100 protein-coding genes and 1 pseudogene (2 of these 101 running past the window's edge) are annotated in these 115,343 nt (G+C 49.6%); 11 read left to right on the forward strand and 90 right to left on the reverse strand.

Translation table 11 applies throughout. From position 1 onward, the window contains the following. From DW739_RS03575 to DW739_RS03600, 6 genes are all read right to left on the reverse strand, one after another. Window positions 1–647, reverse strand: the 5' end (the start) of a protein-coding gene (locus DW739_RS03575) for an aminotransferase class I/II-fold pyridoxal phosphate-dependent enzyme (RefSeq protein WP_273433016.1). Its footprint begins 931 nt before the window's first position; the window shows 647 of its 1,578 coding nt (coding positions 1–647); the start codon lies at window positions 645–647; the stop codon falls past the left edge of the window. Between the two features lie 61 nt (window positions 648–708). Next, on the reverse strand, window positions 709–1,476 hold the full coding sequence (gene speD, locus DW739_RS03580; RefSeq protein WP_118482030.1) for an adenosylmethionine decarboxylase: 768 nt from the start codon (window positions 1,474–1,476) through the stop codon (window positions 709–711). 511 nt (window positions 1,477–1,987) lie between these two features. Then, window positions 1,988–2,755 carry a prolipoprotein diacylglyceryl transferase gene (locus DW739_RS03585; protein ID WP_118637040.1) on the reverse strand — a complete coding sequence of 256 codons (768 nt, stop codon included), beginning with the start codon at window positions 2,753–2,755 and terminating at the stop codon, window positions 1,988–1,990. 192 nt (window positions 2,756–2,947) lie between these two features. Continuing rightward, window positions 2,948–5,047: a heavy metal translocating P-type ATPase gene (locus tag DW739_RS03590; protein WP_118742627.1), complete on the reverse strand. Its 2,100-nt coding sequence runs from the start codon at window positions 5,045–5,047 to the stop codon at window positions 2,948–2,950. A gap of 106 nt (window positions 5,048–5,153) precedes the next feature. Next, window positions 5,154–5,468 carry a DUF6110 family protein gene (locus DW739_RS03595; protein ID WP_022359851.1) on the reverse strand — a complete coding sequence of 105 codons (315 nt, stop codon included), beginning with the start codon at window positions 5,466–5,468 and terminating at the stop codon, window positions 5,154–5,156. 177 nt (window positions 5,469–5,645) lie between these two features. After that, a complete protein-coding gene (locus DW739_RS03600; RefSeq protein ID WP_107000128.1) occupies window positions 5,646–5,921 on the reverse strand; it encodes a transcriptional repressor in 276 nt (91 codons plus the stop codon). 431 nt (window positions 5,922–6,352) lie between these two features. Here DW739_RS03600 and DW739_RS03605 point away from each other — a divergent pair, with 431 nt between their 5' ends. Next, entirely contained in the window at window positions 6,353–6,859 is a 507-nt protein-coding gene (locus DW739_RS03605; RefSeq protein ID WP_107000129.1) for a flavin reductase, read from the forward strand. A gap of 185 nt (window positions 6,860–7,044) precedes the next feature. On the opposite strand, the gene nadA is transcribed toward DW739_RS03605, so the two are convergent. From nadA to dctP, 14 genes are all read right to left on the reverse strand, one after another. After that, on the reverse strand, window positions 7,045–7,956 hold the full coding sequence (gene nadA / locus DW739_RS03610) for a quinolinate synthase NadA (protein ID WP_118742717.1): 912 nt from the start codon (window positions 7,954–7,956) through the stop codon (window positions 7,045–7,047). A gap of 467 nt (window positions 7,957–8,423) precedes the next feature. Beyond that, window positions 8,424–9,155, reverse strand: a complete 732-nt coding sequence (locus tag DW739_RS03615) for a hypothetical protein (RefSeq protein ID WP_118742628.1) — start codon at window positions 9,153–9,155, stop codon at window positions 8,424–8,426. Window positions 9,156–9,582: 427 nt separating this feature from the next. Continuing rightward, on the reverse strand, window positions 9,583–10,131 hold the full coding sequence (locus tag DW739_RS03625) for a hypothetical protein (protein WP_117796438.1): 549 nt from the start codon (window positions 10,129–10,131) through the stop codon (window positions 9,583–9,585). Next, window positions 10,132–11,676, reverse strand: coding sequence for a DNA methylase (locus DW739_RS03630; protein WP_118742629.1), 1,545 nt, complete (start codon window positions 11,674–11,676; stop codon window positions 10,132–10,134). It lies immediately after the preceding gene. Window positions 11,677–12,172: 496 nt separating this feature from the next. After that, window positions 12,173–13,777: a phosphoenolpyruvate carboxykinase (ATP) gene (pckA, locus tag DW739_RS03640; RefSeq protein WP_118523506.1), complete on the reverse strand. Its 1,605-nt coding sequence runs from the start codon at window positions 13,775–13,777 to the stop codon at window positions 12,173–12,175. A 388-nt stretch (window positions 13,778–14,165) separates the two neighbouring features. Next, the gene (locus DW739_RS03645) at window positions 14,166–14,726 is read right to left on the reverse strand and encodes a glycerol-3-phosphate responsive antiterminator (RefSeq protein ID WP_107000135.1); all 561 of its coding nucleotides are present in this window, start codon (window positions 14,724–14,726) and stop codon (window positions 14,166–14,168) included. Window position 14,727: 1 nt separating this feature from the next. Then, window positions 14,728–15,540 carry an HAD-IIA family hydrolase gene (locus tag DW739_RS03650; protein WP_118742630.1) on the reverse strand — a complete coding sequence of 271 codons (813 nt, stop codon included), beginning with the start codon at window positions 15,538–15,540 and terminating at the stop codon, window positions 14,728–14,730. Between the two features lie 219 nt (window positions 15,541–15,759). Next, a complete protein-coding gene (locus tag DW739_RS03655) occupies window positions 15,760–16,122 on the reverse strand; it encodes a DUF1667 domain-containing protein (protein ID WP_118472037.1) in 363 nt (120 codons plus the stop codon). Continuing rightward, window positions 16,122–17,387 carry an FAD-dependent oxidoreductase gene (locus tag DW739_RS03660; RefSeq protein WP_022359839.1) on the reverse strand — a complete coding sequence of 422 codons (1,266 nt, stop codon included), beginning with the start codon at window positions 17,385–17,387 and terminating at the stop codon, window positions 16,122–16,124. Before DW739_RS03660 ends, DW739_RS03655 begins: the two co-directional genes overlap by 1 nt. Window positions 17,388–17,389: 2 nt before the next feature. Next, the gene (locus DW739_RS03665; RefSeq protein ID WP_118742631.1) at window positions 17,390–18,829 is read right to left on the reverse strand and encodes an NAD(P)/FAD-dependent oxidoreductase; all 1,440 of its coding nucleotides are present in this window, start codon (window positions 18,827–18,829) and stop codon (window positions 17,390–17,392) included. 125 nt (window positions 18,830–18,954) lie between these two features. Continuing rightward, a complete protein-coding gene (locus DW739_RS03670; protein ID WP_118742632.1) occupies window positions 18,955–19,656 on the reverse strand; it encodes an MgtC/SapB family protein in 702 nt (233 codons plus the stop codon). A gap of 198 nt (window positions 19,657–19,854) precedes the next feature. Further along, a complete protein-coding gene (locus tag DW739_RS03675) occupies window positions 19,855–21,165 on the reverse strand; it encodes a TRAP transporter large permease (RefSeq protein WP_181357154.1) in 1,311 nt (436 codons plus the stop codon). Continuing rightward, window positions 21,165–21,665 (reverse strand): TRAP transporter small permease, encoded by a 501-nt coding sequence (locus DW739_RS03680; RefSeq protein ID WP_107000140.1) that lies wholly within the window; start codon window positions 21,663–21,665, stop codon window positions 21,165–21,167. The genes DW739_RS03675 and DW739_RS03680 overlap by 1 nt, the downstream gene beginning before the upstream one ends. 397 nt (window positions 21,666–22,062) lie before the next feature. Then, window positions 22,063–23,151, reverse strand: coding sequence for a TRAP transporter substrate-binding protein DctP (gene dctP / locus DW739_RS03685; protein WP_118742633.1), 1,089 nt, complete (start codon window positions 23,149–23,151; stop codon window positions 22,063–22,065). Between the two features lie 455 nt (window positions 23,152–23,606). Between dctP and DW739_RS03690 the strand changes: the two genes are divergently transcribed. Beyond that, on the forward strand, window positions 23,607–24,209 hold the full coding sequence (locus DW739_RS03690) for a YcxB family protein (protein WP_182427926.1): 603 nt from the start codon (window positions 23,607–23,609) through the stop codon (window positions 24,207–24,209). Window positions 24,210–24,398: 189 nt separating this feature from the next. Here the strand turns inward: DW739_RS03690 and DW739_RS03695 are convergent, their stop codons facing one another. The 9 genes from DW739_RS03695 to DW739_RS03735 form a co-directional block, all read right to left on the reverse strand. Further along, window positions 24,399–25,805 (reverse strand): FAD-linked oxidase C-terminal domain-containing protein, encoded by a 1,407-nt coding sequence (locus tag DW739_RS03695; protein WP_118742635.1) that lies wholly within the window; start codon window positions 25,803–25,805, stop codon window positions 24,399–24,401. A gap of 28 nt (window positions 25,806–25,833) precedes the next feature. Beyond that, on the reverse strand, window positions 25,834–27,021 hold the full coding sequence (locus DW739_RS03700; RefSeq protein WP_118293257.1) for an electron transfer flavoprotein subunit alpha/FixB family protein: 1,188 nt from the start codon (window positions 27,019–27,021) through the stop codon (window positions 25,834–25,836). 11 nt (window positions 27,022–27,032) lie between these two features. Further along, window positions 27,033–27,821: an electron transfer flavoprotein subunit beta/FixA family protein gene (locus DW739_RS03705; RefSeq protein WP_022359830.1), complete on the reverse strand. Its 789-nt coding sequence runs from the start codon at window positions 27,819–27,821 to the stop codon at window positions 27,033–27,035. 182 nt (window positions 27,822–28,003) lie between these two features. Beyond that, entirely contained in the window at window positions 28,004–28,708 is a 705-nt protein-coding gene (locus DW739_RS03710; RefSeq protein ID WP_118742636.1) for an FCD domain-containing protein, read from the reverse strand. A 74-nt stretch (window positions 28,709–28,782) separates the two neighbouring features. Beyond that, entirely contained in the window at window positions 28,783–30,060 is a 1,278-nt protein-coding gene (locus DW739_RS03715) for a Wadjet anti-phage system protein JetD domain-containing protein (RefSeq protein WP_118742637.1), read from the reverse strand. Window positions 30,061–30,076: 16 nt separating this feature from the next. Beyond that, window positions 30,077–33,337: an SbcC/MukB-like Walker B domain-containing protein gene (locus DW739_RS03720; RefSeq protein ID WP_118742638.1), complete on the reverse strand. Its 3,261-nt coding sequence runs from the start codon at window positions 33,335–33,337 to the stop codon at window positions 30,077–30,079. Then, window positions 33,312–33,998, reverse strand: a complete 687-nt coding sequence (locus DW739_RS03725) for a DUF4194 domain-containing protein (RefSeq protein ID WP_022359826.1) — start codon at window positions 33,996–33,998, stop codon at window positions 33,312–33,314. Before DW739_RS03725 ends, DW739_RS03720 begins: the two co-directional genes overlap by 26 nt. A 3-nt stretch (window positions 33,999–34,001) precedes the next feature. Continuing rightward, window positions 34,002–35,417, reverse strand: coding sequence for a Wadjet anti-phage system protein JetA family protein (locus DW739_RS03730; RefSeq protein WP_118742639.1), 1,416 nt, complete (start codon window positions 35,415–35,417; stop codon window positions 34,002–34,004). 92 nt (window positions 35,418–35,509) lie between these two features. After that, window positions 35,510–36,412 (reverse strand): LysR family transcriptional regulator, encoded by a 903-nt coding sequence (locus DW739_RS03735; RefSeq protein ID WP_022359822.1) that lies wholly within the window; start codon window positions 36,410–36,412, stop codon window positions 35,510–35,512. A gap of 134 nt (window positions 36,413–36,546) precedes the next feature. Between DW739_RS03735 and brnQ the strand changes: the two genes are divergently transcribed. Both brnQ and DW739_RS03745 read left to right on the forward strand, forming a co-directional pair. After that, window positions 36,547–37,932: a branched-chain amino acid transport system II carrier protein gene (gene brnQ / locus DW739_RS03740; protein WP_118742640.1), complete on the forward strand. Its 1,386-nt coding sequence runs from the start codon at window positions 36,547–36,549 to the stop codon at window positions 37,930–37,932. Window positions 37,933–37,960: 28 nt separating this feature from the next. Continuing rightward, entirely contained in the window at window positions 37,961–38,977 is a 1,017-nt protein-coding gene (locus tag DW739_RS03745) for an ABC transporter substrate-binding protein (protein WP_118691636.1), read from the forward strand. Window positions 38,978–39,169: 192 nt separating this feature from the next. On the opposite strand, the gene DW739_RS03750 is transcribed toward DW739_RS03745, so the two are convergent. Next, window positions 39,170–40,636: a D-alanyl-D-alanine carboxypeptidase family protein gene (locus DW739_RS03750; RefSeq protein WP_347560980.1), complete on the reverse strand. Its 1,467-nt coding sequence runs from the start codon at window positions 40,634–40,636 to the stop codon at window positions 39,170–39,172. A 223-nt stretch (window positions 40,637–40,859) separates the two neighbouring features. On the opposite strand from DW739_RS03750, the gene DW739_RS03755 reads away from it, so the two are divergent. Then, entirely contained in the window at window positions 40,860–42,320 is a 1,461-nt protein-coding gene (locus tag DW739_RS03755) for a polysaccharide deacetylase family protein (RefSeq protein ID WP_118742641.1), read from the forward strand. Between the two features lie 201 nt (window positions 42,321–42,521). Here the strand turns inward: DW739_RS03755 and DW739_RS03760 are convergent, their stop codons facing one another. The 17 genes and pseudogenes from DW739_RS03760 to DW739_RS03840 all read right to left on the reverse strand — a co-directional run bounded on the left by DW739_RS03760 (window position 42,522) and on the right by DW739_RS03840 (window position 61,057). Further along, complete coding sequence (locus tag DW739_RS03760) at window positions 42,522–43,457, reverse strand: GTP-binding protein (RefSeq protein WP_022359817.1); 936 nt, start codon at window positions 43,455–43,457, stop codon at window positions 42,522–42,524. An 18-nt stretch (window positions 43,458–43,475) separates the two neighbouring features. Continuing rightward, window positions 43,476–44,705 carry a CobW family GTP-binding protein gene (locus DW739_RS03765; protein ID WP_118491949.1) on the reverse strand — a complete coding sequence of 410 codons (1,230 nt, stop codon included), beginning with the start codon at window positions 44,703–44,705 and terminating at the stop codon, window positions 43,476–43,478. A gap of 244 nt (window positions 44,706–44,949) precedes the next feature. Then, entirely contained in the window at window positions 44,950–46,284 is a 1,335-nt protein-coding gene (locus DW739_RS03770) for an MATE family efflux transporter (RefSeq protein ID WP_118742642.1), read from the reverse strand. 252 nt (window positions 46,285–46,536) lie between these two features. Further along, window positions 46,537–47,358, reverse strand: coding sequence for a metal ABC transporter permease (locus DW739_RS03775; RefSeq protein ID WP_118742643.1), 822 nt, complete (start codon window positions 47,356–47,358; stop codon window positions 46,537–46,539). Window positions 47,359–47,505: 147 nt separating this feature from the next. Continuing rightward, window positions 47,506–48,207: pseudogene (locus DW739_RS03780) on the reverse strand (ABC transporter ATP-binding protein); the annotation flags it as partial. 89 nt (window positions 48,208–48,296) lie between these two features. Then, on the reverse strand, window positions 48,297–49,508 hold the full coding sequence (locus DW739_RS03785) for a metal ABC transporter substrate-binding protein (RefSeq protein ID WP_243023724.1): 1,212 nt from the start codon (window positions 49,506–49,508) through the stop codon (window positions 48,297–48,299). A gap of 175 nt (window positions 49,509–49,683) precedes the next feature. Then, window positions 49,684–50,367, reverse strand: coding sequence for an HAD family hydrolase (locus DW739_RS03790; RefSeq protein WP_118742646.1), 684 nt, complete (start codon window positions 50,365–50,367; stop codon window positions 49,684–49,686). A 269-nt stretch (window positions 50,368–50,636) separates the two neighbouring features. Beyond that, on the reverse strand, window positions 50,637–51,329 hold the full coding sequence (locus tag DW739_RS03795; protein ID WP_118742647.1) for an epoxyqueuosine reductase QueH: 693 nt from the start codon (window positions 51,327–51,329) through the stop codon (window positions 50,637–50,639). A gap of 262 nt (window positions 51,330–51,591) precedes the next feature. Continuing rightward, complete coding sequence (gene rpoD, locus DW739_RS03800) at window positions 51,592–52,719, reverse strand: RNA polymerase sigma factor RpoD (RefSeq protein WP_022359808.1); 1,128 nt, start codon at window positions 52,717–52,719, stop codon at window positions 51,592–51,594. Window positions 52,720–53,023: 304 nt separating this feature from the next. Beyond that, window positions 53,024–53,944 carry a YegS/Rv2252/BmrU family lipid kinase gene (locus tag DW739_RS03805; protein WP_107000161.1) on the reverse strand — a complete coding sequence of 307 codons (921 nt, stop codon included), beginning with the start codon at window positions 53,942–53,944 and terminating at the stop codon, window positions 53,024–53,026. Between the two features lie 38 nt (window positions 53,945–53,982). Further along, window positions 53,983–55,173 (reverse strand): A/G-specific adenine glycosylase, encoded by a 1,191-nt coding sequence (locus DW739_RS03810; protein ID WP_118742648.1) that lies wholly within the window; start codon window positions 55,171–55,173, stop codon window positions 53,983–53,985. Next, complete coding sequence (locus tag DW739_RS03815) at window positions 55,166–56,146, reverse strand: biotin--[acetyl-CoA-carboxylase] ligase (protein WP_118472057.1); 981 nt, start codon at window positions 56,144–56,146, stop codon at window positions 55,166–55,168. Before DW739_RS03815 ends, DW739_RS03810 begins: the two co-directional genes overlap by 8 nt. A 5-nt stretch (window positions 56,147–56,151) precedes the next feature. Next, window positions 56,152–56,460: a DUF6637 family protein gene (locus DW739_RS03820; protein ID WP_118293274.1), complete on the reverse strand. Its 309-nt coding sequence runs from the start codon at window positions 56,458–56,460 to the stop codon at window positions 56,152–56,154. 237 nt (window positions 56,461–56,697) lie between these two features. Next, complete coding sequence (locus tag DW739_RS03825; protein ID WP_118293275.1) at window positions 56,698–57,636, reverse strand: SPFH domain-containing protein; 939 nt, start codon at window positions 57,634–57,636, stop codon at window positions 56,698–56,700. 5 nt (window positions 57,637–57,641) lie between these two features. Then, the gene (locus DW739_RS03830) at window positions 57,642–58,079 is read right to left on the reverse strand and encodes an NfeD family protein (protein ID WP_118742649.1); all 438 of its coding nucleotides are present in this window, start codon (window positions 58,077–58,079) and stop codon (window positions 57,642–57,644) included. Window positions 58,080–58,298: 219 nt separating this feature from the next. Next, window positions 58,299–59,093, reverse strand: a complete 795-nt coding sequence (locus DW739_RS03835) for an RNA methyltransferase (RefSeq protein WP_118742650.1) — start codon at window positions 59,091–59,093, stop codon at window positions 58,299–58,301. Further along, complete coding sequence (locus tag DW739_RS03840; protein WP_182427939.1) at window positions 59,090–61,057, reverse strand: NAD(+) synthase; 1,968 nt, start codon at window positions 61,055–61,057, stop codon at window positions 59,090–59,092. The genes DW739_RS03835 and DW739_RS03840 overlap by 4 nt, the downstream gene beginning before the upstream one ends. 807 nt (window positions 61,058–61,864) lie before the next feature. Here DW739_RS03840 and DW739_RS03845 point away from each other — a divergent pair. Next, window positions 61,865–62,974: a ribonuclease H-like domain-containing protein gene (locus DW739_RS03845; RefSeq protein WP_118742652.1), complete on the forward strand. Its 1,110-nt coding sequence runs from the start codon at window positions 61,865–61,867 to the stop codon at window positions 62,972–62,974. A 1-nt stretch (window position 62,975) separates the two neighbouring features. On the opposite strand, the gene DW739_RS03850 is transcribed toward DW739_RS03845, so the two are convergent. Beyond that, window positions 62,976–63,596: a DUF5662 family protein gene (locus DW739_RS03850; RefSeq protein WP_022359798.1), complete on the reverse strand. Its 621-nt coding sequence runs from the start codon at window positions 63,594–63,596 to the stop codon at window positions 62,976–62,978. Window positions 63,597–63,886: 290 nt separating this feature from the next. Here DW739_RS03850 and DW739_RS03855 point away from each other — a divergent pair, with 290 nt between their 5' ends. Next, window positions 63,887–64,087 carry a cold shock domain-containing protein gene (locus tag DW739_RS03855; RefSeq protein WP_022359797.1) on the forward strand — a complete coding sequence of 67 codons (201 nt, stop codon included), beginning with the start codon at window positions 63,887–63,889 and terminating at the stop codon, window positions 64,085–64,087. A gap of 234 nt (window positions 64,088–64,321) precedes the next feature. Here the strand turns inward: DW739_RS03855 and hslO are convergent, their stop codons facing one another. Next, window positions 64,322–65,242, reverse strand: coding sequence for an Hsp33 family molecular chaperone HslO (gene hslO, locus DW739_RS03860; protein ID WP_333493376.1), 921 nt, complete (start codon window positions 65,240–65,242; stop codon window positions 64,322–64,324). Continuing rightward, the gene (locus tag DW739_RS03865; RefSeq protein WP_022359795.1) at window positions 65,243–65,998 is read right to left on the reverse strand and encodes a class I SAM-dependent methyltransferase; all 756 of its coding nucleotides are present in this window, start codon (window positions 65,996–65,998) and stop codon (window positions 65,243–65,245) included. It abuts the gene before it with no gap. A 286-nt stretch (window positions 65,999–66,284) separates the two neighbouring features. On the opposite strand from DW739_RS03865, the gene DW739_RS03870 reads away from it, so the two are divergent. Beyond that, entirely contained in the window at window positions 66,285–66,989 is a 705-nt protein-coding gene (locus DW739_RS03870; RefSeq protein WP_107000168.1) for a hypothetical protein, read from the forward strand. A gap of 96 nt (window positions 66,990–67,085) precedes the next feature. Here the strand turns inward: DW739_RS03870 and DW739_RS03875 are convergent, their stop codons facing one another. The 33 genes from DW739_RS03875 to DW739_RS04035 form a co-directional block, all read right to left on the reverse strand. Then, entirely contained in the window at window positions 67,086–68,915 is a 1,830-nt protein-coding gene (locus DW739_RS03875; RefSeq protein ID WP_118628660.1) for an ABC transporter ATP-binding protein, read from the reverse strand. 12 nt (window positions 68,916–68,927) lie between these two features. Then, window positions 68,928–69,725 carry an ABC transporter permease gene (locus tag DW739_RS03880; protein ID WP_107000170.1) on the reverse strand — a complete coding sequence of 266 codons (798 nt, stop codon included), beginning with the start codon at window positions 69,723–69,725 and terminating at the stop codon, window positions 68,928–68,930. A gap of 11 nt (window positions 69,726–69,736) precedes the next feature. Next, window positions 69,737–70,687 carry an ABC transporter permease gene (locus DW739_RS03885; protein WP_118742653.1) on the reverse strand — a complete coding sequence of 317 codons (951 nt, stop codon included), beginning with the start codon at window positions 70,685–70,687 and terminating at the stop codon, window positions 69,737–69,739. 137 nt (window positions 70,688–70,824) lie between these two features. After that, on the reverse strand, window positions 70,825–72,399 hold the full coding sequence (locus DW739_RS03890) for an ABC transporter substrate-binding protein (RefSeq protein ID WP_118742654.1): 1,575 nt from the start codon (window positions 72,397–72,399) through the stop codon (window positions 70,825–70,827). Window positions 72,400–72,509: 110 nt separating this feature from the next. Continuing rightward, entirely contained in the window at window positions 72,510–73,367 is an 858-nt protein-coding gene (locus DW739_RS03895) for a glycerophosphodiester phosphodiesterase family protein (protein WP_118742655.1), read from the reverse strand. A gap of 50 nt (window positions 73,368–73,417) precedes the next feature. Further along, window positions 73,418–76,219, reverse strand: a complete 2,802-nt coding sequence (locus DW739_RS03900) for an SMC family ATPase (protein ID WP_118293284.1) — start codon at window positions 76,217–76,219, stop codon at window positions 73,418–73,420. Next, window positions 76,216–77,400 carry an exonuclease SbcCD subunit D gene (locus tag DW739_RS03905; protein WP_118742656.1) on the reverse strand — a complete coding sequence of 395 codons (1,185 nt, stop codon included), beginning with the start codon at window positions 77,398–77,400 and terminating at the stop codon, window positions 76,216–76,218. The genes DW739_RS03900 and DW739_RS03905 overlap by 4 nt, the downstream gene beginning before the upstream one ends. A 186-nt stretch (window positions 77,401–77,586) precedes the next feature. Further along, the gene (locus tag DW739_RS03910) at window positions 77,587–77,913 is read right to left on the reverse strand and encodes a cupin domain-containing protein (RefSeq protein WP_107000176.1); all 327 of its coding nucleotides are present in this window, start codon (window positions 77,911–77,913) and stop codon (window positions 77,587–77,589) included. Window positions 77,914–78,052: 139 nt separating this feature from the next. Continuing rightward, window positions 78,053–80,029 carry an RsiV family protein gene (locus DW739_RS03915; protein WP_118742657.1) on the reverse strand — a complete coding sequence of 659 codons (1,977 nt, stop codon included), beginning with the start codon at window positions 80,027–80,029 and terminating at the stop codon, window positions 78,053–78,055. 231 nt (window positions 80,030–80,260) lie between these two features. Further along, window positions 80,261–80,683 carry a cytidine deaminase gene (cdd, locus tag DW739_RS03920; protein WP_118293287.1) on the reverse strand — a complete coding sequence of 141 codons (423 nt, stop codon included), beginning with the start codon at window positions 80,681–80,683 and terminating at the stop codon, window positions 80,261–80,263. Continuing rightward, window positions 80,676–81,458 carry a uridine phosphorylase gene (udp, locus tag DW739_RS03925; protein WP_022359925.1) on the reverse strand — a complete coding sequence of 261 codons (783 nt, stop codon included), beginning with the start codon at window positions 81,456–81,458 and terminating at the stop codon, window positions 80,676–80,678. The genes cdd and udp overlap by 8 nt, the downstream gene beginning before the upstream one ends. Before the next feature lie 43 nt (window positions 81,459–81,501). Continuing rightward, entirely contained in the window at window positions 81,502–82,689 is a 1,188-nt protein-coding gene (locus DW739_RS03930; RefSeq protein WP_022359926.1) for a phosphopentomutase, read from the reverse strand. A gap of 49 nt (window positions 82,690–82,738) precedes the next feature. Next, window positions 82,739–83,755, reverse strand: coding sequence for an alpha-hydroxy-acid oxidizing protein (locus DW739_RS03935; protein ID WP_118742658.1), 1,017 nt, complete (start codon window positions 83,753–83,755; stop codon window positions 82,739–82,741). 8 nt (window positions 83,756–83,763) lie between these two features. Next, the gene (locus DW739_RS03940; RefSeq protein WP_118742659.1) at window positions 83,764–85,125 is read right to left on the reverse strand and encodes an MATE family efflux transporter; all 1,362 of its coding nucleotides are present in this window, start codon (window positions 85,123–85,125) and stop codon (window positions 83,764–83,766) included. 106 nt (window positions 85,126–85,231) lie between these two features. Then, complete coding sequence (locus DW739_RS03945; protein WP_118742660.1) at window positions 85,232–85,579, reverse strand: hypothetical protein; 348 nt, start codon at window positions 85,577–85,579, stop codon at window positions 85,232–85,234. Between the two features lie 48 nt (window positions 85,580–85,627). Further along, complete coding sequence (locus DW739_RS03950) at window positions 85,628–86,764, reverse strand: Fic family protein (protein ID WP_118742661.1); 1,137 nt, start codon at window positions 86,762–86,764, stop codon at window positions 85,628–85,630. A gap of 449 nt (window positions 86,765–87,213) precedes the next feature. After that, window positions 87,214–87,921 (reverse strand): phosphatidylglycerol lysyltransferase domain-containing protein, encoded by a 708-nt coding sequence (locus DW739_RS03960; RefSeq protein ID WP_118742662.1) that lies wholly within the window; start codon window positions 87,919–87,921, stop codon window positions 87,214–87,216. A 27-nt stretch (window positions 87,922–87,948) separates the two neighbouring features. After that, window positions 87,949–88,116 carry a hypothetical protein gene (locus tag DW739_RS14845; protein WP_182427927.1) on the reverse strand — a complete coding sequence of 56 codons (168 nt, stop codon included), beginning with the start codon at window positions 88,114–88,116 and terminating at the stop codon, window positions 87,949–87,951. After that, on the reverse strand, window positions 88,113–88,883 hold the full coding sequence (locus DW739_RS03965; protein ID WP_207665574.1) for an MFS transporter: 771 nt from the start codon (window positions 88,881–88,883) through the stop codon (window positions 88,113–88,115). Before DW739_RS03965 ends, DW739_RS14845 begins: the two co-directional genes overlap by 4 nt. Before the next feature lie 318 nt (window positions 88,884–89,201). Continuing rightward, on the reverse strand, window positions 89,202–90,869 hold the full coding sequence (gene recN / locus DW739_RS03970) for a DNA repair protein RecN (protein WP_118626925.1): 1,668 nt from the start codon (window positions 90,867–90,869) through the stop codon (window positions 89,202–89,204). A 59-nt stretch (window positions 90,870–90,928) separates the two neighbouring features. Next, window positions 90,929–91,378: an arginine repressor gene (gene argR / locus DW739_RS03975; RefSeq protein WP_022359930.1), complete on the reverse strand. Its 450-nt coding sequence runs from the start codon at window positions 91,376–91,378 to the stop codon at window positions 90,929–90,931. Between the two features lie 14 nt (window positions 91,379–91,392). Next, window positions 91,393–92,262 carry an NAD(+)/NADH kinase gene (locus tag DW739_RS03980; RefSeq protein ID WP_022359931.1) on the reverse strand — a complete coding sequence of 290 codons (870 nt, stop codon included), beginning with the start codon at window positions 92,260–92,262 and terminating at the stop codon, window positions 91,393–91,395. Beyond that, the gene (locus DW739_RS03985) at window positions 92,259–93,107 is read right to left on the reverse strand and encodes a TlyA family RNA methyltransferase (RefSeq protein ID WP_107000291.1); all 849 of its coding nucleotides are present in this window, start codon (window positions 93,105–93,107) and stop codon (window positions 92,259–92,261) included. The genes DW739_RS03980 and DW739_RS03985 overlap by 4 nt, the downstream gene beginning before the upstream one ends. A 42-nt stretch (window positions 93,108–93,149) precedes the next feature. Continuing rightward, window positions 93,150–95,030 (reverse strand): 1-deoxy-D-xylulose-5-phosphate synthase, encoded by a 1,881-nt coding sequence (gene dxs, locus DW739_RS03990; protein ID WP_118651340.1) that lies wholly within the window; start codon window positions 95,028–95,030, stop codon window positions 93,150–93,152. A gap of 61 nt (window positions 95,031–95,091) precedes the next feature. Beyond that, a complete protein-coding gene (locus DW739_RS03995; RefSeq protein WP_022359934.1) occupies window positions 95,092–95,982 on the reverse strand; it encodes a polyprenyl synthetase family protein in 891 nt (296 codons plus the stop codon). A 5-nt stretch (window positions 95,983–95,987) separates the two neighbouring features. Continuing rightward, the gene (gene xseB, locus DW739_RS04000) at window positions 95,988–96,197 is read right to left on the reverse strand and encodes an exodeoxyribonuclease VII small subunit (protein ID WP_107000293.1); all 210 of its coding nucleotides are present in this window, start codon (window positions 96,195–96,197) and stop codon (window positions 95,988–95,990) included. A gap of 109 nt (window positions 96,198–96,306) precedes the next feature. Beyond that, entirely contained in the window at window positions 96,307–97,518 is a 1,212-nt protein-coding gene (xseA, locus tag DW739_RS04005) for an exodeoxyribonuclease VII large subunit (protein WP_118742664.1), read from the reverse strand. A gap of 3 nt (window positions 97,519–97,521) precedes the next feature. Continuing rightward, window positions 97,522–97,965, reverse strand: coding sequence for a transcription antitermination factor NusB (gene nusB, locus DW739_RS04010; RefSeq protein ID WP_107000295.1), 444 nt, complete (start codon window positions 97,963–97,965; stop codon window positions 97,522–97,524). Between the two features lie 429 nt (window positions 97,966–98,394). Next, a complete protein-coding gene (guaB, locus tag DW739_RS04015; protein WP_022359938.1) occupies window positions 98,395–99,849 on the reverse strand; it encodes an IMP dehydrogenase in 1,455 nt (484 codons plus the stop codon). Between the two features lie 381 nt (window positions 99,850–100,230). Continuing rightward, window positions 100,231–101,856 (reverse strand): chaperonin GroEL, encoded by a 1,626-nt coding sequence (gene groL / locus DW739_RS04020; RefSeq protein ID WP_022359939.1) that lies wholly within the window; start codon window positions 101,854–101,856, stop codon window positions 100,231–100,233. A 74-nt stretch (window positions 101,857–101,930) separates the two neighbouring features. Beyond that, a complete protein-coding gene (locus tag DW739_RS04025) occupies window positions 101,931–102,215 on the reverse strand; it encodes a co-chaperone GroES (RefSeq protein WP_022359940.1) in 285 nt (94 codons plus the stop codon). A 184-nt stretch (window positions 102,216–102,399) separates the two neighbouring features. Further along, complete coding sequence (locus tag DW739_RS04030) at window positions 102,400–102,756, reverse strand: Hpt domain-containing protein (protein ID WP_107000297.1); 357 nt, start codon at window positions 102,754–102,756, stop codon at window positions 102,400–102,402. A gap of 12 nt (window positions 102,757–102,768) precedes the next feature. Then, window positions 102,769–104,883, reverse strand: a complete 2,115-nt coding sequence (locus tag DW739_RS04035) for a diguanylate cyclase (RefSeq protein WP_333490942.1) — start codon at window positions 104,881–104,883, stop codon at window positions 102,769–102,771. Window positions 104,884–105,123: 240 nt separating this feature from the next. Here DW739_RS04035 and DW739_RS04040 point away from each other — a divergent pair, with 240 nt between their 5' ends. The 3 genes from DW739_RS04040 to DW739_RS04050 are packed head-to-tail and all read left to right on the forward strand — an operon-like array spanning window position 105,124 to window position 107,058. Then, entirely contained in the window at window positions 105,124–105,582 is a 459-nt protein-coding gene (locus DW739_RS04040; RefSeq protein WP_107000298.1) for a hypothetical protein, read from the forward strand. A gap of 18 nt (window positions 105,583–105,600) precedes the next feature. Then, complete coding sequence (locus DW739_RS04045; RefSeq protein ID WP_117796391.1) at window positions 105,601–106,365, forward strand: IclR family transcriptional regulator; 765 nt, start codon at window positions 105,601–105,603, stop codon at window positions 106,363–106,365. A gap of 15 nt (window positions 106,366–106,380) precedes the next feature. Next, entirely contained in the window at window positions 106,381–107,058 is a 678-nt protein-coding gene (locus DW739_RS04050) for a choline-binding protein (protein ID WP_118742665.1), read from the forward strand. A gap of 102 nt (window positions 107,059–107,160) precedes the next feature. Here the strand turns inward: DW739_RS04050 and hgdB are convergent, their stop codons facing one another. From hgdB to DW739_RS04085, 7 genes are all read right to left on the reverse strand, one after another. Further along, window positions 107,161–108,312 carry a (R)-2-hydroxyglutaryl-CoA dehydratase subunit beta gene (gene hgdB / locus DW739_RS04055; RefSeq protein ID WP_107000301.1) on the reverse strand — a complete coding sequence of 384 codons (1,152 nt, stop codon included), beginning with the start codon at window positions 108,310–108,312 and terminating at the stop codon, window positions 107,161–107,163. A 2-nt stretch (window positions 108,313–108,314) separates the two neighbouring features. Continuing rightward, a complete protein-coding gene (hgdA, locus tag DW739_RS04060; protein WP_107000302.1) occupies window positions 108,315–109,754 on the reverse strand; it encodes a (R)-2-hydroxyglutaryl-CoA dehydratase subunit alpha in 1,440 nt (479 codons plus the stop codon). 34 nt (window positions 109,755–109,788) lie between these two features. Beyond that, a complete protein-coding gene (gene hgdC / locus DW739_RS04065; RefSeq protein WP_107000303.1) occupies window positions 109,789–110,583 on the reverse strand; it encodes a (R)-2-hydroxyglutaryl-CoA dehydratase activase HgdC in 795 nt (264 codons plus the stop codon). Between the two features lie 436 nt (window positions 110,584–111,019). Continuing rightward, window positions 111,020–112,786, reverse strand: coding sequence for a carboxyl transferase domain-containing protein (locus tag DW739_RS04070; RefSeq protein ID WP_107000304.1), 1,767 nt, complete (start codon window positions 112,784–112,786; stop codon window positions 111,020–111,022). 145 nt (window positions 112,787–112,931) lie between these two features. Next, window positions 112,932–113,741 (reverse strand): glutaconate CoA-transferase subunit B, encoded by an 810-nt coding sequence (gctB, locus tag DW739_RS04075; protein WP_107000305.1) that lies wholly within the window; start codon window positions 113,739–113,741, stop codon window positions 112,932–112,934. A 21-nt stretch (window positions 113,742–113,762) separates the two neighbouring features. Then, window positions 113,763–114,863, reverse strand: coding sequence for a CoA-transferase (locus tag DW739_RS04080; protein ID WP_022359951.1), 1,101 nt, complete (start codon window positions 114,861–114,863; stop codon window positions 113,763–113,765). A 141-nt stretch (window positions 114,864–115,004) separates the two neighbouring features. Then, a protein-coding gene (locus tag DW739_RS04085) for a sodium ion-translocating decarboxylase subunit beta (RefSeq protein WP_117796388.1) crosses the window boundary here: on the reverse strand, window positions 115,005–115,343 show its 3' portion. The gene runs 801 nt beyond the window's last position; 339 of the gene's 1,140 nt are visible here — the last part of the coding sequence; its start codon lies beyond the right edge, outside the window — the gene reads right to left on this strand; it ends in the stop codon at window positions 115,005–115,007.

Here is a 115,343-nt window from a genome sequence, read left to right on the forward strand (position 1 = left end):
TACGTCGGATTGTTCACAAACACCGCCTTAGCATCTGGATTTTCTTTGATCGCCCGGCGCACATCTTCCACACGCATTCCAAGCGGAATCCCCAGTCTCTTATCACCCGCCGGATTCACATAGACCGGAACCGCGCCTCCAAGCACCATCGCACCCATGACGCTGCGGTGGACATTTCGCGGCAATATAATCTTCTCGCCCCGCTTGACTGCCGTCAGCACCATGCTCTGGACCGCCGATGTCGTACCGCCGACCATCAGGAATGCGTGTGCCGCCCCGAATGCCTCAGCCGCCAGCTGCTCCGCATCCGCGATGACAGACACTGGGTGGCAGAGGTTATCGAGCGGCTTCATGGAATTGACGTCCAGCCGCATGCAGGTCTCCCCTAAAAGTTTCGTCAGCTCCGGGTTGCCGCGCCCCCTCTTGTGCCCCGGAACATCAAACGGCACCACGCGCATCTTCTGAAATGCTTCCAGCGCCTCATAGATCGGCGCGCGCTCCTGGGTCAGCGCGTCATCTCTTCGACTGCCTTCCCCTGTTTCCTTCTGTCCTGAAGCTTCCCTTCTGCGCCGTGTACTCCTTCCGACGCCCGGCTCCAGATTTCTTCTCTCTTCTTCCATCTGCCGTTCCTCCTGAAACTCACTCATTCGTTTCTTCTATCGTATTTTCCAGTCAAACCATTCTCTTTCCTCTCAAAAAGCATTTCTTTTAAAACACATTTCTTCCGCTGAAAATTTCAATCATCTCCCGCCGCAGGCTGTCCATAATACTGAGTCTGGTGGTCGGCGGAAGTTCATAGACATCTGTCTTAAACAGATAATTCTGCAGGTCGATCTCTTTCAGCATCATCTTGGTATGGAACAGATTTGCCTCGTACACATTGATATCGACCACATCGTAGCGCCGCAGCGTTTCCTTGGAGATATAATCCTGAATCGAGCGGATCTCACGATCCATAAACAACTTTTTTCCGTCCACATCCCGCGTGAACCCACGCACCCGGTAGTCCATCGTGATGATGTCCGAATCAAACGAACCGATCAGGTAATCGAGTGTCGAAAGCGGCGTGATCTCCCCGCAGGTCGCCACGTCGATATCCACCCGGAAGGTCGCCAGACAGGTCTCCGGATGGTATTCCGGATAGGTATGGACGGTCACATGGCTCTTGTCCAGATGCGCCACCTGCGTCTCCCCCTGCACCGGCACCATAGAGCCTTCCGCAATCAGAAGCGTGACCGAAGCCCCCTGCGGATCGTAGTCCTGCTGGGAAATACTCAATACCCGCGCCCCGATCATATCCGTCAGCGATGTTAGGATCCGGGTCAGGCGTTCCGAATTGTACTGCTGATCGATGTAGGCAATATAATCCTTCTGCTCCCTCGGTGTCTTGGCATAACAGACATCATAGATATTAAAGCTAAGCGCCTTTGTCAGGTTATTAAAGCCGTATAATTTTAATTTTTCGCTGTGATCCATATCTTCCTTCTCCTGAAATATAAATGGTGTTGATCAAAAAAGCGGATGATGTGTCTCCACATCATCCGCAAAAACGTTCTTTTTCTGCTTCGCACTATTTTTACAAATCTGCCGTATACCTGCGAAATCTTCCCTTGTCTCTATTTACCGCATATACTGCACATTGCTTCAAACCTTTTTATCCACAGAAATCTCACATTCAGAGTCTATATAGCAAATATCTACTTTTACCACTCTTATTGACCGTTTTACAAGTTGATGTGCATGAGCACTGGTTGTAAAGTAACCAACTTATAAAATTGAGCTTTTAACTCAATCAATAGGGCAGTTCGCACTGCCAATCGGCATTTGACCCGGCTGTCCGTATGGCCATTCCCTGTTTCACAGGTGGTCAGATATATTTGCATGGATGACTCTTAAAATGTTAAGACTTTCCATATCAGAGGTATCATACAGCAATTTTGGTAAAATGTCAAGAATGATTTTTATTTGGGTTGACATTTGAAAATTTTCACTTTTCTAACGGTACTTCCGTCCTCTTCCCGCAGAACGCAAACATCGCCACGCCCGCCGCAAAGATAAACAACGAGATAAACTGTGAAGTCGAGAGGGATCCGACCGCTCCCCGGTTCAAATCACCGCGGAAAAATTCCAGCACGAAGCGTCCCAGACTGTAGCAGATCAGATACAGTGATACCACCTGCCCCTGTTTTTTGCACTTTTTCGCCGCATAGAGAAGCAGAAGGCAGTGCAGGAAATCCAGACCGCTTGAGATGAGCTGGGTCGGAACCAGGGGAATGTTGTTCGGGGCAAAGTCCGAATCGTGGAACACGATCGCAAAATGGCTGTGGGTCGGCATACCGTAGCAGCAGCCAGCCAAGAAACAGCCGATCCGTCCAAAGCCCTGCGCGAGCGCAACCGACGGCATGACCAGATCCGCATACTGGAAAAAGGAAATATGCTTGATCCGGCTCAACACATAGCCGCCCAGCACGCCGCCGATGATGCCGCCGTACACAACAAATCCATCGCTGATATCTAACAATTTCTTCGGGTTTGCCAGAATTTCGTCAAAGATTGTGACATAGTACAGAAGTTTTGCACCTAAAATTCCACATACAACACCGCAGATCGCGATCGAGAGGATCATATCGACATCCATCCCCCGCTTGTTTGCCCGGTACTCTGCCAGGTAATACGCAGCGATAATGCCGATGCCGATCATCAGACCGTAGCCGTGGATCGTGATGCTGCCGATTGTGAATAAGTCATTTTTCATGAAAGGTTTATCCTCCTATTTAGTTTACGTTCCCTGATGCTTTTCGATTATAGCATTATTTATATAAAAAAACAAATGTTAATAGATAGCAGAAAAACAGATGTAAAACAGGCTTTTTTCTTCCCATTCTACATCTGTTTCACTATACTTATTTTATAATTGAGGATACAATCAAGCCCGTATCCAGACTCCTTACGCCTCTTCCCGCTCTTCCTCCGGCAGCAGGTTCGTCATGCTCTTTAAGCTGATCGCCAGTGTCGAGCTGTTATGCAGCAGCGCCGACATCGACGGTGTGATGATACCAGCCACGCCTAAGAGAATCAGACCTAGGTTGAAGCTGATGACGAAACGGTAGTTTCCATGGACACGTTTCATCAGATCCATGCTCAGATGACGCAGAAGCACGACTTCATCCAGGGAATCTTTCTTAATCGTGATATCCGCGATCTCTCTGGCAATCTCCGCGCCCTCGCTGACTGCGATGCCCGCGTCTGCCGCTGACAGAGCCGGTGAATCGTTGATGCCGTCACCGATCATGATAACTTTGTGGCCTTTCGCCTTCTCCTCCTCAACAAAGCGCGCCTTATCCTCCGGAAGTACCTCGGAGAAATAATCATCCACGCCGACCCTCTTCGCGATCGCCGCTGCGGTCCGCTCGCTGTCGCCAGTCATCATGACAATGCGCTTAAATCCAGCCTCTTTTAACTGGCGGATGACAGACGGCGCTTCCTCACGCAGCGGATCCTCGATACAGATAACGGCTGCAAGCTGTCCGCCGATTGCCATGTAAAGATGGGAACAATTTTCCGGAAGGTTCTCAAACTTCTCTTTTCCATCCTCCGGCAGTGTGCACTTCTCATCCTCAAATACGAAATGGTGGCTTCCAATCACGACGCGTTCTTCGCCCACATAGGTAGCGATACCGTGCGCTACGATGTAATCCACTCTCGAGTGCATCTCCTCATGTACCAGATGACGTTTTTTCGCTTCCTGTACGACCGCGTTTGCCATCGAATGCGGGAAATGTTCTTCCAGGCAGGCTGCGATACGAAGCAGTTCTTCCTTCTCCATGCCATTGAAAGATACTACATCAGATACAACCGGTTTTGCCTTGGTCAGGGTTCCGGTCTTGTCAAATACGATCGTCTCCGCCTCGGCAACAGCCTCCAGAAACTTGCCGCCCTTGACCGTAATGTGATGCTGGCTTGCCTCACGCATCGCAGACAGGACTGCAAGCGGCATTGCCAGCTTCAGTGCGCAGGAGAAATCAACCATCAGGATCGACAGTGCTTTCGTCGCGTTGCGGGTCAACAGATAGGTAAGCGCGGTACCGCCCAGACTCCACGGAACGAGTGCATCTGCCAGGTTCGACGCCTTGCCTTCAACGGATGATTTGAGCTTCTCCGAATCCTCGATCATCTGTACGATACGCTCATAACGGGTGGAACCGGCGGATTTTTCTACCTTGAAGGTAATCTCTCCCTCTTCCAGCGCGGTTCCTGCGTAAACATAGCTGCCCGGCTCTTTTCTGACCGGCTGGGATTCGCCGGTCATCGAAGCCTGGTTTACCATCGCCTCGCCGCTTACTACGACACCATCCAGTGGAATCACTGTACCCATATGGACGGTCAGCTCGTCGCCCGCGGTAACATCCGAAAGCGGTACAAAGACTTCGGTCCCGTCCACTTTTTTCCAGACCTTTTCCACGTTCAAGGACATGCTCCGCGCCAGATCCCCAACGGATTTCTTATGTGTCCACTCCTCCAGAAGCTCACCGACGCCGAGCAGGAACATAACGGAGCCAGCCGTATTGAAATCGCGGCGCAGAAGGGAAACACTGATCGCCGTCGCATCCAGCACCTCCACATGCAGCTTGCGCTTAAATACGAGGCAGTGGATACCTTTCACGATATAACGGATCGCCTGCACGGACGTGTATACCGCACGGACCGGCGCCGGGAGAAATGTCTTCGTCGCAAAGCGGGTCAGTACCTTCTGAATCAGCTTTTCTTTGTACTCCTGATTCAGGGCGCGTCCGCTGCTTTTAACTGCCATCTCCTGTTTTTCGGTAATCTGACCATCAAACGCCGCTACCTGTACGAGTACCGCCTCCCGATCCTCCTTATAATAGATAACCGCATCTGCTGTCCGCTCATACACCTTAGCCGCCGTCACGCCGTCCAGACCAAGCAGATACTGTTCCAAAACGTCCGCTTCGCGCACGGTATGGAATTTCCGGGCAAGGCTGATACGGATTCTTCCTTTGATTTCATGCTTTATAATGAATTTCATGATTCATCTTCCTCCGGTTATAGAAGAGCTGCCGCGAGATAGCATCCCATGCTATCTTGCGGCAGCCCCCCCTGTTATTTAGATTCATGTATTCTTGGAGTTGCTATTACTGCTCTGCCTTCTCAGCCTCCGGTGCGGCCTCGGTTGCCTCAGCAGTCTCGTTGAAATCCTCATCCTCACCAAAGCTCTCATAGCCGCGAGCCTCGTTGATCTGCTTTGCCTCAGCCAGGATGTCCTCAGCGTTCTCCTGAATATTGGTAGCGGTGGTCATCACACAATCACGTGCACGAAGTCCGGCTGCTACGCAGTTTACGTAAAATTTCTTTGCATCCTCGCTGCCAAGAATCTTAACACCTGCTGTTCCGAACAAAACGCCGCCTGCAAATAAACCTAATTTTTTTAATTTGAAAATGTCCATCATGATTACTCCTCCTCTGATATTATCTAAATTATATTCACATATGATTTTTGAAAACTATTTATTCCATTTCAAATGCGAATATAGCTGCGTTTAATGACTCATTTCTGAGGTACAAGTAGATGGTAACAGCTTACCCCCATGATAGTCAAACCTAACTTTCCTTATTGAGATTTTTTATCAACTGGCATCCGAAGTTATACTTGACAGCTCATCCTCATTCCGCAGAGAATACTGGCGGCAACGGTTTAAAACGCCGATTTCTTCCAGCACTGCAATCATCCGGTACACCGTTGCCTTGCCGATCCCCGGGTCGCGCTTGGATGCCTCGTAGTAGATCTCCTTACAACTGCTCCATCTTCCCTCCAAGATCACATCCAACATGATCTTTCTTTGATCGGTCATCCGTTTCCCCCGTCTCTTCAGTTCGCTGATAATCTGCTCTCTCTGCTGCATCGTATCATCTCTCTTTCCATATCTTCTAAATTATTTTTCCGCACATCTGCCGTTTCCGTCCACAACCCGGCTTTTTATTAGCGCAGACTAACTGTTCGTTTAAAATATATAGCATACTCTGCTTGCCACTCTTTTTGCAAGTACTAAATTCCGCTTTTGCCTCTGGCTCAGCCTCATTAAGTCCTTAGATACGACTCGCACTAAGTGCTCATATTATATTGTGTTTCATCAAAAACAAAACATAATTAGCATGAACAAACTCGGGTTAGAATGCCGCAACTCAAGTTAGATGTCTCTAACCTTAATTTAAAGACTACCTCTTTTTTTCTCATCTGTCAATGAATTTTCGAAAATATATTTGATTTTCTTCTCTGATAATGGTAAGGTACTCACAGAATAATCAATTCAGACAGGAAAGGAAGGATTTTTCGATGAGCTTCAAAGAAATAAAGCCAGAAGAATTAAATTTTAACCCGTTTACCCGCATCGGTTCCGACTGGATGCTTTTAACCGCCGGCACCGAGGATAAATTCAACACCATGACTGCCAGCTGGGGTGGCGCAGGCGTATTCTGGGGCAAACCGGCTGTTACCTGCTATATCCGTCCCCAGCGCTACACCAAAGAATTTATAGACAAAGAAGAACTCTTCTCCGTCAGCTTCTTAAAAGACGGACACCGCGATGCTCTCAAACTCTGCGGCTCCGTATCTGGCCGTGACCACGACAAAATCAAGGAAGCCGGCCTGACCCCGGTCTTCATCGACGGCGTACCGGCATTTGAAGAAGCTGACACCATCCTCATCTGCCGCAAAATGTACCGCACATCCATGAATCCGGCAGATTTTATTGATAAGGACGCTGACAGCAAGTTCTATCCGGAAAAGGACTATCATGATATGTATATTGCGGAGATTGTGAAAGCGGTTGTGGCTGAATAAGCAGAGACGTTCCATTTAAAATTTAAATCCCACAGGGAATGCCGCTGTCTGGTCTCTAGCTGTGATTGTATGTTTTCCTGACAGGCAATCACAGCCGAAAACGCTGATTTGCAGCATTTTCTGTGGGAATCCTTTGAATGATCCTTTTTGGTCTATTTGTTTATATTGTATCTTTATTTATTCCTTTATTTTGCCAATTCCAGCATCCGCGCCAGCGGACCAACCGCCCTCTGCCGCATCGCCTCATCCATCTCCACTTCCTCTTCCGGATTTTCCAGCGCCCGCAGTACGCTGTCCAGATGAACCTTCTTCATGTTCGGGCAAAACTGGCGGTGACCTACGGAGAAAAACTTCTTCTCCGGGTTCTTCTGCAGCAGTTCATAGAACACGCCCATCTCGGTGCAGATCAGGAAGACTTTCTCATCCGAATTCGTCGCATAATCAATAATCTGGGAGGTACTTCCGACAAAATCTGCCAGCTCCAGCACATCGCCGGTACACTCCGGATGCGCCAGCACAACTGCCTCCGGATGCAGCTCTTTTGCTTTCTTTACATCTTCCGCATGAATACTCTTATGTACATGGCAGAAACCGTCATTGAAAATAAAATGTTTCTCCGGCACTTTTTTTGCGATAAAACGTCCCAGATTCTCATCCGGAATAAAGAAAATATCCTTGTTCGGCAGTTTTTTCACGATTTTGAGTGCATTCGATGAGGTAACACAGACATCCGATTCTGCCTTGATCTCCGCCATCGAGTTCACATAACAGACAACGGCTACATCCGGATACTCTTTGCGTACTTCGCGGATCTTCTCCACCTCAACCATGTGAGCCATCGGACAGTCCGCGCTCCGGTCTGCCATGATAACCGTCTTCTCCTGGCTTAAAATCTTCGCACTCTCGCCCATAAATGACACGCCACAGAAAATGATCGTCTTCTGCGGCACCGTCGTCGCCAGCTCCGCCAGATAATACGAATCGCCCACATAATCGGCAATCTCCTGCACTTCTCCATCTACGTAATAATGTGCCAGAATCACGGCATCCTTCTCTTTTTTTAATGTCTCGATCCGCTGCTTTATCTCCTGATCCATCTCTTTTCCCTCTCCTTTTTTCACCGCTCTGTTCACGCTTCCGAATCCCCATCGATTGACAGAAACCATACCATTTTTCCGACAGCTGCGGTTCATTTTCTTCTTTACAATGTATCCGACATCTTTGCCACGCCATATTTCTCTGTCCATATAGCTTCCACACGGTAAACTTCTGTGATTATACCTCTAAGAGAAAAGCTGTGTCAATGAAATTTTGACACTTTTTATTACATCTGTCTTGTCATATAGCAATTCATCTATATACAGACTGAAAGTCTGCTTTTCCGGCGCTTCAACCAGAGCAGCCAATATGCATTTATGCAATTTTTTTGTTTCACAAATGTATTTTACTGTGCAACAAAAAGTCAAACCAAAAATCGGACGGTTTTTCGCTGTGTTTTTCACTGTTCAAACCGTCCGATCTACATGACATATTTATAATTTTATCGCTTTATGCACATCCGCCCTTATTGCTGAAACAGCACCAGTCTCGATACCTTTCCTTCCGCGTCCGCCCAGATCGCGCATTTCTTTCCCGCTTCCAGATCGTCTGCGGTCACGATGTTCCGGGTTAAATACGGCAGAATACGTGTCTCAGCGCTGACAGTATAGGTCACGCCATCCTTTGCTTTCACACAGACGGTATCATCATTCTCGGCACTCTTTTTCACCGACCCGATCTCCGTGTAAACCGGCACGGCGCTCACATCGGTTACATGGACGAAGAAGAGCTGTCCGTTCGTGATCGGCGGCTCGCTCATCGTCATCGCCTCCCCGATGTAGGCATATACAACTGTTCCCGTCTCCGCCTCGGTCATATCGACCGGATTGCCTGTCTCTGCGTCAAAAATCGGCGTTTCCGGTGAAAATGTGATCACCATCTCGCCGGCACTGCTGATTCCCGACTGATTGTCAATCGTGACGGAATCGCTGGTAACCTCCGAAACCGGACCATAAACACAAATAAATTCGGATGAAACCTTCTTTCCTGTACCGGATGCCGGACCGGACGAGGCGTTTTTCTCGATAACCGTATTACTCTCGCTGGTTTCCGCTGCAGTAGTCTCCCCAGCTGCCTTCGTATCTTCGACAGCCGTCTTATTCTCCTCATCGCCCGCTTTTGCACTGGAAGCGCACCCAAGCGCACCTACCGACAGTGCTGCACAAATTCCTGCAATATATAACGATTTTTTTTTCATAATTTGAATCTCCTTCCGACTGTTCTTATGCCTGCTCCCTGTCTGTTCCCAGGGACTTCTCTGAAATTTTTCAAAACTTCCCAGGCACTTTTTAGTTTCTAAAACCAGTGAAATATTTTTCTTTATACTCCGTATTCAGCTCTTCTATCTGGTTTTCTCTGTTCTAACAGTCTACCCTATTTCATTCAAAAGTAAAAGTGCTTTTTTCTTACGGATTTCTGATATTTTATTACTGTTCACGCATACGTGCCCAGTAACGGAATTTGCCGTGGCTTCGCATTTAAATACGGCAAATTCCTGCTGCCACCACGTTTTCTTACGGCACTTTCGGTTCCAAAAGTGCCTACCCGTAAACAGTAACGATATTTTCCTTTGCCGGTCAGGAGGTCCATACAAAGCTTCAGCAACTGTGCTGCCATGTAACATTTCACTCCACTTCCTCTTCTATCAGCTCCACACGGCAGATCTGTGGAAAATTTACCGCGATCTCCCCGCCTATATTTTCAAGTCCAGGCTGATTTCCACTCCTTATTTCCGCCAACCACAAAACTTGCCGGTAATAGTCGATTTTCTTCAATCGTCCTGCTGCCGTTCGGTAAGCGCCGCCATCCTTGTGCACGTCCGGTTGGAACCAGGTCACAGAAAGCCGAACCGTCTCGCCACGCATCAGCTGCTCCTCCGCTTCTACAAGCGTCTGATTGATCATCTCGCGCACGCTGTCATCCAGATCGATCTCCCGCTCGGTCAGGCGCGCTTCCTCCTCTACCGCCTCCTCATAGCCATTCAGTGCCGCAAACGAGGCGAACTGCGCCGCCCGGTCCTCCACCGGCATCCGTGCATGGCGCAAGGGAAATGGGTAAGAATGACCGAGGATATCGCCGTAGCGGCGCTGGGCGTCACTTTCCTGCCCTTTTTGGGTTTGGCTTCGTCCACCTTTTAAGTTTTCAAATTCATTCACTCTATATTGATCTTCCATCTACGCCTGATGTCCCCCGATCTGCCCGTTGCGCTCCTTGGCGGTCGCGCCTTCCTCAAAGTTCATCCCGCGCAGCACCGCGTTTTTTCCGTATTTTTTCTTGATCGTCAGAAGCGCTTCCTGCATCCGGCGCTCCCGCTCGCGTTTTTTCTGTTCTTCCTTCTCTTTTGCTTCCTTTTTTGCGTAATCGGTAAACAAATCAAGCTGTTCAAATGTTTCCTTCTGTTCACGCTCTTTCGCCATTTTCTCATTTACCACATGACATGCCGAGAGCGACATCCGGCGGATGAGAAGTGCCGGGTTGACAATCTTATCATACAGAGCCGCCATCGCCTCCAGAAGCTCGCTTGAGGACGAAGTCGCACGCGGCAGATTCCACGTTCCATGTGCATGCTTCGGCACACGCCGCCCGTAGCGATCGGTTGTTACCGGTCCCTTGTATACTTTCCGTATCTCCGGGCGGGTCAGGTTTTCGATGTCATATCCGACCGTTAGAACGAGCTGATCGGTCACTAGCCGTTTTTCCACCAGCTCCAGCGAGATCCCGTCAATCATCTCCTGAACCACGATCCGCGCCTTGTCCGCCGTGTACGGACAGTGAAGCACCTGTCCGCAGCCCAGGCTGCTACTCTGCGGCTTGTACGCCCGTATCTGTGCGATCGTGCACGACTCGCAGCCCCACGCATGGTCAATCAGAAGCTCGGCGTTGATGCCGAACATCTGGTACAGCAGTTCCTCGCTGTAAAACTCGCCCGGTTTTCCCAGTGAACAACGTGCAATATCGCCCATTGTCCGAAGTCCCGCCTGCCAGAGTTTCTTCTGATAGCCCGGTCCAACCCGCCAGAAATCAGTCAGCGGCTCATGCGTCCACAAAAGTTCCCGATAACTCTGCTCATCCAGCTCGGCAATCCGCACGCCGTCCTTGTCCGCTTCCACGTGTTTCGCCACAATATCCATCGCCACCTTGCACAGATACAGGTTCGTCCCAATCCCCGCCGTCGCCGTGATGCCTGTTTCCTTTAACACCGTGCGGATGATCCCCTTTGCCAGCTCGCGCGGCGAAACCTTGTAAATCCCCAGATATTCCGTCACATCCATGAACACTTCGTCAATCGAATACACATGGATGTCCTCCGGTGCCACATACCGGAGATAAATCTGGTAGATCTGCGTGCTCCATTTCATATAGTATGCCATTCTCGGCGGCGCAACCAGATAGCTGACCGCCAGCGACGGATCCGCCTTTAATTCTTCATTTCTCCACGATTTATCCCGGAACTGACGTCCCGGCACCAGTCTGCGGCGTTCCTCATTGACTTCCCTAATCCGCTGAATCACCTCAAATAACCTAGGACGCCCCGGCACACCATAGGATTTCAGTGACGGTGACACCGCCAAACAAATCGTTTTCTCCGTCCGCGACGGATTCGCCACGACCAGATTCGTCGTCAACGGATCCAGACCGCGCTCTACGCACTCGACCGATGCGTAGAACGATTTTAAATCGATGGCAATATACGCACGCCTGGAAACTGGTTTCTGCATGGCAGGATCCTCCCTTCTCTATTAACTCCAGAAGTCTTTTCTGCACTTGCTTTTGTGGCTGATTTTCCGCCAGCCGCACCCGAATTTCTGAGGCGTACGCACCGCATATGCCTCAGAAATTCAGGAACAACTGACAAAAAATCATCTCACAAAATCAAGCGCAGAAAGATTCCGAGAGTATATATTATAACATATCCATGAACTTCACGAAATACCCAAATCCAAACATGTGTTTTGCAGAAACAAAAACGTTACTGTACACGCATGCGTGCCCAGTAACGGAATTTGCCGTGGCTTCGCATTCAAATACGGCAAATTCCTGCTGCCACCACGTTTTCTTACGGCACTTTCGGTTCCAAAAGTGCCTACCCGTGAACAGTAACACAAAAAACTCCAGTTCATTCGAATGAGAATCACATTTCTCATCCAAACAAACTGGAGGTTTTCTATCTCACCAGGTTTACCTCTTGGATTTATTTACCATTTATTTCTGGCATTATAACTGCGGACCAGCCTTTACCAGAGCCTTGCCAGCTTCGTTTCCTTCGTATTTAGCGAAGTTCTTGATGAAACGGCTTGCCAGATCTTTTGCTTTCTCTTCCCACTCAGCCTCGTTTGCATAGGTATCGCGGGTATCCAGGATAGCCGGATCTACGCCCGGAAGCTCGGTCGGTACTTCGAAGTTGAAGTACGGGATTTTCTTGGTCGGAGCCTTCTGGATGTCACCATTTAAGATAGCATCGATGATACCACGGGTATCTTTGATGGAGATACGTTTGCCGGTTCCGTTCCAGCCTGTATTTACGAGGTAAGCTTTTGCTCCGCTCTTCTCCATTCTTTTAACCAGCTCTTCTGCGTATTTGGTCGGATGCAGCTCCAGGAAAGCCTGTCCGAAGCAAGCGGAGAAGGTCGGGGTCGGCTCGGTAATGCCGCGCTCGGTACCAGCCAGTTTTGCTGTAAATCCGGATAAGAAGTAGTACTGTGTCTGCTCCGGTGTCAGGATAGATACCGGCGGAAGTACTCCGAATGCGTCTGCAGACAGGAAGATAACGTTCTTAGCTGCCGGTGCAGAGGATACCGGACGTACAATATTCTGAATATGATCGATCGGGTAGGATACACGGGTGTTCTCGGTTACGCTCTTATCAGCGAAATCGATCTTGCCGTTCTCATCCAGGGTAACGTTCTCAAGCAGTGCATCACGTCTGATAGCGTTGTAGATATCCGGCTCAGACTCTTTATCCAGGTTGATAACCTTCGCGTAGCAGCCGCCCTCGAAGTTGAATACACCGTTGTCATCCCAGCCGTGCTCGTCATCACCGATGAGAAGACGTTTCGGGTCGGTAGAAAGGGTAGTCTTGCCGGTTCCGGAAAGTCCGAAGAAGATAGCGGTGTTCTCGCCATTTAAGTCGGTGTTAGCAGAGCAGTGCATAGCAGCGATGCCCTTTAACGGAAGGTAGTAGTTCATCATGGAGAACATACCTTTCTTCATCTCTCCACCGTACCAGGTGTTGATGATAACCTGCTCGCGGCTTGTGATATTGAAGACAACAGCTGTCTCAGAGTTTAATCCAAGCTCTTTGTAGTTCTCAACTTTAGCCTTGGAAGCGTTATATACTACGAAGTCCGGTTCGAAATTAGCCAGTTCTTCGTCGGTCGGAACGATGAACATATTCTTTACGAAATGAGCCTGCCAAGCAACCTCCACAATAAAACGGATCGCCATACGGGTGTCTTTATTTGCGCCACAGAAAGCATCTACTACAAACAGTCTCTTGTTGGAGAGCTCATTTAAAGCGATATCCTTTACTGCGTTCCAGGTCTCTTTGGATGCTACATGGTTGTCGTTCTTGTACTCGTCTGAAGTCCACCATACTGTGTCCTTAGAGTTCTCATCCATAACGATGAATTTGTCTTTCGGGGAACGTCCGGTATAAATACCTGTCATAACGTTTACTGCACCAAGCTCGCTGACCTGACCTTTTTCATAGCCCTCCAGCTCCGGTTTGGTTTCTTCTTCAAACAGCATTTCATAAGAAGGGTTGTAAACAATCTCCGTTGTTCCTGTGATTCCGTACTTGCTTAAATCGATCTTAGCCATCTTAATACCCCTTTCCTGTTATCCGGCAGCTCCCGTCTGTGTGAAATTGTCAGCTTCGCTGACCAGAATCACGCGCCAAGTCTCGCGGACGTTCGACTTGAATTTTGTCTGACATTTCTCACCAAACCAGGGATTTCAGTGTCCCCCACTGTACATATGTATAGTTTGCAACCGCTTTACCTTTTCACGGTTCTTATATTTTGTACACTGTGAAAGCTCGCCTTTTCTTCTCTTTATCTATTTTTACCAAAAGAGATTACTTCATCATTCTAATGCATTCATGATAAAAAATCAAGCGAAATCGCGAAATGATTGATATTTTTTTATCAATTTCATTATTTCAAATATATCTGTCACTCACAGCGTCTAAATCGTTTAAGTTTTAAAATCACACGTACCACACCGCTTCATTCGTCGCTGAAATGGCATCCGTACCCGCCTCAAAGGCCGCCATCACATCTTTTTTGTCAGACAGCAGTCCCCCGGCGATCAGCGGAATATCGGTGTACTCGCGCATGATCTTAAGAATCTTCGGCATCACCCCCGGCATGATCTCGACTGCATCCGGTCGGAACATTTCGATCTGTTTTTTCAATGTATCGAGTGCGATCGAATCCACAACAAAGGTTCTCTGGATCGCATAAAGTCCCATCTCCTTCGCGCGCTCCACCAGTGTATTTTTTGTGCTGATAATACCGTCCGCCCGCGTATTGTGGGCGATAAAATCGACCGCCACCCTCTTGGTGCTCAGTCCCTGGATCATATCCACGTGGACGATCGCCACCTTCCCGGCGTCCTTGATGCGCGCTACAATCTGATCAATATCACAGATCGTGCCAAACAGCACAAATACTACCTTACATTCAGATTTAAGACTTTTTTCCAGCCCTTCCCAGCTCTTAATCGCTGCGATTATCGGAGATTCCTCCAGTAATTCAAGCATTGTCATTCTATGCTTCCTCTTCTCTCATAGTCTTGAGTATTTCTCCCATCTCTTTCAGCCCTGTGAAAATCGCATCCGGCACGACATCCGCCTTCGGTACATCCTCCAGCTTCGTCTCGCCGGTCAGCACCAGGATTCCGTGTGCCCCATTTACCACGCCGGTTTTCACATCCGTGTAGATCCGGTCGCCGACAAACGACATTGCCTCGCGCTTTGCCCCGGTCATCTCCAGAACCATATCCACGGTCTCCTTGAATGGTTTTCCGACATACTTCGGCTCCTTTCCGGTCGATAAGGAGATTGCCGCGCACATTGCGCCGCAGTCCGGGATAAATCCCTCCTTCGTCGGGCAGTTGATATCCAGATGCGTTGCCAGGAACACAGCGCCGTTGCGGATATACGTGCAGGCGCGCTCCAGCTTCTCATAGGTCAATGTCATATCAAAGCCAATCACGACCACATCCGGCATCTCCCTTGTCAGAAGAATGCCATTTTCACGGAAATTCTCCTCCAGGTCCGGCGTTCCCACCAGATAGACTTTCTTTTCAGGATAATACTCTTTCAGATACTGAATCATCACATCCCCGGATGTAATGATCTGATTCCTTTTAATATAACACCCCATTTTTGCCAGTTTGTCAATATATGTTTTCGAAGATTTCGACGAATTATTCGTAAAAAATACATATCTCTTCCCTGCTTTCTTCACTTCCTCCAGAAAATCCAACGCCCCGTCGAGCACATCCGTATCCAGATAAAACGTCCCGTCCATATCGAGGACAAACAGTTCTGTCTCCTTTAAAATTTCACGTTTTTCCATGCCTCTCTCCTTGTAATTTTTATCTCTGTAAATATGTAAACACTAAATTTTTTTCCAAAACAACTTTATCCAATCCTGCACAAATATGCAAGCACGTTTTTCATAAATCTTAATTTCAAAAATGGGAAGCCGTACAAATCTCTTCTATGAGTCTGTACAACCTCCCATCTCTCATCTTTATATTCTGCAACAGGCTGGCGGCGTCACTTTTACGTTTTTTTACGCCCGCCCTACATTCTTGCTCGCCACAACCGCAACCCCGGTTCCAGCGCAGTCTGCGATAATCACATCCCCGATATGCACCGGAGCTGCCACCTTCACGGCGCGGATCTCCTTCATGCAATCAAAGATTTTGCCCTTCGGGATATCCGAAGCCGTCTTGACCGCTGCTCTCTCGATCGTGCCGCCCTCGACGCGTACCGTTGAGGTAACGATTCTCGTCGGATTGGTTACCTCTTTCTTTGCATACGCCTCGCCGCGCGGGCATGTATTTCCTTCTACCTTGATCTCGCCATTTCCCATCGTCACAGTGAGCTGACAGCCCAGCGGACATCCGATACAGGTCAGTTCTCTTACTTCCATCACTCATCCACCTCCGTGCAAATGGTTATTTCTTTCAGATCCGGATATTTCTCCAGACTTTCCTTCGTCAGTATTACCTGCTCCATCTCACCCGGTGCCAGCACGCGTTTTTTGCGGCTGCTCACACGCTCTCCGTCAAAATAAACGGAAATGCTGCGGTTTTTATAAACATCTGCCACACGGAAACGAACGGTCAGCTTGTCTGCCATCGCCTCGGTATCGATCGACTGTGGTACCGTGTAGCGGACGCCATTTTCTGCCTTGAGTGTCACGCTGTGACCTTTCTTCGTCTCGCCGGATTTCACATATTTCGCTGCGTTCTGTCCTGCCAGCGCTGCCTCCTCGGATACATAGTCAACCAGATCATGTACATGAAGCACGTTGCCGCAGGCAAATACACCCTCGATGCCTGTTTCCAGACGGTCATTGACCATTGGGCCGGAGGTAACCGGGTTCATCGCCACGCCCATATTTCTCGTCAGCTCATTCTCCGGAATCAGGCCACAGGATAACAGAAGCGTATCACAGTCATAGTGCTCTTCGGTACCCGGAATCGGTTTGCGGTCCGGTCCGACCTGTGCCAGCGTGATGCCTTTCACGCGCTCTTTTCCCTCGATATTCACAACCGTATGGCTTAACTTCAACGGAATATCAAAGTCATTTAAGCACTGTACGATATTTCTCTTCAGACCGCCCGAATACGGCATCAGCTCCGCTACGACCTTAACCTTTGCGCCCTCCAGTGTCATACGTCTCGCCATGATCAGTCCGATATCGCCGGAACCGAGGATGACAACCTCTTTACCGACCATATGACCCTCGATGTTCATGAGACGCTGTGCCGTACCAGCAGTGTAGATACCTGCCGGACGATACCCTGGAATGTTCAGGGCGCCTCTCGGACGTTCGCGGCACCCCATCGCCAGGATAATCGCTTTTGCCTTGATGAGCTCCAGTCCCTCGCTGCGGCTTACGACTGTGATCTCTTTGTCTTTATTGATATCCAGTACCATGCTGTTTAAGCGGTACGGAATTTCCAGCTTTTTCACTTCTTCCTCATAACGTGCCGCATACTCCGGTCCGGTCAGCTCTTCTTTAAAGGTATGAAGACCAAAACCATTGTGGATACACTGATTTAAGATACCGCCCAGCACGCTGTCGCGCTCCAGAATCAGAATATCCTCTGCGCCGCTTTTCTTTGCCGCTGCTGCCGCTGCCAGTCCAGCCGGACCGCCGCCGATAATTACAATGTCATGCTGAATCATGGTTATGCCTCCTCACCTTTTATCATTTCGGAACCTTTGCGGTTTTTGCAGATCTCTGTGATCGGGATTCCCGTCTCACGGGAGAGAATTTCCATCGCTCTCGGAGTGCAGAAGCCTGCCTGACACCGTCCCATACCTTGACGGACGCGCCGTTTGATGCCATCCATCGAGCGTGCGCCGAGTGTACGGGTGATCGCATCCACGATCTCCCCCTCGCTGATTGTCTCGCAACGGCAGACGATTGCGCCGTATGCCGGGTTCTTGCGGATCAGTTCTGCGCGTTCTTCCGTATTTAAACGTGCTGCTTTCACGATGCCCTTGCGGACCGGATTGAAATTCGGATTCTTGCCCAATCCAGCTTTTTCCTCGATCATCCCAGCCAGATATTCACCGATCGCCGGTGCGCAGGAAAGTCCCGGAGACTCGATTCCGGCTGCATCGAAGAAGCCCGGTGCGTCCTCCGCCTCACCGATGATGAAATCATCGCCGTCCTCATGGGCACGCAGACCGGAGAAGGAAGTGATGACCTGACGGAACGGAATGTTGTTAACACTCTTGGTTGCCTTCTCACATGCCTCTGCCAGTCCCTCGGCGGTCGTGTAGGTTCCGTCCTTATCTTCCTGATCCACCGCGGTCGGTCCGACTAAGAGATTTCCGTGAATCGTCGGGCTGACGAGGATTCCCTTGCCATACTTGCCCGGAAGCTGGAATACGGTCGCTGATACGTGGTTGCCAGCCTCTTTATCGAGCAGGCAGTACTCGCCGCGGCGCGGCACAATGTGAAGCTTCTTTTTCGAAACCATGTTGTGGATCTCGTCAGAATACACGCCGGCTGCGTTCACGACATATTTTGTCTCGAAGACACCGTTGTTGGTTATCACACGGTATCCTTCTGTCGTTTTTTCAACTTTTTCTGCTTTTGTGTTGAATACGAATTCAACGCCGTTATCACAGGCATTCTCTGCCAGCGCGATCGTCAGACCAAATGGACATACGATGCCGCCGGTCGGTGCATAGAGCGCTGCCACAACCTCCCCGCTGACGTTCGGCTCCATCTTGCGGACCTCATCGCCGGTCAGAATGGAAATATCCGGCACACCGTTTGCCACGCCTCTCTCATAGAGTGCCTGCAGCGCCGGGCGGTCCTCCTGCGCGAAGCAGAGTACCAGGGAGGAATTCCGCTTGAAATCAAAATCGAGTTCTTTGGATAAATCTCCCATCATGGCGTTGCCTTTTACATTGAGCTTTGCTTTTAAAGAACCTGTCTTTGCGTCATAGCCCGCATGGACGATAGCACTGTTTGCCTTCGATGTGCCGGAGCAGACATCCTCTTCTTTTTCCAGAAGCACGGTGCGGCACTCATATTTCGAAAGCGCTCTGGCGATGCTGCTGCCGATGACGCCGCCTCCGATAATCACTACGTCGTATGTATTTCCGTTCATACTGTGATCCTCCATTATTTATACTAAATGTTTTCTTGTTCTCGTTTCAACTATCCTGTTTGTTTAGACAATTCATCCTATTTCTGCTGCATTTCGTGCGTAAGACCATCTGAACCCTTTAGCTGCTACAGCTCCTCTGCAAACCGGATCTCCTCCATCGCCTGAATGTCGCCCAGAAGCGCTTTCCGGAGCGACTTGTCCTGCACCTCGACCGACATCGTCGCGGACGGACCCTCGCCCTTTAACTTATTCTTGGCAATATCAAAAGACACGATTTTCACATCTTTGGAACGCATGGTATCCATGAACGCCCCAACACACCGGCTGCTGGTAAATTCCAGATAGAAATCAAACACCTTCGCATGCTCGTGAATCATTGTATCCACGCGTGTCAGGAGCTTCAAGGTAACTGCAATCAGAATCAGACCATAAAACGCGCCGTCCACAAATCCGATACCGGCTGCCAGTCCTTCACAGGCACACACCCATAGGCATGCCGCCGTGGTCAGTCCACGCACCTGATTGCGCCCGGTTACCATGATCGTGCCGACTCCTAAAAATCCGATGCCGCTGATAACCTGTGCGCCCATCCGCGCCATGTCCGCTTTCGCGGACGGAAATGTCCGGAACATATATTCACTCGTCAGCATGACAAGCGCTGAACCCAGGCAGACCAGCACATGCGTCTTGATACCCGCACCACGCCGTTTCAAACCACGGTCAATTCCAATGAACATTCCCACTGCCAGCGAAAACAGCAGACGAATCCAGATGCCGACCGCTGTCCAGGTCGCCGCCGTCTCCACAATCCATTTCCAAACTGCCATTTTTTCTCCCTCTGCAAGCCCGTAAAGCTTCTAGAACACAGTTCTTTTTCGCTCCACAAGACTCTTCCATGACCGATACCGGTATCTTTTATGGAACAAAAAAGAGCAGAAAGCATCCGTATTTCTACGTTTGCCTTTCTGCTCTTAATCTCACAGGCTTTATTATATCCAATTTATTAACGTTTTGTCAATCTGTTTCTATGCTGCGCCGTACAGAAGATCCGGTACACATGTAATTAAGAACGGGCAGAAGGTCAGAAGCAGAAGAACAACCAGAAGGGACACGATAAATGGCCATACTTCCTTCAGGAACTCACTGATCGGACATCCCGTGATACCACAGGTCGTGAACATCATCGAACCGAACGGAGGTGTAATACCACCGATCATGATGTTAACGATCGCTACCAGTCCAAAGTGGTAATCATTGATTCCAAGCTGTCTTGCAACCGGAAGCAGCAGAGGTGTAATAATCATCAGCGCCGCGCCGCCTTCCAGGAACATACCCATAATCAGAAGAATTACGTTGCATGCCATAAGGAACAGCCACTTGTTAGTTGTCAGGCTTAACATACCAGTTGCCACGACTCTCGGCAGGTTAATCCAGGTCATGTAGTAACCGAATACATTCGCTGCAACCATGATCAGGACAACGCTGGAAGTACCGGCGATACTGTCAAGCAGGATCGGAACCAGATGCTCTTTCAGGGATAGTTTCTTGTAAACGAAACGTCCGATAATAATACAGTAAAGAACGGCTACCGCACCGCCCTCAGACGGGGTAAACATGCCAAAACGCATTCCCAGGATGATACCAAATGGGAAGAACAGACCCCAGAAAGAGGTAATACCCTGTTTCACGATCTCTTTCAGAGACGGGAATTTTTCACGGGTGGTCGGGTAGTTTCTCTTATGTGCAATAATCGAAACAACGATCATCATCGAGATTGCCATCAGAATACCCGGAATATAACCAGCCGCAAACGTACGACCCAGGGAAATCTGTGCAATCAGTGTAAAAACGATCAGGTTTACTCCCGGCGGAATAACCGGTGTAGCAGCCGAGGAAGCCGCTGTGATCGCTGCGGAGAACGCCTTGGAGTAACCTCTCTTCTCCATCTCCGGAACCAGCATCTTGGACTGCATCGCACAATCTGCGTTGGCCGAACCGGAACATCCGCCCATCAGCATACTAAGTACTACGTTTACCTGTGCCAGACCGCCTTTCATATGACCGGTCAGCACTTCCGCGAAATCCATCATCTTGTCACTGATGCCGCCGTAGTTCATGACGGAACCAGCCATAACGAAAAATGGAATCGCTAACATCGAGAACGACTGTGTAGAGGTCATAACCTTCTGTAAGATCAGCCAGTTTTTACTGGTTGTATCAATAAATGTAAAATAAAAGAAGGTTGAACCAAACAGCGCATATACAATCGGCATTCCCAGGAAATAGAGAATAAATACCATAAAAATCGGAACGAGTTCAATTAATTCGAGTCCCATCAGTTATTTCCCCCTTTCCCTTTAAATACCTTGATAATATCCTTAACCAAAAAGTAAATACAGAAAATCAATGAAAGCCCAAATCCGATCGGAACCGCGCCGGAAATATACCAGCTCGGAACACGCAGCGTATTAGTCAGCTTATCCATCGTGTTCATCACATACTGGACGCTTGTTCTGGTCAGCATAATCAGAGTAACAAGCTCCAGAAGATCCATAATAACCTTAACAACTTTTCTTATCTTCTCCGGAAGAATGTTGATCAGGATGTCTACGCCCAGATGTGCGTGCTTACGGTACGCATATGCGCTTCCAATAAAGACGGTCCAGACGAAGAGCCCCGTAGCGACCTCTTCCGACCAATACAACGGTCTTTTCAGGAAATAGCGCATAAGGACGTTTGCGTTTACAACGATTGTACAGAGTGTCAGTGTCACGCAGGTAATAATTGCATCCAGGTTTACCAGCACCGACCCCAGTGTGATTTTTTTCTTTTCCATAGTCTATCCTCATGCATTCATAATGGCAGTCAGTTTTGCATAACCGACGACTGTTCTGTCATACAGTCATCATTCCAGCAGTTGTAACTGTTCAGTACCTTCACAGTCACGCGCAAAAATCCATTAAAAATTGCCTACGGCAATGGGATTTTTGCCTGCTGGCCCATGTTTTCGTACGGTCAGCGCAGTAAATGCGCAGACCTACTGAACAGTTACCAGCAGTTTCATATTTCCGGCACTATACGTTTGTCGGAAGCCTGCCCGGACCTCAGACAATCTTCTTCGTTCTGACAGCCCGGGCAGATATACTTTCTTCTCCGCAGCGGTTCTGATAACCGTTACGTTTTACCATTTCATAATTGCTTTAAAATACTGTATTTGTTCGGAATAATTTACATTATTCGTTGTTTGCACGGTAGTCATTCAGGAAATCAACCAGCTTCTGGTGAAGTTCCGGATCTGCGCCGTACTCGTCTACGATCCAGTCGTAAACCGGAGCACAAGCCTCTGTGAATGCATCAACATCTACATCATTCCACTCAACGCCTTTGTCTTTCAGGAACTCGATCATGGAAGCTTCGTCGTTCTCAGCATTTTCCTGCTCCCACTTACCAGCTTCTACACAGCACTCATCCAGGATGTTTCTCCATTTTTCCGGGATGGACTGATATACGTCCTCAGCCATGAATAACCAACGGGTTGCGATGAAGTGGTTCGTGTTTGCAACTTTCTTGGTGTACTCATAAGCACCTGTATCCTTCAGGGTGGAGATGGAACCTTCGAAACCATCAACAACACCACTGGACATAGCAGATAAGCACTCCGTAAAGCTCATTGCAGACGGGGTAGCACCCAGACAGGTAATCGTCTTAACAAACAGCGGAGACTCGGTCGAACGCATGATCAGACCATTTAAGTCAGCCGGTTTCTCAACTACCTTGTTCGTACATACGCTTCTGAATCCGAACGAATAATGTGTATCCAGAACGTGGATGTTGTGCTCGCTTGCCAGTTTTGCATTCAGATCTTTTACAATATCAGAATCCATCACTGCATTGTACTCTGCATTGTTCTTGTAAAGCATCGGTCCAACTAATACGTTGTAATCGCCGATGTAATCAGCAAAGTAGGACGGCTCCTCCAGACCCATCCAGACAGCGCCGTTGTGTGCCTGTGCTACAGACTCCGCGTAGCAGTCAAGCTGGTTCTGTCCGTAATACTCCAGAGTGATATGACCATCGGTCTTCTCTTTTACCAGGTCTGCCAGATATTCGCTGGCTTTGTAGTTCCACTCTGCCGGCTGAAATACGTTGGAAAACTTGATGGTGATGTAGTAATCATCTGCAGATGCCTCGTCACCTGCTGCCGTTCCTGCGTCTGCTGCCTTTGTGTCAGTCTTTGTGTCAGTCTTTGCGCCGCTGCCGCCGCAGGCCGCCAGGCTCATCGCCATCGTCGCTGCCAGTACTACTGATAATACTTTTCTCATACGTTTTCTCTCCTTCTTCTTAACCTCCCCCAGTCATCTTTCTGACCGGTTCATCAACAGTTTCTACTACTTTCTAAATAAATTACCATTTCAGCATTTAGGCAAAAAAATAGCACCATTTTTAAAAAACAGTCTTTTCCAGCTGTTTCTAACCATGGCGCATCTCTTCGTCTCTGCTTTTGGTCCTTTATTCATCTTTTACCTAATTTTAACACTTATTTTACGATTAGGCAAGCTATTTTGTCGAAATTATATAATTTTTTCTCGATTTTAGTCGATTTTTGTGTGATATTTTTGTAACAATCTTGTTTATTTTTTATCAACATTACAGATTTAACAGATCCAGTTGCGGAAACAGGGAAGAAACAGTATACTACTTCTTAAGATATTTTCTATGCTTCTATATACTGTTTTTATATAGGTGATGATTGATTTTTTATATGAAAGGGCTTACCATGATTTACTATAAAATAGAAATGCACCACAACGAAAAAACCTTCGAATCCCTGTCCCGGATGCAGTACGATCTCTTCTGCGCTTCCAACCGGATCACGCGGACGATCTTAAGTATCCTGTTCATCGCCGGAGGTATCATCAATCTAAGCGAGTGGTGGGGCATCCTCTTAGCCGCCTACGGCTGCTATCTGACGACCAGCACCTACAGCTCCGCCAACCACACCGCCCACAAGCTCGCCGAACAGATCAAAAAAAGCGGCATGCCGTTCCCGGCGTCCCGCTATGAATTCCGTGAAAATCATCTGGAAGTCTATTCTCTTCCGAAAAACACACGCGAAAGCACACTGGCTTACAATGAATTTGAAAAGCTGGGGGAGGACCGCGATTATTTCTATCTGTTCCGCGATTCCTACGGCGGGTATATGGTGCCGAAAAAGGGGATTGACGCAAGCGCGGGGTCCTGTTCAAATTCGGATGAGAGCCAAAATTTGAAAGCAATTGGCGCGTTTCGGGAATTTTTGGAAAATAAGAGTGGGAAACGGATTTATAGGAAGACGATTCCGCTGGTTCGGGTGATGCAGGCGTTGAAGAAGAAAAGATAGGTCGATAGATATAAACTATAAAATAGTTCAACCACTCTAAAAAGCCACGATTTGAACTCTTTGATTCAGATCGTGGCTTTCTCAAAAACCTGCTGTTCTATTCTGTTTTTCTGCCAAAAATCTTCTGCAGTTCCTAGAATCAGCCTTACCGCGTGGTGCTCAAAAAAATATCAATGCAGTTATTTTCTTCTATCTCTGCGCCACCTTATGCGGATTCAGAATATTCTTCGGATCAAACACTTTCTTGATTCCGTTCATCAGATCCAGGTTCTTCTCCGGCAGGGATTCTCTTAAATACGGCTTTTTCGCATATCCGATGCCGTGCTCGCCGGACACCTGACCTTCGAGTTCATGGGCCTTCTGATAGATCTTCTCCATTGCAGCAGACATCCGTTTTTCCCACTCTTCATCACTCAAATCGTCTTTCAGGATGTAGGCGTGCAGATTTCCGTCGCCCGCATGACCGAAGCTCTTGATGCGGATATCAATTTCATTGTGGAGATCGTGCAGATACGTCACCATCTCATTGACGCGGCTTCTCGGAACAACCATATCGACCTCATCCATGTAAGTCGTGGATCCCTTGATTGCCTCCAGGAAAGCGCCTCTGGCTTTCCAGATGGATTCCTCACGCTCCTGGGTATCGGAAATCAGCACGTCCAGTGCGCCCTGTTCCAGGCAGAGTTTGGCCACCTTGTCATACGCTTCTTCGATCTCCTGGGTGGAATTACCATCAAATTTCAAAAGCAGATACGCATCCGACTGTTTATCCGGGAACGCTTTTCCTAAATACTCCTCGGCGTCTTCAATCACTTCCCGCTGCATGAACTCGATCGCGGTCGGGATCGTCTTAGATTTGATGATAACCGGGACGGTGTCGATCGCCTGTTTCAGGGTCGGGAACGGGATCAGAAGGCTGATGACACGCTTCGGAAGCGGCAGAAGCTTTAAGATCGCCTTGGTAATAAAGCCAAGCGTTCCCTCGGAACCAATAATCAGATCTTTCAAGTCATAGCCTGAACTATTCTTTACGACTTTGCCTCCAAACTGAGTGATCGTGCCATCCGGCAGAACCACTTCCAGCCCCATGACATAGTCTCTCGTCACACCGTATTTGACCGCACGCATACCGCCCGCATTCGTGCTGATGTTGCCGCCGATGGTCGCTGATTTCTCACCCGGATCCGGCGGGTAGAAGAAATCGTGATCTTCTACATAAGCGGACAATTCCATCAAAAGGACGCCTGGTTCCACCGTGACCGTCAGATTTTCCTCATCCAATTCGAGAATCTGGTTCATCAGGGTGGTATCGATCATGATGCCATGTTCCATCGGAACCGAAGAACCAACCAGACCCGTTCCGGCGCCCCTCGGTGTCACCGGAATCGTATTTTCGTATGCATATTTCATGATCGCCGCGATCTCTTCGGCTGATTTTGCCTTTACCACCACATCCGGATAACTGCTGGTGCCGCTCAGCTCATCGTGGCTGTACTCTTCGTTGATATTTTTACCTACGAGGACACGCTCGTCATCCTGAATTGTGTTTTTTATATATAAAATATCATCTTTATCTATTTTCTTGTAATTTCCCATGATATCCTGCTCTCCTTCCTGTGAATCTTTATCTTCCCATCTCAATCTTCTCAATCAGTCTCGGGAGAATCTCATAGAGATCACCAGTCAGGCAGTAATGTGCCGTCTTGAAAATCGGCGCTTTCGGATCTTTATTGATCGCGACGATCGTCTCCGCGTGATTCATGCCGGCAGTAAACTGGACCGCACCGGACACGCCGCAGGTGATGATGAGTTTTGGGCGGACCGTACGGCCACTCAGACCGATCTGGCACTTGGCATCCAGCCATCCGGCTTCCACCATCGGACGGGTGCAGGCAAGCTGACCTCCCAGCAGATCTGCCAGTTTTTCCAGCATTTTCAAATCTTCCGGCTTCTTCACGCCTCGTCCGGCTACCACCAGGACGTCAGCATTTTCGATAAAGGTTTCCTTCGGCTTTTCTACGATATCCAGAACCCTCACGTGGGAAAGCAGTTTTTCCTTCTCAATTGTACAGACCACAATCTCACCGCTCTCTTTCTCGGCACGCTCCGGTGCGTTCATGATCTTATAGCGCACGGTTGCCATCTGCGGACGGTGGTTCGGGGTCTTGATGTGTGCCATGATATTGCCGCCAAAAGCCGGTCGAATCTGGGATAAATCAGTATTTTCATCCATTTCCAGGATCGTACAATCCGCGGTCAGACCTGTCTTCATACGGGCAGCCACACGCGGCGCCAGCTGTCTACCCACCGTGGTCGCACCGACGAGAATAGACGATGGTTTTACTGTCTGGATGAAGTTTTCAAAAACAGCCGTGTACGGCTCGATCTGGAAACGTGCCAGTTCCGGTGCATCATAGACGAATACTTTATCTACATTATAATGAAGCAGTTCGTGGGCAGCCGCTTCGATTCCATTTCCCATAAACAGGGCGTAAACCGGATGTCCCGTTACCTTGGAAAGTTCTCTTGCTTTTCCAAGAAGCTCCAATGTAACCGGATGCACCTTTCCATCCACGTGATCTACGTAAACGGCAATGCCCTTCCATGCACTCTTATCGATGCTCGGTTTTACCGCGTCTTCTACATATTCAACCGCGCCCTTCGGACCTTTTCTCACGCAGAGACGGCACATTTTACAGGCGGCGCTGATCGTCACCTTTCCGTCTTTTTCTTCCATCGCCCCGAACGGACAGAGCTTGATAAGTTCCTGATTATCCGGGATTTTGTCCTGATGTATGATTAACTCAGCCATGATTCCACCTCCTACACGAATTTCATATCCACGATCTTCTGATACAGCCGGTCCGCCAGCTCTTCGCCGCTTCCGTCCCACATTTCCTTTTTGTCATTGACAGCCGGTGGGAAAATGCGCTGAACCTGCGTCGGGGAACCATTGAGTCCATAGTGCATCGCGTCTTTATCATCCATATCCGCCAGGGAAAGAATCCGGATTTCACGGTCTTTCGTGTTCATTTTCCGGACATACGAAGGAAGTCTTGGCTGGAAAATGTCCTTGTCAACGGCTAAGAGACACGGGAACTGCACTTTCGCCACCTCGACCTCTTCCGGCAGATCCATGCTGACGGTGATGCCGTCCTCATCAATCTGATTGATCTTGACAACATCTGCCACGCTCGGGATATTCAGCCACTCGGAGATCTCCGGACCAACCTGCGCGGTGTCGCCGTCCGTTGTCTGTTTGCCGCAGAGGATCAGGTCAAAATCGCCGCAGCTCTTGATGCCCTGCGCAAGTGTATAGCTGGTCGCCAGTACATCCGCACCGCCAAATTTGCGATCCGATAAAAGCGTTCCGCCGTCCGCGCCCATCGCAAATGCCTCGCGGATCACCTGCTGCGCCTGCGGCGGTCCCATGGAAATGACGTGAACACTTCCGCCCACTTCTTCCCGGATCCGGAACGCCGTCTCCAGCGCGTACAGATCGTATGGGTTCATCTTCGAAGCCGCGCCGTCTCGTTTCAGCACGCCAGTAACCGGATCGACTTCTACTTTATTGCTTTCCGGTACCTGTTTGATACAGACAAGAATCTTCATTCTGTTTCCTCCTTCATGTGGATGCTTTGTAAAAATCTTTAAATGATGGATATAAAGAATTTTTAATCCGCATATTGGTTCTACCAATTTATTGAAAAGAAAAAAGAATTTTGGTAGAACCAATTTTCTTTATTCGTTAGTATAGTGGGCTGCGTTCTGGTTGTCAACGATTGTTTATCTTTTCACATAAAATGTGTTTTTTCATTTTTTTCCAAAATTTCATCTATCATCCGGAAATGCCGGTCCAGTGCATCCTTCCCCGCTGCATTATCTTTGTTCCGCAGCGCTTCCGCAATCTGCCGGTGACAGAGATTCAGTGCTTCTTTCGCCTCTTTTGTCCGCAGAATTTCCGCGCGCATATTCCGGATGAAGGTATCGATCACGCCGGAACACGCCTCTAAAATATTGAGCAGCAGCACATTTCCCGACGCCTGTGCCAGTGTAAAATGGATCTGTTTATCAATCCGGGCGTTTTCCTGCTCGTCCATGCTCCGGTCAAGACGTTTTACCAGTTCTTCCAGCGCGTCCATCTGGCTCTCCGACGCATGTTCAACCGCCAGGGAAAACGCCTGCTGTTCCAGCGCATAGCGGATCTGGCTGATCTGCTGATAATTAATCTGGGACATCGCAAACATCATCCCCATCGTCTCCGCAATGCTTTTCTGAAATTCACAAGTGATGTAATTCCCCGAGCCCTGCTGGGAGGAAATCACTCCCGTCATATCCATGATCCGCAGCGCTTCCCGGACGGAATTGCGGCTGACTTCCAGCATCTGCGCAATCTCCCGCTCCGGAGGAAGCTTCTCCCCCGGACGCAGCTCGCCCGCCATGATGCGATTCTTGAAATATTCGATGACGCCTTTGTAGGCTTTTTCCTGTTTTTCCATAGACGCTGCATTCCTTTCACTTTGTCTTTATCATATCATATATAAAAATCCGGATTGAACCGAAAAGATTCTTTTTACAGAAAGCTCTCCAACCTCGTCTCCTGCCAGCTTATAATCTCCTGCTCCAATTTACAGTTGTGCTCCAACATATACCGCAATATTCCCGCATAGCTGCTGCCCTGTTTTATCATCGCTTCCGCCTTCGCCCGATCGGGTGCTTCCAATGGCTTCGCATATGTCTGAAACCGCTGCAATTCCTGCACGCCCATAGCGCACAGCTGAAACGGCAGTCCCGTTTTTCGGATCAGATGTCCCGCGATCGCCAGACCGTCTGGATCGAGATCGCCAAAATGATACCAGGAAAGTCCCGGATTTTCTCTGGCGATCCGCTGCAAAAGCGCCTGTTTCGTGCGGGTATGGTAACCACTCAGAAACAGGTAAAATATATGTTCCCGCTCCAGCCGGTGAAACGAGGTCAGATTTTCCACCGTCATCAGCGCCGCATCCCGGATGTGGATGCTTTTTGCCTTCTGGAATGTCTCAAAAGGGATCGACATCGGCAGATCGTGATAAATCCGAAGTTCGCGTCCATCTTCAAGGCAGATCCGCGCATCCCCTTTCAGATAGATATACGCCGGATTGGAATAAATGTAAAATTCCTCCAGAAGCGCCGTCTGCCGCTCCCGTTCTTCTTCCAGCTCCGCAAGCGGTTCATCATACCACCCTGTGTGCTCCAAAATTCCACACACCTTTTTCCGGTATATCTTTTCCCACTGTTTACTGTCATGCAGAACTGCCTCTGACATTTCCCGCTCCAGCGTAGTTCTCTGCTTTTCCTGATTTTCTTTTAAAAATTGCACCAGATTCCAGATAGCTTCTGCCTCGGTTATCTCTTTTTCTACCTTCTTTTCATCCAGCTTTCTCGCACGGCTATTTTTCAGTGTCTGAAGCTTTTCTTTTCCATATGCCTCCAATAAATCACATTGGCAGAAGCGATGATAAACCTCTTCCAGCCGTTTTTTTAGAATATTCTTTTCTGTCCGGTTCAGGCAGGCATAGTAATCTTCCCAGCATTCCGGGACAGCACAGATCTGACGGAGAATACCAGTATTCGGAGGAACTACATGAATAAGTCCCTCCGATTCCATCTGGCGGATCAGCCGTTCAAATTCTTTTTCCTGGAAAAGCTGTTCCGGCGGGAGAAAATCTTTGTTGTAGCCCTTGAAAATATCGGATGGTTTGACCGAAAACACTTGTTTTACCTTGTTTTCACCGGCGTAGGTGACACTTTTTTCGTATTGATCCAGCAATTTACTTAAAAGCTGTTCTTTCCACTCTTTCCGATCCGCCATTTTTTCTCCTCGTTTCCTATGCCTGCTTCACCAATCCTTCTACCGCATTCGTATACCGTCCTGTCACGATCAGGCTGACGGTTGAATCGATGAACTGACCGATACTGTTGATCTTCTCTGGCGGAGCTGCATAGAATACCTGGAAGTGATTTTCTTCGAAATAACGGACCATCTGCTCGATCCGCTCTCTCGACAATGCCGAGAATGCCTCGTCGATGAATGCCAGACGGGCGCAGCAAGTGTTTGCCGGGTAGCACTGCAAAAGACTCGCCGCCAGAATGATGAAATACGGGGTCTGCTTCTCGCCGTTGCTGGCGGAACCCTGTTTTTTTGATAACTCTGCCGTGATCTCGGTCTGTCCCTGACGGCTGCTGATCTCCATATCGTAAGAGAAATATCTCCTGTAATCCGTGTATTCCCACTCATCCTCTTCCGCCAGAATGATACTCATAAACTCCTGAATATCATTCTCCATCTCCTCGTCGTCGCGCGCCGAATTCATATAGACCTGCGGGGAACTCATATATTTTTCCAGACGCCTGCAGATGCGGAAGAAGAGAGCGCGGTCTGGCTTTTCTTTCATCACAAACTTGTAGGTATCGTTGCCAAACGGCATATGGCGCAGTTCACGGTTAATCGCGTCCATCTCACGTTTTGCCTCGCGGACATTCTCGTCAATCTCCGCCACGAAATCGTTCATAAACGCGCTCTCCAGTCGTCCTGCCTGCTCCTGCAGCTTCTGCTGGGCTTCCTCCACCTTGACGTGCGCCAGGTTCCGGTATTCTTCCCGGTACCACGGGATGTAACCGATGCCGCGCTTTCCGACGTCGATTCCCGCCAGGCGGCAATACGCCAGCTGTGCGTCCTCCAGCTGGCGCTCCCGCTCTGCCAGCATATTTTTGCTCTTGTCGATGGAAAGCTGTGTCGTCACGCGGATCGTGCCGCGCTTCTCGCTTTCGCGGTTATATTCCTCCAGCATCGCCTCCTTGAGTTCCATGTTGACAAGGCATTTTTCCTCATATGCCTTCTGGCATAAATAGATCTCCGTGCTGATACGGCTCAGTGTTCCTTCGCAGCCCTTTAAATCATTCTTACAGCCGCCAAGCTCACTCTGGTTCTGGTTCACACTCTCATTTGCCTCGCGTGCCAGCCGTCCCGCCGTCTCCAGTTCTTTCAGGACTGCGGTAAAGTCCGGATTTGCCTCTATCTCCTCGCGGTCCTTTACCAGGCTGTCCCTGCGCTTTTTGCAGTCCTTCAGCCCATATGCCGCGCCGAAATCGTAGTGTCCGCCGTCCCAGTCGATCTCCTTGATCGCATCACGGTATTTGATAACCTGTGAAAGTGCCTCTTTATCGGCCCGCTGAACCACCTGTAATTCTTCCAGTTCTTTTCTGGACTGTTCCAGCTGGCAGCGGATCGCGTCTGCGCCGAGACACAGCTCGGTCCGTCTCATATCCATCATCGCAACCGCATAGCTCTTCGCCAGCATGCCATCCCGCATGAGTCCGCCCTTCGGGTATTCATGCAGCTCTTCCAGATTTTCACAGAGATGAATGCCGTTTAACAGATAATTGGCGTAACGTCTCGCATAGACGTTCGGGATCCGCAGAATCTCCGCCGCGGAACCTTCCACCGCCTCTGTTTCCGGAAGCTTATCCGTGATCACGACATTTCCATCATAGATCCGCTCTTTCTGTAAAATCTGCATCGCCTTATGGCAGTGCGCGCCGTCCACGATGATATAGAAACGCTTTCTTCCCAGAAATGTCTCAACCGCCTTTCTCCACTCCGGAGCGGTCACCTCCTGGACCAATTCGGCAAAAATGTGGACCTCGGTCTGGATACCCTGTTTTTCTAACCCTCTCTGAATCTTATTCCGGGCATTTTCCACCTCCGCCGGGAACACAAGGATATTCGATTCCAGACGGCGGATCTTCTCCTGCAGCGCCCCTATCTCTTTTTCGCGCTCTTTACACTGATCCTGCAGGTGGATCTTATTTTCCTCATAGATGCCGTCCTGACGGTGCACCTTCTCGCGGAATGCGTCAAACGCCTCCCGCTTCTTCGCCGTCTCCCCATCCGCCTGTTCCAGTGTCTCCAGATAGGTGTTTTCCGAGGATAAGGACGGAAGATCTGCTTCCAGAAGCTTGATAAGCGCGCTTATCTTCTTCTTCAATTTCAAAATCTGCGCCAGCTTGTCCTCCCAGTTCTTTTTCTCACGATCCGCTTCCTCGATCTGGCGTTTCAGGGAATCCAGGCTTTCCTGCATTCCCTTGACCATATCGTTATTTTCTGCAATTCGCAGGCGTTCCTGTGCGGCTTCCTGCTGTCTTGCGAGCTCTCCCGCCCGCTCGGTCAGGCGCCCGTACTGGTCTTTTAAAGCCTGATAACGGTTTTTCGTCTGCTTTTCTTCCTCTTCCTTCTCCCGGAGTGCCTGGTACGAAAGCATCAGCTCCCGGATGCGGAGTACCCGCTTTTTCTTCTCGTATTCGTCACTCTGGCGAAGCACCTCTTCGAGCTGGATTTTGCCCTGTCTGAGACTCTCATAGAGTTCCCGCAGGCGCTCAAACTGGCGCTTCTGCTCGCGCAGTTCCTCCAGCGACTGGACTTTTCCCGGTTCCAGGACACAGTCCTGAATAAACTGGTCGATATTATTTTCCGGGTTAAATGCCATCATTTTCAGAAGCTTTGTCCGGTATTTGACTGCATCCACGCGGAGTCCCAGCGCCCGGAGTACCGCCTCCGTGCCGCGGTCCCGTCCCATAAAAGAGGAAAGCTTCATCGCCTCGCCATTCACTGTCAGCTCATTTTTCGGCGTGATGCGGAGTGCATTTCCCTCAATCCGTGTAAAATCGATATCGTCAATCGCCGCCCCAGGACAGATAAACCAGCTGCTGACCGGCTTGCCAGACTCACTTGGAGACTCAATGCATACTCCGACCGTGAGCGGCACTCCCAGCGTCGGATCGGAAAATTCCATCGCAATATAGCTGACAACGCTGCCATTTCTCAAATAACGCGCCTCGCCATTACTGCGCGTGTCGCCGCGCACATAACCAAGCACCGTCCGGTCTCGGTCCTTCGCCGCCTTGTTAAACTGCGTGTTGCCCGTCAGGAGATAGGTCATCGCATCAAGTACCGTCGATTTTCCGCTTCCGTTGACACCGGTCACCAGGGTCGAACCTTCCAGCTCGATACAGACATTCTGGAAACGCGACCACTGGACCATCAAAAGTTTTTTCGCCGATTTCCTATTCATGATCGTCTGATTCTTCATCGCCGTCTTCCTCCTCTTTTGTCAGCTCCGTTTCCCATTCGTCCTCACGGCTCCACTTTTCCTGCATCCGCCGGTTGACATTTTCCACAAATTTGCCAAACTCCTGTGGTTCCAGCACAAACTGCATCGACGGATAAAGACAGATCCGGCAGTCCTCCTCGCCGAGCTTTCCAATCACCTGCAGAAGCTGATATTTGGTAAACAGCGTCAGAATCGATGCAAAACTGCTCTTGTCAATCTGATCCCGAATGCCGTATTTTTCCATCTCATAGCGCAGATCGGTCACCGAAATCTCAATATTTTTCGAAAGATTTCCAGAACGCACCCGGTCCGCATAGAGAGTCCAGAGGCAGCATAAAACCACACTCTCCATCTTTTTGAGTGTCACATGGTTGATCTGCAGTTTTCCATTCTCGCCGAGATCCCGGCAGTTCTGCAGCATAATCACGCCATTTTCCCGGTCAATTACAATATCGTATCCGATATATCCCAGGTACGCTGAAAATGGTTCCGAACGCTTGGAGACAAAATAGTACGCTTTTTTGCTGTCCTCGTCACGGTCGCGCACGATAAAGGTCTGCTTCAGAAGGCGCCTGACACTTTTCTGGAACATGTCCTTCTCAGAGGATGTATATTCATTCCATATTTCTTCAAATCCCATGTTTTATTTCTCCTTCCGGCGTTCGATTTTAAAGCGCCGCAGAAGCATCTGCTGCGTTTCCAGATAACCATCCTCCGCCTGTATCTCATACCCATTTTCCGAACCATAGGCAACCGCCGAGAGCGCGCTTAAAAGATCCCGCTTGCTCTTCATCGGAACCTCCTCGCTGGATATCTCCGTCCGATCTCCTAAAAGCGCCTCCAGATAATTCTTCATCTTATCCTTCGAATACGGGTTCTCTGCCTCCCTCTCCTGTGCCTCCCTCGCACGATCGATGTCCTCCTGTGTCATTTCTTCCAGCTCTGCATAGGTTGCCTCGCGGATCATCTGCTCCCGTCGCGGATAGCGGATCGAGTCGGTATCGATAAACTCATTATTTTCCAGCAAAAACAACCCGTTCATCGACTCCGGCAGTTCTTCCTTCCAACCGAGTGTGTTCATCTCCGCCGCAATCACGCGGATCGTCTGCTCGACATGCCCGCGCACATCGCTGTCCCGGTTTTGAAGAAATCTCGCGCGTCCAATCGCAATCTGTAAATAGATATTAATTTTATGCTTGATATCCCGCATGATCTGGTCGTAATCGACTGAGAAAAACTGCAGAATCGTCTGGATCATATCCAGCACCTTATTCTCCGCCTCAATGTGTTCCAGTTCTTCTTCCTTCGCGCATCCCGCCACCAGGCCCTCAAACAGCTCCTGCCGGTTCTGCATCGCTTCCAGCTTTGACCGGATAAAGGAACGGTACATATGAATATTCTGCTGTTTCGTCAGACGCGCGTACTCGCGGATAAAATCGCCCTCACAGTATTCGAGGACGTTCTCGGTCAGACTTTCCAGGCTTTCCTCGCGCACCATCCGCTCGATGATTTTTTTGATAAAGGTCGCCAGGCGCTTGAGCGCACCGGAGAGCTGTTTCGCGTTGCGGTAGACCGAGCGCAGCGCATTGACATAGATATCCGGTTCCCACTGGTCGGGATTCTGCAAAATATTATAAATATTGAAAATATAACTTGAAAATTCTTCCCACTCCGGCTTCATCATCTTCTGGAGAAATTCTGCCAGAAAGACGCCCTGCTCCGTCATCATGATATGCTTCTCATACGTCGCATCGTCCGTGTCCTCCTCCAGCCATCCGACCTCTTTCGAGCAGAATTTGCGGATCACAGAATTGGCAAGCTGGTTGTAATTCCGGTCGGTTGTCATCTCATCGTCCAAATAATCAATGTGATTTTCCAGAAGATAAATGGCAAGCGCATCCCGGATGCGGCTGCGGGCAATGCGGTAGGTGATCTCCCGGTCATACTCATGATAAATGAGCAGAAGACAGTCCGAATAAATGCGGTTGCTGCTGCCGCTTGCCAGGCAGTTGAAAAAGCCGATTGGGAGAGTGTCAAAAAGGTTTTTATTTATGCTCACGGTGTATTCCTTCCATATATTTATCTGTATTTAATTATATACTCTATACTGGGAAAATGGCAAGGCTGGGACTGTTTGGTCTGTGATTCCGGTTATTTCAAAGAGACGTTTCCGCCTTTGTTTAACGTGCTCACAAACTGCATCACACATTCTCTCAGCTTTGCAATGCTCCCATTCTCCTCCGTCCCCGGCTTCATACCCATTCCTATTTCCCGGATGCAGGTCGGGGAAACCGGAACGCAGTAGACATCTTCCGTATTTCCGCGGATCATCAGTTCAGACATCATTGAAATGCCCAGTCCTTTTCCCACCATGCGGATCACCGTCTCGTCATCCACATAGACGGACTGCTCCTTTGCCCTGACTCCCTCTTTTGCAAATGCGGCGTGTACATCGATGTCAAACCGCCCGTACGGCATCAGGAAATCTTTTCCTTCAAATTCACGCAGTGGAAATTCTTTGCGCCCATTTAAGGGATACTGCTTTGGCAGAATCGCATACAAAAGTTCATGATACAGCGGAATCCACTCGCATTTCGGTTCTTTCTGTCTGCTCGCAAAAATGACATCCGTCTTTCCGCTCTGTAATAATTCAAATGGTTCCAGCGCATGATCAACCATGCGCAGATCAACGTCCACCTTCGGGCAGAGGCGGCGGAACCGGTATAAAATCTCCGGCATCCAGTACATCGCGATGCTCGCATATGCCGCCACACGGATCGACTCCTCCTGCTGTTCCCGCACCGCCTGAATCTTATTTTCCAGGGTGGCATTTGCCTGCAAAAACTGGCGGATATCCGGCAACAGGTTTTCTCCCGCCTCCGTCAGCGCGATGCCGCTGTAACTGCGGCGGATCAACGGAAATCCAATCTCCCGCTCCAGGCTGTCCACCAGATGGGTCAGCCCCGACTGCGTGTAGCCAACTACCTCGGATGCTTTCGAAAAACTTCCAAGATCTACCGCCGTCATCAATATTTCCAGTTTTTTGGCATCCATGCCGCACCTCCTTTTAGAATATTACATTTTGTCATATTTCTATTATAAACTAGATTTTCACAAACCACAAGGAAGGCTTTATAATGATGATTACAAAAAAGTTTTCAATTCTCATGTAAAAGGAGTGAATATCTATGACGCAGACCTGTCTTTCCCATAAGCAGCGGCTTTTAGTTGCCGGAACATTATTCGGCATGTTCTTCGGCGCCGGAAATCTGATTTTTCCGGTACATCTCGGTCAGCTTGCCGGACGCCAGTTTCTCCCGGCAGCGATTGGATTTATTCTGACTGCCGTCGGCATTCCGATCCTGGGTGTTGCCGCGATCGGAAGCACGCATTCGGAGGGACTTCAGGATCTGTCCCGCCGCGTCGGACACAGATATAGCTATTTCTTTACCTGTCTGCTCTACCTGACAATCGGACCGTTTTTCGCTATTCCGCGGTGCGCTACGACCTCCTTTACCGCCGGAGTCAGACCCCTTTTGGGAACACAGCTTTCCGAACAGACTATGCTGCTTTTGTTTTCGCTGATCTTCTTTGCGCTGGTGTTTGTATTTTCCATTCGTCCAGGCAGCATCACGCTCTGGATCGGAAAAATCATCAATCCGCTGTTTCTTCTGTTTCTAGGCGTTCTGATTGTGACTGCCCTGCTTCATCCGAGCATCGAGGTTTCAGCGGCAGTTCCCGATGCCTCTTATCAGAATGGAGCTTTCTTTTCCGCGCTCTCCCAGGGCTATGAAACCATGGATGCGATTGCCGGACTCGCATTCGGGATCGTGGTCATTTCGGTTATCCGCCAGATGGGCGTGCGGGAAGATTCAACCATTGCAAAAGAGGTTCTGCATTCCGGTATGCTGGCTGGGCTTCTGATGGCATTTATCTATCTGCTTACCATCCTGATTGGAGTACAGTCACTGGGACAATTCGAACTTTCAGAAAACGGCGGCATCGCCCTCTCCCAGATTGCAGACTACTACCTTGGACGGATGGGCACCTGGATCCTCGCCATCGCGATCACGTTCGCCTGCCTCAAGACCTCCATCGGGCTTGTAACGAGCTGTGCGGAAACCTTTGTGAAACTGTTTCCCCATGCCCTTTCCTACCGTGCATGGGCGGTCGTTTTTACCCTTTTTTCACTCATTGTGTCAAATATAGGACTGTCCGCTATCATCACTTACTCGGTTCCTGTTTTGATGCTGATTTACCCGCCAGCCATCACGCTGATTCTCCTCGCGCTGGTTGGAAATGCATTCCAGCATAACAAAAAAGTCTATGTCTGCGTTACCATTTGTTCCTGGGCAGCTTCCATCTTTGACTTTTTAGCAGCTCTGCCAGACGAAATGCAGTCTGCCCTACATCTGGAACCCGTCATCGCATTTGCCAGACATACGCTTCCGCTGTTTGATTTGAACCTCGGATGGATTCTGCCGTCGCTTGTCGGGCTTTGTATTGGACTTCTCTGGAGACAGAAAGAAAAATCAGCAGACCGCTCACACCTTCCTGTATTCCCCATATCTTAATAGTATGAACGAACCGCAGGAGGCAACCATGAAACGAACTAAATTTGCAGCTGCCCTGGCTGTGCTCACTCTGCTTACCACCCTGACCGGGTGTGGACAGGCGAAGGAGGCGGACGGGGCGCTTGAACCGGTCACACTCAATGAGGTAGCCCACTCGATTTTTTATGCGCCACAGTACGCCGCGATCGAGCTGGGCTATTTTAAGGATGAAGGCATCGCTCTGACACTCGTAAACGGTGCCGGTGCCGACAAGGTTATGACCTCGCTCATCTCCGGGGATGCCGATATCGGATTCATGGGCTCAGAGGCAAGTATCTATGTCTACCAGGAAGGTTCCGCCGATTATGCTGTCAATTTTGCCCAGCTGACCCAGCGTGCCGGAAACTTCCTCGTTGGACGCAGCGCCGAACCAGACTTTTCCTGGCAGGATCTGAAAGGCAAAAAGGTGCTTGGCGGGCGTGCGGGTGGAATGCCGGAAATGGTCTTTGAGTATATTTTAAAGAAAAATGGCATCGATCCAAAAAATGACCTGACCATCGATCAGAGTATCAATTTCGGGCTGACAGCGGCGGCGTTTACGAGTAATGATGCGGATTACACGATCGAGTTCGAGCCCTTCGCCACCACCCTTGAAACCGAAGGAAATGGCACCGTTGTCGCCTCGCTCGGCGTCGATTCCGGTTATGTCCCCTACACCGCCTACTGTGCAAAGCAGAGCTATCTAAATAGGCATCCGGAAATTATCCAGTCGTTCACGAATGCCATCCAGAAGGGCTTAGCTTACGTCAACTCCCACAGTGCGGATGAAATCGCCGAGACAATCCAACCTCAGTTTCCGGAAACAGACCGCGCGGCAATCGCCCGCATCGTTGAACGCTACAAAGCGCAGGACACCTGGAAAAATGATACCATTTTCCACAGGGACAGCTTTGAGCTTCTGGAAAACATTCTGGAAGAAGCAGGTGAACTCAAGGAACGGATTCCTTATGAAAAACTGGTAACGACCACGTATTCTGAAAAAGCGGCTGGATTGCAGAATGAATAACTAGCAAAAAAGAATGTGCCTTGGCACATTCTCGCGCCGAGCGCGGTCGCTTGCGACAACCTACATCTTCGCGCGAGTGCGCATCATTGGCACGTTAGTGCCTTTTTGTGTAATAGGAAATTCCAAGGAATTTCCTATTACACAAAAAAGAGCTGTCATGTATCACTATTCAAACATGACAGCTCTTTATTTTTATGCCGCAAACACTCCCATTACCTTCTTAAAATAGTCCCATAGTCCCGCTTTCTCCACCGTTTCTGCCGCTTCTATCTCCACACTTCCCAATTCCCGTCCATCCAGCCGGTAGACCAGATGTCCGATCACATCACCTTCCCGAACCGGTGCTTTGCAGGATTCTTCCATCATCCACTCTTTTTCGATTCCATCCAGATTCTCTCCTTCCATCGAAAGGTAAGAAAAGGTTCCCCGCAGACGCCCTGCAACCTGTTCCTGGATGCCGCCTGCCACCGTCGTTTCCGGCACAGCTCCCGGATTCTCATCTTTGTAAAGATGACAATTTGCAAACCCATAATTTAATAATGTGACCGCATCCGCAAACCGCGCCTTATAATCCGGTGCTGCCAGAATGACGGCAATCAGATCAACACCATCTTTCCGCCCGGTTGCGGACAGGCAATATTTTGCCAGCGATGTAGAACCTGTTTTCAGTCCTGTCACCTCAAAATTTGTCACCATTTTCAGCAGCTTATTCGTATTGGAAAGTCCAAATTCTTTCTCTCCCTGCTTGGTCCGGTGCGTTATATTTTCCATCCAGATCGTTGAATACTGAAAAATTTCCGGATACTTCGTGATCAATTCCCGCGACATGAGGGCAATGTCGCGCGCCGACATCGCGTGCGTCGTAGACGCCGTCAGACCGCAGCAATCCTCAAACTTTGCTGTCCCCATTCCAAGCCCTTTCGCCCGCTCGTTCATCATCGCAACAAATGCCTCCTCACTGCCGCCGATATACTCTGCCATTGCCACACTGGCATCATTTCCCGATGCAATGACAATGCACTTGATCAGCGTTTCGACCGTCTGTACCTCCCCTTCTTCCAAAAATACCTGGGATCCCCCCATAGATTTCGCATGCGCGCTGGTCGTGACCTCATCTTGCAAATGAATTTTTCCCGAATGTAACGCATCAAAAATCAGAAGCAGCGTCATAATCTTCGTCACGCTGGCTGGATTTCGCGCCTCGTCCGCATTTTTTTCATACAAAACAGTTCCGGTGGAGGCCTCCATAAGGATCGCCTCCGGTGCCTGGACGGGAAGCTCAGCGGCATTTTCTGCTGCCTGCGCTGTCTCTGCGGTTACTGAAACAGGAATCCACAGTTCCTCCGCGTAAGATGTGAGCATACCATTTCCCCCCAATTTACCAATTCCAAGCTGTATGCCTGACACACATTCTCCCATCGTAAGCACAACCACTACACCAATCGCTGCCAGCCCTCTCCAAGCATTTTTGTTTAAATACACTCTTCTCCTGTCTCTGCCCCCTTCGTCCCAACACATACATTCTTTTTCCCGAAACAGTTTCTTTTTCACAAACCAACACCATTTTTCCACGCGCTTCCATTTCAAATACCACGCCTCTCCCTGCATGATACATTTTTCATTCATATCTTCCTCGGCCTGCACATACTCTCTTCTCAAGATATGGCATATCCGCCCGTCCCTATGCCAAAGAGAATTGTAAGAAACTGTCATAGACCACCTTTCCTTTTTATGGTATACTATAAGAACACAGACAGGCTTATAAAAACGTTTTCCGCTCTCTTTCTTGCTGTGTCGAGTCGGTGGCAAACTTTCTCGGCCTGTTATTACTATCTGACGCAAAAAACGACAGATAAATATGAATAAACAAAAGGTGAAAACTATGATGAGAAGAAATTCCTCCCTTGGAAGCGTTGGATTTTCTGCACGTGGCGGACGTTCCAGGCGACGGCACGGCGGTTCCTCCAAACTTCCGTATTTAATTTTAATCGGCATTCTGATTGTACTGCTTGGAATTGCCGCGTTCCTCTGGGTGCGCCGCTCTCCGGCAGAACATGTATCTTCGGTTCCAGCGTCAACCGAAACGGATTCTGAAAATGGAGTAATTTCCCTTGATAATGCATCTGCACCTGCCGATGACAGCCTCGAGGGTGTCATCGCTCAGGCAAAGCTTCTGGCAGACGGTTATGACTATGACGGAGCAATCAATCTCCTGTCCAGCAGTACATACGCATCTGACAAGTCCGTGACGGCAGCGATCGACGAATACAACGCCACCAAAGAAACACTGGTGCGCGCTGATCCGCGCAAGGTAACGCATGTATTCTTCCATACACTGATTATGGATACCTCGAAAGCATTTGACGGCGACAGCCGCGAAAAGGGTTATAATCAGGTCATGACGACCAAGGATGAATTTATGAAGATTCTCCAGTCGATGTATGAGCGCGGTTTCGTTCTGGTACGTCTGCACGATGTAGCATATGAGGTGACCGCAGAGGACGGTTCCAAGCATTTCCAGGAGGGCGATATCATGCTTCCGGAAGGTAAGAAGCCGTTCGTCATGTCACAGGATGATGTCTGCTACTACGAATACATGGATGGCGATGGCTTTGCCTCCCGTATGATTATCGGCGAGGATGGCAAGCCAACGAACGAGATGAAGATGGACGACGGTTCTGTTTCCGTCGGTTCCTATGATCTGGTGCCGTTACTGGATGATTTCATCAAAGAGCACCCGGATTTCTCCTACCGCGGCGCAAAAGCGTGCATTGCTTTTACCGGTTACAATGGCATCCTGGGCTACCGCACCGATTCCGCCTACAATACTGACGAGTACAAAGCGGAACACCCGGATTTCAACTTTGAGGAAGAACGCGCCAACGCAGCAAAAGTCGTCCAGTGCCTGCGCGACGACGGTTTTGAGATTGCCTCCCACAGCTGGGGACACCGCAACATGGGTACGATCTCCATGGATAAATTCCGTGAAGATACCGATAAATGGGCAAATGAAGTCGAAACGCTGACCGGTCCATGTGATATCATCCTCTTCCCGTTTGGAAGCGATATTGGGGACTGGCATCCGTATGATACAAGCAGCGAGCGCTTTCAGTATCTGTACAACAAGGGATTCCGTTACTTCTGTAACGTAGATTCCTCCCAGTATTTCGTCCAGATCGGCGACGATTATATGCGACAGGGGCGCCGGAACCTCGACGGCTACCGGATGTATTATGACCTTCCGGAAAGTGGAGTCGGCGGCGACCATTTGAGTGACCTGTTTGATGTCAACGAGGTATTTGACCGGTCAAGACCTACTCCGGTGCCGAAGATGACGGAGTAAGATAAAGCTGTAATCCAATTTTAAATAAAAGAAAGAGAAATCGAGCATTTGTTCGATTTCTCTTTCTTTTTTAAAAACCCCGGAGTCTTCCACACTCCGGAGTTTTCACTGTTCCACTTGGAACTCTTACATCATTTTTTACCTACAGACATTATAACACAAAACGCCGTTTCTTTTTAACACAGCTTTCCGTTGCAAATCTTAGAACTGCACAATCTCCTCAATCGGCTCTGCCTTTTCCACGTAATCTGCATAAAGCATCGGACCTTCGCCCTCATACTCCGGCATATACTCATATTCTACGCGGGCACGTACTTTGACCCAGTCTTTCGTCTCAAGCAGACGGGCATTTTTTGCCTTGCACATGAAACCTAAGAACGTCATATCTGCCTCGCAGCAGGTCATCGCCATACGTCCAGGAACAAAATTGTTCTTCGGGAAATCCGGGGTTTTCAGTACCATGCCGGTAAATTCAACAGTCTTTCCACGGTAACGGTCCGGTTTATCCATCGCATCAATATACCAGATACCATATGCCTCCGGCGGAATCTCGATCACTTCGGCATTGACATCAAATGGAAGATCCGCTTCGGTCACTTCCTCAATTTCGCCCTCTGCGTCCTCAAATACGATCTGAACCTGCGGGTTCATGCCCTTTAAAGTACGGCGGTATACATCCAGATCCTCGATCTCGTCGCAACGGTTCATGATAATCATTTCCGTGTTGCGGACCATGGCACCAATCAATGGTTTCATGTTCTGCAGGTATAAATCAAATGTGGAACCATCGATGATCGTGATCTGCTGATACAGATCCCAATCGTTCGGAAGTTTCAGGGCATCCAGATTCCACATACCGTTCCACTCCATCAGAACTCGCTCCGGATTGTAAAGAAGCTCCAGATCCTGTAGGTATTCCGGCGTCAGCTTTTCCGCTTCCTCTATATAGACAACCGCTGTATGAGTCTGCTTTAAAAGCTCCTCATCATACTCTTCCTCGCCCTCTTCGCAGACAATCAGAAGTGTTTTTCCTTCGGTCTGGAAATAATCCTGCTGCATTGTAAATTTAATAAACTGGGTTTTTCCAGCTTCCAGAAAACCATTGATGAGAAACAACGGCATCTTATCTTCATTCATAGTTCATTCTCCTTGTATTTACGCGTTGAACGCTGCCTTCAGACCCTCTTCGTCCAACTCGGCACCGATCACGCACACCTTTCCGGTAAAATCCGGTGCTCCCTCACGGATCTCAGCCTGCTCCGGAACCATATCAAAATGCAGCCATACGCCCTTTTCTTCACTCGGAACCATGCCTTTCGCACGCAGAACCTCGCCGTATTTATCACCATAAGCCAGATCATCCAGAATCTTCTGCAGATCTTCTTTCTTCATCACGCCGACATTCTCCAAGCCCCAGCTTGTAAATACATCATCTGCATGATGGTGTCCTTCGTGATCGTGGTGGTGGTCATGGCAGCCACAGCCACACTCGTCATCATGGTCGTGATGATGATGCTCATGGTCATGATCATGACAGCCACAGTCATCATCATGGTCATGATGATGGTGCTCATGATCGTGATCATGACAGCCACAATCGCAGTCATCGTCATGATGATGATGCTCGTGATCATGATCATGGCAGCCACAGTCGCAGTCATCGTCATGGTGGTGATGCTCATGATCGTGGTCATGGCAGCCGCAATCGCAGTCATCGTCATGATCATGATGGTGATGATGCTCATGCATATGCTCTCTTGCCTCTTTCATCAGCTCCTCTGCCATATCATCTTCCTGCTCGATCATCTCAAGAAGCTGTGCGCCGGTCAGCTCGCTGCATGGAGTGGTCACGATGGTTGCCTTTGCATTGTGCTGGCGAAGCATCTCAACCGCGCCCTGTACCTTTTTCGGATCTGCTACATCGGTACGGCTTAACACGATCGTGCCTGCATTTTCGATCTGGTTGTTGAAAAACTCACCGAAGTTCTTCATATACATACGGCATTTGTTGACATCTACCACGGTAACCGCACTGTTTAACATAACCTCAATCTCAGAAGCTACATTTTTTACTGCATTCATAACATCAGACAGCTTGCCGACGCCTGACGGCTCGATGATAACACGATCCGGCTGATATTTGGTCAGAACTTCCTCGAGGGAACGTCCAAAATCGCCGACCAGAGAGCAGCAGATACAGCCGGAGTTCATCTCACGGATCTCGATGCCAGCGTCTTTTAAAAAACCGCCGTCAATGCCGATCTGTCCAAATTCATTTTCAATCAGAACGACTTTCTCGCCTGAAATTGCTTCTTTTAAAAGCTGTTTAATAAACGTAGTCTTTCCTGCACCCAGGAAACCGGAAATAATATCAATCTTTGTCATTTTACTTACCTTCTTTTCTGTACAAATGTGTACTGACTGTAAATCATTGTCCGCCCGGTACCTGGCATCCCGGCAATGCATAGCTTTACATCGCCCGAATCTGCCGAAGTTCCGATCAGCCACTTATTATTTTACACAAATACCTAGTAAAGTCAAGCATCGGCAAAATCCCGTTACTGGGCGCGTGTGAACAGTAACGTTTTTAGCCTCACATATATGCAGCCTTTTTGAGACCAAAAACGCCCTATAAAGACACAGTAATCGTCCGCTTCCAGCTCGCCCCAGCATACACTGCCGTAATAAGCTCTGCCAGCCAGAACGCGTGCCATACACCGGTAGGACCGATGATCCGGCTGAGCACAAATGCGATCGGAATGATAATCACGGCATAGCGCATCAGGGAAATTTTCAGAGATTTAAGTCCCATTCCAAGTCCCTCAAACGCGCCGGAAGCAATGACGGAAACCGTTGACATGACAAAGCCCGGGCTGATGATCCGGAGCGCCGTTCTGCCGATCTCCACCGTCGAAGGCGTCTGCGTAAACAGCCCCATCAGGAAATCCGGCACCAGCTCGCCAAGCAGGGTTCCCACTGTCATGATAATGCCAACAATCATAAGGGCCGCGCGGAAGATCTTTTTCACCCTCTCCTGCTCGCCTGCACCGTAATTGTAACCGATCAGCGGGCGCATTCCCTGCACCACGCCGCTGGCTCCCTGATAAAGCAGTGCCTGCAGCTTGTAGTAAACACCCAGCACCAGAATATATACCTGCGAAAATGGTGCCAGAATCGCATTGAGCGCCGTCAGAAGCAGGGATGTCAGCGCCATATTGAGTGTTGCCGCGATTCCGACTGAATACATACCTCCGCAGATCTCCTTCGACGGACGCATTTCCCGCAGCGAAATCTCCACATTTAACGGTTTCACATGGTTTAAAATCAAATAAAACAGCAGCGACGCCGTCTGCCCGATTCCTGTCGCCCACGCCGCACCGCAGATTCCCAGTTCCGGCATGGGGCCTAATCCAAAGATAAAGATCGGGTCCAACACGATATTGACGCCGCATCCAATCAAGACGGCTGCCATCGATATTTTCATCTTTCCAACCGACTGGTAGACCTTTTCATATGCCATTCCCATCGTATCGATCGTTGAAAACAGAAACACATTGCAAAAATACGTCAGTCCGTAGGAAATCGTTACCTCATCGCTCGTAAACATCCGCAGGAAATACGGAATCACCGCCATTCCTAAAATCGTTAAAATCATTCCATGTAAGGCACTTAAAAATACTCCCTGCGATGCTGTCTGGTTCGCCATCCGTGTTTTTCCTTCGCCAAGGCGTCTCGCCACCATCGCATTGATACCAACACCAAACCCAACCCCGGCTGCGTGCGCAAGGTTCTGGATCGGATAGACAAGCGAAACCGCCGTCATCGCGTCCTCACTGATCATTGCCACGAAAATGCTGTCCACGATATTGTAGAGTGCCCCGGCGATCATCGATATGATGACCGGGATTCCCATCGAAAGCAGCAGCGGGACAACTGGTTTTTCTTTCATGTAGGTCTGATCCATTTTTCCGTCTCCATTCCCTTTTTTATTTTCCACTTTTCATGAGCGTTTCTGACACATTCTTCGCAGAAAAAACACCTGGGTTTCTTCCGCAAAGCATTTCTTATCAAATAAAAAAGAGACTACGGACTTTACTGTTTATCTCAGAAACAGTACAAACCCTATAGTCTCTTTAACGCTTAGACAAGCTTTTCAATTTATCAACTGTTTTTAATTATAACCACAGAAAAATACATTTGTCAATCAGAAAAACATTTACTTGCGAACTGCGATCCCTCTCTGTATCAGCGAAAAGAGCAGAAACGCCGCCAGATCCACCACAACAACGCTCGCGCCCGCCGGTGTTGAGTACGTGTAGGACATCACCATTCCTCCAAAGAAACAGATCAGCGACAGAATCCCCGATGCGACGACCACGCCCCGGAAGCTCTTGAACACCCGCATGGAGGTCAGAGCCGGGAAAATAATCAGACTGGAGATCAGCATCGCGCCCATCATCCGCATTCCAATCACGATCGTGATCGCGGTCAGAACCGCTATCAGCACGTTATAGAGCGACACATTGACGCCGGTCGCCTTGGCAAAGCTCTCATCAAAGGTAACCGCAAATACTTTGTTATAGCAAAAAAGATATAATCCAAGCACCACCATGGAAAGCACCGCCGCAAACTGGACATCTTCCCGGCTCATCGCGAGAATACTTCCAAACATATAGCTGCTGACATCGGTCGTCATACCGGTTGTCAGGGAAGTTACGATAATACCGATTGCAAGCGCACTGGCCGAGATCATCGCAATCGCAGCGTCACTCTTTACTTTTCCATGTTCCGTGATCCGCAGCAGGAAAAATGCCGCCAGCACGACCACCGGAATCGAAACCTTTAAAGGCGACCAGCCTGCCGCCAGTGCGATCGAAAGGGATCCGAACGAAACATGGGATAAACCGTCTCCAATCATTGAGTAGCGTTTGAGCACCAGGCTGACACCCAGCAGAGAGGCGCAAAGAGAGACTAAAAGACCGCCGATCAGCGCCCGCACCATAAACGGGTATGATAACATTTCAGATATAATTCCCATCTTCTACACCTCCTTCTCCGCATTCCTGTCTTTCAAATGCTGTTTCGTTTCAGAATCAGTTTCCGAACCCATTTCCGGCTTCTGCATCTTCCTGATTCCATCCTTCTGCATCGGCACTCCGCATCTGTGCCCCAGAGTTGCCAGCTCTTCCCGTCCCAGGAAAGAATGAGCAATCTCACTCTTCACATATTCTTTCATCGTACCCCAGAACAGCGGCTTCTGCCGCATCTGCAAAATTTTTCCTCCCTGATGCACAATATTTGCCATATCATGGGAAACCATCAGGATTGCAACCTTTTCTTCCTGATTCAGTTTCCGGATCAGCTGGTAAAAGTCCAGAATCGCCGACGGATCGAGTCCCGTGATCGGCTCATCGAGAATCAGCAGCTTATCCGTCGCACAGAGCGCCCGCGCGATCAGAACACGCTGTTTCTGACCGCCGGAAAGCTCTCTGAAACAGCTTTTTTCCAGATCGCGGATTCCCAGACGATCCAGATTTGCCCGCGCCTCTTTCTTTTCTTTTATCGAATAAAACGGGCGGCTGCCGCGTTTTCCCAGGCACCCGGAGATAACCACCTCAAACACAGTCGCTGGAAAGTCCTTCTGCGCGTCGGTCTGCTGCGGCAGGTAACCAATACCGGCTTTTTTTAATTCTTCCGAATATTCAATTCTGCCCGAAGTCGGTTTTAAAAGTCCCAGAATGCCCTTCATCAGGGTACTTTTTCCCGAACCATTTTCGCCGACAATGCAGATGTAATCGCCCTCATTTACCTCCAGGTTCACATCCAGCACCGCATCCTGGTTTTCATAACCAAAACCTACATGCTCACATTTTAAGAGTAATCCCATCTATAATTCCTTTCACTACTGCTCTACTCTTCTATTGTCATAAACATTCACCATGGCTAAAGACTTTTTCCCATAATCATCTATTCTTTTTATGACAATCCCTTTTTCAAGTTCTTTACGTTCTGCTCCATCAATTCCAGATAGGTAACACCCGAATCAAACTGGTGTCTCGTCACATTATGGCAGGAGTGGAACAACAGTGGTTCCGCGCCCGTCTCTTCCCCGATGATCTCCGCCACGCGCGGGCTGGAAAGCTCCAGGTAATAGACGGCTGGTATCTGTTCCTCCCGCACCTTATCGATCAGGTAGGCGATGGTCTTGGCACTCGGCTCCGTATCCGTACTGCATCCTGAAAATGCCGCCCTGTATTCCAGCCCATACTCATCGAAAAAGTACCGGAGTGGAAATTTATCACCGAAAACGACGAGACGGCGCTTGGCATGGGAGACAACTTCTCTGAATTCTGCATCCAATTCCGTCAATTTATCCTGATAGGACGCGCAGTTTTCCGCATAGGAAGCCGCGTGCGCCGGATCTTCCTGTGCCAGCATCTCCGCCAGCACGCCGGCCAGCTTTTTCGCATTGACCGGGGACGTCCAGATGTGCTCGTCATATTCAATCTCGACGCCGTGACCATCGTCCTCATCCAGATACTCTTGAGCGTGATCTTCATCATGACCCGCCACATCTTCCATATCATGCTCATCCTCGCTGTGAATATGCTCTTCTGTGTCGTGTTCTTCTTCACTGTAAACATGGTCTTCTGGCTCATGTTCTTCTTCACTGTGAGCATGATCTTCCGACTCATGATCGTGATCACCCGCATGAACTGTTCCATCCGCATGAACATGCGTATGTCCATGATCGTGCGCCTCTCCATCTTCCATGCCCTCGACGATCTCCTCCTGCACTACATCCACGCAGTCCATCATCGTCACGACGCGCTTCGGTCCGGTGCCTTCCCCGAAGGAATCAAGCACCTGCGAAAGCCACTGTTCCATCGTACCGCCGTTGCAGACTAACAGATCTGCATTCTGGATCGTGATCATGTCCGCCGGCGTCGGCTCGAACGAATGGCTGTCCATGCCCGCCGGAACAACCATCGTCAGCCGGATCGAATCCCCGGCAATCTGCCGGAGAAAATCGTAATACGGAAATAGCGTCGTCACAACGTTTAAGCGCGTATCACCAGACGCATCTGCCCCTTTTAACGGATTCGACGATGAATCAGACGATGCGGTTCCCCGCCGTGGCGTACACGCTGTAAGAACACAGGAAAAGGCAAGCAAAAAAGCAAGCATCCATGATATCCATTTACATTTAAATCCATTCTTGTGTTTTACCATATTTCTTTTTTACCCTTAACTATCTTCTATTTCAGTAAATGTTTTTCAATAAACATTTCGAATTACTATTTCAAATATCATTTTCTTTCACAACTGTTTCTCTTTTCACAGCTATGAACAAACACAGACACTACTCCATTCTTCCATGTGACTCATTCTTTTTCTTCACAATCTCCGCTACTTCCGACGGATGTGCCACAATATACTGCGGATGGCAGCCTTCCAGCTCTTCCCGGTCACGGAAGCCCCAGAGCACGCCGACCGTGTCCATTCCGGCATTCAGCCCAGTTTCCATATCTGTATTCGTATCGCCCAGATACAGACACTCTTCCTGTTTTATACCCAGTTCCCGGCAAATGGCGAACGCCCCGTCTGGAGCCGGTTTTTTCGGCGTTCCCGCCTGCTCGCCGCGCACCACATCAAAATATCCTTTCCCAAAGAATGTCTCAATATTCACAATTGCCTGATCATGCGGCTTGTTCGAAAGGACAGCCACATGTACACCCATCTCTTTTAACGACGCCAGCAGTTCCCGGATACCGTCATATGGCTCTACGTCTTTCAGGCAGTATTTAGAGAAATTCTCCATATAAATCGGAAGCGACGCTTCATAATGAACCAGCTTCTCATCCCCTGCCAGCATCAGCGCACGCTTCATCTGCATCCGATAGCCATTTCCCACGATCCGTTTCGTTTCCTCCGGTGTGACATGGCGCAGTCCGAATGCATCCAATGTTAAATTTGTCACATAAGTCAGCGCATAAACCGTATTTAAAAGAGTTCCATCCAAATCAAATATACATAAGCGGTACATTGCGTTTCTTCCTTTCTGTTTCCATCTTTTCTTGTAACTTTTTTGTTACTGTTCACGCATACGTGCTCAGTAACGGAATTTGCCGTGGCTTCGCATTTAAATACGGCAAATTCCTGCTGCCACCACGTTTTCTTACGGCACTTTCGGTTCCAAAAGTGCCTACCTGTGAACAGTACCACTTTTTTCCCCTCACAGCCGTTTCATACTTTCACAGCTACAGGCAATCATCCATACAAACTCATCTTCAACCAAACATATCGCCCCGCAAATCACGATGTTTCCTGCCTCTCCTTCTGCATCTGCTCTTCACGCTCCCGCTTCGAGAACACGCATCCGCAGTAATTCTGCCGGTATAGATGATACTGCGCCGACAGCTCGATCGAGCGCTTATATCCCTCTTTTTTCTTGAAATCCGACGGCAGAAATGCCACATGATACTCTTCTCCCATCGCCTGCCCGATCGTATTGAGGCGCCCGGCATTTTTGAGCGGACTGATCGTGAGGGTCGTCGTGAACCAGTCATAGCCGCCCTCGGCTGCCAGCTTCGCCGCTTCCCGTAGGCGCATCTCAAAACAAATACCGCAGCGCTCGCCGCCCTCCGGATCCTTCTCATGCCCCCGGACTGCCTCATAGTAGCATTCCGGGTCGTATTTTCCTTCTACAAACCGGATCGGATGCACCGCTGGAAGCTCCCGGATCAGCCGCTGTACCTCCTCCGTGCGCGCCTCATATTCCTCTTTCGGTGAAATATTCGGATTGTAGTAGAACACCGTAATTGAAAAATACTGCGACAGATATTCCAGCACGTAGCTGCTGCACGGCGCACAACAGCTGTGGAGAAATAAAGTCGGAACTCTGCCGTCCCGGACTGCTGCATCCAGCACTTTTTCCATTTCTTTCTGATAATTCCGTTTCGCCGTCTGTGTCTTTCTGGCTGGCGGATTTTTTATTGGTTCCGACATTTTTCTCTCCTCTTTCTATAAGTTCCCATCTGTCCGTGCATTTTCCATCCAGCACACGATACTTCTATCCGAAACGCTTCTTTCCTGACAAACATCATTTCCATCCTTAGACGTCATATGAAGATATGCACAATAATTCATATTCTTCAAAACTTGAAAAAGCAGCCTGTACCCACGGACGGGTACAAACTGCTTTATCTTTTTATTAAACCTTTCAGGAAATTCCAAACAAATTTCCCTTTTTATCAAAGTGATACAACTCTTACAGGAAATCGCGAATCCGCTTGCTCCGGACCGGATTTCTTAATTTACGAAGTGCTTTTGCCTCGATCTGGCGGATACGCTCTCTCGTTACGTTGAATGCTTTTCCGACCTCTTCCAGGGTTCTCGGATGTCCGTCCTCCAGACCAAACCGGAGAATAATAACCTGACGCTCTCTCTCCTTCAGGTCTCCAAGCAATGCATCGATATGCTCACGCAGCATAACAGATTCTACATTCCCTTCCGGCGTTACCACGTTACCGTCCGCTACGAAATCACCCAGATTGGAATCGTCTTCCTCACCGATCGGGGTTTCCAGGGAAGCTGGCTCACGTGCGATCTGCATGATCTCCATGACCTTATCCTCGGACATGCCAAGCGCCTCGGAAAGCTCTGCCACCGACGGCTCATAGCCCAGTTCCAGCGTCAGCTTACGCTGCATCTTGGACATCTTGTTGATCGTCTCTACCATATGCACCGGGACACGGATAGTTCTCGCCTGATCCGCCAGAGCCCTTGTAACAGACTGACGAATCCACCAGGTCGCATATGTACTTAACTTATAACCCTTTGTATAATCAAACTTCTCAACGCCCTTAATTAGACCCAGATTGCCTTCCTGAACCAGATCCAGGAAGCTCATGCCGCGTCCTGTATAGCGCTTTGCAATGCTGACAACCAGGCGCAGGTTTGCCTCAATCAGGCGCTCTTTTGCATTCACATCACCCTCTGCTTTGCGCTTTGCAAGGCGGATCTCCTCCTCCGCGCTCAGAAGCGGAACAGTACCGATCTCTTTCAGGTACATGCGGACCGGATCTTCCGTGCCGATTCCCTCTAACAGATCGATCGCATCCAGATCGATATCCTCTTCCTCGTTCTTGAGGAATTCATCATCCACATCATCATCGAGCATCGAATCATTTTCCTTGAGGATCGAATCATCGATCACCTCCGGAATGACATCAATATTATTCTGCTCCAGATAATTGTAAATCTGCTCCATCTGCTCTGTCTGCAGATTATCGCCCATAAAAAAGTTATTGATCTCTGTCACGTCCAGCGCGTTCTGCTTGGACTTTGCTAACTCTACCAGTTTCCTTAACTTACCTAAAAAATTTTCTTTCTCCACGAATTAACGTCCTTTCGATTTATTTCGCTTAGAAGTTTCTTTATATCTAACGTGATATTGTCCCTCGATTGTTTGTGTGCTTTTATTTCCCTGCACCTTTCCCTGCAATATCCCGAAAGTACATTATATACGATTAAATTCTATTTTTCAACAATTTTCGAAATTTTTCGATCTATTTCTATTTAGGCAGTTACTGTTCACGCATACATGCCCAGTAACGGAATTTGCCGTGGCTTCGCATTTAAATACGGCAAATTCCTGCTGCCACCACGTTTTCTTACGGCACTTTCGGTTCCAAAAGTGCCTACCCGCGAACCGTAACTTCAGGCACCCTGATCGCAATCTCTCTTGGTTTATTTTCAATCACGACCTCTGTCTGGCTTCCGCCAAACTCACCGTCCAGCGACCAGTCCACCAGCTCCTCCGACTGTACCGTCAGTTTCGAGGTGCGAAACTTGAATACGCATTCATTTTCGCCCTCTCTCTGAATCAGATAAGCAGCAATACTTGCAATGTCAAGCGGCGTGCGCGGTTTCCGGACCAGAAGCACCTCAAACTCCCCGTCATCCAGCGCCACGTCCATACCAACCAATCCTTTAAAACCTCCGATCGAGGTCGTATTGGTCACCATTCCCAGAATAAATTCCTCTTCCAATTCTCTCTGCTCCCCCAGATGTTCCCACGTAAGGCGCATCCGGTAGGATTTAAGCCCTGTCAGGCGTTTGATGGCTTCCAGCATATATGCCTGATGCCCCAAAATATTTTTCGTCTCCTGCGGGGTCGAATAGGATACCTCCGTAAATGCTCCGAACGCCGCCACATAGACGAAATACCGGTTTTTGCCGAATACACCGACATCCACCAGAAATGGTTTTCCCAGCGCAGCTGTCTGCGCCGCTTTCCGCATATTTTTCGGAAGTCCCAGACTGGATGCGAAATCATTCGTGGAACCCGACGGGATATACCCTAACTCCGGACGCTTTTCCGGGGTGATCGTCATCAGCCCCGATACCACCTCGTTGAGCGTACCGTCCCCGCCGCTGCACACGACCAGTTCCTTCGTTTTCGCACGTGCCGCCTGATACTCCGCGTCCTTCGGGCCCTGCGTAATATAAACAGACGGTCCATAGCCCGCCTTTACAAAACTATCTAAAATTTCAAGAAGACGACTTCGAATCTGTTCTTTGCCAGATCTCGGATTGATGATAAAAAGCATTTTTTTCATAATCGCCATTTCTCCTGCTCCCCCACACTAACAGTATTTCATATTAATATATTTGTATACACGCGAAATGCATTGGGGATCGGATAGCGATCCTGCAGCTCCGCCCGACACACCATCAAAACTGCTTTATCCTGATAGCCGGACGCCCGTTTCAGGCGGATTCTGCGTCCGCACATATGCCATTCAACATGGGAAAAAATGTGGACTGCATCCGGCAGATCCTCGGTTTCCCTGATATCCGCCTCCGCGATCCCCAGTTCTTTCGCTGCCTCCGCCGCACTCTTTTTTCCGTCCAGATTGACATATTCGTAGAGGGACGCCAACAATCCCTTGCTGCTGCGCTTGCGGATCGCCACCGTATCCTCCCACTCAATCAGGCAGACCGTTTTTTCCTCGATCCGGCGCGGCTTTTTCGGCGGCTTGACCGGATATTGCTCCTCCTCTCCCCGCCGGTGCGCCAGACAAAGGGATTCCAGCGGGCACTTCTCACAGAGCGGACGTCCGCCCGGGATGCAGACAAGCGCGCCCAGTTCAATCCATGCCTGATTATATTCACCTGGATGAAATAGCTCTTCTGACCGTGATGCCGTGGAAACCTCACCGGCATCATCACCGGCTGACAAATAGGAATCTCTTTCCTCCGTCCGGCGCACAAGTTCCGCCTCCAGGCGCCGCTCATATTTCTTTCGAAGCGCCGGCTTCGTGCTGTCCTGTGGGTCAGCAAACAGGCGTGTCAGAACACGCACCACATTTCCATCCAGCGCCGGAGCCGGCAGATCATACGCGATCGACGCAACTGCCCCGGCTGTATAACTTCCGATGCCCGGAAGTTTCAATATCTCATCCCGCGACGCAGGCATCTGACCGCCGTAGTCTTCCATCAGGCAGACCGCTGCCTTTTTTAGGTTCCGGGCTCTGGAATAATACCCAAGTCCCTCCCACAGCTTCAAAAGCCGATCTTCGTCCACCTGCGCGAGCGAGGTGATGTCCGGGAGTGCTTCCATAAAACGGGCAAAGTACGGTTTGACCGCCTCTACCCGCGTCTGCTGCAGCATGATCTCCGAAATCCAGACCGAATACGGTTCCGGATTCTCCCGCCACGGAAGGAGCCGCCGGTTTTTCCGGTACCAGGAGAGCAATAGAGCGCCGGATGCCGCCAGCCTCTCTTCTTCCGCATAAGGTATTTCCCCCTCTAAAGGCTTCAACGACGCATAAAAATCTTTATACATATCCGTAAATGCCCCGGACAGATACCTCTCCTGAGATCACCTTGCACACCTTTCCGTCTTCTGTGCGGACCAGCAGTTCGCCCATCTCGTCAATTCCAAGCGCCATGCCCGTATACTCATTGCCCGGAGACAGGACGCGCACCTGTGTACCGCAGTTTGCCAGACGGCTGTTATAAACGTCCATCAGGGATTTCATGTTCTGGTTTTCCATGAATTTATCATAATATCCCTCATACGCACGCATGATCGCGGCGATAAGCTGGCTGCGGCGCACTTCTTTTCCTGTCTCCAGATACAGAGACGTTGCCACATCCCGAATCTCCTCCGGGAACTCGTGATTTGCCACGTTGATGCCAATACCAGTCACGATATAATTAATACACTCTAATTCCGTGCTCATCTCGGTCAGGATACCGCAGACCTTCTTTCCATTGACGACGATATCGTTCGGCCACTTGATCTTTGCCTCCAGATCGCAAACCTCCCGAATCCCGTCGGCAACTGCCAGAGCCGCCACCAGCGTCAGCATCGACGCGCAGGTCGGAGGAAGCTCCGGGCGCAGAAGCAGGCTCATCCAGATGCCGACGCCATGCGGCGCCGCCCAGCTTCTTCCGCGGCGTCCCTTTCCCATCGACTGATAATCCGCGACTGCCAGCGTACCGTGCGGGGCATCTTTCTCCGCCGCTTTCTTGATCTCGGTATTGGTTGAATCCGTCTCGTCAAAATATAAAATATTTTTTCCAGCCCACTCGCTGTCGATGCTGCTCTCCAGCTCTGCCTGGCTGAGAACATCGCCCAGGAAACGCAGCCGGTAACCGCGGTTCCGGACCGCCTCTATCTCATATCCTTCTGTCTCCAACTGTTTGATAACTTTCCAGACTGCCGTCCGTGATACATTTAAACGCTCACAGATCTCCTGTCCGGACAGGTAATCATCCGTTTCTTTTAACATTCGCAAAACTTCTGTTTTCACTTTTATTACCCCCACCATATTGTAAGTGTACTGACAATACATAAAAGGAACAATCCTGCTCCCACTGCCATCAGGACCATTCCGCCGGTTCGCAGATGCTTTCTTCCCCTTCCCCGGCGATAGCGGTCATAGCCATTGGCAAGATTCAGTACCGCCGCCAGAAGAAAGATTACCGGAAACAAAATCCGGTTTTCATCCGGGTTCAGAAACGCAAGAACCGCAAATATCACGATCAATATACCCACTACGATATGAAGCATATCCAGGGCAAACGCGATATTCGCGCTTTTCTTTCTTTTTTCCTGCAGGTTCAACGCATCCACTCCTTACTTATATTCGCAAACAACAGCTTCATTCTTCATATAGCACATAGCTTCTTGCACGTACCCTTTCATCAACATATATGGGTACACATATCACTATGGGATATTATACCGAATGTCCGCAAGCTTGTCAAAAAAGAAATCGAAAAAGGCTGCGGTTCCTGCTTTACATAACCACCAGCCTTTTCTTATACCTTCTTTTTATAACTTAGAGCCGCTCACTCCCGGCTACTCTGCCTTTTGACCATCCGCGCCAACTTCTGTCAGACCCTTTACCAGACCGGCAATGCCCTGGATCTCGGACGGGATGATGATCTTTGTTGCCTTGCCGTCCGCTGCTTTGGCAAATGCCTCCAGGCTCTTGAGCTGCAGCACTGCATTGTCCGCGCCTGCTTCCTTGATGAAGCGAAGTCCGTCTGCTTCCGCTTTCTGGACTTTGAGGATCGCTTCCGCCTCACCTTCTGCCTCACGGATCATCTTTTCCTTCTGTGCTTCTGCACGCAGGATCGCCGCTTCCTTCTCTGCTTCTGCTTCCAGAATCGCGGACTCTTTCTTACCTTCGGCTACCAGGATCGTCGATTTCTTCTCGCCTTCGGCACGGAGAATGGACTCACGGCGCTCACGCTCTGCCTTCATCTGTTTCTCCATCGCATCCTGAATGGCTGCCGGAGGAATGATATTTTTCAACTCAACACGGTTTACCTTGATTCCCCACGGATCTGTCGCCACATCGAGTGCAGCGCGCATCTTCGTGTTGATCGTCTCACGGGAGGTTAAGGTCTGGTCAAGTTCGAGATCACCGATGATATTTCGAAGGGTGGTCGCCGTCAGGTTCTCGATCGCCATGATCGGGTTCTCAACACCATACGCAAACAGCTTCGGATCTGTGATCTGGAAAAATACAACCGTATCAATCTTCATCGTAACGTTATCTTTCGTGATAACCGGCTGCGGTGCAAAATCTACAACCTGCTCTTTTAAAATGACTCTTTTTGCCACGCGGTCAATGAACGGCACCTTGAAATGCACGCCAACCGACCATGTCTCCAGATAAGCACCCAGACGCTCTACGACTAATGCCTGTGCCTGCGGCACGATCCGGATACAGGATGACAAAATCAGAAGTACCACAATCGCAATGACAAGAAAACTGATAACTGCTCCCATATTTCCTACTCCTCCTTACATTTGCTGACAATCAGCTTGACGCCGCTGACCGCCTGAATCTGTACAATCGTATCCCTCGGAATCCGGCTTCCATCCGCCGAGCGTGCCGTCCATTCCTGGCCGGACACCATCGCCGTCCCTCTCGCCTCGTCGTTATCAATCTCTGCGGTTACCCGCGCTTTTTTACCCACCAGCGCGTCCACATTGGTCCGCACCGTCTTCTGATTGATATACCGGAGTGCCAATGGTCTTGTTGAATACAAAAGAAGGAATGAAACAACGACAAACACTGCCATCTGGATGTAAAGATTCACTCCCGCGATCGACAGGACACACGCAATCAGAGCGCCTCCAGCAAACCAGATCGAAGTCAGCGCCATCGACGCTGCTTCCAGCCCGATACACACTACAAACACCGCCAGCCAGACACACCATACTGCCATGTCATCTCCTCCTTCCATATAGGTCTTTTGACCCTGATATCTTAAAACTAGTATACGATATTTTCTGACATTTATCAACCAATCAGCTCTGTTTTTGAACTTACGGTTTTATTACAAACTTCTTAATGGAACATATCGATCTGCAGTTCAATTTATTTCTTCACAGCTCTCTATTTGCACAAACTATCCGGCTTAAAACATTGTTTCAAAAAATGCAATTTACTGCCGTCTCTGCCGTGCCGTCTCAAACAGCAGCACCGAAGCCGCCACCGCTGCATTGAGGGATTCAACCTTTCCAGCCATCGGAATCCTCACCCACGCGTCAGCAAGCGCCGCCGTCTCCTCGGTCAGACCATTTGCCTCATTTCCGATCAGGAAGCCGGACGGACCTGTATAATTTTCTTCTTCGTAGTTATGTTTCCCCTTTAAATGCGCCGCATAGAGGCGGATTCCCTGCTTTTTTACTTCCCCGATCGTCTGATGCAGGTCGTCCGTGTAGATAAACGGCACCCGGTAGATCGAGCCCATCGTGGAACGGATGACCTTCGGGCTGTAAATATCAGCTGAACCACGGTCAAGAATGATGCCTGTCACACCCGCCCCCTCTCCGGCACGCAGGATTGTTCCCAGATTACCCGGATCCTGCAGCGTCTCCAGAATCACAAGCTCCGGTGCCTTTCCGTCCAGGCTATTTTTCAGCACATCTGAGAGCTGATAGGAAAACTGTTCCGCTACCGCCAGGATTCCCTGCGGTGTCTGGGTGTCCGACATATGGCGCATGACTTCATCCGTCACCGTCTCATATCGGCAGCCTGCCAGCAGTTTTTCCGCTCTTTCGCCCTGCTGGCGCAGAAAGCTTTCCGACACATAGACTTCGCGGCGTTTCTCCACCGGCAGTTCCCCGAACATCTTCGGACCTTCCACCAAAAAGACGCCCTGTTCCCGTCTTGCTTTTGCTTTCTTTGCAAGCGCCGTCACCGCTCTGACACGGGCATTGCCCGTGCTCGCGATCACAGGCTGCCTCCTGCCGCTTTCGTCTCCGGCACTCCGTAAACGCAATCCTCATCCAGTGTTTCCAGCTCCTCCAGCCACAGGCGGCTGCACGCATCGCTCGGCATACGCAGGTCGCCGCGCGGCGATACTGCAGCAGAACCTACCTTCGGACCATCCGGCAGGCAGGAACGCTTAAACTGCTGGTTGAAGAAACGGCGGTAGAACACCTTCAGCCATTTAAGGATCGTTTCCTTATCATAAGCACCGTCAAATGCCTGACGCGCCAGGCGGTAAATCTTGCCCGGACGGTAGCCGAATCTTAATATATAGTAGAGATAGAAATCATGCAGCTCATAAGGACCAACCAAATCCTCCGTTTTCTGCGCGATCTTTCCATCCTCCTCCGGCGGCAGAAGCTCCGGGCTGACCGGCGTATCCAGTACATCCAGCAGAATATCAGAAAGCTCTTTCTCGCCACAGGTATCTGCATAATAGCGCACCAGATGGCGCACCAGCATCTTCGGAACCGAGCAGTTGACACCGTACATCGACATATGATCGCCGTTGTAGGTCGCCCAGCCAAGCGCCAGCTCCGACATATCGCCGGTGCCGATGACAAGACCGCCGATCTTATTGGCAAGATTCATCAGAACCAGCGTCCTCTGGCGTGCCTGTGAATTTTCATACGTTACATCATGAACCGACGGATCCTGTTCAATGTCACGGAAATGGATAGTAACTGCCTCTCGGATATCGACTTCTTTCAAGGTTGCACCCAGCTTTTTCGTGAGCTGGCAGGCATTCTGGTACGTCCGGTCAGTCGTACCAAAGCACGGCATCGTCACAGACAGGATATTTTCACGCGGAATCCCCAGCAGATCAAAGGCGCGCACGGTTACTAAAAGGGCCAGCGTTGAATCCAGACCGCCTGAAATACCAACGACAGCATGGCGGCATCCGGTATGTTTGAGACGTTTTTTCAATCCCATCGCCTGGATCGAAAGGATCTCCTCGCAACGGCGGTTCCGGCTGCCCGCATCGTGTGGGACAAACGGGGTCGGATCGATCGCGCGCTCCAGCGCAAGCGGTTTCCGATCCAGCGTAAAGCTTACAAACCGGTAATCCTCACGGCCTTCTGTCTGATAGGTCGTCATCCGGCGGCGCTCACATTCCAGACGTTCCAAATCGATATCTGCGTAGATCGTCTGATTCTCAAATCGCGCTGACTCCGACAGGATATTGCCATTCTCAGCGATAATATTCTGGCCGCCAAAAACGAGATCCTGGGAAGACTCTCCCTCGCCCGCATTGGCGTAAATATACGCACAGAGCAGCCGCGCCGACTGACCGCTGATCAGACTTCTGCGGTACTCGCTCTTGCCTGTCACCTCATCGCTGGCAGAACAGTTGACGATCACCGTTGCCCCCGCCGACGCGTGTGCAATACTCGGTGGATTTAAAACCCAGACGTCCTCGCAGATCTCCGCCCCCACGACGAGATTTTCCACATTGTCACAGGAAAATAAAAGCTTCATTCCCATTGGCACCTGATAACCGTCCCAGGAAACGTCGATTATCTTTTCCCAGCCCGGGTTGAAATAACGTCCCTCATAAAATTCAGAATAGTTTGGAATCCATCTCTTCGGAACCAGACCGAGCAGCTTTCCATCCTGGATCGCCGCTGCCACATTGTACAATTTATTGTTGTATTCCCACGGAAGTCCTACAAATACAAGCATTGAATCGCCAGCTGTAAAGGCGATCAGCTTCCTAAGCTCTTCCTTTGCCTTCGCCAGCAGCGATTTCTGGATAAACAGCTCACCGCACGTATATCCCGTCAGCACCAGCTCTGGAAATACCATCATCGAAGCGCCCTTTTTGCGCCCCTCCTCTATCTGTTCACAAACCTGTTCCCGGTTGTACTCTACATCTGCCACCTTCACTTCCGGCGTTGACGCGGCAACCCGGATAAAGCCATCTCTTATCATATGGTTTGTCTCCCTTATAAATAATTTTTAAAAACATAGCAACTGTTCAATAGGTCTGCGCATTTACTGCGCTGACCGTACGAAAACATGGACCAGCAGGCAAAAATCCCATTGCCGTAGGCAATTTTAAATGGATTTTTGCGCGTGACTGTGAAGGTACTGAACAGTTACGAATTTATTGTAGCTGTCACTATACAAAAAGTCAAACATATATAAAAAGAGAGCCGCTTTTCCCCCACAGAAAGCAGCTCTCCGGTCACGTTCACAACCGTTACATTAAATAGTTTGATTGCTGTATGTAAATATACCACCCTTTTCCAATTTTGTCAACGTCACTTTTGTCATTTTGCACAATAAATCATTTTCTTTTTTCGACAAGAAAAAGCAATTTTCACAGTTCTTTTTTACGAATCTTTCCGCTTTCAGTCTTTGAAAACTCCTTTAGCAAGGCAAATTTGCGCGGGTTCTCATAATCTGCCAGTCTTTCCGCCAAAAATTCCCAAATTGCCATATTGGTACAACCACATTTCCCGCTGTCACTTCCGACATTTTCTAGTATATCGGAATTTCAAAAGATTGCCAAACTTGTACCACTGAAGGTTTACAAATTGTTTTTCTTTTTACTCAGCTTCCAGAACGGATATTTCACGATACCGGGTGTGTTATTGTTTTATCATTTTAAACGGTTGCTTTTCACTTCCGATGAATTTATAATAACGCCATAGGTTACAGTCTGAAACCAATCCCCGACGCAATGCGGATCTGGGGCGGACATTATAAACCGACACAGGAGGATACTGCCAAATGATCACCATTCAAAATCCGCTGACCTTTACTTCCTCTTATCCGCCCAAACGGTTAGGAGCTATCTCCGATCTGCTCTTTTTCGATATCGAGACAACCGGCTTTTCCGGCGACTACGCCTCGGTCTATCTGATCGGCTGCGTCTGGCACGACGGAAACACCTGGATTCTGACCCAGTATTTTGCCGAGACGAGGGATGCAGAGGAAGAGGTTCTCGACGCTTTTTTTGCACTTCTCCGGACAAAGCGCATCCTCGTCCATTTCAACGGCGACGGGTTTGACATTCCATTTCTGACGAAACGCTGTGTTTTTTATAAAAAGGACTGGAATTTTGAAGCAGTTAAAAGTTTTGATATTTATAAGAAAATACGCCCATTAAAGAAATTGCTGGGACTTGAAAATCTGAAACAGAAAAGCATCGAGCGGTTCCTCGGCATTGCCCGCGAAGATAAGTACAACGGCGGTCAGCTCATCGAGGTTTACGGTGAATATTTACAGACGCACTCTGAACTGCTGAAACACCTTCTGATTCTCCATAACGAGGATGACTTAAAGGGAATGCCGCAGATTCTGCCGATTCTCGCCTACCCGGACTTTCTGACCGGCGATTTTTCTTTCAAAGGTTCAGAAAGCCGTGATATCCCATATGCGGACGGAAACTCAGAAAAGCACCTGCTGCTTCACTATGAAAGCCCCGTCTCTCTGACAAGTGGATTCCAGTTTTCTATCGGTGAGCTGGAGCTGTCGGCGGAAGGAAACCGCCTGACGCTCGACCTTCCATTATATTCCGGGGAACTGAAACGATTTTACAGCGATTATGAGAATTATTACTATATGATCTACGAGGACTGCGCCATCCACAAAAGTGTCGGTCAGTATGTGGATCGCTCCGCCCGCAAGAAGGCAACCGCCAAAACGTGCTACACCCGCGCAGCCGGGCTGTTTGTGCCGCAGCCGCTTCTTGCAGATGGCACTCCGATGTGGCATGAATGCCTGAAAGCAGACTATAAGAGTAAGCAGCTGTTTGTGCCGTATTCAGAACAGCTTTTCACAGATCCAAAGACGGCAGTGCTGTACTTACATAATTATCTGAGAGAATTGTCCTTATAAATTACAGAACCCGTCCACGCTCTCTTATCTCCCGGATCACGTGTCCCATCCGTTTTCTCCGGACTGCCTGTTCTTTCGCCCTCTCCCGCGCAAGCAGAGCCCGGATGAACGCAAAGGTTCTCTCCTCGCCCTGCTCTTTCAGCATCGTGAGGAGATATTCCAGCTGGTACTTCGTCCTCGGGTGCATCACGACAAAATCTCTGCCTCTTTCAAAGTATTCCCACGCACACGCATCCGTGTAATCTTTTCCCTTGTAAACCTTCGACGCGGCAATCCGGTCCATTACCATCTCGATCAGGTAGCGAAGGGGCATTTTATTGCCGACAAGCCCCCAGGACTTGTCTGGTGCAAAATCGATCCAGTATTCGAAATGATGTTTGTTGCGTCCCTTGTGGTGCAGCCATGCCGCCGAATAGCCCTTTTCTTCTTTTTCCGCCGCATTTGGGCTGCGGTTTCCCTGATAATATTTAACGCCGGTCGCAAATTCCTCCCAGGAATACTTGGAGAGATCGTGCAGAAGTCCCTGGCGGTACAGACCTACCGCAAAGCAGTTTTTCATGACCTCGCATTTATGTTTCGTGATCGTCAAAAAATGATGATACGCATTGTAAATATAATTCATTTTCCTACCTCTTTCCCCTTTTCTTTCCTCCTATTTTACCCCCCGTATCCTGGTTTGACAACCCCACTTTCTTTCGCGGCTTTCTGGAAAATACCCGTTACTGGGCGCACATGTGTGCACAGTAACAAATGCCCTTATTTTCCACAAAAATTTAACTATTTTTAAATGTCTGAATTTCCAGAAATTTTATGCGAAAACGTTTGACATCAATATGAAACTATGCTATTCTTGGAACAGGTCATAAATCCATGCGACCATCACTATTTTTTATATTTTTTTGGAGGTATCATATGAACAGAGGTACTGTAAAGTGGTTCAACAACCAGAAAGGTTACGGATTTATCTGCGACGAGCAGGGCAACGATGTATTCGTTCACTACTCCGGACTGAACATGGAAGGCTTCAAGTCTCTTGAGGAAGGCGCTCAGGTAGAGTTCGAAGTTGTTAACGGTGCTAAGGGACCGCAGGCTACTAACGTAACCAAGCTTTAATCATCAACTTTCCAGTGTACCTGTTTTCCAAATATGTTTGATATATATTTTGCGAATACGTTATATTGATCTAAGTAAAGTGATTATAAAAAGGGATACCGCTTCGGCAGTATCCCTTTTTTCGTAATTGCTCACACATGTGTGAACAATTACCTTTTTTTCTGTCCTGCCATGCGGAACATATCCAAATATCCTTTTTCCGCACAGCCGCCATATCTATTATTTCATTTCTTTTTACTTCTTAGCTTTTTCGTACAGTTCTTTCAGCTCATCCACACTAAATTCATAGTGCTTGTTGCAGAACTGGCAGTTGACCTCGATGCTCTTGCCCTCGTCGATCATCTCCTGCAGCTCCTTGCCACCGATGCTGATCAACGCCTTCTCCACACGGCTCTTGGTGCAGTTGCAGGTAAACTGAATCGGCATCTTATCCAGAATCTCCAGACCAAACTGTCCTAAAATCAGCTCCAGAATGTCCTCCGGAGTCATTCCCTTATTTAACATCGTCGTCACCGGCTCCAGCTCAGCGATCGTCTTTTCAAGTGCCGAGATCGTCGCCTCCTCTGCTCCCGGAAGAAGCTGGATGATAAATCCGCCTGCCTGGCGCACCGTATTTTCTTTATTCATCAGAACGCCCAGTGCCACGGAGGACGGAGTCTGCTCGGAAGTCGCATAGTAATAAGTCAGATCTTCCGCAATCTCACCCGTTACCAGGATCGTCTGTCCCACATACGGCTCTTTCAAACCGATATCCTGGATTACGCTCAAGACGCCGACTCCCAGCGCACCGCCCACATCCAGCTTGCCCTTCGCATTCGGCGGCAGCATTACCTCCGGGTGGAACGCGTAGCCCTTGACATTGCCGTTCTTATCAGCTGTCACCGTCAGACCGCCGATCGGACCATCACCCTCGACCCGGATGGTTAAAAGATCACTGTCTGCTTTCATCATCGATCCCATCATGACCCCTGCCGTCATCAGGCGTCCCAGCGCTGCGGTCGCCACCGGGCTGGTATTGTGCGCCTGTCTGGCTTTCTCCACCAAATCGCGGGAAGTCGCCGCAAATGCGCGGATCTGACCATTCGCCGCCGTCGCACGGAGCATATAATCTCCGGTCTGTCCCGTTATTTCACCTGCTTTTATCTTTTCCATCATTTATACCTCTTTTCCATGTTCTCTCGCAACCACATAGATTCGGTCGCTCTCTTTTCGCGGCGCGTTCTTCGTAAATGCGTCATACGCCGCCACAAATTCCATGCCCGCCTCTGTGAGCGCCTTTTTTATCTCGTCCAACGACCACGCGCGCTCAAAATGCGTCTCCTGATAGCGGCGGTATAAGTCATCCTCCTCGCGGATAAAGAGCGTCAGATCGTAGGAGTTAATTTTCTCCTCTTCATCATACTCATTTTCCCAGATGAAGCTCCCCTCGTCGCGCACCTCCGCGATCGTCTCACTTCCCATTGCCTGAAACTTTGCCTCCGTGTTCAGGTCGAAAATGAACATTCCCTTCGGATCCAGATAATTGTTGACCAGCGAAAATACGTGCGCCAGATCGTCATAATCCAGAATATAATTCAGCGAATCGCAGATACTCACGACCGCCCGGACCGTCCCGTACAATTCAAATTCGCGCATATCCTGCAATAAATACAAAATTGGCAGCCCGGATTCTGCCCGTTTTTCGATTGCTTCCTGCAGCATATCCTCCGAGACATCCACGCCGATCATATCATAGCCTTCCTTTGCCAGAAGCTCCGTCAGCGTGCCGGTTCCGCATCCCAGATCCAGCACCAGACCATCATTGATCCCATATTCCTTTAAAAGGGAAGTCAGGTACCCGCACCAGTCCTCATAGGGAATATTATCCATAAACATATCATATACTTCCGCAAAACTCGTGTAAGCGTCCATTTAGCCTCTCCTTCTATATTGCCGATGCAAAAATGACTGCCATGCACCGAAAGCTTTCCCCTACTGCACAATCTCCTTCCGATGCCAGCACTCCCATCATAGCAATTTTTCGCCCTGTTTGCAAGAATAATTGAAAAAGCACGCGCAGATGACCAGGAATGGAGTAATTGTTCACAGGTAGGCACTTTTAGAACCGAAAGTGCCGTAAGAAAACGTGGTGGCAGCAGGATTTTGTCGTATACACTAACTCTTGACGTTCCACGCAGAACTGACTATACTAGAGCGTATGAAAAATTTGACTGAAAAACAAAAACATTCTCCCATCAAAAGCCGCCGTTTTTACCGCCGGCAGATGTGGCTTCCGGCGCTGGTGCTGATCGCGTCCATCCTGCTCCTGTGGCAGAATGCCGGGGAAAATTCACACTCCCCGCGGCCGATAAACAGCCAGTGCAAGTTTGAAGATTTTTATAACCCGGCTCAGCCCTATGTCTCGGTGAACGCTCCTTCCTTATATTATACAGGGTGCGCTGCCTACGATGGAAAGAAAGAGACCGGATATTATTATTACTCTCTGGAAAATGGAACCTGCCATTTCTATCTGCTCGATCCGTCTTCCGGCTATCCAGAGCCGCCCGAACGCAAAGCACTTTCATTAAACGGGCGTTTGATCCGCCTGAACGAGGATACCTATGAATCGCTTCTCCAGACGATGGCGGACAGTCTCTCCTGGACGGTGAGCTCCCTGCGGAACATGACTTCTCCTTATATCATATCCGCTCTGCCGTATCCCGCTCTGACGCATGAGGTATTTCATCTATTAGCCGGATGTGCGTTTCTGATCGCCCTGGTGGATCTGATCTGGCTTTTTTACCATTCACTCCGGCACCGCCGGGAGCCGCTGCAGCTTTCCGGTGAGGCACAGCAGGGGCAGCAGGATTCTTCCAGTGAGCAGCCGCGCACTTTAATTTCCCACCGCAGGAAAAAACATTGACAGACGATTCGAGCCATGCCGCTTTCCCTGGCATAGGCTGAACCGTCTGTCTTTTTTCGGCTGCTATTTCGTTTTTCTCTATTTCAGCTTATCAGATTATGCTTCTATCTGAATACACCGCGCCCAGTGTGTCCTTGAAAGTTGTACTGCCTCCGGTGACAGCGGCACATGGGCACACGCCTCTCTTCTCTTCGGACAGCGCTCATAAAAGATACACTTCTCCCCACTGCCCGCTATCTTCTTTGGTGCATTCTGGACGGACCGCTCTTTTTCCTGATTTTCCAAAAGGTTCCCTTTCGTCTGTCCCCGCTCCGGTTTTTCCATCCGGCTGTCTCTCTCCGGCTCCGCACTCTGCTTTCCTGCCTCCGCATCCAGTTCCATTGTATCCCCGCCGATCGCCGCTTCCAGCAGAAGTTTCGTGTACGGGTGCGCCGGATGCTCATAGATCTCTTCTGCCAGACCTTCTTCCACAATCACACCCCTGTAAATGACCATGACACGGCTGCAGAGCCCGCGCACGACGTTCAGATCGTGGGAAATAAAGAGGATGGTCATCTGCTTTTCGGCGTGCAACTTCAAAAGCAGGTTCAAAATCTGGGACTGGACCGTCACATCAAGCGCCGAAACAGGCTCATCCGCGATCACCAGGCGCGGATCCATGAGAAGGGCCACGCCGATGCTGATGCGCTGTTTCTGACCGCCAGAAAGCTCTCTCGGATGGCGCGCCGCAAAGGACTCGTCCAGTCCGACATTTTCAAGCATTTCTTTCACTAGCTGCCTGCGCTCTGCGCGGTCTCTGATGCCGCGCAGGCGCAGCGGTTCTTCCAGAATCCATCCGATCGTCCGCGCCGGGTTAAGCGATCCCGCCGGATCTTGAAATACCATCTGCGGACGGACGCCGTCACGCACCTTCACCTCACCCGTATAATTGTCGTGAAGTCCCAGGATCGTCTTGCTGAGCGTCGATTTGCCGCAGCCGCTCTCGCCCACGATCCCCACAATCTCTCCCTCTCTTGCCGACAGGTTCAGATCGTGAATTACGTGTTTTTTTCCTTTTTTGCGGAACAGACCGCCACGCACATCGTAAAATACGTTCAAATCCGTCAGGCGCAGGATCTCCCCGCCGGAGCTTTCCCCTTTTTCTCCCTCCGGAATCGACGCCACCAGATGGCGCGTATATTCATGCTTCGGATGCAGAAGGACGTCTTCCGTCTGCCCTTCTTCCACGATCTCGCCCTTATAAACCACGATCACACGGCTGCAGAGCGCACGCACAACATTCAGATCATGGGAAATAAAGAGAATCGACGTTCCCTTGGTCCGGTGGATATTCCGCAGAAGCTCCAGGATCTGTGCCTGAACGACACAGTCTAACGCTGTCGTCGGCTCATCCGCAATCAGAAGACTCGGAGAATTGATCATCGCCTGCGCGATCATCACACGCTGGCGCATGCCGCCAGAAAGTTCATGCGGGTATTTACCGCACAGCCCCTCCGGGTCCGGCAGACCGACTTCTGAGAGTGCCTGCACGACCCGTTCATGGATCTCAGCATTTCCGAGTTTCGTATGGATCCGCAGGCTTTCCCCGACCTGCCGTTCGATTTTCAATACCGGATTTAAGGAGGTCATCGGCTCCTGAAAGACCATCGCCATTTTGCTGCCGCATAGCTGTCTCCGCTTTTCCGGTTTCATGGTCACCAGATCTTCTCCCTGAAAACAGAGCGATCCGGAGGCAATCTCGGCGTCCTTCGGAAGCAGCCCCATCAGTGCCAGCGCACTCATGGATTTTCCTGACCCTGACTCGCCGACTACTCCGACGATCTCGCCTTTTCCGATCGAAAAGCTGATGCCCTTGACTGCCTCAAAGGTCGAATTTCCTTCTGGAAAACGGATCGACAGATTTTTTATCTCAACCAATGGTTCCATCTTTTCGCCTCCTTACTGCTGCATCGAGCGCAGTCCCTCGCTCACCATGCTGAATCCCAGAATAATCAGGATGATCGTCACGCCCGGTCCGATCGCGTACCACGGCGCATTGAACAGGTACGACTGCGCTTCGTAAAGCATTCTCCCGAGACTCGGCTCCGGCGGCTGGATTCCCAGTCCCAGATAACTCATACTCGCCTCAGCCAGCACCGCATTGTTAAATCCGATCGCCGCCGCCGTCAAAAGGCTGACCGCCGCATTCGGCAGAATATGGGCGAAAATAATCCGGATATGCCCTGCGCCAAGGATCCGCGCACTCTTGACAAAATCCAGTTCCCGGCACCGTATCACCTCACTGCGGACGATCCGGGCAAAACTCGGGATAAAAAGGATTCCCAGCGCCAGAATGATGTTGTAGCTTCCCGGCTTCGTCAGGCTGATGAAGATAAGCGCCAGAAGAATGCTCGGAAACGATAAAAGGATATCATTGAAACGCATGATCAGGTTATCGAAAAAGCCGCCGAAATAGCCGGTCAGCGCACCGACGATCGTGCCAAACACACACCCGATCAGAACCGTGCAGACTGCCACAAAAAAGGTGCTGCCGCTTCCCGCCATCACACGGCTCAAAATATCGCGCCCGAAGTTATCCGTTCCCAGCGGGTGTGCTGCACACGGCGCCAGATTGACTGCCATGGAGTCCATCGTCGTCGTCCCATACGGCGTCCAGAACTGTCCGATCAGGGCAACTGCCAGAAAGAACAGCGTGATCGCGCCCCCTATCATCAGATTATAATTCTTTCGTTTCATTCGTCTTCCCTCTATTCTTCCGTCGTCCGGACTCTCGGATCCAAAACCTGATAAATCATATCAACCGCAAAATTGATAAGTACGACCACCGATGTGATATACAGCACGATCGCCTGCACAACCGGATAATCGCGGTTGGAGATCGAGCTGATCAGAAGTCTTCCGATTCCCGGCACGCTGAACACCTGCTCCGCCACGATGCTGCCGGCAAGGATCTCCGCGATTACCATCGCAAAGAACGTCACAACCGGAATCATCGCATTTTTCAGCACATGCCCGTACAATACCGCCGTTTCCGTATTGCCGCGGCTGTAGGCAGTCCGCACATATTCCCGGTTCATCTCGGTCAGAATCGAGCTTCGCAGGAATTTCACCACCATCGCAATCTTCGGCAGCGCCACCGCGAGCGCCGGAAATAAAAGGTACTGTGCAGACTTTCCGAAATTTTCCGACGGTTCGATAAATTTACCCGGCTGGAACATATGAAGAATCAGTCCAAACACGTAGGTCAGGATCATGCCGAGAAAGAATGACGGCACCGCCATCAGAATCTGCGTCAGGCAGTTCGTCAGCGTATCGACCCATTTCCCGGCAAACCGGGCACTCAGGATTCCGAGCGGAACTGAAATCACCGTGATGATGAGCAGGGAAATGACTGCCAGAAGCACCGTGACCGGAAGCCGCTGTGCCAGAAGGGAGCGGACTGAGGTTCCCTCATACCGGTAGGACTCCCCGAAATCCCCCTGCATCGCATCGGTCACCCATCTTCCATACCGCTCCAGAAGTGGATCATTTAATCCCATCTCATCCCGCGCCCGCTCTAACTGCTCTTCCGTCGCGTCCTTTCCCAGCCTGGAAAGTGCCGCATCGCCCGGAATCACAGAAAAAGCGGTAAACGTCAGGAAGGATATGACCAACAATGTGATAATGAGAGTTATCAGTTTTTTTATAAAGAATTTCATAATTCCCTCCTGCGTTTACCGCTTCTTATTCTGTTGTTATTTCCTGGTTACTGTTCACGGGCAGGCACTTCTGGAACCGAAAGTGCCGTAAGAAAACGTGGTAGCAACAGGAATTTGCTGGATTGTAACTGTACATTTTACTGCTCTACCTGATATAACAGGGACATATCCTCTGCTGCCGTCGGGTAGAAGGTGTAGCCGCCAAACTTCTTGCTGACTGCTACGAGGTTCGCCGGATCTTCGATGTAAACGGCTGCCGCATCCTCTGCCAGGATCATCTGCGCCTTCTTGTAGTTTTCTACTTTTACATCGTCATCAACGGTTGTGTATGCTGTATTAAATACATCGTCGTACTCAGTGTTGGAGTAATGCATGAAGTTCTTCGCATCGTCTGTCACATATTTCTTGAGCCAGTCGCTCGGTGCCAGCGTTCCGTCAAAACCGATGACGGTCGCCTGGAAGTTGCCTCCCTTGTATACATCCTGCAGCCAGGTGCTCCACTCAACCTGATTTAAGGTCACGTTGATGCCGACCTGAGACAGCTCATCCGCGATGATCTGCGCGCTGTCTACGTGCTGGCTGTATGAGCTCGGAACGGTGATTTCCAGATCAAAGCCATCTGCGTATCCGGCATCTGCCAGAAGCTCTTTTGCCTTCTCCGGATCGTAGCTGTATACGGTCTCTGCTTCCGGCTCATAGTATTTCGACATTGCCGGGATCATATGGGAGCCGATGATGTGGCTCTTTCCGCCGAAAATAAAGTTGTTGATCGCATCGCGGTCTACCGCATAGCAGAGTGCCTGACGCACCTCTGGCTTGGAAAGCGGCTCGTAAGCGCTGTTTAAGTACATCGCATGGACGAGGTTCATGCTTCCCTGTACGATGTTGTAATCTTCATCGCCCAGTGTCTCCGCCTGTGCGGCGGTTAAATATTTCAGAATGTCGATGGTGCCTGCCTGCAACTCTACAAATGCGGTGTCCACATCGGCAATAAATTTAAATTCCACGCTGTCCAGGCTCGGAACGCCCTCCTGCCAGTAGCCGTCATATTTTTCCAGCTCCAGGTTCTGTCCCGGTGTGTAGGAAACATATTTGAATGGACCGGTACCGATCGGATTGCCTGCCGGGTCCTCGTTGGACTGCGGAATGATGGCAATTGTCATCATCGGAAGAAACTCTGAATAACTTTCTTTCAGGTTTACAACCAGTGTCTTGTCATCCTGCACCTCTACACTATCTACAAGCGAAGAAAAAGCGGAGGATTCGCCCTGAATCTCCGCATAACGATCGATGGAATATTTGACATCTTCGATGGTAACCGGTGTGCCGTCATGGAATGTGATGCCATCTCTCAATGTGAAAGTATAAGTCTTTGCATCATCGGAAATGGTGTAATCGCTGGCAACAGCCGGAATAAATCCGCCATCGGAAGTAGGCTTTACAAGCCCTTCGTACAAATTGAAAACCACGTCTCTAGTTCCTGCGTCCGTATCTACATGGGGGTCAAGACTAGCCAGGTCCTGCGTCATGCCATACACAACGCTGCCGCCTGGTACTGGTGTTCCTTCTGAAAGAGTATTACTGGTCTCTGCTTCGCTGGACTCGCCAGCTGCTTCTGAGGTACCTTCTGCTGTCTTGCTGCCTCCGCATGCACAGAGTGAAGCAGATAACAAAAGTGCCATTACGCCTGAAAGAAGCTGTTTCTTTTTCATATCTTTGTCCTCTCGAATTCGTAATAATCTCTCATTATTAAATTGTCCTAGCCATTATAGCAGATTTTCATAGAAAATCAACTTTTCCAGCATAATTTAGGACTTTCTCACTATCTTTTAGGATGTTTTTTGTTGAAATTTACGAATTGATCCGGCTCGAAACTGTCAAAAATAAAAACATCAAACTGTTTCCGGTGCCGGTTTAATTCGCCCTGGTTTTTAATCGTCCATGCCGCCATCTTACATTTGTAGAAATAACGCAGCATTTCCACCGGAAGCGTGTTGCTGAACTGGCAGTTGTACGCAATGAAATCCGGTCTGCAAAATCCGTTCAGCATACAGTATGTAAGCATCTCCCGCACAATGACCGGCGTTTTCAATCCCTCGCCGCGGTGATTGGTCGCAAGCTGTCCGCGCAAAACATTTGGACGATGGCGCTTAAACCAGCCGAGTGCCAGCGGACTGAACGATTCGATGCAGTACTCACCCGGATAACGGTCTAAAAGCGCCGCACATTTCTCGCACAGCTCCCGATGGACAATCTCCGCTTTCAGCTCGATGATAAGCGGTGTGCGTCCATCCGCCAGTTCAAGCACTGTCTCAAAGGCTGGTATCGTCTGGGATGAACCAAACAAACGATAGCTTTGCAGCTCTTCAAAGGTACAGTCGCGTATCTTCCGGTCAACGCCCGCCGCCCGCTTCAGATCCCAGTCGTGAAATACGACCGGAACCCCATCTTTTGTCAGCTGTACATCCAGCTCGATCCCATATCCCATCTGGATCGCGCTCTCAAACGCCGGGAGCGAATTTTCCGGACATTCACTCCGGTTGTCATGAAATCCCCGGTGGGCGATGTATTGCCGCTCAAATGCCTGCATTCTCGCCTTCCGCCCCGTCTCCGGCAGCATACTGCAGTAAAACAGAGATAAAATCGATATCGTCACCATCCCTGGAATTACGATTGTCATATGTAAATAGCCTCTTTTCTTTCGTCACACAACGGCTCTGCGCCGTCCTACTAATCTTCTATCTCCCAATGCACCTGGCTTCCACCATTTCCCTTTTTTACCACCAGCTTGTGTCCCATCTCCTCTTTCAGCTCCGTCACGTGGGAAATGATGCCGATCAGGCGTCTTCCTCCGGACAGCTCCTGCAGCACCTGAACCGCCCGCGTTCGTGATTCCTCATCCAGGGAACCAAATCCCTCATCAATGAACATCGCATCCACCTTCACGCTGCCTGCCGCATTCTGGATGACATCCGCCATGCCGAGCGCCATCGCAAGCGCCGCCAGAAAGGATTCTCCACCGGACAGCGTTTTGACGTCCCGGACCCGGTCAGTCACAAAGCTGTAAACATCCAGGTCAAGTCCCACTTCTCCCTGTTTTCCCAGATCAGCCAGACCGCGGCATTGAAGTTCAAAGGTTCCTTTCGTCATCCGGCGCAGGCGGCGGTTAGCTGCCTGTATCATCTGGCGGAAATACTGGCGCTGTACATACGTCTGGAAATCGATCCGCGCCGCGCCGCTCAGTTTTCCGTCCGCCGTCTGGTAAAGCTCGCTGATCTGCTGTTTTTCCCGGTCAAGCTGCTCCCGTTCCTGCAGATACACCCGAAGTGCCGCATATGCATCCTCGTTGCGCGTCCGCACCGACATATGTTCCCGGTGAAGCCGCGACCAGCGCGTTTTTTCCTCTTCCCAGTGCCGGATCGCCTGCTGGATTTTTTCTTCCGGATCTGTTTCCGAATCTGCTTCCATATGTTCCCGGAGCGAAGATAAGCTTCCCTCCAGCTCCCGGCATTTTTCCCGGCACTCCTGTGCTTTCTTATCAGCCGCTGTCACCGCCTCTGCAAGTGTTTCCAGCTCCCGGCTGCGCTTCTCAAGCTCCACCCGGAGTGTCCGGCTGTCTTTCCACTCCAGCCGCTTCGAGAGTTCCTCCAGCTCATTACGTCTCGTCTGGCTCTCGATCGCCGCCTGCTGCACCTCACTTCTTTTAAGCTCCAGCGCAGCTTCCAGCTTCTTCTGTCCGGCTCCGTTCGCCTCCCGTTTCTGCCGGATCGTTTCTTCCATGGCAATCCGGTCAGTATAAGTGATTTCCGCCTGCCTGCATCGCCGGATTTCCTGTGCCATCTGCCGTAGCTCCTTCTCCAGAGCATCCGCATCCGGCTGGGCTGCCGGGCTGTCCTGATTTTGGCCGTACAGTTTCCCCTGGATCTCTATCCGCCGTCTGCTCTCATGTTCCAGCGAGATCTGCGCCTCCTGGCACGCCTCAGCGGCTGTCCTCTGCTTCTGATCGGCATCATCCCGCCCGGCACGCAGCGCTTCCACCTGTTCCTCCCGGATCGGCTCTGTCTCCAGACGGCAGGGAGCCGGGTGTTCCAGCGAGCCGCAGACCGGGCACGGTTTTCCTTCCTGCAGCTCTGCCGCCAGAAGTCCCGCCTGCATCGCCAGAAAGCGGCAGGACGCGTCCTGATACAACTGATCTGACTGCTGGTACGCCCGCGCGGCTGCCTGAAATTTTTCCTGGCGTTTTTCCAGTGACTTTCTCCATGTCCGCTCCGCTTCACAGCATTTCCCTAACTCCTGCAAAACCGCCTGGCGCCGTTCCATCTGCTCCCGCCGTCCCCGGCATTCTGCCAGGGCAGCGCGCGCCTCTACCGCCTCCCGCTCCTGGTTTCGAAGTATTTCTTCCTGTGTACGGCACGTTTCCAGCTGATTCTGCATTTTTTTCAGGTTTTGGGTCAGAGCCGTCCGCTGATGTTCCAAAGTTTCATATGCCTGCCGTTTTTTCTCCTGCTCCGCATAGAGCGGAAGCGCATCCTGCATCCGCCGGATCTGATCCTCCAGCTCCGGTTTCCGGCTCTCATAGGCTGCGGCAGCTTCCCGGCGCCTAGCCTCCATCTCCCGTCCAAATGCTTCCAAACGGCTCTTTTCTTCCAGTACCCGTTTTTCCTTTTTCACAAGCTCCAGATGGTTCTGTCCGGCGGCAAGCTTCTGGATTGCATTCTCTTCCAGTCTCCCCGTCTCTTCCTCGAGCCTCCGGCTTTCCTCCGACAACTGATGCAGAAATACAAGCAGTTCCGCTCCATTTGTCCGGTACCGCTCTTTCAAAGACTGCCATCTTTCTTCCCACTCCAAAGCTGCCGCCTCCTCCGTCCTGGGAACCGTCACCTGCCGGATGACTTCCTCGCACCGGGTCTTGTTATCCTCCAGCCTTCCATACAGCGTCCGATCTGCCTCCCGCAGCTTCTGCTGGATTCTACCGTAGATCCCGGTATGGAAAATGCGCGAAAATATCTCTTTTCTTTCTTTGGAGGATGCATGGAGCAGACGGATATATTCGCCCTGCGCGATCATCGTGATCTGCGAAAACTGATCGCGGTCCACGCCCACGATCGCCCGGATCTTCTCATCGATCTCACGGATCCGACCGGACATCTCACTTCCATCCGGCAAAAGCAGAGACGCTTTCGGCGCCACACTCGTCGCCGTGTATGCGCCGTCCTTATTTTTCCGCTTACTGAGGCGCGTGTATGCCGGACTGCGGCGGATCGTATAATCCTGCCCCTTATCCTCAAACGTCAGTTCCACCCAGGTCTCCGCGTCCTCCGGTGCATACTGGCTGCGAAGCATCGCGCCTTCTCTCCCGGCGCCGCTCGCCGCCCCGTAGAGCGCAAACGAGATCGCGTCAAAGATCGTCGTTTTGCCTGCCCCCGTATCGCCCGTGATCAGGAACAATCCCGTCCCCGCCCGTTCGAAATCAATCTGCGTCACGCCCCCATAAGAGCCAAACGCCGACATTGTAAGCAGCTTCGGTTTCATACGCGTTCCTCCTCCTCTGCCTCTTCCACCATGCGCGCCAGAATCGTCTCCTGTTCCTCCGTCATCGGGCAGTGGCGCACCGCCTCATAAAAAGAGGCAAATGCCTGAAACGGCGTCACCGCCCCTGTTTCCTCCGGTTCTTCCTCCAGTCGTTTCCGCGTCCTCTCATTGTCCACCCGAATCTCCAAAATATGCGCAAATAACTCCTCCAGGCGTTCCCGGAAATCGTACATTTCTTTTTCGTCCGTCAGGACCACGCTCACATACGCGTCCGCGCGTCCGCTTCCATCCGGCATCTTTTCCATCGTATCTGAAAGCAGCTTGAGTTCTTCCAGTGTCCCCCGCACGCGCTTTACATCGGGATGGCAGAGAATCGGCAGACGGCGGATCTGCGGCTCACTTCCTTTTTCTCCCAGTTCCACCACCGTGATCCCCTTCTGATGGTGTTCTTCACTGATCGAATATTTGTACGGCGTCCCACAATAGCAAAACCGCTCCTGCCCTACCTTCTGTGCCCCGTGGATATGCCCTAACGCCGCATATTCAAACGGTTCCAGCACCGACGCATCGATCGCATCCAATCCTCCGGAGGTCAGTACCGCCGTCTCTGAATCGCAGGTTTCCGGATTCTGACCGTTCCAGACAAAAAACTGGTGCGCCAGAACCACATTGCGCTCCTGCTTCCGGATCGTCTCCCGCACCAGGAGTTTCTGGAATGCATCGGTATAACCATTGGTGTCAAACAAATGGCGCACATGACCCGGACGGATAAACGGTACCAGATAAAAATGAACCGGTCCCCACTCATCTGTAAGTGTGACCTGCTTTAAATACTCCGTCCGATCTGCCGGCGGCAGCGCCGCGATATGGATCCGGTGGCGTGCCAGAAACGATGCGCCATACGCCAGCCGCTCCGGTGAATCGTGATTTCCCGCAATGATCAGGATCTCCGTTCCCGGACAGCGCCCGGATAGCTCGGTCAGAAACCAGTCAAAAAGCGTATACGCTTCCCCCGCCGGGACCGATTTATCATAAATATCCCCGCATATCAGAATCGCATCCGGCTTCTCTTCCTCCGCATATTTAAGTATCTGCAAAAACGCATTCTTCTGGCTCTCGCGCAGGCTATAGCCATTTAACATTTTCCCGATATGCAGATCAGAAAGATGAAATAGTTTCACGCAGGCACACCTCCTTTTTCTTTCTCTGATCCACTGTTTTTTTGATTTCCAATTTTTTCCGCTTAAACATATAGACATTTTCCGGACATATATGGCAAAAAGCGCCGACACATCGAACCACTTCCCATGCCAGCGCCTTTTTTGGTTACTGTGAACAGTTACCTTTTTCTGTTTTGTTCTTCACTCTTAATCCAGCTGGATCAATGCCATAAAGACCAGATCTTCATCTCCGGTATTGGCAATGCCATGACCACAGCCATCCGGCGTGAAGGTCTTATCGCCGACGGTAACCGGACGTTTCGTTCCATTATCATCGTACTCGCCCTGTCCCTTGATGATATAATACGTCTCGCTCTCGCCGTGGTGCTCATGATAGCCCAGAGAACATCCCGGTGCGATCGTTACCTCGGCAAACATCTTACATTTTGCATTTAACTCATTGTCATCCAGAATGTATTTTACAACTACCTGTCCTTTGCCGCCGTTCGCATTTTCCTTAACAACTGTCTTCATGCTGCTTCCTCCTCATCCTGTGCCATTCTTTCAGATTCGTTCGACACTATTTTTCTATGGAGTATTATAAGCGATTTTTTTCTCAACTTCAAGCTCTCTACTTAAGGGCAATCCGCATTTGTTGCAGTTCAGAAAATTCCTACTTGCTAAGCGCAATCCGCATTTCCAACTCGCTGTACGGAATTGTTACCTCCGGGAATCCTTCCGCATACGATGCAATCTCATACGGCGCATAATAGAAAACCACGCCCGTCTCGCTCAGATAAAACGGCGATTCGTAGCTGATGCCGTCTGCCACCGTATGTTCCAGATCCTCCGGTGATTCAAAGGCAAAATTTGTCTTTTCCGCCAGCTCCCGGAATGCCGCACCAACCTTCGCCTGCAGCTCCTCCACCGGATTCTCAACCACATCGCTCAAAGACAGGCGTGCCCCCGTTTCCCGGTCAAAGACAAAATACTGGCGGAACGGCGTTCCGTGTGCGCCGCCCGTATATTCATATCCATCCGCACGGACGCAGACATAATGATCATCCAGATACGTAATCGCGTCATCTCCGTCGATCGTAAGCGCCATCGAATAGACCGGCTGCGCTGCATCCGCCTCCTGCGGAAGTGTCTCTTCCTCCGATCCGTCCGATTCCGCCGTATCTATGCTCATCTCCGTGTCCAGATTCATGGAATCCGTCCGCGCCGCCGACAGAACCGATGCCTGCAGCTCCTGCATCGTCTGGTTCATCGCCTCGACCGCATCGCCCTCGCCGTCAAATACCAGCCGCTCTGCGTACACACTTCCCAGCTCCCGGCTTCCATCCGCACTCTTTAACGTCTCCGACTGCGCCTCGACATGCCCCAGCTCCCGGATCGGAGACTGGAACAGAACCGGCTCTAACAACGTCACTTCCCCACCTGCCGCATCATCCAGCGTTTTTTCGCCCAGATAAACGCCGTAATCCTTAAACTGCTGGCAGTATGCCTGATTTCCTGTCACATAAAAATTACCATACATAGAAAAATCATTCGTCATGCCCGGCTCTTCCTCGACCGTAAAAAGCGCATTCTGCGCCTCGGCGGCATTTGCCGCTGCATCTGCCTCCGCATCCGCCGCAATCCGCTTAAACAAAAACTCTCCCGTGCTGGTCTGGGATGCCTGATTTTCCATCAGATACAAATATCCGTCCTGATACTGCACCAGGCTGATATTTTCCGCCGTCTCATATAAAAGCGTCCGTTTCTCCGGGTCGGAGACCTCATAGCGGTAACACTGCGTATTTCCATTGCCATCCCGAAGCAGGGCAAAGAATGCGTCCTTCGCAAACAGCACCGACGATGTATTCGTAATATCCGAAATCTCCCTCGGATGGCTGCCGTCCGCATCCGCAATCACCAGGCAGGTTTCATTCTGCACCGGCATATACCCAAACTGTTCCGTATAATATGGAAGAATCCCATTAAACAGCTCGCTGCAGCCTGCCGGAATCTCCCCGTAGACCGTGTCTGACGGTGACAGCTCTCCCGCTGTTTTGCCATTCTCATCGAGCGTATAAATGACATTCATGTTGTAACCCTTGACATACAGGCGGTTCTTTGACGCATAGAGCACCGACGGCTGATCCGTCAGATCCGCTAAATGCTCTTCCACACCGCTCTCCAAATCCAGCCGGTACAGCCCATAAAGCTCCGTGCCCTGTGTGCTGCCACTCTCCGCCTGTATCCGGTCAAAATACAGCCCGCCTCCGTAGACCCAGAAGGTGCTGTTTTCATCTCCTGTGTCAAACTGGCAGAGCGTCTTCATCTCGCCTGTCTCCTTCGAAAGGGAACGGATCTCCGTGCGGTATTTGAGGTACAGCATGCCATTCTCCTCCAGCACCCGATCCGCTGCTCCGAGCGCCGTGCTGACCGCGCCCTCCGTTTCCTCTGCCGCCGGTGTCTGCGCTGTTGTCTCAGCCGCCGGTGATTTTTTGCACGCTGACAGGGCTGCCGAAGCAGCAATCAAAAACATCGAAGCCGCCAGCACTGCCCTATACCCTTTCTTTTTCTGAACCTTTTTTCTCTGGTTCTGCTCTGTTCTTCCCTGATTCTGTTTCATTTCTTCCCGTTTCCACTCTTTCTGAGCCATCCGTCCAAACTCCCCACACTTTTTCTATTTTTCATCGGACCTGCGTCCGCTTTTTCTTCTGAATACAGGCGGAAATGGTGAATCCATCCCCGCCTGTCATACAGTGTACCCTGTTTTTTTTGCAATGTCAAAAGGTGTTCCAATATATTAAGTTATATTAATGAAACTGTAAGATTACAGTGCGCGGGTCTTTGACACCTGCATACCAGCTTTATGAGGCAATCGGCATTCCTACTGCAAATTATCCGGTCCGAATCCCATCGGTAGAAGCTCCGCCAGTGTATAGACCTTATATTCCTTCACCGAACGTGCCAGAATGATCTGAAACGCATCCTCATGGCAGAATTCCTTCATCACTTGACGACACACGCCACAGGGCGCACACCAGTCAAATTCCGAAGCTCCTTCCGGGCCTCCCACAACTGCAATCGCTGTGAAGCTGCGTTCACCCTCACTGACTGCCTTAAAAAAGGCAGTGCGTTCCGCGCAGTTTGTCGGTGTATAGGCCGCATTTTCAATATTGCAGCCACGGTAAATCCCGCCTTTTTCAGTCAGCAGAGCCGCCCCCACCTGAAAATGAGAATAGGGTGTATAGGCCATTTTCCGTGCTGCGAATGCTTCCTCGATGAGTGTTTCTATCCTCTCATTATTCATTCTTCGCATCCTCCTGAATCAAGATACGGATGGCTTCCACCGCTGTCCGGATTGCTGCCTCTGTATCATGGGCCTGTTCATTGGACAGGCCTTTTTTCGCCCGCTCCTGATTAGCCAGAACCAGAAAGCAGGCACCTACACGCACCCGAAGGAAGCTGCCTGCGATAAACAGTGCTGCTGACTCCATCTCCGATGCCAGGCATCCCATCCGAAGCCACGCCTGCCACTTATTTTCAAGCTCGTAGCTGACCGGCATCACCTCCGGCTCATGCTGTCCAAAGAAGGAATCCTTCGACTGTACAACGCCCGCATGACAGCGGAACTTCAGATTCTTCGCTGCACGGATCATGGCATTCATAACATCCACATGGGGAACAGCCGGGTACTCAATGGGAGCGTACTCTCTGCTGGTTCCTTCCATGCGGATAGCTCCGCTTGCAACTACGATATCTCCGCCCAGTACATCCTCCTGCATACCGCCACAGGTGCCCACACGCAGAAAAGTATGGGCTCCGCACTTGGATAACTCCTCGATAGCGATAGCCGCTGACGGACCACCGATGCCGGTTGACGTCACACTGACTTTTACCCCATCGATGGTTCCCGTATATGTGGTATATTCACGATTATCCGCAACTAACACCGGATTCTCAAAATGTTCTGCTATCTTCTTGCATCGCTTGGGGTCCCCCGGCATGATGACATATCCGCCGATATCCTCCGGGCCGATTCCTGTGTGGTACTGTTTTCCCGTTCCTTCTGTATAATCAACCATATAATCGCCGCCTTTCTGTTTTTAACTTCAAGTCCAATGTCATTTATTTTATCTGATCCAGAATAGAAGTTCCGATGGTCCCCTCCGGCATTCTGACACCGAAATTATCCGCAATGGTCGCGCCGATAACGGCAAAGGTGTCACTGGTATCAAGCTTCCCACTTTCCGTATCCGATGGTGAATACGCAATAAACGGGACCTGCTCTCTCGTATGATCCGTTCCCTTGTAGGTTGGATCATTTCCATGATCCGCCGTCAGAATCAGCAGATCGTCCTCACGGAGCAGCGGCAGAAGCTCTCCCAGCTTTTTATCAAATTTTTCGATCTCTTCCCCATATCCCACCGGATTTCTGCGATGTCCCCATAACGCATCAAAATCTACCAGATTGGTAAAGCAAAGTCCCTTGAAATCCCGCTTTGCGATATCGATGGTCTGCTGCATGCCATGTACACTGCTGTCGGAATGATTGCTTTCTGTTATCCCTTCTCCCACAAAGATATCGTTAATCTTTCCAACGGAAATCACATCATATCCGGCATCCTTCAGTGCATTCAGCGCCGTCGGTCCGGTGGGTTTCAAGGCATAGTCATGTCGGTTGCTCGTCCGCTTAAATTCGCCGCGCTTTTTGCCCACATAGGGTCTTGCGATAACACGGCCAACTCTCCACTCATCCCGCATAGTCAGTTCTCTGGCAATCTCACAGTAATGATACAAGGTCTCAAGTCCCATGGTTTCCTCATTGCCACAGATCTGAAGCACAGAATCCGCTGATGTATAGACAATCAGTTTTCCTTCATTCACTTCCTGTTCACCCAGCTCCTCCAAAATCTCCGTTCCGCTGGCTGCCTTATTGCCGATTATCTTTCTGCCGCAGCGCTTTTCCAGTTCGTCAATCAGTTCCTTGGGAAATCCATGTTCTGTAAATGTGATAAATGGCTTATCCGTCCGGATGCCCATCATCTCCCAATGACCGGTCATGGTATCCTTACCATTGCTCGCCTCATTCATCGCCATAAAATATCCTTCCGGATGTTCTGCCGGCTTTACCTGCTTAAGGGCCTTGAGATTGGCAAGTCCCAATCTCTGCAGATTCGGAATATCCAGATGTTCCACTGTTTCTGAGATGTGTCCCAGTGTGTCAGCACCGGCATCGTCAAATCTGGCCGAATCCGCCATGGGACCGATTCCAAGGGAATCCAGTACGATTACAAATACACGATTAAAACGCATATCACTCACCCTTTCTACTAATTTTTGCTATATTTGATAGTTTACTTTTTTACACTCTCACACAGTCACGGGTAATTTCAGAAAGGGAAGATACGCCGCACATAGCCATGGTATCTGCAAGCTCACTTCCAATCTTCTGGATATATGCTTCAACTCCTTCTCGGCCTCCGCCATATACAGCTGTGACGAAAGGTCTGGCTATGATAACCGCATCTGCCCCCAGTGCCAATGCTTTAAATACATCGGTGCCGGAACGGATTCCGCCATCCACGAAGATTTTCATGGAACCGTCCACTGCAGTTGCTATTTCTTCCAGAACCTCTGCAGTTGCCGGGCACTGATCCAGGACTCTTCCTCCATGGTTAGATACCACGATAGCTGCCGCACCGGCCTCTTTAGCCTTCAAAGCGCCTTTTACCGTCATAATACCCTTTACAATAAAAGGTACTCCTGCTGCCTTCACGATCTCACGAAGCTCCTCCACTGATTTACTTCCGGCCGGCGGATTGAAATTTTTCAAAAATGGAAGGCCTGCCGCATCGATATCCATGGCAGCCGCGAAAGCACCTGCATCCTTGACAAGCGCCATCTTTTCACGAATCATCTCCACATTCCATGGCTTCACTGTAGGAATTCCCAGTCCCCCTGCCTTTTTGATGGCTTCCGTGGCTGCCACCATCACATTGCTGTCCATTCCGTCTCCTGTAAAAGCAGCAATTCCAAACTCTGCACAGGAAGAAACTAATATATCATTGTAAGAAACATCATTCAGTGAATCGCCGTAATGCATATTCACGGCTCCCACCGGACCTGCAAAAAAAGGATACTGAAAATTCTTTCCAAACAACGAAAGAGAGGTATCGATGGGACGTTTCTCCACCAGTGTATCCATCTGGACACGGATTTCCTTCCATTTGTCATAATTCCGAATCGCCGTATCTCCGATTCCTTTGGCTCCCGGACCCGGCATCTGATTCTTGCAGGCTCTTCCGTTGCATTCCGGACAGGCCTTGCAGTAATTTCCCATTTTTCCTCTTGCCAGTTCTAAACATTCTGCATAATTCATTAATATGGTTACCTCCCTGTCACTTTTTTCTCAAATCCATGCACCCAATTTCCCCTTAAAAACAAAAACAGGAAAATCACGGAGCTGATGCTCCAGGTCAGTGGGTATGCCCAGAATATGACCCGGATATCCGGAATCAGACGCACTGCCAGTGTGATGTAGCTGACACGGAACAGACACCATACACATAGCAGAACGATCATGGGCACGGCAGCATTGCCGGAACCCCGGAGTACAGCCGCGATACAGTGAGTAAATGCCAATAAACAATAAAACAACGCAATGGTTCTGGCCTGCATCACCCCATAATGTATCACATCCGGATCACGGTTGAATGCTGCAATCAGCACCGGTGCCGCCGTATATATGGTGATACCAATCAGTTCTGCAATGGAGATGGAGCAGAGGATACCGAACTTCGCACCTTTCTTTGCTCTGTCATACTGCTTTGCCCCAAGATTCTGTCCCACAAAGGTAGTTATCGCCATAGTAAAGCAGGTCACCGGCAGGAAGGCAAAACCTTCTACCTTAGAATAAGCTCCGCAGCCTGCCATGGCCATTTTACCGAATGCATTGATGTTGGACTGTACAAACACGTTGGCTATGGCAATGACTGAGTTCTGGAAACCGGAAGGTACACCATTCTGAATAATCTGCCTCAGCATATGTCTGTCAAAACGAATCTTCCTAAGCTCCAGCCGGTAATCTTCCTTCACCCGCATCAGATGCACCATACAGAGAATCGCGCTGACAAACTGGGATATAGCCGTTGCCAGGGCTGCCGATCCCACTCCCATGCCAAGTCCTGCGATAAAGAAGATATCCAGCACCACATTCACACAGGAGGAAATAATCAGATAGATCAGCGGATGGCGGCCGTCCCCCACCGACTGCAGGATTCCCACGAAAATATTATACATGACTACACCCAGAGAACCTGCAAAATAGGTTTGAAAATATACAATCGATTCTGGAAGTACATCTGCCGGTGTTCCCATCAGTACCAGAATCTTCGGTGCCAGATACATTCCCGCAGCCGTCAGTGTGATTCCGGCCACCAGACCGAAGGCTGTGGTTGTATGAATCGCTCTCTGGAGATAATCCTTGTTTTTCGCCCCATAATACCTGGCAATTACTACACCGGCTCCCATGGCAATACCGTTAATAAAACCTACCATCAGGAAAATCAGGTTTCCCGACGAACTGACTGCTGCCAGCGCATTGCTGCCAAGATAATTACCTACAATCAGGGAATCCGCTGTATTATACAGCTGCTGAAACAGATTCCCCAGAAACAATGGTATGGCAAATAAAATAATCTTCTTAGAGATACTTCCCTCTGTCATCCTCGTTTTGCTTTCAGCTCCCATAAAACCCCCAAAATTAATCATATTTATGCACACAGTCGATGACTATTCATCGCCCCTCTGCACGCATATGTTCTCGATCTCATTATAGCCGACTGCCAGCAAATTCTCAATACTTCTTGCGCTGAGTGTGTAGCCCATTGGCTGTGATTAACAGTGCTAATCGGAACACATCGTTTTTATGTTTCTTTATATTTTTGCTGTCGACCTGATCTCCATTTAACTTGCATTCTTTTAAATCCTGCCACGCTTTCGCCTTAAATGGTATCAGGCAAGTCGGACTTAATACCGGAATGCCATCAACCATCTTTTGTCCGGTTTTTAGCAATTCATAATACGCTTCATTTAAAAGGATTGCCGACAAACTAGATATTTCATCATCTATCAGAAGCGGTGTGAGAACTGCATCATCTTCCAATATAATGAAATCCGGATTTCTGGAAAATATCTCTATCATATTAAGCAAAATTTCCACTCGATGAGCGGAAATTCTACAATATCTAAACTACTTCTTGAATTTATATTTTCCTTTTCCGTGACCGGATACTGGTTCAATAATATCTGCCTGCACCAAATTGGAAAGAAGTTTTGAAGCACCTGAACCTTTCAGCTCAAGAAGTTCCATAACTGCACTTCTTCCAAACACCTCATCAGAGCCACACTTTTCAAAAAGTTTATGGATATGAACCGTCGTTTTCACCGAGAAGTCGCTGCCTTTTTCGGAAAGTACACTTTCAATATCCACTTTTTCATCTTGAATGTCCACTTTTTCATTTTCAATATCCACTTTTGTATCCCCAATGTCCACTTTTTCTTCATTCAAAAGTCCACTTATATGAAGATTTCGATTATGGAGCTCATTTTTCTCGTTCAAAAGCAGATTTCTGAGAAACGCTTCCAGATACTCTGTTGTTTCATGAATACCTTTTTGCAGGTTCGTATAGTTTGCACGAACAAGTGCATTTCGGAAATACCACGCATTTTCCGCAAAAATATCATTAGTTGCAGAAAACCCAAGTGTCCTTAAATATTTAATGAAGAACACTGCCGTTGTTCTCGTGTTGCCTTCCCCAAAGATATGAATTTGCCATAATCTTGAAATGAATACCGCAAGATGATGGATAATCTCGTCCATTGAAAGTCCTTTATAACTATAATCCTTCTCCTGCGAAAAATCATATTCAAGTGTGGCTCTCAATTCAGATGCACTACCGTACATAACAGTTGCCCCATCAAGAACCCATTCTTTCTTTGTAATGTTGTAATCTCTAATCTTTCCGGCGTGTTTATAAATGCCCTGAAAGAGTTTGCGGTGAATAGAGATATACTCATTCGGAGAAAATGAGAACGCTGTTTCAGAAAGAATTTCAGCAATACGGGACGAAACCTTATCTGCTTCTTCGGTACGCTCATCATCCGACAAATGCACTGGTCTTTCTTCATAGTAGCTATCAATAAGACTTTGTGCTTCTTTCATCGTGATTTTGCCTTCAATATTCTGAATGGCGGTATCAATCAGATATTTAGATGGTTTGAGTCCGTCCACCGCCTGAAGTCCGATTGCTGTACTCCAAGCATAACTTTTATAAGCTTTATTCGGTTCAGACTCCCTCAAATATTCCTTAAACGGATCTTTCTCCATATCCACTACCTCGCTTCATAGTCTTATAATTCTATCTTCTGTAAGATTGAAAGTGCTATCCAAAAGAGTAAGTTGTTGATTATCATTTTTAACAAAAGACATATGGCTCACCTCACAAAATCTTACCTATATTTTACCAGAAAATCCAATGTTTTTATATATCGTGTTAAATTTTCAAGGTACAAATTTATATCAAAGGGGCTGTGAAATAAGTCCCTAATTTCTTCTAATTCAAATTTCTTATATGATATATCAAAATAATACCCGAACCGAATTTTTTGACATTTACCGCACTGAATTACCTGATTCTCTACAAGAACCCCGAGGCAGCCGCCCGATATTTTTTATCCGGTGGCTGCCTCGTTCCAATCATTCTTATCCGAAACACTACCAAAACAATTCTTTCTGTACTTTATATTCCAAAAACATTGTTTTTCTAATCTTTATGATTATCGCTCTAAAATCGTATACTTCTTCTCCAGGCGAACCGGATGCATACTCTCTTTCGTCCGCCTGAGATTTTCAAGTCCCATATCGTCTTCCCGGTTTACAAATTCCGCCTCCGGATAAACGTGCGTTAAAAATTCTTTTTCCAGGTAATTATAAAGCCCGCGTAACTCCAGATTCGCCTTTTCCACATGGGTAACAGTCATATTTCTCTCCTGATTCATCGTTCCCATCGAAAATGCTTCCAAAGTTCCTCCTATCCGGACTCCCGCCATCGTGATCCCCGCCTCGCGTCCAAAACGGATTGTCTCAAAGATCCCCTGTTCTTCGCTGTCCAGCCGGTTCAGATCATCGTCGCTCTCCTTATTCTTAGACCAGCGTTCCAGAAACGTCCGTATCTCGCCCTCATCCTCCGGATTCAGGATCACAAACTCTGCCGTTTCCCCGTAATCCAGACGGAATCGCGAAATCCGGTTTTTCATTTTTGAATATTTTCTTCCGGGAAGAACACGCATTTCTTCCCCGGAATAAATATAGTCAAAGCTGTCCCGATCCTCCAGCACCTCATAGCGCTCCGGATCCGGACGAATCGCTCCAAGCGCCGCCTCATCCACCAGATACATATGCATTTTCACACCGATTGCTGTGAAATATGCCTGCAGACGGTCAAAGTTTTCCCGCATATGCCCCAGGCCGCAGACCGGGACCATCGTCGCCTGCTCATCATAATCGATCTTCTAAAGCCACACAAGCCCCTTTTCGTCCGCATAGTATTTTGTCTCATAATAAGGTCTCCAGAGCAGATGATAGGCAAAATGGGATTCTGCACAGTCCGTCGGGCGCAGCGAAAAATACGGCTGCAGACCAATCAGCTTCTCCGGTGTCAATGGTTCAAATTTTATCATGCGTTGCTCTCCTCCCCTGCATCTACTTTCTCACCAAAGAGGAAGAAAAGTACAGCTGCGGCAAAAATCACGCCGCCCGCGATCGTCAGTCCCACTGTCACTCCATTGACATAGATAATGCCGAAAATAAAAGAACCAAATACCTGTGACATGTTTTCAAACAGGCTGTAAACCCCCATCGCTTTATCGTACCCATACGCCTGTACTTCCTTCATATCTGTATAGTATGTAGACTGCGCCGGAAGTCCATAGCTGTCGGAAGCTCCTAAAAGGACCAGAAGTACCATCAAAGTCGAGATTCCCGGCCAGACTGCGTAAATCAAAAATGCCCCCGCATAGAGTACCGCTGCCAGCGCCAGAGAACCCTTCTGCCCCAGCCTGCGCGTCAGCTGTTTCGTCAGGAAGCCGCCCAGACAGATGATGCATACACCGTTCAGCAGATATGAATATCCGATATTGGTCTCTGAAATTCCTAAGTTTTCACCCAGCAGCGGGTATAGGTAGGCAAGAAAATAGCCGCCTGCAACCACCGGAATCACAATTCCGATAAAATACAAAAGCACATGGGGCGAAAGCAGAAATCTCGCCGTAGACATACCGCTTCCCAAAGCCTGCGTTTTCTGACAGATTCGTTCCAGCCATGTAATCCATTCATCCACTGTCTTTAACTCCTGATCCAATTCAAGACAGATAGATGCATTTCCTGTGACCAGATCCTTCAACCATGTTTTTCCATATTCGGTCGGAATATCCACATAAACGGGCATTCCATCCGTATTATAAATACATGTTTTTGCTTTTTGAAATGTCTTTGTTCCAGTTAAGATTTCTGCCGTTCTTATGTTTATCCCTCCCCTCATATGACTTTTTCTTATTTCATAAAAAATTGCGTCCTATGGAACAAAAACTCAAATTTGCTATTTTTATCCCCAATACTTTCTATTTTAACTTTATCATATATGCATCTATTCCAAAACCACTTCGACGCAAACGGTCAAACTTCGACCTAATTGGTATCTGGGGATCAAAAAAATGCCGCCTTACGCGACATTTTTCTGAATCCGAATCTTATATTTAATTTATAATCACACCTCCAGCTTCCGCTTCTTTGCCAGCTTCTTCATCTCCTCCGCATTCTGCCGCACGGTCTCGGTGATCTCCGCGCCGCCCAGCAGTCTCGCAAGCTCGTCCACCATCGCCTCGCGGTCTAAAGCGCGGATGGAGGTTGCCGTCCGTCCATCGGACGCGGATTTGCGGATCTCGAAGTGCTGGTCCGCCATCGCTGCGATCTGCGGCAGGTGCGTGATGCAGATGACCTGACGGCATTTGGAGAGGATCCGCAGCTTCTCCGATACCATCTGTGCAGTCCGTCCGCTGATACCGGTGTCAATCTCATCAAAAATCAACGTTGGAACCTGATCGGTCTCCGCCAGCACCGTCTTGATTGCCAGCATGATACGCGACAGCTCACCGCCGGACGCCACCATACCGAGCGGCCGAACCGGTTCGCCCGGATTCGTGGAAATCAGGAATTCCGGCTCGTCGATACCGCCCGCTGTGAAATGATCCAGCCTCCTAAACTCCATCTCAAACTGCACATCAAGGAAATTCAGTTCCCGAAGCCCGTCTGCGATCTTCTCCACCAGTTCCCCGGCAAACTGCTTACGCGCTGCTGACAATGCCTCGGAATGTTCTTTCAGTACTGCTTCCGCCTGTTCCAGTTCTTTTTCCGCCTGTTCCCGAAGTTCATCGTAATTCTCCAGTTCCTGCAGTCGCGCTTTCTTTTCTTCCAACGCCTGAAGTACCTCCGGAATCGTCTTCCCATACTTGGTTTCCAGGCTCCGGATCAGGTCAAGCCGCTCCTGTGTCTCCTGAAATGCCGCTTCGTCAAAGGTCATATCGTCCATATATCCGGCAATCTCCCTGGAAAGATCTGAAAGAAGGGAATCTACATCGCACAGCTCGTCACGGATCCCCTTCAATCCCTCGTCAAATGCCATCGCACCATCGATCTCACGGAACGCCCGCGACACCGCATCGCCGGACACCGCGTCATATGCCTGTGAAAGACTCTCAGCGATCCGTCTGGCATTGGAAAACCGCTTAAAATCGGCTGCCACCTTTTCCTCTTCGCCATCCTTTAACGCGGCATTTTCAATCTCCTCGATCTCAAACCGGCAGAAATCCATCTCCCGCAGTCTCGTCTCCTGATCGGATGCAAATGCGGCACATTTCTGTTTTAACTGCATATACAAGCGATAGGCAGCTTCCGTATTCTGTTTGAATGGGAGAAGTTTCTCCCCGCCATACGCATCGAGGATTTCCAGATGTTTTGACGCATTCACCAGCGACTGGTGTTCATGCTGTCCGTGCAGATCGATCAGAAGACCCGTGATCTCCCGCAGCCTTGCAGCCGTTACCGTCTCGTCGTTGATGCGGCTGATGCTCCGGGTCGGTGTGATTTTCTTAGAAATGATTAAAATTCCCTCTTCATCAGGGTAAACATCGTGTTCCTTCAGCTGCTCGCGCTTTCTCTCATCATCGATGGAGAAAACCAGTTCAATGTAGGCGCTGTCGCAGCCCCGGCGTATCATCTCTTTCGGTGCTTTTCCGCCCAGCGCGATCTGGACCGAACCGATGATGATCGATTTTCCGGCTCCCGTCTCACCGGTCAGAATGTTGAGTCCGTCCCCGAACTCCACCTCCGCCGAATCGATCAGAGCCAGATTTTTCACTCGTAAATGATAAAGCATCCGCTTTCCGTTCCTCCTTATCAGCGGTTCCCGCAAAAAATGCGTGAACCCACCTTACCTCATCCCGCAATCAGCTTGCGGATCTTGTCCATCAGCACGATCGTATCGTCCACCGTACGGACTGCGCACATGACCGTATCGTCCCCGGCGATGCAGCCGACAATCTCTGAAAAATGGATGGCATCGAGCGCTGCCGCGACTGCCATCGCCATGCCTGACACCGTCTTGATGACAAGGATGTTCTGCGCCATATCCATGGAAACGAAGCTATCGTGCAGAATACGGGTATATTTATCATTGAACGCCGTCTGAGGATGGAAAACCGCATATTTCTGTCCGCCGTTTTCTGTCTGGATCTTAGACAGCTTTAACTCCCGGATATCCCTGGAAACCGTTGCCTGCGTGACATTGTATCCCTCTTTATTCAGATATTCCGCCAGCTCTTCCTGCGTTTCAATCTCATATTTTCCAATCAATTCCACAATCTTGCTGTGACGTTCCATTTTCATGGCTCTGACTCCTTTTATATCTGTTTCATTTTGTTCCGTATATTTTCCAAAAATGGCACCTGTTTGAGCTGAATCAATGTCGTCTCGATCTCTGATTTTGCTATCTCGATTGTATCACCCGGCTCAATATCAACCACCGTATCGCCGTCAAAGCTCAGCGAAACCTTCGTCCGCCCGGTCGTCTGAATCCGCAGGCTCAAATGGTTATCCGGCGGCAGAACGATGCTGCGCGAATTGAGTGAATGCGGGCAGAGCGGTGTCAATACCATCAGATCCGCCTCCGGCGCCACGATCGGACCGCCCGCTGACAGGTTGTATGCCGTCGAACCGGTCGGGGTCGCAACCACCATGCCATCCGCCGAATACTCGTTAAACAGCTGTCCATTGACAGCCAGCTCAAACCGGAACGCATCGATTCCCATACGGTTCAGGACGATATCATTCAACGCGATATCCTCCATGACGACCTTCCCGCCTGAAATCACGCACCCCTTGAGCATCATCCGGCTTTCCAGACGATAGTGATCTTCCATCAGATCCCGCATGGCAGGCAGAATGTCCTCCTCATGCCCGATCTGCGTCAGATACCCCAGATGCCCCATATTGATGCCAAACAGTGGAATCTTCCGTCCCGCCAGATCACGCGCCGCCTGAATCAGCGTTCCATCACCGCCCAGACAAATCACACAATCTGTATCCTCCGGCACCGTCCGGCGATCGGTATAGCGGTATGCCGCAGCCACTTCTGCGTCCCTGCGAAGTCCATCATGGCGATCCAGACGAATGCAGCGGCAGCCCTGTTCCGCAAAAAAGCTGCAAATCAGACCGGCTGCCTCCTCTACGCGCGGCTTTTCGCGGTTTACAATCAGATAGAAATTTCTCATGTTTTGTCTAACTCCCTGTGAGCTTCCTCAACAACCTGTTCCGGTGAAACCGGACACTCTTTTTCCGCTTTTGCAAGTGCTTCCTCACCAGTCACAGTTTCCTCCGATGCCTGCTCCGGTTTATGCAGGTACAGGAGGTACTCGATATTTCCCTCCGGTCCCTTGATCGGGGAAAATTCCAGATTCCGAATTTCAAAACCGATCTCTGCCGCATATGCCATCACCATCTGAATGACCTCCAGATGCGTGCTCTTCTCGCGGACAACGCCCTTCTTTCCGACTTTCTCACGTCCCGCCTCGAACTGCGGCTTGATCAGTGCAACCACCTCGCCGCCCGGGCTTAAAATCTCCTTGACCGGACCTAAAACCTTCGTCAGGGAAATAAAGGAAACGTCGATCGAAGAGAAATCTACCGGCTCGCCGATATCCTCCGGTGTCACATAACGGATGTTTGTCTTCTCCATGCAGACCACACGCGGATCATTGCGAAGTTTCCACGCCAGCTGTCCATGTCCTACATCGACCGAAAACACCTTGACCGCACCATTCTGCAGCATACAGTCGGTAAATCCGCCTGTGGACGCGCCGACATCCATACAGACCTTTTGATCCAGCGTCACTCCGAAATGCGTCATCGCCTTCTCCAGTTTCAGACCTCCGCGGCTCACATATTTTAAGGTAGATCCACGTACCTCGATCTTCGCATTTTCATCGAAGGTCGTACCCGCCTTGTCTTCTTTCTGATCTTCTACATATACAATCCCGGACATGATGATCGCTTTCGCCTTCTCACGGGATTCTGCCAGACCTCTCTTGACGAGAAGTACATCTAACCGTTCTTTCATTCTATGTTCTTCCTTCCGCTGCTGCCACTCTTTTGTTTCCCATCATGCTTCCGCGTCAGTCTCCAGCACACCTTCACGTTTCAGCTGCGCCAGAATCGAATCACTGTCAATTCCCAGCTCATTCCGGAGCACCGACACATTTCCGTGTTCGACGTAGGCATCCGGCAGCGCTATATTAACTACCTTGATCTGCGGATAATGCTTCTGTACATAATCCGTCACCCGCTCGCCGTAACCGCCGCGCAGGACATTTTCCTCCAGTGTCACGATCGTATGGTGCGTTCCTGCCAGATGGTCGATCACGTCGGTATCCATCGGTTTCACAAACCGCCCGTTGACCAGCGTACACGGCTGCCCGGCACTCTTTAATTTCTCCCGGATATGCTCTGCCGTGCTGACCATGCTTCCGACTGCCAGAAGCGCCGTCCCTCTCTCCTCATACAACATCTCGCTGACGCCATACTCGACCGGTGCCAGAAATTCCTTCAAACCCCGGTACGCCTCGCCCCTCGGATAACGGATCGCAATCGGTCCATCGTAGGAGATGGCAAACTGCAGCATCTTTTCCAGTTCCCAGCGGTTTTTCGGCGCCATCACGCTCATATTCGGCACAGAGGAGAGGAATGTCAGATCAAAAATACCCTGATGCGTCTCCCCATCGCTTCCGACCAGTCCCGCGCGATCCACGCAGAACACAACCGGAAGATTCTGGATACAGACATCGTGAATGACCTGATCATATGCCCTCTGTAAAAAGGACGAATACACCGCCACCACCGGTTTCAGACCGGCTGCCGCCATACCCGCCGCCGAGGTAACCGCGTGTTCCTCCGCGATTCCCACATCGAAAAAGCGGTCCGGATATTCTTTCGAGAACCGTTTGAGCCCCGTTCCATCCGGCATCGCCGCCGTCACCGCCACAATCTTCGGATTTTCCGCTGCCAGACGGCAGATTTCTCTGGAAAATACATCTGTATAGCCCGGATGTTCCTTTTTCCGGAGCGGTTTTCCCGTTTCAATATCAAATGGTTCAACTCCGTGAAATGCCGACGGATTCTTCTCCGCCGGACGGTATCCCTTGCCCTTTTTCGTAATCACATGGATCAGCACCGCGCGGTTGATCTTTTTCGCCTCGCTGAAAATACGGATCAACCCCTTAATATCATGTCCATCCACCGGTCCCAGATACGTGATTCCCATATTTTCAAACCACATGCCCGGAATCAGAAGCTGCTTGATGCTGTTCTTTGTCCGGAGCAGCGTGCCGACCAGATCCGAACCGATCATCGGGATCCGCGATAACGTGCCCGCCACATTCTTCTTCAACAGATTGTAGCCCTCATCTGCACGAAGATTATTCAGATACCGCGACATACCGCCGACATTTTCCGAAATGGACATATTATTATCATTTAAAACAATAATAAAATTCGTCTTGAGCCGTCCCGCATTGTTGAGCGCCTCATACGCCATGCCGCCGGTCAGCGCGCCGTCCCCGATGACGGAAACGATCGAATAATCCTCGCCCAGCAGATCGCGCCCCTGTGCCATACCAAGCCCCGCCGAAATCGAAGTCGAGCTGTGTCCCGTGTCGAACGCATCAAACGGGCTTTCCTTCCGCTTCGGGAAACCGCTGAGTCCCCCATACTGGCGCAGCCCATCAAAATTATCCTTCCGCCCGCTTAAAATCTTGTGCGTATAGGACTGGTGCCCTACATCCCAGATAATCTTATCCTTCGGAAGATTCAGCGCGCAGAACATTGCAATCGTCAGTTCCACCACACCTAAATTGGACGCCAAATGACCGCCTGTCCGGCTTGTCGTCTCGATCAGAAACTCGCGGATTTCCGCCGCCAGCTCCTTGCGTTCTTCCTCGCTCAACCGTTTTACATCCTCCGGTCCTTTTATCGTATCTAATACCATTCTTTCATCCCCCAAACCGTTTTCCACATCCGCTGTCGTCCCCGGTCTTCGATTGGATTTTTTATTTTTCACGGCTGACCAGCATCTCGATCAGCTCTTCGAGGAATTCATTCTTTCCAGGCAGGGAATAGAGGATATCAACCGCCGTCTCCGAAAGCTGTTTGACATCATGCTTCGATTTCTCGATTCCCTCCAATGTCACATAAGTGGTTTTATTGTTTTTCTCATCGCTCAGAACCGGTTTTCCAAGCACCTCCTGGCTGCTGGTAACGTCGAGAATATCATCCTGGATCTGGAACGCCAGACCGATCGCCGCCGCCATACGCTCTACTGTCCCGCACTCAGCTTCGCTCGCGCCCGCCATCACGGCTCCGATCACCATCGACGCCTCCAAAAGTGCTCCCGTCTTTAAACGGTAGATAAAATCCAGCTTATCCTTCGGAATCGGCTGATTCGTCAGTTCCACATCCACCGTCTGACCGCCGATCATGCCGTAAATACCCGTTTTTTCGGATAAAATCTGGATACAGTGTCCCACCTTTGCCGCATCCGGCGTCATCGCAAATGCCTTTGCCGCCGTCTCGATCGCGTAGATCAGAAGGGCATCTCCCGCCAGAACTGCCATATCATACCCATATGCAACCCAGGTCGTCTTTTTTCCACGGCGGTACTCGTCATTGTCCATACATGGAAGATCGTCATGAATCAGGGAAGATGTATGAATCATCTCGATCGCCGCCATCAGCGGCTCAATCTCTTTTCCCTGACCGCCAAACAGACGGTATACCTCACGCATCAGAATCGGACGAAGGCGTTTGCCGCCTGCCTTCACACTGTAATTCATCGCTTCAAAGATCGTTTTCTGATGCCCTTCCTCTGCCGGAAGATAAGAATATACAATCTCTTCCGCTTCCTTGACTGCCTGTGCCAGCCGTTCCTTTGCATTTTCCATCTCTGTCACGCCTCCGTCTCCTCGCCGTTTACGACCATAATCTGTTTTTCAACCTTATCTATCTTTTCACTGCAGGCGCGGACCAGACGCATTCCCGCCTCATAGGACGCAAACGATTCTTCCAGCGTGCTGCGGCTGTCCTCCAGCGTCCGCATAATGCCATCCAGACGGTCAAACATTTCCTCGATCGAAAGTTCTTCCTTATTTTCTTCCATCGATCCTGCCTCCTGTTTTATCTAATATACTCTCGGAATCTTTCCTGAAAGAAAACGTGTTCTCAAATCTCTCTGTTATGATTCACACGCAACACAATGAACCACTTTTTTACCCAGGCAGGTTTTCCTGATAAACCTCCCGGATCTCCGCCTCCACGCGTCCATCCGGCAGACGGACGGTCAGCGTATCCCCAGCTTGCAATCCTGTCACTGTCTCCACACGTTTTCCATCTGCATCCGTCACGAACCCATATCCGCCGCTTATCTTTTTTAACGGGGAGAGACCATCCATCCGGCTGCACACCAGTTCCAGACGATGGCGCAGATCGGACACCTTTTTCTCCATCTGGCGCGCCATCTTAACTCTCGCATCTTCCAGATACTGCCGTCTCTCATTTAACTGGCTCTGCGGACTGTGGAGATGCAGGCGCAGACGAAACTGCTCCAGACGATAGGCATACTGCTCCGCCTTCTGCTCCATCCGCTTCGTCATCTGCTGTGCCGCCGCAATGCACTGCTGCTCAAACAGGTGGTAATCAAAAACCGCCAGTTCTGCCGCCGCCGAAGGAGTCGGAGCACGCAGATCCGCCACATAGTCCGCGATCGTAACGTCTGTCTCATGCCCGACCGCCGAGATTACCGGCGTCCGGCACGCAAAAATCGCCCGCGCCACACTCTCCTCATTGAACGCCCACAGATCCTCAATCGAACCGCCTCCGCGCCCGACGATCAGCACATCCAGATGCAGTGCATCCAGGGTCTGGATCGCCCGCACGATACTCGGCGCTGCCCCTGCTCCCTGCACCAGTGCCGGGCAGAGGACAAGCTGCACGTAAGGGTTCCGCCGTCCCGAGATATTGATAATATCCCGGATTGCTGCGCCGGTGCTCGCCGTCACGATACCGACCGTTTTTGCATACTTTGGGATCGGCGTTTTATATTCCGGGGAAAACATTCCCATTTCTTCTAATTCATTTCTCAGTTTTTCAAAGCGCCGGAATAAATCGCCCGTGCCGTCCAGCGTGATCTCGCTGGCATAGAGCTGGTATCTTCCATCCCGCTCATACACTTCGATGCTACCTTTCACGACCACCTGCTGTCCTTCTTCCAGACGGAACGTAAGTCCCTTCCGCCTACTGGCAAACATAACTGCCTGCATCGCTCCCAGACCGTCTTTCAAGGTAAAATAAATATGACCGGACGTATGATATTTGCAGTTAGAAACCTCGCCCTTGACCGAAATCCGGTTCAGGGCAAAGTCCTGTGCGAACATATTCTTAATGTATGCATTAACCTGCGAAACCGAATATACGCCAGCCATCGCTTATACCAGCTTCGCTAAAATGCCGTTGATAAATGCCGGTGAATCATCGCCGCCGAACTTCTTCGCCAGCTCGACCGCCTCATTGATCGCTACCTTCTCCGGTACATCGTCATCGTGCTTGATCTCGTATAATGCCAGGCGCAGGATCGTCAGTTCCACCTTGCCCATACGGCGGGTAGTCCATCCCTGTGCAACCCCATCGATTGCCTTGTCAAGCTCCGGAAGCACATCCAGAATTTTCTCAACCTTGCTCTTTACGTATCCGCCGTCAAAGGTGTCTAACATCGGATTATGGATGATATCGCCGATTCCGCTCGGAACATCGTCCTCCTCTTTCGGCTCTGTAAAATATACATCCACCTGCTCCTGCATTTCATCCGTCGGGTAAAAATCCGCACAGAAAAGCAGCTTAAAGCAATGTTCTCTCAGTTCTCTTCTGGTCATACTAATCCTCCTGTTACCTGTTTCTATCCGTCTGATACGCCCGATTTGCTGCCTCGGTATCGCAAATATCCCTTTCGTAATCCGCTGCAATCGTTTTCTGAATATCCACAGTCTTTCCTGCATAATTGTTATATTTCTACTATTCTAATGTATCATTATACCGTATCCCCGGTTTTTTCACAAGAGTTTGAGAAAAAGAATCCGCCAAAGTTACTGTTCACGGGTAGGCACTTTTGGAACCGAAAGTGCCGTAAGAAAACGTAGTGGCAGCAGGAATTTGCCGTATTTAAATGCGAAGCCACGGCAAATTCCGTCACTGGGCACGTATGCGTGAACAGTAACCCGCCAAAAAAGCGGCATCCCTGCTGAAGCAGAAACGCCGCTTTTATATCGTTTACAATCTTATCGATTGCTTATGCTATCCAATTTTTATTCATCCACGCTGTAGTTCGGAGCCTCTTTTGTGATGTGGATATCATGCGGATGGCTCTCTTTTAAGGATGCTGCGGAAATCTTGATGAAACGTCCGGTCTCCTGAAGAGTCGGAATATCCGATGCGCCGCAGTAACCCATACCAGCACGCAGACCGCCGAGCATCTGGAATACGGTATCTTCTACCATTCCCTTGTATGCAACACGTCCTTCTACACCCTCCGGAACGAGTTTCTTCGCATCGCTCTGGAAGTAACGATCCTTGCTGCCGTTCTCCATCGCTGCGATGGAACCCATGCCGCGATATACTTTGTATTTTCTTCCCTGGTACAGCTCAAAAGTTCCCGGGCTCTCATCGCATCCTGCAAACATGGAACCCATCATGCAGACGCTGCCGCCTGCTGCGATCGCCTTCGTCAGATCGCCAGAATACTTGATACCGCCGTCTGCGATGATCGGAATGCCGTACTCTTTGGCAACTGCGTAGCAGTCCATAACAGCGGTGATCTGCGGAACGCCGATACCTGCTACGACACGGGTCGTACAGATGGAACCCGGTCCGATACCAACCTTGACCGCGTCAACGCCTGCCTCGATGAGAGCTTTTGTTGCCTCTCCGGTCGCTACGTTACCTGCTATTACCTGCAGATCCGGATATGCTTCCTTGATCATTCTGACACAGTGAAGAACATTCTCAGAATGTCCATGTGCAGAGTCAAGAACAACTACGTCTACTTTTGCTTTCACCAGGGCTTCCACACGATCCAGCACGTTTGCAGTGATACCTACTGCCGCGCCGCAGAGCAGACGTCCCTGTGCATCCTTTGCAGAGAACGGATACTTGATCTGTTTCTCAATATCCTTGATAGTAATAAGACCCTTGAGGTTAAAATCCTTGTCCACGATCGGAAGCTTCTCGACACGTGCCTTGGCAAGAATCTTCTTTGCCTCCGTCAGGGTGATGCCCTCCGGAGCGGTAACCAGATGCTCAGAAGTCATGCACTCTTTAATCTTCTTGGAGAAATCTTCCTCGAACTTGAGGTCACGGTTTGTGATAATACCAACCAGTTTTCTTCCCTCTGTGATCGGAACACCAGAAATCCGGAACTTGCCCATCAGCTCATCCGCATCCTTTAATGTATGCTCTGGGGATAAATAAAACGGGTCAGTGATTACACCATTCTCAGAACGTTTTACTTTATCGACCTCCTCAGCCTGCGCCTCGATCGACATGTTCTTGTGAATAATACCAATTCCACCCTGTCTTGCCATTGCAATCGCCATGCGGTGCTCTGTAACCGTATCCATGCCGGCACTCATCAGGGGGATGTTCAGCTGAATCTTCTTGGTCAGATGTGTCGTCAGGTTTACCTGATTCGGAATAACCTCAGAATAGGACGGCACAAGCAGGACATCATCAAATGTAATGCCATCGCCAATAATCTTACCCATTATATTACCCTCACTTTCGTAAATTTTAAACACTGGACATTGAAAACTGTCTGATGTTAATAATTGATTTTAGCAAGTTTTTTGAAATATGTCAACCGGAGAATAAAGGGGTTGACGATAGAATTTACTTACGCCATTTAATTAGCGCATCTTATAAATAATACCAATCAGATAAGTATTAATAATGCAGTCATCCTTAGCCTCATTTCCCTGCCAATTTTTTTACCAAAAAGGAAGGACTGCCACACCTTCGCATAGCAGTCCTTCTCTCCCCTGGCAGCTGCCTGTCAGAGATTCTTTCTATAAATTACCATTTTTATTTTCTACATTCGATACTGCATCTCTGATGTAACATCTTCCGTCATTTTCCGGCTTTCTTACTTACATCATGCCGCCCATGCCAGCGCCTGCTGCCGGACCTGCCGGTGCATCTTCTTTGATGTTGGCAACTGCGGACTCGGTTGTAAGCAGGGTAGATGCAACGCTGGTTGCGTTCTGCAGGGCACTTCTGGTTACCTTTGCCGGATCCAGGATGCCTGCTTCTACCATATCTACGTATTCCTCATTGTAAGCATCGTAACCTACGCCTACCGGGGACTCTTTTACCTTGTTGATGATAACAGAGCCTTCCAGACCTGCGTTTGCTGCGATGTGGAACAGCGGAGCTTCCAGAGCTTTCAGGACGATACGGCCGCCGGTCTTCTCGTCGCCTTCCAGTCCGTCTACTACCTTCTGAACTTCTGCTGCTGCGTGAACATATGCAGATCCGCCGCCTGCGATGATGCCTTCCTCAACAGCTGCCTTTGCTGCGGACAGGGCATCTTCCATACGCATCTTAGCTTCTTTCATCTCAGCCTCGGTCGCTGCACCAACACGGATAACGGCTACACCGCCAGCCATCTTAGCCAGTCTCTCCTGCAGTTTCTCACGGTCAAAATCAGAAGTGGTTTCCTCAATCTGAGCCTTAATCTGAGCCACACGGTCTGCGATAGCTTTCTTATCGCCGCAGCCATCTACGATGATGGTGTTCTCTTTCTGAACTTTAACGGATTTCGCACGACCAAGCTGGTCCATGGTGGTATCCTTTAATTCAAGTCCCAGTTCCTCGGAAATAACAGTACCGCCGGTCAGGATTGCAATATCCTTTAACATTTCTTTTCTTCTGTCGCCGTAACCCGGAGCCTTCACACCAACAACGGTGAAAGTACCTCTCAGCTTATTGACAATCAGGGTGGTCAGCGCCTCGCCCTCAATGTCCTCAGCGATGATGAGCAGCTTGGAACCAGACTGTACCAGCTGTTCCAGCAGCGGCAGAATCTCCTGAATGTTTGAGATCTTCTTATCGGTAATTAAGATGTACGGATCGTCCAGAACAGCTTCCATCTTCTCCATATCAGTTGCCATGTATGCAGATACATAGCCACGGTCAAACTGCATGCCTTCTACCAGATCAAGCTCGGTCTTCATAGTCTTGGACTCTTCAATGGTAATAACGCCGTCTTTGGAAACCTTCTCCATCGCGTCTGCTACCATCTGGCCTACTTCCTCATCAGCGGAAGAGATAGCAGCGACTCTTGCGATATCTGCCTGGCTCTTAACGTCCTTCTTCATGCCTTTGATTGCCTCTACGGCTGCATCTGTGGCTTTCTTCATACCCTTTCTCATGATGATCGGGTTAGCACCTGCTGCCAGGTTCTTCATACCTTCGTTGATCATCGCCTGGGCCAGGACGGTTGCGGTTGTAGTACCATCACCAGCTGCATCGTTGGTCTTGGTTGCTACTTCCTTCACCAGCTGTGCGCCCATGTTCTCAAACGGGTCTGCCAGCTCGATCTCCTTCGCAATGGTCACACCATCGTTGGTAATGAGCGGAGCGCCGAAGGATTTATCCAGAACTACGTTTCTGCCTTTCGGTCCTAATGTAACTCTTACGGTATCTGCTAACTGATTTACGCCCGCTTCCAGGGCTTTTCTGGCTTCTACGCCATATTTAATTTCCTTTGCCATGGTTATCAACCTCCATAATTTTCTTGAATAAACGTTCCGATCAGCATCTGTCTTCCAGACATCCTGCCCATCGATTAACCGATAACAGCCAGAATATCATTCTGTTTTACAATGACATATTTCTCATTGTCCAGCTCAACTTCTGTGCCTGAGTATTTCGAATAGATAACTTTATCGCCAACCTTTACCTGCATCGTGATTTCTTTTCCATCTACCACTCCGCCAGGACCAACCGCGATTACCTCTGCCTGCTGCGGTTTCTCTTTTGCCTGACCCGGAAGAACGATACCTGATTTGGTCGTCTCCTCTGCAACTAACTGCTTTAATACAACTCTGTCAAATAATGGTGTTAACTTCATTATTGGCTCCTCCTTATCCATCCAAATTTATTCCATCTGATTGCTTTTCTTTCGTAATCAGATATGTATCTTCTTCTTACGAAGTATGTTATAACACGTTCTGTTAGCACCGTCAAGTGTTGAGTGCTAAAATTTTAGTAAATTTTACGGGGAGAACTGAAATATTCCATTTCTCCCCGTTCTATTAATTGCTCTCCTCAAATGCCTTAATCGCCGCAACCGTTTTCTCATAACACTCTTTTACCGATGCAAAATCTGCCTCGTATCCGGTCAGTTCTCTGCCTCTCAGTTTTTCGGTCAGCGCTGCGCTTACCTCATAGAAAGCATCAAAGCCCAGGTTCAGACAGATTCCTTTCAGGGTATGTGCCGCGCGGAATGCTTTCTCCGCATCCTTTTCTTTTAATCCATCCTCCAGATCCTGAAAGCTGGAATCGCTCAGAAACTTGATGGCAAATTTTTCCACCAGCGCCACACCTCCAAAGCGTTTCTGAACTCCTTCAAAATCCCCGCCCATTTCTTTGTAGCATTCCTGAATTGTCATGACAGCCTCCTGTTATTTCTCTTCCTCAGTTTTCATACGGCTCAGCTCCTCGCCCGCAGTTCCATACTCTTTTTCAATCGCCTGCGTCACCGCGCCGAAAAACTTCTTCTGTGAATTGTCATAATGTTCAAATTTCTTATTTTTTCGCTCCGGATCACTCATCTCACTCCGGTATGCTGCCTCCTGCAGCTCCTTTTTAATAGGATCCTGAATCTCACACAGGCACTCAAGCAGGAGCGGGTTAAATGTACCACACTCTCCGTTGCAGATCATCTGCACCGCCTCCTCATGAGAATAAGCCTTTTTATAGACGCGCTCACTTGTCAGCGCATCATACACATCCGCCAGCGCCACCACCTGCGCTGAGATCGGGATCTCCTCCCCTTTTAGACCATCTGGATATCCTTTTCCATCATAGCGCTCATGGTGCCAACGGCAGATCTGGTACGCCACTTTCATCAGCGGCTCATCCTCATACATCTGAAGATTCGCAAGCATGTCCGCACCGATCACTGTATGTTTTTCCATGATCTTACGCTCCTCCGGCGTCAGACGACCCGGTTTATTCAAAATCTTCTCGTCAATTCCGATCTTTCCGATGTCATGCAGGGATGATGCCGTGCTGATCAGCATCCGGTTCGACCAGGACAAGGGGTATTTGTCCGTCTTCTTGACGAGCTGTTCCAGAATCATCGTCGTCAATATATTAATATTGAGTACGTGCATACCGCTCTCGCCATTTCGAAATTCCACGATCTCGCTCAGAACACTGATCAGCATCCGGCTATTCTTCTCTTTCTCAAAAACCTGGTTCGTCACCATTGCCACCAGGCGGCGCTGTTTCGCATACAATTTGATCGTATTTAAGACACGCCGGTGTACAACCTCCATATCGAACGGGCGCTTGATATAATCAGAAACTCCCCACTCATACGCCTGCTTGATGACCTCGCCCGAATCTTCGCCCGAAATCATGATAACCGGGATATCCCCGATCAGGTTGTTGCGGTTCATGTATTCCAGAACCCCGAAGCCGTTCATCCCCGGCATGACGATATCGAGAAGAATCAGGGAAATCTTCGTCTCATAACGGTTCAGCATGTCGAGACATGCTGAACCATTTTCTGCCTCCAGAATCTCGAATTCGCCTTTCAGCATTTCTGAGAGAATCATACGGTTCATCTCCGAATCGTCCACGATCAAAATGCGGTAACGACTCGCATTGCGCCGCCCGGCTACCACGATCTCCTCCGGTGTCCACTGTCCATCTTTCTCAGTCACAATCATGTTCTTGGAGGTCTTCGCCTGATACATAAATTCGTCCGCCCGGCACATCGCCTTCCCGACTGTCTCCCCGTTCGTCAGCGTACCGCCGATGCTGACTGACAATTTCAGTTGCGGATATCCTTCAACACTCATGTTGCAGATCAGATCCTGTATCCGATGCAGCTTCTCAACAAATGCCTCCAGACTGATGCCCGGCATCACAAGCAGGAATTCATCCCCGCCATAACGCACCAAGCGGTCCGTCTTACGGATACAGCTTATAATCGCCGCCGACACCGTCACCAGCACTTTATCGCCCGCCACATGCCCATATATATCATTGTAGGTCTTAAAATCATCCAGATCGAGCATCGCGATACCGGCATCCATCCGCTGCTCTTTTAACTGATCTTCAAAATATCTCCGGCTGTAGCTCCTCGTCAGTGCATCCGCATACAGCTCGCGCCTGTAGTGTGCAAATTTCTTAACGAGTGCTTCTCTTCCCTCTGCGTCAAGAAGTGTCTCATCATCCAGACAGGAAATCATCTCCACCACACAGGGAACTCCATCCACCTCCAGATACTTCGCGATGACCTGATACATCTTCAGACCGATAAATTCAAGCTTCATGCACTGTCCCTTCATCGCAAGCGCGCGCTGTGCCGCACAATTCTCACAATTCTTTCCTTTTTCCCAGAACGAATAGCATTTGCAGTCCTCGGATCGGAGTTCCCCGTTCCTCACGTCCATCTTATGGAGTAGATCTTTATCTAAAATACGTACAACCGTAAATATCCTTTCCATCTGTGCAATCATTTGTTCCAATTCCTGCGCCGTCATCTTTGTATTCAAATTCATCATTTTATTTTTATCACCACCTAGCAAATATATAATTTTATTCTACATGATTTCCGGTATGACAACAAGCATTTTTCTCATGCTTCCTGTACATAATTACCGCCCCTGTGTTACTGTTCACGCATACGTACCCCGTAACACGTGATTCACACACTTCCCGTTGTTCACAAAAGATTCCCTTTATTTTTTAGGCGTTTCGTATTACAATAAGGATATCGAATCGTATAGAGAGGAGTATCAACCATGGCAAAAAAACATTTTGGTAAATTACTGACACTGGCAGCTATCGTCGGCGCTGCAGCAGCTGGTGTTTCTTACGTCTTACAGTATAAATCATTCCACAAGGAACTGGATGAGGATTTCCACGACTTTGAAGATGATTTCGATGATTTTGACGATGCCGGCGATAAAGAAGCTTCCAAGGCTTCTGATACAGCTGCCTCCGAACGCAGCTATGTTTCCTTAAATCCGGAGAAAAAGGAAGCTCCGGCTGAGACTCCAGAGGAAACTTCTGAACATTCTGAGGAAAGCGAAAAAGCTCCGGCTGATGCAGATGTCTCTTCCGAAGAACCAGTCAAAACAGAAACCGTCCGCGCAGATGCTCCGGTTTCCGAGGACGGCGAATCTTCTTCCGAGAAAGAAGATTCCGACGCAGCCCCGGATGACAGCACAACCGTGACGGTTGAGGAAATCACAGAATAACACAGGAGGATTCTTTGCATGATACAAAGTCTTCTCCGCGCGATGGAACTTCTGGAACTTTTAAAAGAAGCCAACCACAAATATTCCATCGCAGAACTTTCCGAATCAACCGGGCTTCCGCCCAGCACAATCCACCGGATTTTGCAGACATTTTGTGAAAAAAAATACGTGATCCGCGATGAACACGCGCACACCTACCAGCTTGGTCCCGCCCTCATCTCTCTCGGTCGGGCGGCGGCTGACAATGTGCGGATTCAGGATGCGGCGCTTCCGATTCTCAAGAACCTCTCCTACTGTACCCGTGAGGATTCCTATCTGATCATCCAGGTTGGCGACAAGGGACTGGTACTTGACAAAACGGACGGTCCGAACCACCTCAAGGTCGTCGAAGAATTTGGCTATGAGATGGATCTGCACTGCGGTGCGATCCGCAAGGCGCTTCTGGCTTTCCAGAGCGACGAATACATCCGCCGCTATCTGGACACACGCTTAAACCGTCCTGAGGCATTCCCAAAGGCGGATCCCGCAGAATTGGCAGAAGAACTCCGCACCATCCGTGAAAAGGGCATTGCCGTTTCCCACGGCGAATACGTCCCGGATGCAGTCGGGATCGGTGCTCCCATTTACGGTATTGACGGACGCATTTCCGCTTCGGTCGGAATCATCGCACCGTATTCCCGTATTGAAGATGACACACATCTTCTGCACCTGCAGGATCAGGTCCGCCACAGTGCGGCAGAATTATCCTATTATATGGGACATACATTTAAGCAGGAGAAATAAAGGAGATTTCACTTTATGATTAATAAACGCTTATTTTTAGCAGGCTTAACAACCGGTCTTCTCTCCCTCTCCGTCGCTTTCCCGGCGATGGCAGGAAGCTGGAAAAATGGAGCTGGTGACAATGCTACCCGCTGGTGGTACGACAACGGTGACAACACCTGGGCGGCAAATGGCTGGCGCTGGATCGACGGCAACCAGGACGGCGTCAGCGAATGCTACTATTTCGACGCCGAAGGCTGGCTTCTAACCTCCACCACGACACCGGACGGCTACACTGTAAACGCAGACGGCGCCTGGACGTTAAACGGCATCGCTCAGAGCCGCCAGACCGCGGCTTCCGATGAATTCGATAACGAAAGCTGGGACGATTTCCAGAACAGCTCCTCCAAAAAGACGAAAAAAACAGCCACCAGCTCCAGCAGGACGCCAGATTCCGGAAGCTCTGACTCCAGCACCGGCTCATCCGAAGATTCTTCCAGCGATGATAGCAGCAGTTCCAACGGAAGCTCCGGCAGCCACAGCAATTCCGGAAGCTCCGGTCCGTCCAAAGAAACCTCTTCTACTTCCGGAGACAAAAAGCCGGATGCTCCAAAGAAAGACTCCAAACAGGAACCAGGCAGCGGCTACCGCCAGGGATCTGTGACGGATGAGCAAATTGCAAATAATAGTTCTTCTGACTCCACTGAGAAATAAATAACTGTATGCCGCTAGGCGCACCAAACAAAGACCCCCGCAAGAAAATCTCCTGCGGGGGCCTTTCTATCTCATCATTCAGTTTCCCAAACGAATCTTCTATTATTTCTGAAGTGCAAGAACGTCAGCGAATGCCTGAATAGCAGTGCTTGCCTGACCGAAGTCTCTCATCTGCTGGTCGATACCCAGTTTGATGTGCGGAACGCCTGCATCGTTCAGAGCTTTCTTCAGGTATGGATACTCCATCTCCTCCGGATCACAGAACTGCTGCATAAACAGTACCAGACCCTGAGCGCCGCTCTCTTTAACCATGTTAGCTACGAACTCACCACGACGGTTCTTGTCAGATTCCGGATCGTACAGAAGTACTTCGTAATCGATGTTAGCGAACTGTTTAGCCAGTGCTCTAACCGGATCCAGCTCGTCTTCCGGAGCGTCTACACGGAAGGAACGTGTCTCATGTGCTACATCATCTGCAGCGATAGCGATGTTGTTCTCTTCGAAGATAGAAAGCAGCTTCGGATTATCACAGATAATACCGGAGGTAACAACCTTGGTTCCCTTCCAGTCACAGACAGGAAGTTTAGCCAGCTCTGCGTTCAGCTCGTTCAGCTTTGCAGTGTATTCCGGCTTCTCCATGAAGTAGAATGCCTTCAGAACTGCGGAACGTTTGGTTGGTGTGATAACATCACAGTGCTCGTTAGCCAGTTTTACGAACTCACGGCGAGCTGCACGGCTCTTGTTGTATACAACGATAGCATCCTGGATGTCAGAATCAGTAATCTTTCTTCCAGCGATCTCTTCCAGATCTGCTTTTACATGGTTGTACTGATCGATACAGAACTGAAGACCAAACTCTTCGAAACGGTTCTGCGGATGAGCTAAGAAGATAACTTTCATCTTGTCGCCCATAGCTACACGGAAGTTCTGGCTCATCGGACGAAGAGTATCACAGATAGTAGGTGTGATAATACCGTCTAACTGATCCATAGTTCCATCCAGCAGCATCTCCAGAGCTAACTGAGCGATGGTGCAGTAGAAAGTAGCGCAGTACTCTTTTGCACGGCTGATGGTCTTAGTGTTGGAACCCCACATACCCATCGGAACGATACCAGCGGCATATACAAGCTCTTCCGGAGCGTAGTAAGGAAGAACACCAACTACTTTTTTGCCCTGAGCTTTATATTCAGCAAGCTGCTGCTTCGGAGTTGCAGCTTTTACCTTAAATTCTTCTAATAATGCGTTAACACTCATGGTTATTTAGCCTCCTTTGCCTGCTTATTTGCTTCCATTGCCTCAACCAGACCCTCTACACGAGTCTCGTACTGAGCAGCATTGAAGTTACGCGGGTCAGCCTGATCGCCGTCGAAACCAGCACACGGGATACCCAGGTCAGCAGTAAAGCGACGCTGCATCTCAGCCATGTAACCACTCCACGGTTTACAGCTTCTGTTGTAGTGAACCAGAACGCCATCTACCTTGTTGTCACGGCAGATGCCTTCACGCCAGTCAACACCCTGCTCGATGCAGACAGAGTTCGGAGCTTTGTAGTAAGCACGAGCCATCTCATCGATGTTGTTGTAAACGAAACCGAATGCCGGAGCATATACAACGGCAGTAACGTTTACACCGTGGGTCTTCAGCGGTTTGAACAGAGCCGGCAGTTTCGGCCAGCACGGAATACCCTCGAACATAACACGGTATTTCTCCGGGAACGGAGTTGTGGTCTCACCCTTCTTAACTGTCTCTTCCAGGTCTTTTGCAAGTAATTCAAAAGCATCACCAGCAGCTACAGTAGCACGTGCAGTTACAACGTCTGCCATGTGGTTGAACAGGTCAAATCCACTATATGGAGCCGGTTTGTACTGCAGGAAATCACAGACTTTCAGCCAAGCCTTAGCGGTACGGTTAGCGTTTGCACAAGCCTGCTCGAACTTCTTCTCGTCGAACTTCTTGCCTGTCAGCTCTTCCAGCTGTTTGATCGCTTTGTCGAACTGAGCGCGAACGTATTTAACATTCTCATCATGAACTTCTACTGTATTGTTGTACGGGATATCGATCATGATCAGCGGAATGTTACACATACGAGCGATGTTCTCATACCATTTTGTCATACAGTTACAGATGTTGTTGCAGCAAAGAACGAAATCCGGCTGCGGAATACGCATCTGACGAATCGGAGAAATAGCCTCAAGACGTTTCTCTTTTTCCGGACCATCCGGGAGTTTTTCAATCTCAAGCAGGTTGTCCAGCTGCAGATACGGAGTCTGAGTCTTCGGATCCTTCTTCGGTTTTCCGTCTTCACCCATCACTACGTTGCCGTCAGCATCTTTTAATGGTTTACCTGTGCTCGGATCGATGATGTATTCACCAGTCTCTGGATCATACTTACGGGATACACGTACACCAGCTGCATATGCAAGGCTGATACGAGCGTAACCACAGATATCGTTGTCATATCCAAGATCCTCAGCTGCCTGGCACATCAGCTCACCGTAACGGTTAGCTGCGATACCAGCTGCCTGGTTCTCCGGATACATAACGTGTAAATCAAATGCTGCTGCAAGCTCACACGGGAATTTGGAAGAAGACCATCCAACTAACTCGCCTCTTGCTTTGGCCTCACGCGCCTCTTTGTGTACGTCATCTACGACTTTACGAAGCGCAAGAACACCAGGACTAACTTGTTTTGCCATAATAATTATCCTCCATTCTTAAAAATTAACTTAGTTACTTCTGACGGCTGGCTACCTGATATGCCATCAGGGCTGCGCCAAGCGCGCCGTTATACTGTGTCAGCGGGGATGTACAAATCTTTACGCCAAGCTCAGCCTCAAGCGCATCTACTACGCCCTGGTTCTGAGCCACACCGCCTGTCATAACGACATCCGGCACTACACCGATTCGGTGGGCAAGACCCGTGACACGATGAGCCACTGAACGATGAATACCGGCAATGATATCACATTTATCCGTTCCCATCGACAACTGGCTTATAACCTCACTCTCTGCAAAAACCGTACAGGTGGAACTGATTCCTACCTGCTTCTTGGACATAGCGCCAAGACGGCCTAGATCACTTACCTCAACTTCGAGAACGCGAGCCATAACATCCAGGAATCTTCCGGTTCCGGCTGCACACTTATCGTTCATCTGGAAGTTTGTCATGACACCGTCCTCAACGCGAAGAACCTTCACGTCCTGACCGCCGATGTCAATTACGGTATGAACCTTCGGGAAAAGGAAATAAGCGCCCTTTGCATGACATGACAGCTCACTCATCTGCTTATCGGCAATTCCGTCCATCAGAGATGTACGTCCATAACCGGTAGCCAGTGTGAATGCCATATCTTCTTTCTTGAGGCCTGCATCTTCCAGAACTGCCTCGATGGCACGGCTTGGACCGCTGGTACCTGCTCCAACGTCAATCAGAGACTTACCTACGATCTCCTTGCCATCCTTCAGGATGATACATTTGGAAGCTGTAGAGCCTACGTCGATACCTAAAGTGAAAATTTCGCTCATGATGTATCTTTTTCCTTTCAATACTGACTTTCTATGCCTGATTTTTGTTTCAACGATGTTTTGGCAGATCCGTGCTATCACATCGTCTCCACCCATCATAATACCACAAAATCAACTAAAAGTCGCTGTAAAATCTTGAAAATGTTATAAAATAATTCTTAACAAAACTATTACTTATTACTTATCTGCCTGAGTATACCAATAAATCGAGCAAAGGTTCCAGTTCCTTTGCCCGATTTATCTGCAAGCATCCGGCAAAACGGTTCATTTACAGTCATACAGACAAGCCGCTTCGCCAGAGCCTCACACTATTCACACTATCAATTTGTTACTTATCACTATTTACACTATCACTGTCAGCCGCGTACTTACGCGCCTTCTCTTTTTAAAATGTTATCTTAGCGGCACCTATCACAATGCCGTTTTAATTTGATAATTATTTACCGTAGTTGATGAACTCACGAGTAGATCTCGGAGCCAGCATCTGATGCATCGGGCAGATAGCCTGAGCATTCTGATAATAAGCCTCGGTAAATGCCTGGATGTACGGACGAAGATCGGTCAGATCTACGATCTCATCAACCATACCCTGTTTTGTACAGTATTTCGGACGAGATTTGTCTGTGTACATCTGGATCATAGCGTTCATCTTGTCGATGATCGGCTGAAGCGGCTCGCCAGCTTTTTTAGCTTTAACAAGCTTTCTGGAGTACATAGCGTTTGCAGCGGTCTCACCCGGCATTACGTAGTACTCGCAAGCACCTGTACCGATAGAGAATACGTTGGTGTTGTTGCCCTGCGGACCACCCAGAACGTAGTGAGCAGCAGCACTTGCCTTACGAAGAGTAACCTCCAGAGACGGAAGCTTAGCATTCTCGATAGAGTAGATCAGGGACTGACCTAAACCAAGCAGCTCTGCCTTCTCAGCGTCATCGCCTACATCGATACCTGTGGTATCCTGCAGCCAGATAACCGGTGTCTTATCACGAGCACACAGAGTAACGAACTCGTTCATCTTAATCAGACCCTGACGGTACAGCTTACCACCGATACCTACAGAACCCTGTTTGTACTCCGGATAGTTCATGAGTAAGCCCTGTACGTTAGCGATAACACCAACCAGAAGGCCGTTAACTTTTGCAAGACCAGCAACGATCTCCGGACCGTAGCCTTTCTTGTACTCGAAGAACTCACTGTTATCGAACAGACGGCCGATTACATCGTAGATGTCGTACGGACGTTTCTGGTTCATCGGGATGATGCTGTACAGATCCTCAGCCGGAAGCTGCGGAGCCTTCGGGCTGTCAACACGGAAGAACTCCAGGTTGAAGCACGGAAGGTAGTTGATGTACTTCTTGATTCCCTCGATAACGCCTAAATCATCCTCGTAAACTTCACGGAAGAATCCTGTCTCATCATAGTGGATCGGCACGGAACCCGGAGCCGGAACGTGATGTTTGCTGTTCTCGATCTGAGCGTTAACGATCTGCTCTGCTGCTTCCTCATCGATGTAACCCTTCGGGTTCATACCGGAAAGGATACCAGCGCCACCAACTGCCATGTTCGCATCTTTATGAGCGATCAGGATAGTCGGGGAAATGCTGTGGTAACCACCACCTGCCGGGTTGGTTCCGTAGATACCTACGATAACCGGAACACCAAGCTGGTTTAACTCAGCGTTGCGGAAGAACGGTGTACCACCACCACGACGGTTCGGGTATACTTTGTCCTGATTCGGGAACTCAACGCCTGAGCAGTTTAACAGGTATACTAACGGCAGATGCAGCATCTTAGCGGTATCTGCAGCACGGAGCAGGTTATCTGCCTGTCCCGGAACCCAAGCACCAGCCATCTTCTTGTTATCAGAAGCAATGATGTAAACCCATTTGCCATTTACACGGCCAAGACCATTCAGAACGTTAGTTGTCTGGAAACGGTTGTCTTCCGGATTGTAAAGGCTGTTTAACGGGCACCATGTACCTGGATCGATCAGGGCGTTGATACGCTGTGTAGCAGAAAGCTGTCCACGTGCGTTTAACTTCTCTTCGGTTGTGATACCAGCATCAAGAGCCTGCTTAATGGACTCATGGATGTCGTTCTCAACAGCCTTCAGTTCCTGCTCGTTTTCCGGATTCGGATTAACCAGAGCTTTACCAACGGTAGGCATATTCTGGAAATATCCTGGCATTGAATACATATTCATGTCTTCTTTTCTCCTTATAAAATAAAAAATAAAAATGGTTATAAATGAATTGCTTGCGGGACAGTTCGTCTCCTGTCCCGCCTGCAATCAGTAACTAATTAATCGACAGAAATGATATCTGTCTTGATTCCCTATGGAAGGCTAATTACTTAGTCTCCTTCGGAACTTTGATGAATGCCTGACCTGGGTCGATCTCTTCACGAATAACGCGGATGATCTCCGGATCCGGACCTTCCATCAGCTGAGCTCTAGAGGTATCGATCTCGAAACCAGTGTTCTCCTGAACCATTTCTGGAGAGGAGAATGGATAGTAGTAAGCCAGGTACATTCTCTTGGTCTCTTCGTCGAATTTCATGATACCAAGATCGGTAACTACCATCTGCGGTCCACGGTTGCCCGGAAGACCTGCTCTCTCACGTCCGCCAGGGCCGTCCATCCAGCCACAGCTTGTGATGTAGTCAACATGCTCCATGAATCTTCTCTTCTGATGCTGCATCATGATGATGGTGTTGCAGAAGGTAGCGATTCCGTTTGCACCGCCAGAACCGGTGAAACGTGTGGTAGGTTTAACATAATCACCCTTACCAAAGATACAGGTAGAGTTAACGTTTCCGTACGGGTCGATCTGAGCGCCACCGATGAATGCGATCATACGATCAGCATCATGTAACCACTCATTAGCCTCGAAACCTACGAAACGAACGTTTGGCCACTGTACTGCACAGTGAGCCATGAAACGGTTGTCACCTACAGAACGCGGAACCTCGATCGGAGAACAATCCATAAGACCACTCTCTACGATCGGATGGCAGCTCGGGCAAACAACACGTTTTGCCAGGGATGCACCGATTAACGGAAGACCGGTACCAACGATAACGATCTGATTTTCTTTAATATTTTTTGCGATGGCGTAAGCCTGCATTTCCTGCTTTGTATACTTTGTATAATCAGCCATTTTAGATTTTCCCTCCCTCAATTAATGTCTGGTAGAATAGCCAAGATGCGGCTCATTCTTAAGGTTCATGAGGCGAGCGCCGCCCAGTACGTTGAGCAGATCATCCTGATCCTTGCATCCATATACATACTTCTGAAGGTAATCCTTGAAGGTCTCCGGAATCTTGGTGCCGTCAGCAGCATCTTTTGCAGCCTGTGCAGCAACTTCTGCAGCTTTTGCAAGCTTCTCATCTTCCGGCTTAGCAGCAGCAGCCTTAGCAGCTTTGTCTGCAGCCTTCTGAAGCTGTGCCTTAGCATCCTCAGCGTCAAGGTACTTGGAAGCCTTGTCGTACTCTTTCAAGCCCTTATCATCATCATCATAATAGCCGTAGCACTGTGCCGGCCAAGCACCGTACGGTGCACGAACAACGGCGTCTACACACTCACCAAAGATTCTTGTCTTGGTTGGGTCACGACGGATATACTCATCACTTACGATCTCCTCGCAGGTAACGATACAACGTTTTGCAGCTACAGCGATATCTACGTCATGGAACTCATCACCATCGATGATACAGGTTCCATCCGGAGATGCCTGCTGAACATGGATGATAGCGCAGTCAAGCTTCGGAACCGGAACAGCCAGCAGCTTCTCGCCTGGCTCAAGCGGGTTCTCGATCTCTACGCATTTCAGGTTGTCAACACCTTCCATGGTTCTTCTCTTCTCTTCGCTGATACCCCAGAACTTAACAAGTCCGGAGCCCTGCATCATACGTACCGGCAGGTACGGAAGACCCAGAGATGCAGCATGAAGCTGAAGCATCAGAACGTCCTGAGAATAATCCTCATATGTAAGCTCACCCTTCTCGATAGCTGCACGGAAACGACGAGCTACGTTGGTGTAACCAGAGTTTGCAGTATAGCAGTTGATGTAGGCTCTCACACGGCCCTCACCGATTAACGCATCCCAGTCACCACCTGCCGGGCCAGACCAGCCTACAAAACCAGTTTTACCCTGACGAAGGATCTCGTAAACTGCTGCATACGGTTTACGGTTTGTTGTAAATCCGCCGAGACAAAGTACATCGTTGTCACATACATACTTTTCTACGGCATCGTGTAAAGACATTACTTTATTAGCCACAATAAAGCCTCCTTTAAAAAAATTTTCTATAACTACCTATATAAATAAGTAAAAACGGGATCCGGTACTTCCGGCGCTACGGTCTTTCGCAGGCCAGATGCAGCCAGATCCCGGCTGCAACAGCCAAAAATCAATATTCGATTAACCGAAAATCAGCATGAAGAAACCTGCTGCTACGGCAGAACCGATAACACCTGCTACGTTTGGTCCCATAGCGTGCATCAGAAGGAAGTTGGTCGGATTCTCTTTTGCACCAACTGTCTGAGAAACGCGGGCAGCCATCGGTACAGCAGATACACCAGCGGAACCGATTAACGGGTTGATCTTGCCGCCGGTTACAGCGCACAGCACCTTACCAAGGAGAACACCTCCGATGGTAGCGAATGCGAATGCAAGAAGACCCATGCAAACGATAGCGATGGTCTGAACACGCAGGAAGATCTCGCCGTTTGCGGTCGCACCTACGGTAGTACCAAGCAT

This window comes from Clostridium sp. AM28-20LB (genome assembly GCF_003480665.1).
GTDB classification, from domain to species: domain Bacteria; phylum Bacillota; class Clostridia; order Lachnospirales; family Lachnospiraceae; genus Otoolea; species Otoolea fessa.

What these genes read in the sequence shown, in the direction of transcription:
- speD (WP_118482030.1), bottom strand. Translation starts at nt 1,476, where the DNA reads ATGGATCACAGCGAAAAATTAAAATTATACGGCTTTAATAACCTGACA.
- DW739_RS03585 (WP_118637040.1), bottom strand. Translation starts at nt 2,755, where the DNA reads ATGAAAAATGACTTATTCACAATCGGCAGCATCACGATCCACGGCTAC.
- DW739_RS03590 (WP_118742627.1), bottom strand. Translation starts at nt 5,047, where the DNA reads ATGAAATTCATTATAAAGCATGAAATCAAAGGAAGAATCCGTATCAGC.
- DW739_RS03595 (WP_022359851.1), bottom strand. Translation starts at nt 5,468, where the DNA reads ATGATGGACATTTTCAAATTAAAAAAATTAGGTTTATTTGCAGGCGGC.
- DW739_RS03600 (WP_107000128.1), bottom strand. Translation starts at nt 5,921, where the DNA reads ATGCAGCAGAGAGAGCAGATTATCAGCGAACTGAAGAGACGGGGGAAA.
- DW739_RS03605 (WP_107000129.1), top strand. Translation starts at nt 6,353, where the DNA reads ATGAGCTTCAAAGAAATAAAGCCAGAAGAATTAAATTTTAACCCGTTT.
- nadA (WP_118742717.1), bottom strand. Translation starts at nt 7,956, where the DNA reads ATGGATCAGGAGATAAAGCAGCGGATCGAGACATTAAAAAAAGAGAAG.
- DW739_RS03615 (WP_118742628.1), bottom strand. Translation starts at nt 9,155, where the DNA reads ATGAAAAAAAAATCGTTATATATTGCAGGAATTTGTGCAGCACTGTCG.
- DW739_RS03625 (WP_117796438.1), bottom strand. Translation starts at nt 10,131, where the DNA reads ATGGAAGATCAATATAGAGTGAATGAATTTGAAAACTTAAAAGGTGGA.
- DW739_RS03630 (WP_118742629.1), bottom strand. Translation starts at nt 11,676, where the DNA reads ATGCAGAAACCAGTTTCCAGGCGTGCGTATATTGCCATCGATTTAAAA.
- pckA (WP_118523506.1), bottom strand. Translation starts at nt 13,777, where the DNA reads ATGGCTAAGATCGATTTAAGCAAGTACGGAATCACAGGAACAACGGAG.
- DW739_RS03645 (WP_107000135.1), bottom strand. Translation starts at nt 14,726, where the DNA reads ATGACAATGCTTGAATTACTGGAGGAATCTCCGATAATCGCAGCGATT.
- DW739_RS03650 (WP_118742630.1), bottom strand. Translation starts at nt 15,540, where the DNA reads ATGGAAAAACGTGAAATTTTAAAGGAGACAGAACTGTTTGTCCTCGAT.
- DW739_RS03655 (WP_118472037.1), bottom strand. Translation starts at nt 16,122, where the DNA reads ATGGAAGTAAGAGAACTGACCTGTATCGGATGTCCGCTGGGCTGTCAG.
- DW739_RS03660 (WP_022359839.1), bottom strand. Translation starts at nt 17,387, where the DNA reads ATGATTCAGCATGACATTGTAATTATCGGCGGCGGTCCGGCTGGACTG.
- DW739_RS03665 (WP_118742631.1), bottom strand. Translation starts at nt 18,829, where the DNA reads ATGAACGGAAATACATACGACGTAGTGATTATCGGAGGCGGCGTCATC.
- DW739_RS03670 (WP_118742632.1), bottom strand. Translation starts at nt 19,656, where the DNA reads ATGGCAGTTTGGAAATGGATTGTGGAGACGGCGGCGACCTGGACAGCG.
- DW739_RS03675 (WP_181357154.1), bottom strand. Translation starts at nt 21,165, where the DNA reads ATGGGACTCGAATTAATTGAACTCGTTCCGATTTTTATGGTATTTATT.
- DW739_RS03680 (WP_107000140.1), bottom strand. Translation starts at nt 21,665, where the DNA reads ATGGAAAAGAAAAAAATCACACTGGGGTCGGTGCTGGTAAACCTGGAT.
- dctP (WP_118742633.1), bottom strand. Translation starts at nt 23,151, where the DNA reads ATGAGAAAAGTATTATCAGTAGTACTGGCAGCGACGATGGCGATGAGC.
- DW739_RS03690 (WP_182427926.1), top strand. Translation starts at nt 23,607, where the DNA reads ATGATTTACTATAAAATAGAAATGCACCACAACGAAAAAACCTTCGAA.
- DW739_RS03695 (WP_118742635.1), bottom strand. Translation starts at nt 25,805, where the DNA reads ATGGGAAATTACAAGAAAATAGATAAAGATGATATTTTATATATAAAA.
- DW739_RS03700 (WP_118293257.1), bottom strand. Translation starts at nt 27,021, where the DNA reads ATGGCTGAGTTAATCATACATCAGGACAAAATCCCGGATAATCAGGAA.
- DW739_RS03705 (WP_022359830.1), bottom strand. Translation starts at nt 27,821, where the DNA reads ATGAAGATTCTTGTCTGTATCAAACAGGTACCGGAAAGCAATAAAGTA.
- DW739_RS03710 (WP_118742636.1), bottom strand. Translation starts at nt 28,708, where the DNA reads ATGGAAAAACAGGAAAAAGCCTACAAAGGCGTCATCGAATATTTCAAG.
- DW739_RS03715 (WP_118742637.1), bottom strand. Translation starts at nt 30,060, where the DNA reads ATGGCGGATCGGAAAGAGTGGAAAGAACAGCTTTTAAGTAAATTGCTG.
- DW739_RS03720 (WP_118742638.1), bottom strand. Translation starts at nt 33,337, where the DNA reads ATGAAGAATCAGACGATCATGAATAGGAAATCGGCGAAAAAACTTTTG.
- DW739_RS03725 (WP_022359826.1), bottom strand. Translation starts at nt 33,998, where the DNA reads ATGGGATTTGAAGAAATATGGAATGAATATACATCCTCTGAGAAGGAC.
- DW739_RS03735 (WP_022359822.1), bottom strand. Translation starts at nt 36,412, where the DNA reads ATGGATGCCAAAAAACTGGAAATATTGATGACGGCGGTAGATCTTGGA.
- brnQ (WP_118742640.1), top strand. Translation starts at nt 36,547, where the DNA reads ATGACGCAGACCTGTCTTTCCCATAAGCAGCGGCTTTTAGTTGCCGGA.
- DW739_RS03745 (WP_118691636.1), top strand. Translation starts at nt 37,961, where the DNA reads ATGAAACGAACTAAATTTGCAGCTGCCCTGGCTGTGCTCACTCTGCTT.
- DW739_RS03755 (WP_118742641.1), top strand. Translation starts at nt 40,860, where the DNA reads ATGATGAGAAGAAATTCCTCCCTTGGAAGCGTTGGATTTTCTGCACGT.
- DW739_RS03760 (WP_022359817.1), bottom strand. Translation starts at nt 43,457, where the DNA reads ATGAATGAAGATAAGATGCCGTTGTTTCTCATCAATGGTTTTCTGGAA.
- DW739_RS03765 (WP_118491949.1), bottom strand. Translation starts at nt 44,705, where the DNA reads ATGACAAAGATTGATATTATTTCCGGTTTCCTGGGTGCAGGAAAGACT.
- DW739_RS03770 (WP_118742642.1), bottom strand. Translation starts at nt 46,284, where the DNA reads ATGGATCAGACCTACATGAAAGAAAAACCAGTTGTCCCGCTGCTGCTT.
- DW739_RS03775 (WP_118742643.1), bottom strand. Translation starts at nt 47,358, where the DNA reads ATGGGAATTATATCTGAAATGTTATCATACCCGTTTATGGTGCGGGCG.
- DW739_RS03785 (WP_243023724.1), bottom strand. Translation starts at nt 49,508, where the DNA reads ATGCTTGCTTTTTTGCTTGCCTTTTCCTGTGTTCTTACAGCGTGTACG.
- DW739_RS03790 (WP_118742646.1), bottom strand. Translation starts at nt 50,367, where the DNA reads ATGTACCGCTTATGTATATTTGATTTGGATGGAACTCTTTTAAATACG.
- DW739_RS03795 (WP_118742647.1), bottom strand. Translation starts at nt 51,329, where the DNA reads ATGTCGGAACCAATAAAAAATCCGCCAGCCAGAAAGACACAGACGGCG.
- DW739_RS03805 (WP_107000161.1), bottom strand. Translation starts at nt 53,944, where the DNA reads ATGAAAAAAATGCTTTTTATCATCAATCCGAGATCTGGCAAAGAACAG.
- DW739_RS03810 (WP_118742648.1), bottom strand. Translation starts at nt 55,173, where the DNA reads ATGTATAAAGATTTTTATGCGTCGTTGAAGCCTTTAGAGGGGGAAATA.
- DW739_RS03825 (WP_118293275.1), bottom strand. Translation starts at nt 57,636, where the DNA reads ATGGGAGCAGTTATCAGTTTTCTTGTCATTGCGATTGTGGTACTTCTG.
- DW739_RS03830 (WP_118742649.1), bottom strand. Translation starts at nt 58,079, where the DNA reads ATGGCAGTATGGTGTGTCTGGCTGGCGGTGTTTGTAGTGTGTATCGGG.
- DW739_RS03845 (WP_118742652.1), top strand. Translation starts at nt 61,865, where the DNA reads ATGATCACCATTCAAAATCCGCTGACCTTTACTTCCTCTTATCCGCCC.
- DW739_RS03850 (WP_022359798.1), bottom strand. Translation starts at nt 63,596, where the DNA reads ATGAATTATATTTACAATGCGTATCATCATTTTTTGACGATCACGAAA.
- DW739_RS03855 (WP_022359797.1), top strand. Translation starts at nt 63,887, where the DNA reads ATGAACAGAGGTACTGTAAAGTGGTTCAACAACCAGAAAGGTTACGGA.
- hslO (WP_333493376.1), bottom strand. Translation starts at nt 65,242, where the DNA reads ATGATGGAAAAGATAAAAGCAGGTGAAATAACGGGACAGACCGGAGAT.
- DW739_RS03865 (WP_022359795.1), bottom strand. Translation starts at nt 65,998, where the DNA reads ATGGACGCTTACACGAGTTTTGCGGAAGTATATGATATGTTTATGGAT.
- DW739_RS03870 (WP_107000168.1), top strand. Translation starts at nt 66,285, where the DNA reads ATGAAAAATTTGACTGAAAAACAAAAACATTCTCCCATCAAAAGCCGC.
- DW739_RS03875 (WP_118628660.1), bottom strand. Translation starts at nt 68,915, where the DNA reads ATGGAACCATTGGTTGAGATAAAAAATCTGTCGATCCGTTTTCCAGAA.
- DW739_RS03880 (WP_107000170.1), bottom strand. Translation starts at nt 69,725, where the DNA reads ATGAAACGAAAGAATTATAATCTGATGATAGGGGGCGCGATCACGCTG.
- DW739_RS03885 (WP_118742653.1), bottom strand. Translation starts at nt 70,687, where the DNA reads ATGAAATTCTTTATAAAAAAACTGATAACTCTCATTATCACATTGTTG.
- DW739_RS03890 (WP_118742654.1), bottom strand. Translation starts at nt 72,399, where the DNA reads ATGAAAAAGAAACAGCTTCTTTCAGGCGTAATGGCACTTTTGTTATCT.
- DW739_RS03895 (WP_118742655.1), bottom strand. Translation starts at nt 73,367, where the DNA reads ATGACAATCGTAATTCCAGGGATGGTGACGATATCGATTTTATCTCTG.
- DW739_RS03900 (WP_118293284.1), bottom strand. Translation starts at nt 76,219, where the DNA reads ATGAAACCGAAGCTGCTTACAATGTCGGCGTTTGGCTCTTATGGGGGC.
- DW739_RS03910 (WP_107000176.1), bottom strand. Translation starts at nt 77,913, where the DNA reads ATGAAGACAGTTGTTAAGGAAAATGCGAACGGCGGCAAAGGACAGGTA.
- DW739_RS03915 (WP_118742657.1), bottom strand. Translation starts at nt 80,029, where the DNA reads ATGGCTCAGAAAGAGTGGAAACGGGAAGAAATGAAACAGAATCAGGGA.
- cdd (WP_118293287.1), bottom strand. Translation starts at nt 80,683, where the DNA reads ATGAATAATGAGAGGATAGAAACACTCATCGAGGAAGCATTCGCAGCA.
- udp (WP_022359925.1), bottom strand. Translation starts at nt 81,458, where the DNA reads ATGGTTGATTATACAGAAGGAACGGGAAAACAGTACCACACAGGAATC.
- DW739_RS03930 (WP_022359926.1), bottom strand. Translation starts at nt 82,689, where the DNA reads ATGCGTTTTAATCGTGTATTTGTAATCGTACTGGATTCCCTTGGAATC.
- DW739_RS03935 (WP_118742658.1), bottom strand. Translation starts at nt 83,755, where the DNA reads ATGAATTATGCAGAATGTTTAGAACTGGCAAGAGGAAAAATGGGAAAT.
- DW739_RS03940 (WP_118742659.1), bottom strand. Translation starts at nt 85,125, where the DNA reads ATGGGAGCTGAAAGCAAAACGAGGATGACAGAGGGAAGTATCTCTAAG.
- DW739_RS03945 (WP_118742660.1), bottom strand. Translation starts at nt 85,579, where the DNA reads ATGATAGAGATATTTTCCAGAAATCCGGATTTCATTATATTGGAAGAT.
- DW739_RS03950 (WP_118742661.1), bottom strand. Translation starts at nt 86,764, where the DNA reads ATGGAGAAAGATCCGTTTAAGGAATATTTGAGGGAGTCTGAACCGAAT.
- DW739_RS03960 (WP_118742662.1), bottom strand. Translation starts at nt 87,921, where the DNA reads ATGGTCCCGGTCTGCGGCCTGGGGCATATGCGGGAAAACTTTGACCGT.
- DW739_RS14845 (WP_182427927.1), bottom strand. Translation starts at nt 88,116, where the DNA reads ATGATAAAATTTGAACCATTGACACCGGAGAAGCTGATTGGTCTGCAG.
- DW739_RS03965 (WP_207665574.1), bottom strand. Translation starts at nt 88,883, where the DNA reads ATGCCCGTTTATGTGGATATTCCGACCGAATATGGAAAAACATGGTTG.
- recN (WP_118626925.1), bottom strand. Translation starts at nt 90,869, where the DNA reads ATGCTTTATCATTTACGAGTGAAAAATCTGGCTCTGATCGATTCGGCG.
- argR (WP_022359930.1), bottom strand. Translation starts at nt 91,378, where the DNA reads ATGAAAATGGAACGTCACAGCAAGATTGTGGAATTGATTGGAAAATAT.
- DW739_RS03980 (WP_022359931.1), bottom strand. Translation starts at nt 92,262, where the DNA reads ATGAGAAATTTCTATCTGATTGTAAACCGCGAAAAGCCGCGCGTAGAG.
- DW739_RS03985 (WP_107000291.1), bottom strand. Translation starts at nt 93,107, where the DNA reads ATGAAAGAACGGTTAGATGTACTTCTCGTCAAGAGAGGTCTGGCAGAA.
- dxs (WP_118651340.1), bottom strand. Translation starts at nt 95,030, where the DNA reads ATGGTATTAGATACGATAAAAGGACCGGAGGATGTAAAACGGTTGAGC.
- DW739_RS03995 (WP_022359934.1), bottom strand. Translation starts at nt 95,982, where the DNA reads ATGGAAAATGCAAAGGAACGGCTGGCACAGGCAGTCAAGGAAGCGGAA.
- xseB (WP_107000293.1), bottom strand. Translation starts at nt 96,197, where the DNA reads ATGGAAGAAAATAAGGAAGAACTTTCGATCGAGGAAATGTTTGACCGT.
- xseA (WP_118742664.1), bottom strand. Translation starts at nt 97,518, where the DNA reads ATGGCTGGCGTATATTCGGTTTCGCAGGTTAATGCATACATTAAGAAT.
- nusB (WP_107000295.1), bottom strand. Translation starts at nt 97,965, where the DNA reads ATGACCAGAAGAGAACTGAGAGAACATTGCTTTAAGCTGCTTTTCTGT.
- guaB (WP_022359938.1), bottom strand. Translation starts at nt 99,849, where the DNA reads ATGGGTAAGATTATTGGCGATGGCATTACATTTGATGATGTCCTGCTT.
- groL (WP_022359939.1), bottom strand. Translation starts at nt 101,856, where the DNA reads ATGGCAAAGGAAATTAAATATGGCGTAGAAGCCAGAAAAGCCCTGGAA.
- DW739_RS04025 (WP_022359940.1), bottom strand. Translation starts at nt 102,215, where the DNA reads ATGAAGTTAACACCATTATTTGACAGAGTTGTATTAAAGCAGTTAGTT.
- DW739_RS04030 (WP_107000297.1), bottom strand. Translation starts at nt 102,756, where the DNA reads ATGACAATTCAGGAATGCTACAAAGAAATGGGCGGGGATTTTGAAGGA.
- DW739_RS04035 (WP_333490942.1), bottom strand. Translation starts at nt 104,883, where the DNA reads ATGATGAATTTGAATACAAAGATGACGGCGCAGGAATTGGAACAAATG.
- DW739_RS04040 (WP_107000298.1), top strand. Translation starts at nt 105,124, where the DNA reads ATGGCAAAAAAACATTTTGGTAAATTACTGACACTGGCAGCTATCGTC.
- DW739_RS04045 (WP_117796391.1), top strand. Translation starts at nt 105,601, where the DNA reads ATGATACAAAGTCTTCTCCGCGCGATGGAACTTCTGGAACTTTTAAAA.
- DW739_RS04050 (WP_118742665.1), top strand. Translation starts at nt 106,381, where the DNA reads ATGATTAATAAACGCTTATTTTTAGCAGGCTTAACAACCGGTCTTCTC.
- hgdB (WP_107000301.1), bottom strand. Translation starts at nt 108,312, where the DNA reads ATGAGTGTTAACGCATTATTAGAAGAATTTAAGGTAAAAGCTGCAACT.
- hgdA (WP_107000302.1), bottom strand. Translation starts at nt 109,754, where the DNA reads ATGGCAAAACAAGTTAGTCCTGGTGTTCTTGCGCTTCGTAAAGTCGTA.
- hgdC (WP_107000303.1), bottom strand. Translation starts at nt 110,583, where the DNA reads ATGAGCGAAATTTTCACTTTAGGTATCGACGTAGGCTCTACAGCTTCC.
- DW739_RS04070 (WP_107000304.1), bottom strand. Translation starts at nt 112,786, where the DNA reads ATGAATATGTATTCAATGCCAGGATATTTCCAGAATATGCCTACCGTT.
- gctB (WP_107000305.1), bottom strand. Translation starts at nt 113,741, where the DNA reads ATGGCTGATTATACAAAGTATACAAAGCAGGAAATGCAGGCTTACGCC.